Source organism: Providencia sp. wls1922, assembly GCF_009706505.1.
GTDB lineage: Bacteria > Pseudomonadota > Gammaproteobacteria > Enterobacterales > Enterobacteriaceae > Providencia > Providencia lanzhouensis.
Genome location: NZ_WLUG01000117.1, coordinates 1 through 89,749, shown reverse-complemented (window position 1 = coordinate 89,749; position 89,749 = coordinate 1). Strand labels below are relative to the sequence as shown.

Sequence of the window (89,749 nt, the reverse complement as noted above, 5' to 3'; positions counted from 1 at the left end):
AAAAGCAGTGAAAGAAAAAGCAGATAAAGCCAAGGCTAAAGAGAAGGAAACCTCTAAATCGGTGAAGGAAAAAACCGACAAAGCTAAAGCGGTAGAGAAAGACAAAACCAAAGCAGCAAAAGAGAAAGCAGACAAAGCAAAAGCGGATAAAGCAAAAGCCGACAAAGCTAAAGCTGCAGCAAAAACAACCGCAAAAGTGTCTAAAGGCAAACCAACTAAAGGTAAAGTGAGCTGATCATTTTCTCGTAGTGCCTTATCGTTATTATTTAAATGCCGTTTATTAAAACGGCATTTTTTATTGCTGTGTGTAAAGATATGTTATTTTATGACTTTTTCCTGTTAATGGGCTTGAAATGGTGTGAAAAAACCTTATTTATGAAGTAAATTTGTCGTGATGTTTGTTTTGACCAAGGAACCTATAAAAAATGATGAGAATTGCTTTATTCTTGCTCACAAACTTAGCTGTTATGTTTGTGTTCGGGATTATTTTAAGTTTAACCGGGATACGTGGAAGTAGTGCTCAAGGTCTGCTGATCATGGCGGCATTGTTTGGTTTTGGTGGTGCATTTGTGTCGCTGCTCATGTCCAAATGGATGGCGCTGAAGTCCGTTGGTGGGGAAGTTATCGAGCATCCACGTAATGAGATGGAACAGTGGTTAGTTAACACTGTTAGCCGTCAGTCCCAGCAAGTCGGTATCAAAATGCCACAAGTGGCAATTTACCATGCACCGGATATCAACGCATTTGCAACGGGCGCACGCCGTGATGCTTCTTTGGTTGCGGTAAGTACGGGTTTATTGGAAAACATGAGCCGTGATGAAGCTGAAGCAGTTATTGCCCATGAAATCAGCCATGTCGCTAACGGTGATATGGTTACCATGACCTTATTGCAAGGTGTTGTGAATACCTTCGTTATCTTTATTTCACGTATTTTGGCGCAAGTTGCGGCTGGCTTTATGTCAAACAACAATGACAATGAAAGTGAAAGCAGCAATGGTAACCCAATGGTTTATTTTGCCGTTTCGATGGTATTAGAAATCGTGTTTGGTATTTTAGCGAGTATCATTACGATGTGGTTCTCTCGTTACCGTGAGTTCCACGCGGATGCAGGCTCTGCCAAATTAGTCGGTAGAGAGAAAATGATCGCTGCACTGCAACGCCTGAAAACAAGCTATGAGCCGCAAGAAGAAGGGCGTTTGATGGCATTTTGTATCAATGGTCGTGGTAAAGCATTTAGCGAACTGTTTTTATCTCACCCACCATTAGATAAACGTATTGAAGCATTACGTTCAGGCCAGTATCTGAAATAGCCTACGATGTTAATACGATAAAATGAAAGGGAAACATCATGTTTCCCTTTTTTATTTACTCATCCTACCACTATCCCCGCCGTATTCGATTTATCATTTTATCTAACTATTTCAGCGAATAGTGCCAGTAAAGCAGTGTGCTAGTAAAAGAAAAGTGACAGGTATTTTATGCTGAAGAGAGTTAAATAAATATACTGAAAGAAAACGGCACTCAGATTGAATCGAATTAAACCTTCAGTTTAAAAATTACGACTATTTTATAGGTATTGACGCTTATTTATTGAGTAAATGTTGAGTAAATAGGCTAAATACTCCTTTGGGGTTATTTAAATCCAAATAAAGTTAGAAAGATATATACGCGTTATTGGCGTTAAATCATGTGAATAAAAAAATAAATACCACGTGTAATATTGCATATTTACGGTTAGCTAAAATTAATAGCCTGCCATTAATTTCTGAAGATTATTTACCATAATTAATATATTTATTTTATATATTTTTATAATTGCTTTCTGTAACTATTACTTTTTGAAAAAATCAAAAAATAGAGCATATTTATGCATTAATAATTATTTGTAATTTATTAATCTGTTATGTTATGGTGCGAAAGTATCCTTTTCAATCAAAGTAAGTGTCGAATTATCATAGGGTTTCTTCTCCTTGGGTTAAATCTGGCTTTACTCATCGTTGTTGTATATGCATAAAATGTGCATAGATAACGCTATGTTTTGCGCGTCAAATGGAATATGACGATAATATTATCGGCTATGAGTAATAAACATTTCATTTTGTTTGGAATAAAAATCTTATCGCGTGGGAGCCAATTTTCTCAGTGAAATATCTCGCCATAAAATAATAGGAACTCAACATGCACAATGAATTTTTAGTACACGAAGCAGAGATGCTGGATTTATTAAAGCAAGTGGTTAATACCGAATCCGGTTCATACGATAAAGAGGGTGTTGATAATCACGCTGCATTCTGGTGTGAACGTTACCAATCAATGGGCTTTGAAGTTGAGATAATCCCAAATGAAAAATTGGGTAATAACTATCGTCTTTATCACCCATCTACCACGCCTGAAATTTTGATTTTGCTGCATCTTGATACTGTATTTCCAAAAGGCACAGTAGCGGAAAGACCATTTAGCATTGAGGGTGATAGAGCCTATGGTCCTGGTGTTATCGATATGAAAGGCAGCCATGTCATGGTGCATCAGGTGATCAAACAGCTTTATGCCACCAACGATGAACGCTACAAAAAAATTGAAGTGCTGCTGAACTGCGACGAAGAGATAGGCTCTATTTCGTCACGTCCGGTCATCGAGGAATGTGCGAAAGGCAAACGTTACGCGTTAGTGATGGAGCCTGCGCGCGCGAATGGTGCCATTGTCAGCGCTCGTCGCGGTGTGGGAACCTATGTTCTGACCATTCAAGGGAAAGCGTCTCACTCTGGTATTGCTCCTGAGGCAGGGATCAGTGCTATCCAAGAACTTGCTTTCAAAATCCAAAGCTTGCATGCACTTTCTCAGCACGATCAAGGGCTGTCAGTGAACGTGGGTCTGATTACTGGTGGAACATCCGTCAATACCATCGCTCCAAATGCGCGTGCAGAAATTGATGTGCGGATCTCTTCTGAGCAGCAAGGTATTGAAATCGACAAGAAAGTACGTGAAGTGTGTAGCCAGCCTGTGTTAAACGGCATTCAACTTTCATTGACTGGTGGGATCAACCGTCCACCAATGGCAAAAACAGCACAAAGCGCTGCGCTTATCGACATCATCAAACAAGAAGCTGACAAACTAGAAATCGCTCTGGAAGATGTCTCTACAGGTGGTGGTTCTGATGCCTCATTTACCGCTGGTGTGGGTACGCCAACGGTAGACGGTTTAGGTCCAATTGGTGGCTATCAACATAGTGACAAAGAGTACCTCGAAATTCCCTCTTTAACTGAGCGCGCTCAGCTATTTTTCAATGTGTTAAAACGCATTACGCAGTAATTATGACTAACAAAACAAATAATAATCCAACAGGATAAATCTATGGCAATAACATCAACAACACCACCACCACAAAAAAAGCGTTCTGATGGGATAAACCCGTATGTATTGCTCTTTTTCATCCTTGTCGCGGCAGCGGTTGCGACTTGGATCGTTCCTGCGGGGCAGTATGCCTCTGAAACGAAAGTTATCACAACTATCAAAGATGGTGTGGAAACCCAAGTTAAGAGCTCCTATACCATTCCGGGGAGTTATGAGCGTTTACCTGAACAGCATGGCGTTTTACCTGGACAGGTTTTCACGTCGATCGCTGACGGGCTAGTTAAAGCGGCTCCGATCATTTTCTTGATTATCTTTACTGGTGGCGCGTTACATCTGCTTGAAACAACGGGCGCAATCAACAAAGTTCTGAGTAATATTTCACGCAGTAAAAAGCTTAATGACTTTTTGTTGATCACTATCTTCTTTGTGGTGTTCTCAATTTTGGGTACCACTGGGATTGTGGTGAACTCGATAATTGCCTTCGTGCCAATAGGTTTATTGGTGGCGAAGTCAGTCGGAATGGATGACAAGTTTGGCGCAGCGATTGTCTATGTTGCGGCTTACTCCGGCTTTAACGCTTCGGTAATGGCACCGATGACCGTCGGGTTATCTCAAGGTTTAGCCGATGTTCCGCTGCTATCAGCATTTGGCTTCCGCACGGTGGTTTATATTAGCTTTGTGATCGCAGGGATTATCTTTTTAACTTTGTACGCGAAGAAAAGCCGTCGCCAAGGGATGGTGCGTCCAGAAGTTCAGATTGATGACAGCCAATTTGAGACCTCAAAAATCTCTTTACGTCACGTCATTACATTATCCTATGCCGCATTCTGTTTAATTGGCTTTATTTTCGGTGCCATTGAGTGGAGCTGGGGCGAGAAAGAGATGATGGCTATGTTTATCATCTTAGGCGTGGGGGTGGGCGTACTGAACAGGATGTCACCGAATGATATTGCAACCGGCTTCCTGAAAGGCTGTGCAGGTATGGTCGGCGGGGCATTTATTGTTGGCATGGCGCGTGCCATCGCAATTGTATTAGCGGATGGCATGATCTTAGACACCATCGTGAATTCGATTATTTCTCTGATGGATGGATTACCAAAAACATTATCTGCGCTTTCTATGTTCGGTACCGCTGCTATCATGCACTTCTTTATTTCGTCAGGTTCCGGTGAAGCGGCAGTTTTAGTGCCTATTTTCACCCCGATGGGCGATCTGTTAGAAATCACCCGTCAAACTACCGTTCAAACGGTATTAATGGGCGAGGGTGTTGTGAACTGTATTAACCCAACATCAGGTATTTTGATGGCGGTATTAGCGACATCGAAAATCCCATACACCAAGTGGCTGAAGTTTATCTGGCCGTTGGTATTAACTTGGGTCATTATTTCGATTATCTCGATTGTTTACGCAGTCATGACGAATTTAGGCCCAATTTAAGTTCGCCTATCACGCTATGTAGACAGACAGGGTATTTGTCAAAGCGCTACTCGAAAGAGTGGCGCTTTTTGTTTTTGGGTAATGAGTCGGCAGGATTTTAGGCAAAAAAAAGCCCCCTTCATAAGGCATAGCCAGCCTTGTCAATACAGGTCTGGCTATATAAATCAATGAGATATCACATGGCTGTCATACTATAAAGCACCACAATAGCCCGTTTATGTGGATGGAATGTGGATGCTTTCGTATAGTGGATTACATGATATAGCCTCATTTAAGTAGTCAGGTGCAAAGTGTGCATACGTCATTGTTTGCTGAATTGTTGCATGACCCATGATTTTTTGGAGTGTTAAGATATTCCCTCCGTTCATCATAAAATGAGCCGCGAATGTATGACGTAAAGCATGTACAGCTTGACCATGTGGTAAGTCAGGTTTTACGTTTTTTAGTATCGCTCTATAAGTTTCATAGTCAGCGTTGAACAGTAAACCAGACTCTTTAATTTTTACTGCTTTCATTACTTCTTCAGATATTGGAACTGTGCGATGTCTGCCGTTCTTCGTCTTCATAAAAGTAACTCGCCCATGTAATAAATTCTCGGCTCTTAATTGGGTAGCTTCACCCCATCTGGCACCGGTACTTAAACATAAAACTGTAATGCGCCAATAATCACCTTCAACAGCATTCAGTAATTTTTCAATATCACCTTTCGTCAAATAAGACATTTCGGGCTTTTCTTCTTTTAGCTTACTAAGCCCTTTGATTGGGTTGGTTTTAGAACACTCACCAATTTCAGCCAACGATGTGAAAATGCCCATTAACAAATTCAGCTCTCTATTGACTGTTGAAGCTTTCACTCCACTTTGCAGCCTATCTGACCGATATTGACCTAAAAGCTTAGGCGTTATCTGATATACGGAAGGATTGCCCATATCATTGATTATCTTTGTTACTGTTCTTTTGCGATTAGTCGAATATTTATTGTTACGCCCTTTGTATATCCACCATATCTGAAAAATATCAGACAGAGATCGGTAGTCTCGTGACTCACTATTCCACTCATCGCTATTTGCAGTAAGCATTACACTTCTTTCGAATGCTAAGGCATCTGCTTTCTTTTTAAATACCCGCTGGACTCGTTTTCCTTCTCGCCCCTGCGGTCTGATATCCACTTTGTAACGTCCACCTTCAAGCGCCTTAATAGTCATTGTTGCGCCCTCCGGTTAAACGAGGTGATTCTAAATTGTTAGTAAAAACATACTGTTGATAAATATCTAGCCAGCTTTTGCTGTTAAAAGCAGCTAGATTATTTTCATAAGCCCATTGTGTGCGATAGCCGGTGAAATTTGACCGGCAGATGGAATAATTTTACCGGTTGTTAGCCATAGAGAATATTTGCTAAGCCGCCGATGTTTTAAAATATTCTCAAAGCATAGCCAATTGATGTTACTAGCAATCGGTATATCTAAGTGTTCAACGGATAATGCTTCTTTAAGTTTTTCATTTAATGTCATGCTTGTTTGTCCTCATCAACTTCATAGTTTTTAGGGTCGTAAAGTGCAGGGGCGATTTGACCTACATCCGGTGCTGTTTTACCAGTGATAAACCAAAGAGCGTATTTCTCAAATTTTGGATTACATATGATGGATGTGATTACGTCGGCATTTGGTACTGTCTTTCCGTTTTCGTAACGCCATAGAGCATCTCTACTTAAGCCCAGCATTTGTGCGGTTTCCGGTAAGCTGGTAAGCCGTTCACTTTCTCTCATCAATTTTAATTTCTCAGATACGCTAAGACGCATGTTGCAATTCTCCGACCAATGCATTAATGTTATCTAACAAAATGTCACTAGGGGTATTTTGTTAATGAAATACCCCAAACGGAGAGATTATCACATGAATGAGAAATTGCTGCATTTGCTGTTCAAGATTCCTGATCCGATCACTGTTTCGGAGTTTTCCCGTCGTACAGGTAAGTCAGAAAGTAGTGTTCGAAAACTCACTGATCGCCGTCGTTTACCTATCCGCACCGAACGTCAATTACATGGTGAAAGCTTTAGCGATATGCGCTTAATGATCATGTGGAATGAGTGGCTTGAAATGGTTTATGGGGCTACTGGTCAAATTCCATCAACTGAACGGATGGGATGGAAAGCGAGTTGGTTTAAGCGAGTAAATAAACTGATTAGCGATTTGGGTGCTGTTCCTGATGAGCTCAAATCTGTCGAAGAAGCTTTGAAAGGGTAGGTGACGAAATGACTGCTGGTATTGAGCAGGTTTCAACGCATAGCTTTAAGTATCGTAACTTTCAGATTATTAAGTTACCGGCTAAAGCCATGAATCCCGTAACCCGCTTTCACGTTCAACGTGATGATAATTCGTTTGGTTTATTTGATTCGATGGCTGAGGCGACAAAATATATCGATAAATTATTCGTTAGGAGTAACCCTTGTCCATATATTGATGAAGTTCCTTTTCATCGATAGTTAAATTTTAAGTAAGTTAGTTAGTGAGAGTCTTGTATAGCAATGCAGCGCCAGAAGTTAAGACTGATGATGATATGTTTACTATTGTATCTTTGACACCAGATTTGGCTGCTTCCACAAGTTGCTCGCCAAAAGATGGTTCTAATGCGTTAGGCGTCAGTTTCAATAATTCTAGACCTTTTGCTGTTAGGACTGCGTCGGAGAAAGAGTAGCCATACTGAATGTTTGCGGAAATATAACCATGCTCTACTAACCATGAAACAGTTTCTGTAACAAATATAGCATCATGGTTAATTGATGGCTCTTCAAATGGATCCTGCGCTGTCTCGGGAAATAGCCGTTCTACTGTAAAGGCTCTTCTTACAGGAAATGATTCGTATAAAGATGCTAAAACAACACCGGTTATTTCATTGAATTTCTTAATGTTAGTTGGAGTAGACACTATGGATACCCTTTCAGATAAGAAAGAAAAATATGATGAACTATATAGAACATACCATTCCATAATTGAAATGCAATTATCGCTTAGTATGGATGGAGTTCGAGCCAAAAAAGCATGGCGCTCTGCATTATCAGATATTGAGGTTTCAGTTTTATCAGATGTACTTGCTGAAGTTTTAAATCAAGCAGGTTACAAGATCTTGTCACATAAATAACATGAGGAGTGGCTATAAAATGACACAATTGCATGTACAACAGCATAAACATAAATTAACAGGTTCATCTGTTAATGAATTTAAAAGCGATAGGAAGAAAAGCAAGTTATCTAGTGTTGATAAACTATTTATGTTTGTTGGTTTTCTGTTCTTATCATTTATTTTTATTTCTGCATTTAGATAAACGAAATGAATAGTTCAACAATTGAGTTAGTTAAAGCTAAACAGTTGATTGAATCAGTCGGCAATGTGAAAAATGACGATACACCGGCAAAGAGAGCAACAACTAGGTACTACGAAAATTACGGAGAAAGCATTGAGTATCGCGTGAGTGAGTTGAATAAGGCGGCTCAATTAAGAACGACAGTTTTTCATTCAAATAAAGAATGTCCAGACAATAAGGAGCTTTCTGGATTTATTGAGTATTTAAGATTAAGTGATGTGAGAATGCTAAATATGATTTTTTATTTGGCTGGAATCAATAGTGATAAGCATCAATTGATGTTAGAGGATTTTAGTAAAGAGGATAAGCAATCTATTATATCTGCAATTAATCAAGTGAAAGTATTAGCGGCATTGTTACCGAAACATATCGCCATGCCTATTTAAATTAAATAAAGAAATAAATGACGTTAGCACGTCAGGGATTCTTACATTCTAAATTTGAGGTATTAGTTATGAGAAATAAAGAGATAAAGCCGATTTTAATTGGTGTTGATATTGCTACGGAAGAACGTGATTACTCGGCTATCACTATCAGTATTAAAGCTATTCGTGAAGATGAACGCAAAGTTCAGCTTGATAAGTTTTCATCTCGTCTTGATTACATCGTTTGTAAAGCAACTCGTGAAAAACTGGCTCGAGAGCAAATCCTTGAATTACTTGCGTGTGAGTCTGTTCATTTATCCAATTTGGCTGCGGAGTTAGATCATGTCTAAAGAAATTGACCGCGCTAGCGAGCACGAAATGTTGATGCGAGAGCAGCAAATAAAAGCAGTTACAAACCGAGCAGTCAGTACTTCGGCTTTTGAGTGTGAAGACTGCGATAAACCAATTCCAGAACAGCGTCGAATTGCCTCAATGGGCTGTACTCGTTGTATTGATTGCCAAACGATTTTTGAGCTGAAAAGCAAACATTATCGGAGCGTGTGACGGTGAAAAGAAGACATGAGCTCAAGCTTGCCCCTCGTTACTTTCAATTGGTTCAAGATGGTTTGAAAACAGCAGAATTTCGCCGTGCCGATAGAGATTTTAAAGTGGGTGACGAGTTGTTTTTACGTGAATTCAATTCAATTAATAAACCATATGCCAGTTACACAGGTAACGCTATTTCATGCTTAATCACTGACATCACAAAGATTAATGATGTTTATCTAGAACTAAAGCCATTACCTGAATTTGTGATGATTTATTTTTCAATTATTCGAATTGAGGATAATTTTCGTGGCTAAACCTAATAGAACTATCCTCAAGTGGGCAGGCTCTAAAGTTGGTATTATGGAGCAGCTACGCCTTCATTTGCCTAAAGCAAACCGTTTGGTTGAGCCATTCGCTGGATCTTGTGCTGTGATGATGAATACTGATTATGAGCAGTATTTAATCGCGGATGCTAATCCTGATTTGATTAACTTATATGAAGCTATAACGACACTGCCTGAAAGTGTTGCTATAGAGGCATTGCAGCTTTTTAGTGAAAAAAATAATAGTGAAGATTTTTATCTTGCTAGAGTAGAGTTTAACGGTGACAAGCAGGAATTGTCACGATTAAGGCAAGCAAGTTTATTTTTATACCTAAATAGGCATTGTTTTAATGGGCTGTGTCGTTATAACCAACAAGGCAAATTCAATGTTCCTTTTGGTAACTACAAAGCGCCTTACTTCCCTAAAACTGAAATTGATAGTTTCTGTAATAAAGCCTATCTCACCAAAACTAGAATTTTGAATCTTGAATGGCAAGATACATTATCACTCGTTGATTTTGGTGATGGTGTTTATTGCGATCCGCCTTATATGGGGGATAGTTTCACTCGTTATCATACTGCTGGCTTTTCTAATGCTGACCAGGAAGAACTAGCAATTGCCTTGAAAGATATTAATGATATTCAAGGTAATCCTATTACCGTATCTAATTCTCTTGCAGCAAAAGAGCTGTATCTTGATCTTGGCTTTACTGTCCATGAGATAGAAGCACCGAGAAAAATTTCAGCGAACGGAAATCGTAAATCGGCAACTGAAATTATCGCAGTTTTGGCAGGGGTTGAGTCATGATGCTTGACCCTAAAGATGGCGTTTACATTAGCGGTACTCGCTTTGCGATTCAGCGCCATGTCGATGATTCTAAAAATGTTCAGTGGCGCTTACTGCAAATCAATAATAAAACTCGTTGTTATGAGTTAGTTTGTTGTAGCTCTGATCCGTGGTTTATTGCGATTGAGCTGACCTCATATCATGTAATGAGAGTAAAGGGGAAAGGCATCAAGACACTAGATGTTTACCGCCAGACTGTTGATGTTATTTCTCGTCGTTGTGAAACTGCCATTAATTTATTAAGACCGGAAACATTAGGCGGGGCGCTTAATGTCTAAGGTATTGGATTTCACGCAACAGGGATTTACTTATTCCGCTGATATGGATTTTCCGTATTCGTGGAATAAGCCCAAAGAAAATAATTATTACAAAGCTGATATAGATGCTTTGGGGAAATCTCTATCGCATGAACAGTTAATTCATGCGCAAGCGATTTTAGGTGAAGTGGAAACTTTGCCACGTATTTTGCGTTACCGTATTCAAAAGCACTATGAGAACCTCATTAAAGAGTCAGGGCAGTATAAAGCGTATGAGTATTTACGTTCTGACTTCTACAAGAAAATCTACCCACGTATTATGGCTGTTAATTCACGCTATGAGTTAGATACAAAAGCGCTATTGACGCTATCCACTCGTTTTACTTCTGAAATTAGCCAGTTTAACAGGCTGTTTGATCTGTATGACAAGCCAATTAAAAAATTGGCGGAGTATATTTCAAGTGGTTTTTTCAGTCTCTATGAAATCTATTGCGATAAGTTGACCGAGCAAAATGACGGTGATCGTGAGGTTATCTATGAAGATACATCGCAAACGTTGATTTATGGGCGTTTAGCTGAGCTTTCCAATGGTTTACATGTGTGTCCTCTTCACTATCAAAGCTATTTGAAAGTTTTGAAAAATAGAAAGCGCAGAAAAGGGAAGCAAAACTTAACCACGCGCCAAGTAATTGCGGCTGTACAACGCTTAGTTGACGCAGACTTTTGGCATAGAAAGCTGAAAGCTCACCGTACTCAATGGATTGAGGCGATCATGATTGCGAATATGGACGTGTGTGTAAATCGCCAACCTTATGCCAGTAAGCAAGCTATTCGCGAGGTACAAGCCCAGCGTTTATCTAATATGCAATATCTGCAAGATATGGATATTCAAGACGTTGAAACGGGGGAGCGGTTTGATCTGTTTGAGAAAGTCATGGCGAGTATTTCTAATCCTGAAATACGCAGGATGGAACTCATGGCGCAAATGGCAGGTATTGAACGCGTAGCAAAAGAGCGTGGCGATATTGGCATGTTTATTACATTAACTTGCCCGTCAAAGTATCACCCGACAAAACAGCGAAAAGAAAAAAATAAGGAAACGGGTAAAGATGATTTTTACGCGGTGCTTAATCATAAGTGGAAAGATGAGGCTTTTACGCCAAAAGATGGGCAACGTTATTTAGTTAAAATTTGGTCACGTATTCGTTCTGCTTTCAATGATAAAGACATCAATATTTACGGCATTCGTGTTGTCGAGCCACATCATGACGGTACGCCGCACTGGCACATGTTGCTGTTTGTCGATAAAGCAAAACGCGCGGAAGCGATTGATATTATGCGTAAACGGGCTTTGAAAGAAGATGGAAACGAAGCCGGTGCACAGAAATTTCGTTTCGAATGTAAGCATATGAATCGTGGTGGTGCAGTCGGGTATATCGCTAAGTATATTGCTAAAAATATTGATGGATATGCGCTTGATGGTGAAATAGACCATGAAACGGGCAAAGACTTAAAAAGCATGGCTGCGGCAGTAACAGCATGGGCTTCAACGTGGCGTATTCCTCAATTTCAATTTTATAAACTCCCATCAAAAGGGGCGTATCGAGAGTGTCGTCGATTGCGCGGCGTTTCCATTGCTGAAAGCCTTGGTGATATCGCGGAGCGTGTTCGCGCGGCGGCTGATGAAGGTGACTTTTTTGAGTATGTCATGTCTCAAGGTGGTCCATGTATTCCACGCAGATTAGAAACGATCCGCGTAGCTCGTGAGACTAATGACGTGAACGCCTACGGGGAAGAGGTTCAGAAAGTAGTTGGTATCTACAACCAATTAAAATCCGGTGCACCAGTCATTAAAACCCGCGAAAGAAAGTATCAAATCGTCAAGAAAAGCGCCGTTGACCTTGACCTTAATCTTTTAAGAAGCGACAGCGGAGCGCCTCGGAGTCCTGTCAATAACTGTAGATCGCCTATTAACTCTAATCTATCAGATGTGCAATTTTACGAGCCAGAGCATGGTTCTGTCGATGTATCAAACATAAGAGAATACGGTTTTGCATTTATAGAAACAGATGCTGAGAATGCAGCAGGAAGCGAAATATCACAAGATAAGCAGCAGAGACAGATTTCAAACATTGAATTAAGTGAGGGAGATAAGGGAATTCAGTCAGAAATTATCAATTTTGCCAACGAAGTCGGCATTAATTTCGATATTCCACAGATTGAAACCATGTTCATTAACGGTTTAGGTGTAAGTGATGGACTTCATTTTATAAAAGTTGATGGGAATAGGTTGAGATTGAGTTTAAATGAGGACGGGAAAGAATTGCAAAGATGGAAATTGGAGGCGCAGAGAAAGGCAATTCGTGGAAAGTATAGAAAACGGTGTACGGATGTGTTGGTAAGGGTTATTAAATTCAAATAATATGATCACCAAAATAGATTCTTTTTATGGAGAGGAAAGCTTACAGATACGTTTTAAAAATGTAGAATGACGGGTATAACACTATATGAACTCGGAAACTGAAAAATGGACGATAGAAAGATTCCTTCAATTTATCTCTTTAATACCGATTTAGAAACTAAAGAAAAGCTTCAAGAGTCTGGCTTTAATGTGCAATATCATAAATTAAATGGTTACATGCGATTAGAACAGTCATACACCTCCATATCAATACCGTATGTAAATAATATTCCGTCTGATCTTCATGAAGCAGAAATATTAGTTATTGATACAACGCCACGTGAGTTTAGCTATGGAAAACATCAAGCACATTCAATAAAAGTTTTCTTTGATTACACTCCACCTATTGTTGATCTTTTCCCTATAGATATTGCTTCAGTTAAACACTATCTTTTCTCAACAAATAAAAAACAGACTGTTATAGTATTCTGCGAAAATTTCACAGATACATTTTATAAAATAAAAAACTCCCCATTGGCAAATCTAAAAACTATAGGGTTTTCAACTTATGATTTTAACCGAAATTTAGGGGTGACTAAAAGAAATGGAAAACGTTTTAAAAAACCAAAGGAAATCAGTGCTTCAAATATTTCTGATTGCCTTTTTAAATATATAGAAGATAGCCATTATAATGTTACGTTCAAATATGTTGGAGATAATGATATAGTTTTGGCTGAAAATGAAACTGATGATGTAATTTCATTGTTTACTACAATTGAAAATAAACTTTTCTTTTTCTTTCCTGCAATAAAAAATAAACCTGACTTCTTGAATGATTTATTTAACAATGTATTGCCAGACATTGCAATTTTTTCTGATATATTTCCAGATAATGGATCTTTTCAATGGGTAAATAATGATTTATACATTACACATGAGGAGAAATTAAAAACAGAGCAAATTAAAAAACTACAAAATGATTTTAATCATAATTTAAAAAAATTACAGCAAGAGTTACAAAGTTTAGCTAATAAAGAAGAAAATTTAAAAACTAAAGCATTACTTACAGCAACAGATGATGAGCTTGTTAATGCTGTAAAATGGTTTCTTGACTATATAGGTTTTGAAAATATAACTGCTCCTGATGATTAAGTAAATGAGGTTGAAAATGAAATCTTTGAAGAAGATTTAAATATTGAAACTAAGCAGAAAACATACCTCTTCGAAGTAAAAGGTATTGGCGGTACCTCAACAGATGCACAGTGCTCACAAATTTCCAAGATTGTATTACGACGTGAAGACTCAAGGGATGATCATGATTTTAAAGGAATTTATATTGTAAATCATCAACGATATAAAGACCCACAAGAACGAGTTAACCCTCCTTTTAATGATACGCAAATTATAGATGCAAAGATAGCTCGACGAGGAATGACTTATACATATGAATTATTTCAAGTTTATCATATGATTGAAGTTGGCATACTTACAAAAGATATTGCAAGAGCTGCTTTCGACCAACGAGGGCTCATTAACTTTCGTAAATCATTAAACCCGATAAAGTGTGTGCATATATATCCTAAGCCAGAAGTTTACTCATTTGACCTGACAGCTACCCCAGATATAACAATTAGTAAGAATGATAGGATAGCGTTGAGAGATAAAGATAATCACTGGCATTTACTATCTATAGAAAGTATTGAAGTAAACAAAAAACCGCTTGAAGAAGCAACTGTTATCAGCGGAGGTAATGTTGGAGTTAAAGTAGATAAATTTATAGAAAATGCAAAAGATTTTTATTTAAAGAAAGCATAATGATTAAATAAAGCCTCTTATGAGGCTTTGAATTAATTTTAGGTAATGCTTTACTTGTGGCTATCTGCGTGACTTCCCAAGTATATTTGGTATTATTTTTATAATACTTCTAGATAACTCGGTGTCAGCTTTTGCCTTCTCAAGTTCTATTGTCGTTTTTCCTTTATCAAGAATAAAATTACGTTCGGTTTTTGATAAGGATTCAATAGAAACTTTCAAACCATCCTGATTATTTGTTATATATGAAAATTCAACTGCAGATAATTTTGATTCAATGTTGGTTAATTCATTTTGAAAATATTTTATATCTGCTAAGCCACTTTTATATAATTGTAAGAAGAAATAAGCAAAAACCTCAATGAATATTATTAATAATACTCTTGGTACTATTGGAAGAATTAAATTTTTCAAGAATTTTGTGTTTGTATCATCACCTTCAGAAGCTAGCTGCTTCAACAATTCTGAGGAGTCTATGATTGAAACTGTTGACCATAATAAATATAGTCCGCCTGCAGTGATTGCCATCCCAATAGCAAGGTTCATATTAGCACGAAGACGAAGGTCTTCTATTTCTCTTTTTAATCTTTGAATTATATTATTTGAGGATTCAATTACTTTATCAAAAATTAAATTTTCTTTAATGTTTTGACTCAGAAGATTCGATTCATTATTAAAAATTTCCCTTATTGTTTCAGTACCATTTTTTCTGATTATTTCATTAATAATAAAATCTTTTTCTTCTGAATTTAACTCTCCTGCAACTTCCTTATTTCCAATGGTTTTTTTTAACTCAGTGACTTCGTTATGTAATTTTCTATATATATAACTTATATCCCTCGACATAGTCTTGGACATTTCATTAGCTTCAGATCCTGACTGTAAATATGCTAAAGTTAATGTAACAAATGAAACAGCTAGTGAAGTGAAAGTAACTATGTTTAATTTAACATTATAATATCCATCATATAAAAAATATGAGAAAAGAAAAGATAAAAGCCCCATGAATCCAAATGTAATACCAAAAAACAACAGTTTGATTTTATTTTTATACATTATAGGTAGTCTCATCCTTTTTACTAAAGTTTAATTACAATTTTTTAGTTTATATTTGTATTAATATTTTGCAATTTTTTGTTCCAACTCGCAAGATAAAAAAAGGAACATTACCATACGAAGTCCCTATACTGGCATGGTTTTGACGTTCGCTTGCACCTGCATGAAAACCGACCTATTTAGTGGGCAGGCGTGGCGGGGCTACGATTGCGCGGTGACATGTTTACTGTTAATTATCACATCGCAAATTCTCCGAGCCATAGCGGCGTTAAATTCAAGTTTCTATAACTAGATGGCAATTATTTTAGGTCGCCTCAGAATGGATTACAGAGCGGATAGGCATCGATTTAGTGGGGGTGAAATTAGTCTGATTCGTCTTGGTGTGGTGGTTTTGATATAATAATATGGGGTCTTATTATTATTTAAACCATCGGGATCACCTGCCTAATGGCGAAAAAATACCGCCATTGAGGCGGTACCATGTTTAATATTGAGATAATTTATTCGTTATCATCATCCAGCCGGTACGGATCAAACTGAATAACTTCTTCACCACACCAATCATTTAACTGTTTCATCTTGGCTTGCAGTGGAATGAGTTCATTGCGAACAAATACCTTAGCCGCTTTCTCAACATCACCAAAGCCACCGGTATTCTGTGGAATGATCCCCATCATTTGTGGTGGTACCCGATGTGCGGCGAGCATATCATCACGGCTGACATTCTTAATATTCAGAAATTCATCTTTCGCGGCAACTTCACTCAGAGGCATAACTTGAATGCCGTCTTTCTTTCCGTTCGGGGCATACAGGAATAAGTTACGGAAATTGCCGGGTCCGCGACTGCTTCTTACTGCGTTACGAATATTTTCAATGTCGGTCGGAGACTGAGACGAATCGCTGATATACATGATGTAACCAGCATGACTCCCGTTGAGATAATACCGGCGACGAAATAGCGTAGCGGATTCATTTAACAAAGTTGAAGGCAGGGCGGCTAGATATTCCGGTAAGCCGTATAGCTCTTGGTTTATATCTGGTTCAATTAAGTGAAATACACTACCTTGCTGGAAAGGGTAAGGCTCACTTTCATAACCATATTTAGCAAACCAATATTGATTCTCTTCAATACCGCGGCGGGTATATTTGGCAGGAATATGTTTAAATCGTAACAAGCCACCTAATAGATTTTTTCGTTCTTCCAGATAGGCATTGCCAAACATTAAGAAGTCGAGCGCAAAGCTATCAAAGGCTTGTCGATTAAGTAATGTATGTGGCTTAAAGGTGCTGGTAAGAATATTGCGCTTAACAAAAATCGCGCTGCTATGATGTGGCGCCGCACGGAACGCTTTCGATAGTCCATTGAAATTCATTGGTGGCTCATACCAATGCTCCATTCTGACACATTCCAGATAATCATAAATTTCACGACTATCGAGAACGGAAACCGGTTCACCAAACGTGAACGCTTCAACGGCACCGGTGTTTTGAGTTTTATTGCGATTGTTGCGGTTTTTACGGCTCATTAGTATAGCTCCACGATATTATGGTGTTGGGTGCTGTCACCGGTGATCGGTTCATTGAATAAGGCATGCATTGCTGCCCATGCTAAGTCAGCATGGCTGGCATCTTCACTGCGACTGGCTTCATAGGTTGGACGGTTGCCACTGGCGGTGGTTGACCGTCGAATTGCCATAAAAGACTGAATAATGTCGGTATCACCGGCATCGAACTCTAAGCGGCCGCTGTTGATCACATCCCATGCTTTAAGCACTAAGGCGTTTTTCATGGCGGGGTTATAGACAAACTCACGGGCTTGCGGGAAAAACTCTAAAACGGATTGATAAACACCGTGCCCAATACCGGTGGAGTCAATGCCGATGTATTCCACGTTATAGCGTTCAGTCAGTTGTTTAATGGCTTCGGCTTGGGCGCGGAAGTCCATGCCGCGCCATTGATGGCGCTCTAATATACGAAAGGCGCCACCCATCATGGATGGTGGGGCAATGACGACGCAGCCAGCACTATCGCCATTCTCGGTACCCTTGGCGGGGTCGTACCCAATCCAAACTGAGCGATAGCCATAAGGGCGATACATTTCGGGCTGAAAGTCTTCCCAAACTTCCCAACTATCAACCATGCATCGTTGCATCAGTTCCAGTGAGAAAATAGACGCGATATCATCGACAAACTCACACATCAGTAAGTTTTGATATTCATCGGGGCTATATTCCAGCCTCAATTGGTTGATATCAAATAAGTCACATCCCCCCTTGATAGCGTCCTCAACAGTGACGATTTGACGCCATTGCCCATCCTCACATAACCTGCCAGTGGCGAGAGCTGCATGACTAACATCTATATCGATACGATCAGCTTTAGCGCGTCCTCGGTTGAATAATTTTCCAGACCAGAATGGATAAGCGCTGTGCGTCAGGCTTGATGGAGTAGAGAAATAGGTTTGACGCCATTTTTTGTGGAGTGCCATGCCGCTGGCAACTTTCCGCAATTCTTGAAATTTGGGTATCCAAAAGAATTCATCAAGGTATAAATTGCCGTGATAACTCTGGGCCGTTTTTGCGTTGGTACCGAGAAAATAGAGGGTTGCCCCGTTTGATAAAACAATGGGGTCACCTTTCAAGTCCACATCAACTTCACGCGCCATCTCAATGATGTAGCCTTTAAAAACGTGGGCTTGTGCCTTACTTGCTGATAGAAAGATTTGATTTCGTCCGGTAGTCAGCGCATCAATGAAGGCTTCTCGTGCAAAAAAATACGTTGCTCCGATTTGTCGGGATTTTAGAATGTCACGAATTCGATATTGATTGCCGGCGCCATACCAAACCTTTTGATAGCCGAACATGTTTTCACGAAAGATTTCTTCTAATCGCTCAATTTGTTCTTCGCTAAATACATTTTTATCCGGTGCTCGACGTTCACCGGCGTTGCGGTTTGCTAGTTTCGGATTGAGGTCAACTTCATTACCGCCGTTCTGGTATTTGTGGATTTTGGCGTGCCGCTCAACTTGGCGATAAAGTAGGTCGATTTCTTTGAAGTCTTTTCCCTCTTTATTGTCTTTCTCAAGGAGAGTGCAAAGCCGCATTTCAAGCGTCATTTCGACACGTTCAATCGGCGTGATCTCATCCCACTGATCGCGCCGTTTCCAGCTATGAATCGTGGATGCCTTTTCTTTTAAAATTTCGGCAATACGCGCAATACGGTGCCCACTGAAATAAAGGTGCATCGCGCGTTTGCGGGGTTCAAAATCATGTAATGTATTCATGCAGCCAGATTACTGAGCGCAATCCTCGTGCGCTCTGGCGTTGTGTTGTACCTGCCTTTCCTACAACAGCGATCCGTTGTCTCCTCGATGTAAACACTGAAACCTATAAGCCAACTTATTTTTGAAAAATATTCTGACAATCCCGTTTTGTTACTGATGGAGTCATTTGCATGACGAAAAAAACGAAGCCAGTGCGAATTTGTGTTGAGGGTGCCACGACTGATGGGCGCACGGTGCAGCGTTCTTGGCTAACTGATATCGAAAAAAACTACGATCCCAGTGTGTATGGTGCTCGCATTAACTCTGAACACTTGAAGTATGAATGGATGCCGCGTTTTGGTGATGTGGAGTCTGTTTATACTGAAGAAATTAAAGAGGGCGCACTGAAAGGCAAGCTGGGCTTGTATGCCACGTTACTGCCAACTGACGACTTGATCGAAATGAATAAAAAGCGTCAGAAAGTGTATACCTCAGTGGAAATTAACCCGAAATTTGCGGACACCGGCGAAGCCTACCTTGTTGGTTTGGCGGTAACCGATAACCCTGCCAGCCTTGGCACTGAAATGTTGCAATTTAGCGCAAACAACAGTGTTAACCCGCTATCTGGTCGTAAGCAATCTCAAGAGAACGTGTTCACGCTTGCGGAAGAAACTCTGTTTGAATTCGATGAAGAAAAACCGGAAACCCCGTCATTATTTTCTCGCGTAACCGAAATGTTGCGAGGCAAAAGCAAGAAAGACGACGCCCGATTTTCTGATGTCGATAAAAGCGTTGAGCTGTGCGCTCAAACGATTGATGCCGTGCGTTTAGAACTGGATGAAGCTAAAACAAAACTAAGCGCCTACGAAAGCGAAAGCCATGCAATCAGTGAGCTGCGTAATGAGCTGGATGAGCTAAAAGCCACGCTCAAACAAACGGATGGAAGCAATGTCAATCGACCACAGTCGTTGGGTGATAACGGCGCGACTGCCCCTGAATTCCTGACGGATTGCTAATTAGCCCTACAAATTTGAGAGCAAACATGAAAAAACATACCCGATTTCAATTTAATGCCTTTTTAACTCAGTTAGCGTCGCTGTTTGGTGTTGAAGTAGAGGCATTATCCAGCAAAGTTGAAGTAAATCCGTCTATTGCCCAAACGCTAGAAGATAACATTCAGCAAAGCGCGGCATTTTTAACCATGGTAAACGTGGTTCCTGTTGATGAGCAATCAGGCTCTGTCATTGGTCTGGGTGTAGGTTCAACCGTAGCAGGTACAACGGACACCACGAAAAAAGACCGTCAGCCAACAGATCCAAGCGAACTGAATGAAGTGACCTATAAATGTGAGCAAACCAACTTTGATACGGCTATTAAGTATAAAAAATTGGATTTATGGGCGAAGTTTAAAGATTTCCAGTTACGTATTCGTAACGCAATTATTCGCCGTCAGGCGCTTGACCGCATCATGATCGGATTTAACGGTATCAGCAGAGAGAAAGACTCTGATCGCGAAAAAAATAAATTACTGCAAGACGTCAATATCGGCTGGCTGCAAAAAGTGCGAAATGACGCGCCAGAACATGTGGTCAGTGATGTCAAAGATGCCGACGGGAACGTGATTTCTGCGACAATTCGCGTCGGGGTGGATGGTGATTTCCATAACCTTGATGCCTTGGTGATGAGCGCTGTTGACGATCTGATTGATGAAGAATATCAAGATGATACTGATATCGTGGTGATTTGCGGTCGTAAATTACTCAGCGATAAGTATTTCCCGCTAGTCAATAAAGAGCAGGAAAACAGCGAAAAACTCGCGGCAGATATGATCATCAGCCAGAAACGCATTGGCGGCTTGCAAGCCGTTCGCGCACCGTATTTCCCTGATAACGCACTTTTGATCACCCGTCTCGATAACTTGTCAATTTACTGGCAGAACGAAACTCGCCGCCGCCATATCTTGGACAATCCAAAGCGTGACCAAATCGAAAACTACGAATCGGTCAATGAAGCCTACGTAGTTGAAGATTATCGCGGTGTTGCGCTGATTGAAAATATCGAAATGGTGAATGCGACAGCAAAAGCCCCAGAAGCTGATAAGGGCGAGGGCGACGAGTAATGAGCAGCAGCATTTTCCGTCGGCACGTTATCCGTATGGGCGCAGAAAAGGACGCGCAGCAGCGCGATCCGATTATGCAAACGGGGACGGCTTACACACAAATGACACTGATGATGAATGCTGACCGTCGCCGGTTACAGCGCATTCAATCTTTTGAGCGTAAAGCAAGTGTTAAACGGGAAGTGCTGCCTAATTATGCGCCTTGGGTTGCTGGTATTTTGGCAAGCGGTAAAGGTCAGCAAGATGATGTCACGATGCGAGTGATGTTGTGGCGTATCGATGCCGGTGATTATCACGGGGCATTAGATATTGCCGACTACGCTTTGCGTTATAACCTCAATATGCCTGACAAGCACACCCGTACAACGGGCTGCGCTGTCGCGGAAGAGATTGCCGAACAGGCTGAAAAGCAGTACGCCGCCAAAACACCGATCCCACTGGATGTCCTCACGCGAACCATGGCGCTAACCATTGATGAAGATATGCCAGACCAAGTCCGTGCAAATCTTTATAAGTGGTTGGGTTATGCCCAGCGAGACAATAATCAACCTCAACCCGCGACCTGCTCATGGTTGAGGGCCATTGAATTAAATGACCGTGTTGGTGTGAAGCAAGACTTGCGTCAGCTTGAGAAATACTTAGAAAAGCAGCAAGAGAACAACACGGAACAACTGAACGAGCCACCGCGCTAGGGCGGCACAAAGGAATAATGTGATTTAACTCCTTTTGTCCACCGCCCACCTATTTAGAGGCATTGTATGGATTTTACTTCCTCACAATCACAAAACATCACTGATGAAGTTTTTCACAGTGGCGATTTCTTTCCTGATATCCATGCACTGGATTATCAAAAATTCATGCTGACAGATGGAAAGCTGACGCCAGAACGCCTCAAACATGCCATCACTAATGCCATCATTGAAATCAATCGGGAATTATCCGCTTGGCGACAAAGCCAGATTGAAAAGGGCTATGCGTCAATGGATCAAATTCCGGCTGAATTTGTGAATGCAGAGAGTGAATTGGTATTGCTCTATCGTCGTGCGGTTTACAGCCAAACGAAAGCCAATTTGACTGAACGTTACCGCGATGTAGATACCACTAACAGTGGTGAGAAAAAAGCTGAGGGTTTAGGTACCACGATAGATGAATTATGGCGGGATGTGCAGTGGGCAATTCAGCGCATCAAGGGTGAATCACACAATATTGTTGAATTGATATGAAAGTGATGGCGTTGCAAGGCGAAACATTGGATGCCCTGTGTTTTCGGGTACTAGGTCAGACAGCCGGTGTGGTTGAAAAAACGTTAGAACTTAACCCAAACCTTGCTGATGTGGGACCAATATTAACGCACGGGATGATAGTTGAATTACCCGATATTACCGAGCAGCCCAAAAAAGCCATGATCCAACTTTGGGATTAACAACACCCTCAATAGGGGGATGGTATGAAAACGATGAAAGAACACTTTGCAGAAATTTTCGAGACAGTTAAAAACGCATTACCGCAATTGTCAGGTGTAGCATTGGCAATTTTTATTCGTTATGCCTGCCTAATTTATGACGGTGACACGCGAAAAAATAAATGGGCTGAATGCCTGTTATGCGGAGCGTTGTCATGGGCAATTATTGGTGGCGCTGAGTTTCTTGGTATTCCGAATGGCGCATCCGGCATGATTGGCGGTGCGATTGGTTTTTTAGGTGTGGAAAAAATTCGTGAGATTGCACACCGAATGATTAATAAGCGATTGGGAGATAAATAAATGTCACGCGGAATTCGAAATAATAACCCTGGTAATATAGATTACAATCCACGAAATAAATGGCAAGGAGAATTGCCGTTTGATCCTAACATTGAGCCGCGGCATTGTCGATTTATGAAACCAGAGTACGGAATCAGAGCGCTTTTAAAGCTGCTACGAACGTATTCAACGTATCAAGGAAAGCAGGGGGTTGGTTGCGGGAAAATTGATACCGTAGAAGAAATTATAGAACGTTGGGCGCCAGCAAAAGACCGTAATAATACAGAGGGATATATTAATCGTGTCTGTAAAGAAACGGGTTTTAATCGTCGTGACTGTCTTGATGTCTATGATAAGAATACGGCATTCAAAATGGCTAAGGCAATCGTGCAGGTTGAGAATGGTCAACAGCCATACGATGACGCCATGTTTGAGAAAGCGTACAGCTTATTATGAGTAAAACGCCGCTTATATTAGCTGTTGTCAGCATAGTGATTATTGGCTGTCTCACTTTGGCTTTAGATAAAAGTGATGCTTTACGTAAGCGGCTGGAAGCGGACAACGAGCAGAAAACGCATACCATTGCGCTGCAAAATAAAATGATTGTTGATAAATCATTTCAATTTCAGCGCCTTAATCAAATAGCATCAAGTGCATCTTCAAACGGATTACGTCAACGAGCTGCATCAGAGGAAAGAAAAATTGAATATAAAGCGATTATTCAAAAAGACCCCACCTGTGATCTGCCTGTGCCTCGCGGTATTGCTGACCGGCTGCTCAACAACACGTATCGATTACGTGGAATCGCAATGCGTACCGATACCCAAAACGCTGACCCAGCCGATCCCGCCATCACTACCGGAAAGGCGCTAACCTATTGTGATTTACCCGTATGGGTGGATGCGTTACTGACTGATATCGAACAGGCGAATACTCAATTAATGGCGATAGAGCAGGCGGAGGATGCGCGTCAGAATGAAAAAACTCAGCAGCATTAAAGACCGGCTTTGCCAAAAAATCCCTTACCTGAAAGATAACCCCGAAAAGTTATATTTGTTTGTCGATGATGGCAGCATTATTGCCACCTATGAACCCTCGCTATCTTACGAGTACAACTACAGCTTGAATATTATTATTGAGGCATTCCCTGATGACCAAAATATTATTTTTGCAGTAGTACTGGAATGGCTCAAAGAACATCAGCCAGATATTCTCGCGAATCCTGATAAACGGGCTACGGGCATTCGTTTTGAAGCAGATATTCTCAATAGCCAAAGTGCCAATATCAGCATTGATTTAAAACTGACAGAGCGTGTGATTGTTGCGATGAAAGAGGGCAAGTATCACGTTGAAGCTGTCAATGAGCCAGTCGATCCAATCCATGGTTGGGATTCATTGTATGGATGATGCACTGACTGAGTTAAACAGTGAAATTGCGGGGCTTTTGGCAAGAGCTTCCACAACAGAGAGAAAAAAACTCTCTCGGGTTTTGGTGCGTGATTTACGTAAGCGACAAATCAAACGTATTCGAGAGCAGAAAAACCCTGATGGTAGCCCATTCACTCAGCGAAAAGCCCAGTTTATTACCGTTCAGCGCGAGATGCGTTTTATCTGGCGAGGTCAACAGCGTAATCTTAAAAACTGGCGCCAAGGCAGGCAAACCATTACCGGATTTGACGTGGACAAAGGGGCGCAGCGTTCATTTAGAAAAGGGGATATTCAGCGATTTATCTCGATAAAAAAAGACCGAGTTAAAATCAAAGGGAAAAGTAAGCAAGCGCGGATGTTTAAAAAGTTAGCAACGGCACGCTATATGCGAACATTTGCAAGCGACAATGAAGCTGCTATTTTCTTTGCTCCCTCTGCGGCTGCGATTGCCGCTATTCATCAATACGGTTTGAAAGAAAAGCTGCGTAACCTTGATATTCAATATCCTGTGCGTCAATTGTTGGGTTTTACTGTTGATGACATTCGCCACATTGAAAACCTGATCATTAATCATTTTGCCTCATGATGTTGTAATTCACGGCATTACAACACCGATACCATGCATTCCCGTCATTTTGTCTGGCAGGCTATTACCATGAATGCAAATGCCAATAACGCGGATCTGCTCCGCATCATCCGAAACATGATCCGCACCGGTGTCATTATTGATGTCGATATTCGTCGTGGGTGTCGGGTACAAACTGGGAATTTACAAACTGATTGGTTGCCGTGGGTGACTCAACGTGCGGGGAGTGCTCGCCAAATATGGGCGCCCTCAGTGGGTGAGCAAGTGGTGATCTTGTCGATAGGTGGCGAGTTGACTACGGGCATTGTATTGGTAGGGCTTTTTTCTGATGAATACAGTGAGCCGACCGATTCATTGACTGCCAATCATGTGATTTACCCCGATGGCGCCGTCATTGAATATGAACCTGCAACCGGCGCGCTAAAAGCCTCAGGGATTAAGATGGCAACGATTGAGGCTAGCGAACAAATCAATGCGAAAACCCAAGTAGTCATTGTGAATGCGAGTAAGCAAATAAAGCTCACCACGCCAACGGTGATTTGTTCGAATAACTTAACGTGCGCCACATTAAATGTGACGGAGGGCGGTGAAATGAAAGGCAACTTTACTCACACCGGCGGCGCGATTAAATCCAATGGTATTACATTGCATAAGCACCAGCATGGCGGTGTGCGTTCAGGTGGTGAGACAACGGGAGATCCACAATGAGATTTCTCGGTTTAAGTGCTGCCACCGGTCAAAGCGTTACCGACATTGACCATGTTCGCCAATTTGTTCGCGATATTTTAGTCACTCCAATTGGGAGCCGCATTGCTCGGCGTTCCTATGGCTCATTGTTGTTTAGGTTGATAGACCAACCCGACAATAAAGCCTTAAGGCTGCGGTTGATGGCGGCATGTTACACGGCGTTGTTGATGTGGGAGCCTCGAATCGAGATTCAGCAATTAACTATTTCTACACCGATGCCAGCCAGCATTGTGATTGAGTTGAGCGGTGTTTTTTCGGGAACTGAACAAGCGTTTAGTTTCTCTGTTCCTGTGAGGTGATCATGGCGACCATTGATTTAAGCTTACTCCCGCCACCGGATGTGGTTGAAAGTTTGGCGTTTGAATTGATTTTTACGGAGCGTAAAAACGCCCTGATTGATGCGATGCCCAGTGAATTACGCCCTGCAATAGCCAGAACGTTGGCGCTTGAATCCGAGCCATTAACCAAGTTATTGCAAGAGAATTGTTATCGTGAGCTTTTATTACGCCAGCGTATTAATGAAGCCGCGCGAGCGAGCATGGTCGCTTTTGCTGTGGGAGCAGATTTAGATCAGCTTGCGGCGAATAATAATGTTAAGCGGCTGATGTTATCTGAGGGGGATGCTAATGAGATACCGCCGATTCCGCCGGTGTATGAATCTGATGCTGATTTAAGATTACGTATTCCCAGTGCGTTTGAGGGGTTGAGTGTCGCGGGTCCAGTTGGTAGTTATGAACATCATGCGCGCAGTGCGGATGGTCGCGTTGCTGATGCCTCGGTGATCAGTCCATCCCCCGCCTGCGTGACAGTAACGGTTTTATCGCGAGAGGGGAACGGCACTGCACCGGTTGATTTAATTGACAAAGTAGAGCTGGCTTTAAACGATGAAGATGTGCGCCCTGTCGCTGATCGTGTGACGGTGCAATCTGCCACAATTATTAACTATGAAATCGAAGCAGTGATTTACTGTTACCCCTCCCCTGAATACGAACCTATTACTGCGGCAGCAGAAGAACAGCTAGCGCGTTACACAACCCAACAGCACCGGTTAGGGCGCGATATTGTGCTGAGTGCGATTTATGCGGCATTGCATGTTCAGGGTGTGCAGCGTGTTGAGCTGAAAAAGCCCATCGCTGATATCAAGTTAGATAAAACCCAAGCCAGTTTTTGCACGGGTATTAATGTGTCATTGGGTGGTTCTGATGAGTGATCGATTACTCCCGACTGGCTCATCCGCATTAGAACTCGCCGCCGCCAATGCGTTGGCTCAAATAGAGCGGGTGCCTATTCCTATTCGTGAATTATGGAACCCTGATAAATGTCCAGTGTATTTACTGCCGTATCTGGCATGGGCATTCAGTGTTGACCGGTGGGATAAAAACTGGACAGAAAAAGCTAAACGCGACGCCATCAAAGCAGCAATGTTTATTCATAAACACAAGGGCACAATCGGGGCGCTGCGCCGAGTTGTTGAACCTTTGGGCTATTTAATCCGCGTGATTGAATGGTGGAAAACCAACGAAACCGCCGGCACGTTTCGCCTAGATATCGGAGTGCTGGAAACTGGCATTACTGAGGAAATGTATCGAGAACTAGAGGTGCTTATTTTCGATGCAAAGCCAGCCAGCCGGCATCTTGTCGGGCTAACTATTCAACTTGAAACTAAAGGCAATATTTTTTGTGCTGCGACGAGTTATGGCGGGGATGAGCTGACGGTTTATCCATATACACCAGACGTAATCAGCGTCGGTGGTGCTATTTCCACGGGGGCGGCAGTCCATGTTATTGATGAAATGAGGGTTACTCTACAATGAAATATTTTGCATTACTCACTACCTATGGTGAGAAAGTGCTTGCAGAGGCGACAGCTCTCGGCACAAAAATCGAATTAACACATATGTCTGTTGGGGATGGTGGCGGCTCATTGCCGGCACCGGACACCAAGCAAACGAAACTCATTAATGAACGTCGAAAGGCAGCGATTAATACCCTGTTTATTGATCCATTGAACCCGAATCAAATCATTGCAGAACAGGTCATTCCTGAGAATGAGGGTGGTTGGTGGATACGTGAAATTGGACTGTTTGATAAGTCAGGGGCATTAGTTGCTATTGCCAACTGCCCAGAAACCTATAAGCCGCTTTTAGTCGAGGGGTCGGGGCGAACTCAAACAATTCGTGTGGTTCTCATTGTCAGCCATACCGAATCTGTCACGCTTAAAATTGATCCGACAGTGGTATTAGCAACCCGTAAGTACGTTGATGATGCTATTGAAGTTTTAGACAAGCGTATTGGTTCGTTAACAGCCAGTGATGTTGGCGCGGTACCAGTAACTCGTAAAGTGAATGGTAAGCCATTAAGCACAGATATCACGTTAAATTCAGGTGATGTAGGTTCGTACACAAAAGTAGAAACGGACACCAAAGTTGCTGATGCGAAGAAAGCCGGTACAGATGCACAGGCAACAGCCAATGCTGCCAATACCGCTGCAACGAATGCCAATAATAATGCTAATGGTCGAGTGCCTAGTACGCGAAAGGTGAATAACAAGCCGTTAAGTACAGATATATCATTGACCGCTGGGGATGTCGGTGCATACACCAAGACAGAAACGGACACCAAAGTTGCTGATGCGAAAAAAGCTGGTACAGATGCACAGGCAACAGCTAATGCTGCCAATACCGCTGCAACGAATGCCAATAACAATGCGAATGGTCGAGTGCCTAGTACGCGAAAGGTGAATAACAAGCCGTTAAGTGCAGATATCTCACTGGCAGCGGGTGATGTTGGCGCTTACACCAAGGCAGAAACGGACACCAAAGTTGCTGATGCGAAAAAAGCCGGTACAGATGCACAGGCAACAGCCAATTCTGCCAATACTGCGGCAACTAATGCTAATAATAATGCAAATGGTCGAGTACCTAGTACGCGAAAAGTGAATAATAAGCCGCTAAGTGCAGATATCTCACTGACAGCGGGTGATGTGGGTACTTATACCAAATCAGAGATTGATAACAAAATATTGGCATCAGTTAATAATAAAGTATTTAGGGTCTCGGCACCTACAGAAGTAGGAATGGGAATTAGCGGTTGGTCCTCATTTTCAACAGATCAATTTATTGTTGGAATGAGAAATAAAAACGGTGGACCGGGAGACGTATGGTGTGATCGATTAAAAATCGCGAGTCTACAAATTATGGTTAATGGAGTGTGGGTAAATGTCACTAACTAAAAAGTTTGAGCGGTATATTCCTAATGAAGATCATTACCCTAACGTTGTTTATTTGCAGAATATTGATGGAGATTGGTATAAACAACAGGATAGTTTTAGTCATGAAACACTTAAAATTCTTTATGATGATGATGGGATTATCGTTTCAATGCATCATGATGTTTCAATGCTTTATCCGGAGGGAGCTTACATTCTAGAAGTTGAATCTAAAACTGAGATTGATACTAATATGCACAGAGTAAAGAATGGTGAGGTATATGTGTATCAAACATCAAATGAAACTAAGCTATTACAGAATGAAATGCAGAAAAAAACTCTCTTAGCAGAAGCCAGCAATATCATTGAACCGCTTCAAGATGCAGTTGACTTAGATATCGCAACTGATGAAGAAACTAAAAAATTAAAAGCATGGAAGGCATACCGCGTTCAACTCAATCGAATTGATACTTCCCTTTTGCCAGACGTTAAGTTTCCTAAAAGACCAGAATAACAATACACAGGGGCTATTGCCCCTTTGTTGTACAGCTCTGCGATACAACACCCATCACACGACAACACGAAATATCAATAACACCATAGAAGCTACCACAAAAAGGAGCTTCTTTTATGGCACAAGATTACCATCATGGCGTACGTACTGTTGAAGTCAACGACGGAACACGCCCTATTCGAACTATTAGCACCGCGATTGTCGGCATGGTGTGTACCGCTGATGATGCTGATGCAACCGTATTTCCACTTAATAAGCCTGTGCTTATTACTAATATTAAAAGTGCATTAGGCAAAGCCGGTAAAACCGGAACGCTTTCCCATGCGTTAGAAGCTATTGGCGACCAAACGTCTCCGATTACTGTCGTTGTGCGAGTGGAACAAGGTGAATCCGAAGCGGAGACAACCTCCAATATTATTGGTGGCACTACCGATACAGGACAAAAAACAGGTTTACAGGCATTGCTTACTGCCAAAAACCATACCGGCGTAAAGCCTCGTATTCTCGGTGTGCCGGGTCATGATACGCAGGCAGTTGCGACCAAATTAGCGGCAGTTGCCCAAGAGCTGCGCGCCTTTGCTTATGTTAGTGCCTACAGCTGTAAAACGGTGTCAGAGGTATTGGACTACCGCAAAAACTTTAATCAGCGCGAATTAATGATCATCCACCCTGATTTTTTATCATGGGACAAAGTTGCCAACGGTGAATCTATCGCCTTTGCCACGGCGCGAGCATTAGGGCTGCGTGCAAAAATCGATCAGGAAACTGGCTGGCATAAGACGCTATCTAACGTAGGTGTTAACGGTGTAACAGGTATTTCAGCCGATATTTCGTGGGATTTGCAAAACCCTGCCACTGATGCCGGCTTACTCAACGAAAATGATATTACCACGCTGATTCGTGAGGATGGTTTTCGCTTTTGGGGTTCTCGCACTTGCTCCGATGATCCGCTATTTGCATTCGAGAACTACACGCGAACTGCACAAATCATTGCTGACACGATGGCAGAAGCGCACATGTGGGCAGTTGATAAACCAATGACACCAACGCTGGTGAAATTCATCATTTCAGGCATTAACGCGAAAATGCGTTCATTAACTCGCAATGGTTATCTCCTTGGTGGTGAGTGCTGGTTTGATCCTGATGCAAATGATAAGGACGAGTTAAAGGACGGTAAGTTAGCGATTGATTATGACTACACACCGGTACCACCTGCGGAAAACATCACATTACGTCAGCGTATCACTGATAGATATTTGATGGACTTCTCATCAAAGATTAAGGGGTAATCATGGCTTTACCACGTAAATTAAAAAGTATGAATCTCTTCAATGAGGGGCAAAACTGGGTCGGCATTGTCGAAGAAATGACATTACCGAAAATCACCCGAAAGTTAGAAACCTATCGCGGCGGTGGAATGAATGGCGCCGTTAATATCCGCATGGGGTTAGATGATGGCGCCCTTGATAGCGAAATTACGTTAGGCGGGATGGAAGCGCAAATCTATAAACAGTGGGGTATCACTGAAATTGATGGCGTGACGTTACGTTTTGCCGGTGCTTATCAACGAGAAGATACCGGTGAGGTGACAGCCTGTGAGGTCGAATTACGCGGCTTCCTTTCTGAGATTGATGCAGGAACGGCAAAACAGGGTGATAACACTCAAGTTAAATTCAGCTTTAAATCAACGTATTACAAATTGATCTGGGGTGGTGAGTCGATTATCGAAATTGACATCATCAACATGGTTGAAATCGTGGACGGTGTTGATCGTCTTGCTGAACAACGTGCGGCTATTGGGCTGTAATGGAAAATAAAATGACTGATGAAATGAAGAAAAATCAAGCCACTGTAAAACTGGATGAACCCATTAAACGCGGTGAAGCAGAACTTACCGAAGTCGTCGTGCGTAAGCCGAACACCGGTGCATTACGTGGTGTGCGTTTGCAAGCGCTGATGGATATGGATGTATTGTCTATGTCAGAAGTGTTGCCGCGTATCACTTCCCCCTCGCTGACTAAGCCTGAAATCATGGCAATGAACCCCGCTGATCTGGTGCTGCTTTCGATTGAGGTGGTTAATTTTTTGCTACCGAACTCGATGCGCACGGACTACCAGAACGATTAACCGTTGATGATTTGGTCGCAGATATTGCGACCATTTTTCATTGGCAACCGTCGGCAACCGCCGAAATGAGTCTCATCGAATTATTAGAATGGCGTTATCGCGCTTACAAACGAAGCGGACACGGTGATGAGTAAAAACCTACGTTTACAAGTCGTGCTAAATGCTGTCGATAAATTGACAAAGCCATTTCGTAGCGCGCAAGAGTCTAACAAAAAACTGGCGGGAGCTATCCGCCAGTCTCGTGATGCATTAAAAACCCTCAATCAACAGGCTGGACAGATTGAGGGGTTTCGCAAAGTAAAACAACAACTCAATGAAACTCAGCAGGCTTACCAAGCTGCCACGCAACGTGCGTCAGCGTTAGCCCGTGAACTGAGCGCAACAGAAAACCCCACCAGAAAGCAAGCCGATGCGTTAAGAAAAGCGCAACGAGAAGCCTCACAATTAAAAAATAAATATGGCGAGTTACAGCAATCTGTCCAACGGCAGCGCAGCGAGCTGCAAGCGAGTGGCATATCAACAAACCAACTCGGGCAGGCGCAGCGGCGATTAAACAGCGATATAGCTCGGACAACTCAGCAATTACAACGGCAAGAACAGCAATTAAAGCGCAGTGCTGAGCAAGAGCGGCGCATGGCGAGTGCTAGAAATAGCTATCAATCTGCAATGGATACGCGAAATAAAATTGCGGGATCGGGGGCGGCAATGACCGCCACCGGTATAGGTATGGGATATGCTGCTAAAAAAGTGCTGGCACCCGGCTATGACTTTGAAATCGGCATGTCAAAAGTGCAGGCATTAACACGCTTAGATAAAGATTCGGCTGATTATAAGATGCTTAGAACCCAAGCGCGTGACTTGGGTGCGACCACGGCATTTACTGCCAATGAAGTGGCACAAGGGCAAGCATTCTATGCCATGGCAGGGTTTAAACCAGAGCAAATTAAAAATGCCATGAAAGGTACGCTGTCAATGTCGTTAGCCGGTGATATTGATTTGGCGACGACAGCAGATATCGGCTCTAACATTTTAACCGGATTTAAACTTGATTCCGGTGAAATGAACCGCGTGAGCGACACGTTAGTCGCCACGTTTACACGCTCTAACGTCAACTTAAACATGCTCGGCGATACCATGAAATACGTTGCACCGGTGGCGTCAGGGTTAGGGGTTGATTTAGAAACGGCAGCCGTTGCAGCCGGTAAGTTAGGTGATGCAGGTATTCAAGGCTCAATGGCGGGTACCAGTTTGCGATCTATTCTGGGCCGTTTAGCTGAGCCGCCAAAACAAGCCGCCGAAGCACTCACAAAGCTGGGTATCAAAACCCGCGATGTAAAAGGAAATTTACGCGAGTTTCCCGCCATTCTTGAGGAATTGGATAAAAAAACCAAGAAAATGGGTACCGCTCAACGCGCGGGGCTGTTCAAACATATTGCGGGAGAGGAGGCGTTCTCAGCACTATCTGTCCTTGCTGATCAAGCGGGTTCAGGGCAACTGCAATCCATGATTGCAGAAATCAAAGCTGCAAAAGGTGAAGCCGAAAAAGTAGCCAAAACAATGACAGATCAGCTTGATGGTGACATGAAAAACTTAACGTCCGCGTATGAAGATGTCGGTATTCAGGTGTTTGGTGGTGCTGATAGTCCACTAAGGAGCATTGCGCAGCAAGTGACGGGGTTGATTAGCCAATTTGGTGAATGGGCAAAGAAAAACCCTGAAATAGTAAAGCAAATCACTTTGATCACGTTAGGGCTAGGCGCAGTGCTCGCCGTGGGCGGTGGTATTTCGCTAATGATTGCGGCAATGATTGGGCCTCTCGCTATGGCGAAGTTTAGTTTGTCGGTATTGGGGATTAAGGGCAGCGGATTCTTATCATTGTTGATTAAGCCGATTAAGTTGGTCAGTGCAGCATTTATGATGTTGGGAAAAGCGTTATTAGCAAACCCTATCATCTTAATCATTACGGCGATTGCGCTCGCAGCATACCTTATTTACAAATATTGGGATGATATTGTTCCATTCTTTAAAAAGCTATGGGCATCTGTTTCACAACTATTTTCGGCAGCATGGGATTGGATACAGTCATTTATCATGAAATGGACTATAGATCCCATCATTAAAGTATGGAACGGGATTGTGAGCTATAGCCAGTCTTTATGGGAAAGCGTGACCAAAGTGTTTAGCGCATTTTGGGAGGGTTTAAAATCGTATATTCTCAATTGGACAATCGTTGGGCTTATTTATCAGCACTGGAATAGCATTGTTACGACAACGGTTAACATGTGGGCGCTGATTAAAAAGACCATTTCAGATAAATGGAATGAAATTATTAATGATGTCACTAATCTACCGGCATATTTCCAGCAAATCGGTGGGCAGATTATTGATAGCCTTAAAAATGGTATTTTAGAAAAGTGGGAGTCACTGAAAGCCCAATTTGCTGAAATTAAAAAAATGGCAACTGATCTCTTACCGGATTGGATGCTGTCGGATGAAACTAAAAATTTACGCGCGATGAATCAAATCACCGTCTTACAGGCGGGGATGAAAAGTGCAGGTATGTTCGACAGTGGCGGCGTTATTCCACGAGGGCAGTTTGGGGTTGTCGGTGAGCGGGGAGCGGAAATTGTCGAGGGCCCTGCTCGCGTGACCAGCCGACGAAATACGGCAGCCATGGCAATGGCAGCAGCAATGACATTAAGATCATTAGCCGAGCCGGTGAGCGCAAAGCCTATCCACCCGTATGCGGTTAATGCAGGGGCTAAATCGACGGCACCATCCAGTCAGCCAATTCCAGCACCAATTATTAATATTTATCCGCAACCGAACCAATCCGCGCAGGATATTGGGCAGGAAGTTGCACGACAAATTGAAGCGTATTATCGGAAGCAAAAAGCGGCACAGCGTAGCCAATACCGTGATAGCGAGGGTTATTAATATGGCAATGGCAGCGTTAGGGTTGTTCGTCTTTGAGTTGAGAACAACCCCATTTCAAGGAATGCAGCGAGAGCACCAATTCAGATTTGGTTATCACAATCGTATCGGTAAGCGACCAAGCTATCAGTTTTTGGGGCCATCGAATGATCCGATTACTTTGTCAGGTACGTTATACCCTGAATTAACTGGCGGGAAGTTTTCGCTGTTAGCCTTACAGATTATGGCTGAGACGGGCAAGGCATGGTCGTTTATTGGTGGTGATGGCACTATTTACGGGATGTATGTCATTGAAAGCTTAAGCGAGAACAAAAGCGATTTTTTTGAAGATAGCGCAGCCAGAAAAATTGAGTTTACGCTAACAATAAAGCGGGTTGATGAGTCACTCTCTGAGATGTTCGGTAATCTTAATGAGCAATTAAATTCTGTCATGGATGCGGTCAGTAATGGTATTGGGGGAATGTTAGGGTGAGTGATTTTTTTCTGACTGGCTTTGAGTCGGTACCACAATATATCATTACCGCCGGAACGGTGAATATCAACGAGCGACTACAAGGGCGATTAATCTCGCTGAATCTAACTGATAATCGCGGATTTGAAGCCGACCAACTTGATATCGAAATCGATGATGCCGACGGAAAAATGATGCTACCTAAGCGGGGTGAGGAATTATCAATTCATCTAGGTTGGAAAAATGAGCCGTTAATTTTTAAAGGGAAATTCACGGTTGATGAAATTGAATACAGCGGAGCACCGGATAAAATTGCTATTCGTGGCCGCAGTGCGGATTTTAGATCGACGCTCAATGTTAAGCGTGAAATGTCATATCACGATAAAACATTGGGCGACATTATCAAAACAATCGCTGCGCGTAACAATGTGGGGCCAGTTATTGAGAGTCAGTTAGCGAAAATCAAGCTTAAACACATTGACCAAACCAACGAGTCAGACGGCTCTTTTTTAGCAAGGTTAGGGCAGCAAGAGGGGGCTATCGCTGCCATTAAAAATGGTCAGTTATTATTTATGCCGCAGGGGAGTGGAAAAACGGCAAGCGGAAAGCCTATACCGCCTTTGCTGTTAACGCGAGAGATTGGGGATAGTTACCGGTTTACACTCGCTGATCGAGGGGCATATACCGGCGTAGTCGCAAGTTGGCTAAATACACGGAAGCCAAAACAAAAAGATGAAGTCAAAGTAAAGCGTAAGCGAAAAACTAAAAAGAAAGAGTCGGCAAAAAAGGATGAGCCGGCTAAAACTAAAGCGGATGAGCCACAAGGTGATTATCTTGTCGGCGAAGAGGGGAACACGTTAACGCTTTCGCATACATACGCGAACAAGAGTAACGCGGAACGGGCCGCAAAGGCAGCATGGGAAAAGATGCAGCGTGGAGTTGCTTCATTTTCAATACAGCTTGCAAAAGGGAGGGCTGATGTCTACCCCGAAATGCCAGTTAAGGTGCAGGGATTTAAGCCTGAAATTGATGGCGCAGAGTGGATATTAACGCGAGTTTCTCACTCATTAAATGACAGTGGGTACACATCATCACTTGAGCTTGAAGTCAAAGTATCAAGTCTTGAAATGAGTGAATGAAAAATAAAGAAAAAGTAATGACTACTGTATAAAGTGTCAGTACAATATATGTAATATCAACATCATGAAAAAGGTAACCGAATCATGATGAAATGTCCTCTTTGCGGCGAGCTTGCCCGTATTCGTACTTCACGTTATATCACTAACGAAACCAAAGAAAACCACAATCAGTGCCAGAATGTTAATTGCAGTGCAACATTCATCAGCCATGAATCCGTTTCACGATTTATTGTTAAGCCTACGAAAGTGGATTCAGTCTTGTTACATACTAGATAGGTCATACAAGGAATAAGTAATATGGTAGATTCAAACGAAAATAAAGAAGATATGAAACGGAAGTATAGACCGTTTATTAATTTATGGGAGTGGTGCTCTCCAGAATTCAAAGAGCTTATAAAAAAACTAATGGTGTTAATTAGGCATGGAGTTGATGATAATTCAAAAAATATAAAAATAGAGCCTATAGAAGATTTTAAACGTTTACTAAGTGGATGGAAACAAGCTCAACAGATAATTGCTGATGAGTTGATAGTTAAGCTTGCCCGTATTCAAGAGCTGGAAAAAGAAAAAAAATTAGCTCATTCAAGTAAAGACTATGAAACGAAAAATCAATGTATAAGGAATGTTAAAAATATTAAGTCAGAGATAATTATTCTACGTAAATGCATTGATTCAATAGTATGGATGTTACTAAATAATGAGCACTCGGCCATAAGACGGCTTCCAATAAATGGAAATCCAGATAATTTGTCAGCGTTTAATATAAATGATTCAATGGCGAGTGCAAATGAAATCAATGCTGACCCAATGGCGATTGCTATAATTACTGACATAACGACATTTGTACATACTGGTGATTTACTTGCATTGATTCCTAATAAAGGTATTGCTCTAATAGAGCTTAAGAGTGGGAAAAAAAACATTGAGTTTTCCAAGGCTGCTAAATTTGCAGTTATGAGTGAATGTAATCATTTTGAAGAGGAATATACTAAAGGGTTTGATAAGAAAGATCTTAAACACTACCAAAGAACCAAACGTCAGGTAGAAAGGGGGCGAAATGTCATCGAAGCTATCAGTACAGGCTCTGGATTTGACAACTTATTTCAGTCCCCAGTCAAAATATTAGATAAAAATTTTCAACCTGATTTTTACACAGATAAAATAATAGGACTCTGGAATAAGGTCTATAATGGAAAATCATGGGCTATTACCGACATTAATGAATGTCTATTTATTGGTGCATATAGTAATGCCAACATGGGATTTATAGGGTTTAATGGGTGGATGGATGGGTGTAAGATTTCCGGTAGAATTTTCAATATACTGGATAGCTTTTCTGATCCGCTATCTCGCCCGTTCTTTAGTCTCAATTTACCAGATAAATTACTCTTGGATATCATTGATGGTAATTTAATTGTAGTACTTTGTTTTGATCAAAAGCTATTTGTAGATAGAGCAAACAAAAAATATCCGAAACTTTATAAGATTTTGAATTTTCCTCCAGAAATAATTGATACAACAAATATGCTTTCCATTAATGGGAAAGGTATTGCTTCATGCGTAGAAAATGAAAGTAGTTTCATCGGTATTGGTTATGAGACTAGAATTATATTTGATCAACAATACCCTGATAATCTCATTGACTGGTCTTACAAAATGAGTGACTTAAAAAAAGAGTATGATAAAAAAAAGAGTACAGAAAAGAATAAAGCTCAAAGAAAATTAAAAAAAGCAAGGAAACGTAGCAGAACGTAATGATTAAGTTGGAATAATCAATATTTTTAATATTCTTCAAAGTATCAGATTGCCTCTTTGTGACAATAAAGTAATTTTAGCCCCTCATGAAGAGGGGCTAAAATTAAAGGTGGGTTACATCATGGATGATATGTGGATGTTGTCTTATAAATCCATTTATAAAACAGTAAATTAGAGGCAAAAAAAAGCCCCCTTCATAGGGATCTGAAGGGGGAGCTAAATGAATAAAGAATGGTTTAATTCGAGATCAAAGATAAAGGATCCTAGTGAACGAAACTTAGGTTTTTGTGCACTTTAGTTCGCTGTTTTGAGTTAGCGCTTAGAATCGCATTTATCGCTAAAGCTCTTATTGGCGATAACCTGTCTTGATTTGTTCTAAAATGTTTTTGTAAGTCTCAGCTTGCTTCTCATCTTCCATCGAAGCGACTTCGCGTTGCATTTTGATCAGAATTTTACCCGCATCAGCCTGACCGATAGCTTTAAGCATATGAGTAACAAGATTTTTTAAACAAGTTACTTCGTCTGCTAATGCGTTTACGTCTGGCTCAGTTGGAAAATGGGTTTTCATTTAGGAATTCCTGTAAGAATAAAAAGTAATTTGCAGATTGTAGCATAGAAGAAATGATTCTGTCGCTTTTCAAACTGACATGAAAATTAAAGGGATATAACTGTTTCTCTATGAAAAAATAGTGTGAACATGATAATTTTCAATCCTTTAAAGATGAATGGAGAATGTGATATTATTCACAAAAATGTACTAAAGGTTGTTCTTTACCTTAATTATCATCAACAGGATGTCGTAAACCATGTCCCAGGTTTCTCGAAGCACTGCATGGATCCGTGTATTGGCGCTTTCCGTTGCGGCTTTTGTCTTTAATACCACCGAATTTGTTCCCGTCGCATTACTGAGTGATATTGCTGAAAGTTTTGATATGACCGTTGCCCATACGGGGCTGATGATCACCATTTATGCGTGGGTTGTCGCGGTGATGTCTCTGCCATTAATGCTGATGACGGGGAAATTTGAGCGGCGAAAATTACTGGGAATTTTGTTTGTTGTCTTTATTCTCAGCCATATTCTATGTGGGATTGCGTGGAATTTTGAAGTGCTGATTATCGCACGTATTGGTATCGCATTATCTCACGCAGTTTTCTGGTCGATTACCGCATCATTGGCGATCCGCGTCGCGCCTGCGGGTAAAAAAGCGCAAGCATTGAGCTTGCTCGCAACGGGAACGGCACTGGCAACCGTGTTGGGATTACCGTTAGGGCGAGTGATTGGGCAATGGATGGGCTGGCGAGTAACATTTTTGTGTATCGGCGTACTTGCGTTATTAACCCTGATTGCGTTATTACGCTTTTTACCACGTTTACCGAGCGAACATTCCGGTTCATTAAAAAGCCTACCGGTTCTGTTTAAACGTCCCGCATTGATGGGTGTCTTTGTGTTAATCACCGTCGTCATTACGGCTCATTTTACTGCGTATAGCTATATTGAACCGTTTGTACGTGATATTGCCTTACAGAGCCAAAATTTTGCCACACTGTTATTATTAATTTTTGGTGGGGCTGGTATTTTTGGTAGCGTCTTGTTTAGCCGCTACAGTAGCCGCTTTACGCTCTCATTCTTACCTGTATCGATGACCTTACTGACGCTTTGTTTAGTGTTATTTATGCCACTAAGTGGCGATGTTTGGACGTTGATTGGTACCTGTATATTCTGGGGTATGGCGATCATGTGTATTAGCCTTGGGATCCAAGTAAAAGTATTGGATTTAGCGCCAGATGCGACCGATGTCGCGATGTCGATTTTCTCTGGGTTATTTAATATTGGAATTGGTGCTGGGGCATTATTAGGGAACCAAGTGATTACCCATATGGGAATGACCAATATTGGGTATGTGGGGGCAATTATCAGCCTTTTAGCACTTGCTTGGTGTGTGTTTATCTATACCCGCTATCGCTCAGCTTTTGCAGAAAAACAGTCAACTGCTGCTAATTATTAAGCTAGATTTATTCATTTGGCACTGTACTAATTAAAGGTTAGTGCGGTGCTTTTTTGTGTGTTAAATTTCTGCCAAATTTTAGGCTAAAAAATAGAGAAAGGTGAACGATGAAAGGATTGAGCTTCTTATTAATGTCCATTATTGCGGAAGTGATTGCGACTACAACATTAAAAGCATCAGATGGTTTTAGCCGTTTTTGGCCCTCTTTAGTGGTTATTATTGGTTATGCAGTCTCTTTCTGGGGGCTTTCCCAAGTCGTGAAGGTGATGCCACTGGGGATTGCGTATGCTATTTGGTCAGGATTGGGAATTGTGTTGGTTTCTGTGGCGGCTATCTATATTTATAACCAAAAACTCGATTTACCCGCAATTATTGGTATGCTATTAATTATCATTGGTGTATTAGTCATCAACCTGTTTTCTAAAAGTGGTACCCATTAATGAGATTCAAAACATAGTGGGACTCAAAACAGCGCTGATACTATCGGAGAAAGAGAATGAAAAGGAAAGGTCAGGCGCTGTTAAAAACAGTCGTGGCAATGGGTTCAGCTACCGTATTATCCATTTTACTTTCAGCGTGCAGTAGCCCTGATAACAGTAAAATGACAAGAGCAGAAACGTCCGGTTCTCAATATGCTCAGCAAGTGGTGAATTTAGGTCCCGGTGCTCAAGAGGCATGTACTTCTGCTGGTGGGCTGCCTTCACTGAATTTAGAACTCAATGGTGAAAAGACCCCAGTTTGCCAATTTGCAAATGGGCGTCGTTGTGCCGTTTCGGCAATCCGTAGCGGGGCGTGTATCTAAGTATTTTTGTGAGCTAATGATTTGAATCGCCCATCAAGCACAGTTGATGGGCGAAAAAGAAAGGCTATTTTTTGCTTGGGAAGAAGAGGCTGATCGCAACGATGATGCCAACTAAGATGTAAGCTGCAAAAATACCGACTAACCACTGCGGCATGTCTAACCCTAAGAATGCCCACTGTCTAACCGCACAATCACCTGTCGCTTCAAACACAGAAGGTACCCATTCTTGAAGTGGTAACCAGTCTGGGAAATTAACAAAGAAATCACACGATGCAAACGGAGATGGGTATAGTTGCAGCATGGTATGTTCCCATGAAAGGTCTAATCCACGCCAACCCGCATACAGCCAAACCACAATCGCAATCACTTTAACGACGGTGCTTTTCGGTGCAATCGCTCCGATTAAACCGGCCGCAATAATTCCCATCAATGCAACGCGTTCATAGATACACATTACACAAGGTTGCAGTTTCATAATATGTTGGAAATACAGAGCGGCACATTCAAGCATAAAAGCAGTGAATGCCATAAGTAGCCAGGCTGACCGTCCTTGAGAACAGTAATTAAAAAATCTGAACATAATAAATTCCCTTCATCAATAATCGGCTTATTTTGCCTCTATCTGGGTGATAAAAAAAGCAGCAAAATCAGATTAGAATAAGATTAGCTTAGTTTTTACGTTTTATTACAAAAAAAAGCCGCATAAATATGCGGCTCAGACCATTTCCAAGCCCATCAGGTTTGGAAGTGGCTCTTTTGGGTTGTAATATTAACGAGGAAAATCAATTTATTGATTTTCGCCTGATAACACAAAGAGGGAAAAACCACGCTTTTATCCCTCTTTGTCATCAACCTCAGCCGCATAAATATGCGGCTTTAAATCCAGAATCTGAACAATCAATATTGATCAACGTGGAATAGAAATTAACCCTAAGCTTTCCATCCAATCAGTTAATGGGATAAGCCATAGCTCAACACCTAACAGACCGACGATTGTCATTACAACCGTAAATGGTAATGCCATCCACACCATTCGACCGTAAGACAGACGAATCAGCGGAGACAGTGCTGAGGTTAACAGGAACAAGAAGGCGGCTTGTCCATTTGGCGTTGCAACCGACGGTAAGTTTGTTCCGGTGTTAATGGCGACCGCTAAGTGCTGATATTGCTCGGCTGAAATTAAGCCTGCGTTAGCGGCTTTCAATGCTTCAGTAATATACACGGTACCGACAAACACGTTATCTGATACCGCAGAGAGCAACCCGTTAAACAGATAGAATAGGGACAGTTGCGATGATTCAGAGGATTGCAGTACATACTGAATAAATGGCGTAAATAGCTGCTGATCAATGATCACGGCGACAACGCTGAAAAAGACCGTCAGTAGGGCAGTAAACGGCAAGGCTTCTTCAAAGGCTTTCCCGAGTGCGTGTTCCTCAGTGATCCCACAGAATGTCGTGGCAAGAATGATTACGGACAGACCAATCAGACCCACTTCGGCAAGGTGAAATGCCAGCGCGAGAATTAGCCAAATACCGATAAGGCCTTGAACGATAAGCTGTGCTTGCTCTTTTTTACTGCGTTTAGCACTCATTTTTTTATCGTGTTCGGTTAATACTTGGCGCACGGTATCGGGCAATTCAGCCCCGTACCCAAATACTTTGAACTTCTCAACGAGGAAGCAGACTACCAGCCCACATAAGAAAACGGGGATAGTGACAGGCGCCATCCGCAGATAGAAGGTAATAAAATCCCACTCAACATGTTTTGCGATGATCAGGTTTTGTGGTTCACCCACCATGGTCATTACGCCGCCAAGGGCAGTACCGATACCCGCATGCATCATTAGGCTACGTAAGAACGCACGGAACTGTTCCAGCGTCTGCTTTTTCTCAACCGTATCAATGAAGGAATCATTTTGTAGATCCGTATTGCTAGGTTGGCTAGATGCATATTGATGGTAAATAGAGTAGAAACCAATAGAAACGCTAATGACCACAGCAATGACGGTTAAAGCATCTAAAAAAGCGGATAAAAACGCACTTGCTAAGCAAAATGACAACGCTAAAATTCGTTTAGAACGGACGTTTATTAACAGCTTCGTAAACACAAATAACAGAAGTTGCTTCATAAAGTAGATGCCAGCTACCATAAAGATCAGTAACAGAACTACTTCAAGGTTATTACTGATTTCATGAGAAATCTGTGCAGGAGAAGTCATACCAATTAGCACAGCTTCAATGGCTAATAGACCACCAGGTTGTAATGGGTAGCATTTTAGTGCCATCGCCAAGGTGAAAATAAATTCAATGACGAGTAACCAACCGGCGATAAACGGGTTAACAAAGTAGAAAACAATTGGGTTTATTATTAAGAACAAAATGATAGCAAGTTTGTACCAATCTGGAGAATTTCCCAAAAAATTCTTCAAGAATGCTCTTCTTAAACTAAAATCCATTATGATTTTTAATCCTCTTTAACTGGTGTTGTGTGACAGCGCGTTACATACTACTCTTATCTTTTATAGAATTTAAGCTTATTTGCTAATAGATAATCCATTAATTATATGGGGTTTTTACGATTCACCTACGGTTTATTGGAAAGCTAACTATCTCAGATTGTGACAATCTGGTATGCTTTCGCGTAGTCCGTCTAAAAATGTTTGGAATAATAAAAATATGGTTATTAAAGCTCAAAGTCCGGCAGGTTTTGCGGAAGAGTATATTATTGAGAGTATTTGGAACAATCGTTTTCCTCCAGGATCTATCTTACCCGCGGAGCGTGAGCTATCTGAATTAATCGGCGTAACCCGTACGACATTACGTGAAGTTTTACAGCGTTTAGCCCGTGACGGGTGGTTAACTATTCAACATGGTAAGCCAACCAAGGTCAATAACTACTGGGAAACGTCAGGATTAAATATTCTGGAAACGCTGGCAAAGCTTGATCACGACCGCGTGCCTCAGCTAATTGATAACTTATTGGCAGTACGTACTAATATCGCTGCTATTTTTATTCGTACAGCATTTCGTAATGATCCGGAAGCCTCATTAGAAGTGTTATCGGGTAAAGATAAGGTTGAAGACAATTCGGATGCATTTAGCGATTTGGATTACAATATTTTCCGTGGTCTGGCATTTGCATCAGGCAACCCAATCTACGGCTTAATTATTAATGGATTACGAGGGTTATACACCCGTGTTGGGCGTTATTATTTCTCTAACCCTGAAGCGCGTCGTTTAGCGTTAAGCTTTTATCAACAGCTAAGCAATTTATGTCGCGAGCAAGCTTATGACCGTATTATGGATTGCGTCAGAAACTATGGTAAAGATAGCGGGGTAATCTGGCACAATATGCAAAGCAATATGCCATCTGATCTCGCAAATAATATTTAATTCATTACTTCTTTTCCGATAAGAGCCAGTGCTTAGCGCTGGCTTTTTTATTGCTATTAGTCATATTCCAAATATTAATTTAGTAAGCAAGTGCAGGAGTCATCTATCGTAACGATGTTGTAATGATCGATTTCTTTGTTTGATAATTCTTTAACCACCCTATCTATAAAATTATCATCTGACAAATTTATAGAGTCATCATTTATTAGACAGTGGAAACCTACTTTTAATCTACTTGTGGTTGCTGGTAATGCATAAATTGGACATTCAGGTATGCGGGTTGTGCTAAAACAGACATTGTCTCCATCTATCTCAATACGTATTTTTCCTACAGGGTCACAAAGCACTGCTGCAAAACTCATATGAGCGAATAAAAACAAAATAGCACCTATCCCCATTAATCGTCCTACAGAAAAGATCTTTCTCATCATGTTGCTACCCCCTTTAATTAACTTTTTGAATTTATGTTGGATAGGAATATCAATCACTACAGATATTTCAGTTGAATAACCTAGAGAATTATAACTTTTCAGTATTAAGTGAAGTGACCATGAAGTTAATTAAATTGGCACATAATATATTGCACTCAAATTAAAGCACAAAATATTGAATTTTATTTTTTTTTGGAAGTGGTCTTTAAATTAATTGTATCCAATTCAATTGGATATATTTTTTCGAGGATTTTTAACCTGAAATAATAAGCTGCATTGCAAATTTAAAAGGCGCTTAATCAGCTTTATTGTCTTTTTTGTTAAAAATGTTAATCAACTGTATTGGAAAATAAAAACTAGAATATTATGCTAACAGTAATTCCATTTTGTTCTCTTGAGGGGTTCTATGAAAGTTCTCGTTTTAGGTGCTGGCGTTATTGGTGTTACCACTGCGTGGTATCTAGCACAAGAAGGGCATGAAGTTTGCGTCATTGATAGACAGCTTGATGTGGCTGAAGAAACCAGTGCAGGAAATGCTGGACAAATTTCTCCAGGATATGCAACCCCTTGGGGGGCGCCGGGGATACCTCTTAAAGCCGTAAAATGGATGTTTGAAAAACATGCTCCTTTAGCGATCAAACCCGACGGTAGCCTGTTCCAATTGCGTTGGATGTGGCAAATGCTGAAAAACTGCGACATGCAGCACTACACCATGAACAAAAGCCGTATGGTGCGAATCGCAGAATATAGTCGTGATTGTATACGCCAACTTAGAGCAGATACTGGTATTGGCTATGAAGGTCGCCAAGGCGGTACGTTACAGTTGTTTAGAACCGCAAAACAGTTTGATAATGCTGCCAATGATATTGCGGTTTTACAGCAAGAAGGTGTGCCATACGAATTACTGACCTCAGAACAGCTCATTACGGCTGAGCCTGCATTGGCTTTTGTAAAACATAAGCTGACAGGGGGGCTACGCTTACCAAACGATGAAACGGGGGATTGCCAGCAATTTACTAAAAAACTGGCAAAAATGGCGGAGCAAGCCGGGGTAACATTCCGTTTTGGTTGTCATGTGGAGCAAATTTTAACGGATGGTAAGCGCATTAGCGGCATTAAGGTCGACGGCGAGATTTTGCTGGCGGATCAATATGTCGTTGCCATGGGGTCATATTCCACACAGATATTGCAGCAATTGGTGAAAATTCCGGTTTACCCTCTGAAAGGTTACTCATTGACGATGCCAATCATCGATGAATCACGCGCCCCTGTTTCTACAGTGTTGGATGAAACTTACAAAATTGCAGTGACACGCTTTGATCAGCGTATTCGCGTCGGGGGAATGGCGGAAGTGGTTGGTTTTAATCTTGATGTACTGAAAAAACGTTGTGAAACCCTGAAAATGGTAGTGCAAGACCTTTACCAAGGTGGTGGCGATATTAGCCAAGCGCAATTTTGGACAGGATTGCGTCCAATGACACCAGATGGCACCCCTATTGTCGGACCGACAGAATTTAGCAATTTATATTTGAATACGGGACATGGAACCTTAGGTTGGACAATGGCTTGCGGCTCTGGCAAATTGTTGGCTGACTTAATTTCAGGGAATACGCCAGACATCGCGGCGGATGATTTATCGGTATTTAGGTATACCGATGGTTTTAATACGAAATTAGTCAGTACTGGTCATTTATCGCCTGCGCGTTAATTGAGCGACGCAAAATATCAATAATAAGGAATCGCAATGCCACGCCCAATTCGTGCTGTCATTCATCAACATAATTTAGAGCATAATTTAGCAGTGATCCGCCAGAAAATTGGTCAAGCGAAGATCTGGTCAGTCATGAAAGCAGATGGTTATGGTCATGGTATTAAACGAATTTGGCGTGGACTAAAAGATTCTGATGGTTTTGCCGTTTTAGATCTCCATGAAGCCATTTTATTGCGAAATGAAGGGTGGAAGGGACCAATTTTATTATTGGAAGGTTTCTTCCAAGCCGATGATTTGGCCGTTATTGACCAGTATCAGTTAACAACCAGCGTACACAGTCGCTGGCAGTTAGCTGCCATTGAGCAAGCTCCACTAAGCAAACCTATTTCTGTGTATATTAAGCTCAATAGTGGAATGAATCGCCTAGGTTTTTCGGTAGATGAGTATGCGGATATTGTGTCTCAACTGAACCAAATGGAAAATGTCGCTGATGTGACACTAATGAGCCATTTTGCAAATTCAGATTTGGTAGAAGGAACACAAGTGCCGTTAGCGAAAATCCAGCAATTTTCACCGTTATCACTGCCGACTTGCATTGCAAATTCGGGTGCAGTTTTATGGCATAAAAATACTCATTATGATTGGGTTCGTGCTGGGATTGTGCTGTATGGTGCGTCTCCGAGTGGCAAATGGGGCGATATTGCTGAATATGGTTTAAAAGCGGTGATGACGTTACAATCTGAAATTATTGCAGTCCATGATATTGAAGCAGGTCAATCCATTGGTTACGGTAGCAGGTTTACGTCAGGAAAACCGATGCGTATCGCGACGGTCGCTTGTGGTTATGCTGATGGCTATCCTCGTCATGCGCCAACTGGAACGCCAGTTTGGTGTCACGGACAGCGTTGTGCGTTGTTAGGTGCTGTTTCTATGGATATGCTAACGATCGATATTAGTGACTGTCCTGAAGCGGCTATTGGCTCTCAAGTAGAGTTGTGGGGCGAGAACTTACCTGTTGATGATGTGGCACAGTCGGCGGGCACAATCGGTTACGAATTATTATGTGCGCTAGCACGTCGAGTACCTATTGATTTTTAATAAAAAAGCATCTCGATTCATTCACTTGGCATAGATTCTTTGTTGAGAAAGATAGACAATTAAGGGAATTTAGCTTTAAATGTGAACCATCTCATTAACGTGGGTGAAATTTCCCACGTTATTCATTGTTTATTGTTAACTTCATCTGAATAATTTGGGTTTAATTTAAAATGTCTAAAACAATCAAAATAACCTCACTTGCCATTGCGTTAAGTGCGGCTTCAAGTGCTGCGTTTGCTGGAACTTGGTCTGTTGGAGGCTCTGTATTAGCGCAAGCAACACCGTATAAAGGCATCAAAACGAGCGACTATATTTCGCCTGTTCCCGTTGTAAATTATGAAAGTGAAAATTTTTACTTCCGTACTTTGGCTGTAGGTTATTACCTATGGAATGATAAAGTTGACCAGTTGTCTTTAGATGCATACTACTACCCACATTTCTTTAAACCAAAAGATAATGATGATGCTGACATGCGTAAGCTGGATCGTCGTCGCGATACTGTGATGGGTGGCTTTACTTACCGTCATAATGCTGACTGGGGTACATTGCGTTTCAATGGCTCTCTCGACATGTTATGGGAAAGCGAAGGGATGCGTGCAGAAGCAGCTTACCTGTATGCATTTAAAGGTGATAACTGGTCTTTAACGCCAGGTGTAGGTATCAAGTGGGATAGCGCGAAACTGAACCGTTATGAGTTCGGTGTGACATCCAAAGAATCTGCCAACAGCGGATTAAAGCGTTATGAACCAAACTCAAGCTGGACACCGTATGTGGAGCTGTCAGCTAATTACAAAATGACAGACAGCTGGTCTCTGTTTGCACTGGGCCGTGTTGATAAACTGTCTAGTGAAGTAAAAGACAGCCCAATGGTCAATAAATCTTATTCGGCGATTATGTGGAGCGGTGTGACTTACACCTTCTAATTCATACACTGGAATAGAATAAAAAACCCCAAAATGGCTAGGCTGTTTTGGGGTTATATTTTTGCATTTATTCTTACACTTATTTTACGTTTGGTTTTATGTTTATTGTTCTTGCTGTGGCTGCGGTTTATTTTCGCGGCATACCATCACGAGAGAAAGGCGAGAAGGGTTTTGCGCTTCGGATTTCATTGGCATATGAATGCGAGCTGTTTCTACACAAACCATCTGTTTGTAACCATTATTAGGCATATCCTGCATGCTACACGATAATTCTGCCCAAGGGTTCCAGCACACCACATCACTGTGATGATAATGATGTAACTCAATGGTGCGATTCCAGCCATCATCACGCAATAAGCTGTATTCTTCCGGCTCGGTATATATGCGGTCAGTGTGCTTATTAAATTTCAGCGGCTCTGAAATATAGGCTTCTCTGTCAGCCACTTTATCAATGTAATGTCCACCAAGACCATAAACGGTGGCTTTCTGGATATCACTGATATTGAAATAGCTGTGTAATGCAGCGGTAGCCTCGAAGTCACCATAACTTTCTAACTCAAGCTCGCAGGTTTCCCCGAGCTTCATACGTAAAATCAGCGTGAACTCATGAGGCCATAATTTGCGGGTGTATTCGTTGTCCGTCAGGGTAAAGGTGAGGATCACACCACAATCATGCTCATTATGAGCCGTAAATTGCCAAGGTAAAATACGGGCGAATCCGTGACTAGGGCTGTTTACAGGACCAAACCATGGCCAGCAAATAGGAATACCACCACGAATGGCAACCCCTTCTTTAAATGCACTTTCGGGACTTAGCCAAAGACAGGGTTTTTGACCTGCGGGTTGCCAGTCAATTAAGTGGGCACCTTGCAAGCTCACGGCACCACGCACTTTTGGATGCGAAATGACGATCAGTGGTAAATCCCCAAGTTGACGTTGGGTAATGTAAGGGGAAATTTGTTTGATAACAGGTAAAGCAAAAATTTTATCATGCATTGTCTTGCGCCTGTGGTTGTTGGTCCATCATCACGACCTAAATCAGCGACTATAAATAGAGCAGCGCCTATAAATAGGGCAGTAACTAGAAATAACAATATAACAAACTCACGATACTGCAAGCGGCATTGAATGAAGCGGGGGACGCAGCTTGGAGTATATTGAGCTGGGCTTTAATTTTGAATGTATGAAAGATACAAAAGAGCCGCCAAAAGGCGGCTCAGTCACACTGATTACTTAACAACGCTTATTTAGAGATGTGAGCGATCAGGTCTAGAACTTTGTTAGAGTAGCCAGTTTCGTTGTCATACCAAGAAACCAGTTTCACAAAGTTATCGTTCAGAGCGATACCTGCTTTAGCATCAAATACTGAAGTCAGTTTTTCGCCGTTGAAATCGGTAGATACAACGTCGTCTTCAGTGTAACCCAGAACGCCTTTCAGTTCGCCTTCTGCAGCTTCTTTAATAGCGTCGCAGATTTGTGCGTAAGTTGCTGGTTTCGCCAGACGTGCAGTCAGGTCAACAACAGAAACGTTAGGAGTTGGAACACGGAAAGACATACCAGTCAGTTTACCGTTCAGCTCAGGAATAACTTTACCTACAGCTTTAGCAGCACCAGTTGAAGATGGGATGATGTTCTGAGAAGCACCACGACCACCACGCCAGTCTTTGTGAGATGGACCATCAACAGTTTTTTGAGTTGCTGTGGTTGCGTGAACAGTGGTCATCAGACCTTCAACGATACCAAATTTGTCGTTGATAACTTTAGCCAGTGGAGCTAAGCAGTTAGTTGTGCAAGATGCGTTAGAAACGATTTCTTGGCCTGCGTAAGCTTTGTGGTTAACGCCCATAACGAACATTGGAGTGTCATCTTTAGAAGGACCAGTTAACACAACTTTCTTCGCGCCTGCTTGGATGTGTTTACGAGCAGTCTCGTCAGTCAGGAAGATACCTGTTGCTTCAGCAACAACATCAACACCGACTTCGTTCCATTTCAGGTTCGCAGGATCTTTCTCTGCTGTAACACGGATTTTTTTACCGTTAACAACTAAGTGACCATCTTTAACTTCAACAGTACCGTTGAAACGACCGTGAGTTGAGTCGTATTTCAACATGTATGCCATGTACTCTGCATCGAGTAGGTCGTTGATAGCAACGATTTCGATGTCAGAACGCTCTTGTGCAGCACGGAAAACGATACGGCCGATACGACCAAAACCATTAATACCTACTTTGATAGTCATAGTATTTCCACCAGCTATTTTATTTCGTGAATTAAGATGTACTTAAAGTTACCAAAACCTTGCCAGCCGTCAAGCGGAATCGTGTCAATTATTGAAAAAAATCAATTCTGATACCACTATCTGCATATTTGTCAGTCACTTCAGCAGCAAATACAGCCGCACGTATTATCGGGATTGTTCAGCATAATGAAACCATCCATCAGTGATATATGTGAGGCTCATCACAAATCAAACCGTAAAGTTCTAACCTTAATAGTCTAGAATAGTTTTTAACTGAGCGTTGTTAAGTTTTTGTTGCTTGAAATGGATGCAAAATCGCTTTAATGCGCATCTTTTTGAAAAAAAGTAGGTAATCAATGTCGAATAAAGATAAGCAAGCTATTGATTTATCAAAGCTTAACCAAGTCCAGCTGCATGTTACACAACACGCTGGCACAGAGCCCCCGTTTAGCGGCCAATTATTGCATAACCGTAAAGATGGCGTGTATGAATGCCTCTGTTGTGGAACCCCTTTATTCCTTTCTGAGACCAAATTTGATGCAGGCTGCGGATGGCCGAGTTTCTTTCAACCGATTGATGAAAGTTTGATAAAATTTATCGAAGATTTTTCTCACGGTATGCATCGAATAGAAGTGCGTTGTGGTAATTGCAATGCGCATCTTGGGCATGTATTTCCTGATGGCCCACAACCAACAGGACAGCGTTACTGCATAAATTCAGCATCGCTAAGTTTTACGGATGACCAAACGGGTGAAAAGACCCTAGGATAACGTGCTGAAGCTTGCTGAAGTGTCAAAATACATTTGGCAATAACGATTCAGCTAGTTATTCAAAATACACTATAGATATAACACCGCAAGAATAATTATCGAGATTGCCACTAGATTGATGTGATGAGGCGTAACGTGAGCGTAGAAATGGATGCACAACAAATAGATCAATTACTGTCTGTCATGACCCCTGAAATTTACCAGCGTTTAGTGACTGCAGTGGAGTTAGGTAAATGGCCAGATGGTGTGGCATTAACGCCAGAGCAGAAAGAAAATACTTTGCAGATGGTGATGCTATGGCAGTCACGCCATAACCATGATGCGGAACACATGACGGTCGGTACTGACGGTCAAATTACCATGAAGAGCAAGCAAGAGTTAAAAGCGCTTTTCCAAGGGGATAGACTTGCGACATTGAAACCGCAGGATAACGACTAAGTCAGTATATCGCCCCGTCAGCTAACGGGGCGAATTTCAAACCTATATCATGGCTAGTTACTACAGCATTCTAGCGGGATGATGTGATTAGACTAGCCCCCGCACTCTGCATTTCCGCTAAAGCCTTCTGGCTATCTTCAGGGGCTAAATTAACGCCACGGCACCCATCCGTTAGCACATCAACACGATAGCCCAGCCTCAGTGCGTCCAGTACAGTAAACTTCACACAATAGTCCGTCGCAATGCCCATAATCATTAAATGGCTGATTTGTTGTTGCTGAAGCCATGTATGCAGCTCTGTTTGACTGACTCTGTCATTATCAAAAAAGGCACTGTAGCTATCGACTTGCGGATTTTCACCTTTAGTAAATACCTTTTGAATAGCTTGGTGATTAAGCTCTGGATGAAAATCAGCGCCATGGGAGCCTTGCACGCAGTGAACTGGCCACCAAACCTGTGGCAATCCATTAAGTTCACCAAGGGCACCAATAGGCTGGCCAGAGTTCACGGCAAAACTGAGATGGTTTTCTGGATGCCAATCTTGGCTGGCGATCACAGTGATACCCTGTTTTTGGCATTGCTCAATAACTTGGTTAGCGGTTTCAATAACCTGTTCGCTTTGTTTTACAGCGAGAGCACCACCAGTACAAAAATCATTTTGTAAGTCTACTAACAGTAATGCTGATTTCATCTTTCTTCTCAGTAGGTTATAGCTTATTCATCAGCGTAGCTTAATTCACCACGCAGGTTATTTTGCATTAATTCTCGAATAAGCTCAGAGGTATAATCTTGGCTTAGTAAGTAATGTAATTTACTCAATGCGGCTTCAAAAGTCATATCAAAACCACTGATCACTCCAGATTCTGCTAATGCATGTCCTGTGGCGTAACCTTCCATATTTACACGCCCAGAAATACATTGGGTGAGGTTGACGACAATAATGCCGCGAGAAGTTGCTTCACGAAGGATGCGTAAAAGCTCGGGTTGCTGAGGAGCATTACCGACACCGTAAGAGCGCAAGATTAGCGCTTTAACCGGCTGTTGAAGAATATTTCTTACGATTTCAATGGATAATCCAGGGTAGAGCGTGACAACTCCAATAGGTTGCGGGGTAATGCGATGAGTTTTTAATTCCCCAATGCCAATCGGTGCAGGGCAGGCATTGAATGTACGGATATGAATACCGGCTTCCATCAGTGGAGAGCAGTTTGGCGAAGTGAACGCTTCGAAACCATCAGCATGCGCTTTTACTGTGCGGTTACCGCGATACAGTTTGTTATTGAAGAATAATCCCACTTCGTTGATCGGGTAGTTTGCCGCTAAATAAAGCGCATTAAGCAGGTTGGTTTGCCCGTCGGAACGTAGGGCTTCCAGTGGTATTTGTGACCCTGTCACAATAATGGGCTTCTTCAAGTTTTCAAACATAAAGGAGAGCGCAGAAGCGGTAAATGCCATGGTATCAGTGCCATGTAGGATCACAAAACCATCATATTTATCGTAATTTTCACTGATGTCATCGGCGATATTTTGCCAATCTTCCGGTGTAATGTCCGAAGAGTCGATTAATGGCTGGTGTTCACGAATCGTAAATGTTGGCATTTCAGGGCGATGAAACTCAGGCATTTGGGCTAATTGTGCCTGTAGGTGACCAGAAACAGGAATATAGCCTTGAGGAGAATGGCGCATGCCGATGGTGCCACCCGTATAAACGACATAAATCGATTTCTTCTGCATTTTGTTACCTAACGATGACAGACGAAGTTCTGTATGAATAAGAAATTCTGTGTGTGAATAATTTGGATTATAAGGATTTTGGCTTATTTGCTGGAGATAATCTATGGATAAAACAAGATATTGCAGATTGTTGTGATGGAAACTTCAGTTTACGCCAGCGTCATTCACCGCGAATGGCAGCCCCTCTAAGATTAACTTGAGAGGGGAGCCATGGGTGGAAATGAATAATTAGTTAATTTCAGCGCAGTTTAAGCAAAATGCGTAACGGTTTTGCGGGTCGTTCATTTTTAAGAAAAACTGAGCTTGGCGGCGAATATCAGTAGCGACCGCTGGTGGTAGGAATGTTTGCAATGCATCAGGCATCATGACTTGAACGTTGCTTGTCAGTTCAAGGATCAACTGATCCATAAAGGAAAGTTCAGGTTGCATCCAATCCAGCTCGACAGATTTTACTTTCGCTAATTCAGCGGCTTTTGCAACGGCATCATCGAAATCACCGAGTTCATCAACTAGACCAATCTTCAGCGCATCCTTACCAATCCAAACGCGACCTTGGGCAATTTTATCGATTTCTTCTGGTGTTTTATGGCGAGATTGAGCGACTAAGCCAATAAAGGTTTGGTAGCCATTTTCGATGGTGATTTGCATCATATCGGAAAATTGAGGACTGATCCCCTTAGTGACAGAAACGCCCGCTAATGGTGAAGTCGAAACACCGTCAGTATAAACGCCAATGGATTCTAATGAGTTTTCAAAGGTATTGATCACACCGAAGATACCGATAGAACCTGTTAAGGTGCTTGGGCTTGCAATGATGTAGTCAGCTGGTGTTGAGATCCAGTAACCGCCTGATGCGGCCATACCACCCATTGATACGACGACAGGTTTCTTCGCTGCGCGGGCTGCGGCTAATTCACTGCGGATCAAGTCAGAAGCGCTGACACTTCCACCAGGGCTATTAACACGTAATACGATGGCTTTAATATTTTCATTTAAACGGGCATCACGGATTTGAGCTGCTAGGGTTTCGCCACCAGCAATACCGGGAGTTTGCGGACCATCCATGATGGCACCTTGTACTACGATGACTGCAATATTGCCGTCGCTGTTGCTGGTATCGGCAATTTTAGTGGAGTAATCATAGATGCTAATGCCATTGAATGTTTTATCTTCTTTATTCCAACCAAACTGATTAGAGAACACATTTTCGGCTTGTTCGCGGGTGTAGATCTTATCCACTAATTTTTGCTGTAAAGCATATTGCGCAGTATCACCTTTGGCTGCGCGAAGTTGTGCAATGAGTTTATCCGCTCCCGGGAAGATTTGCTCTGCTTTAGATTGGCGATTTTCTGCGATAGAGCCTAAATAGTTATCCCACAAGGTATTTAACCAAAGCAGGTTAGCTTCACGGGCTTCAGGTGACATATTATCACGCATCATCGGTTCAACCGCAGATTTGTAGGTACCAACGCGGAAAATATGGGTGCTTACCTTGAGTTTTTCTAATAAGGATTTGTAATACAGGGTATCCGTTGAGAAACCGTAAATACCCACGGCGCCATGCGGTGCAAGATAAATTTCATCTGCAAAGCTCGCTAAATAATATTGAGCTTGTGTATAGCTATCGCCCATGGCATAGACTGATTTCCCAGAGGCTTTAAACTCTTCAATCGCTTTACCGATGTATGCCATGGAGGGTTGATCTGCGCCCACCAGATTATCTAAACGTAGTATTAGACCTGTAATGCGGTCATCGTCAGCGGCGGTACGAATGGTATCGACGATATCGAATAGCGAGTTTTCCTGCATTAAGTTATTGGAGGTACCTAGTAATTCGCGACTCATACGTCCGAAAGGATCTGGGGAAGAGACTTGGTCAACAACAATCCCTTGTAGATCAACAACCAGTGCACCAAAATAGTTTTTTTCTGGCTCGCTGTCGGATTGCAAGAGAGAATAACCGCCAATCACTAAAAATAACAACACGAAGAAAATTGCGTTGAAAACAAATTGTCGAATGAAATTAATGACTCGCCAGCTAAACTTAAAAACAGTGGCGAAAATATCCCAGAGTTGTCGCATTTTTTCTCCAGTGTGAGGATATCAATCAAGATGGCGGCATAAGATGACGCGCGAATGATTTAGAATATCATCTATTTGACAGATGATTAATAGATAGATTAATCAATAGATTTAATCCTATACAGTATCAAACGATGACAGATACCAAATAATGTAATACAGGATTATTCATAACAAAACCATTGTGGGCGTTGTACAATAGCCTGATGGTATTTCTATTTTGCTGAGCACTACATCAGCTTACTCTTAATCGGAGATCAATATGGATGCATTAACCCTTTTGTTGAACCGTCGTTCAGCTTCACGCTTAACCACTCCAGCGCCACAAGGCGAACAACTCGATAACATTCTTACCGCAGGAATGAGAGCGCCAGACCACGGAGCATTAAAGCCATGGCACTTTGTTGTCATGCAAGGAGATGGTATCGCTCGCTTCAGCCAACTGCTTGAAAAAGCAGCGGTAGAAGGCAAGTTAGGCGCGGAAGTTGAAGAAAAAGCGCGTAATGCACCATTTCGTGCGCCACTCATCATTACTGTGATTGCGAAAGTGAAAGATCATCCTAAAGTGCCACAGTGGGAACAAATTGTTGCTGCAAGCTGCACCGTACAAGCTATGCAAATGGCCGCTTTAGCACAAGGTTTTGGCGGTATTTGGCGTTCAGGTTCATGGACGGAAGACGCTATTGTACGTGAAGGTTTAGGTTGTGAAGAAAATGACCATATCGTCGGTTTCCTTTATTTAGGTACACCAGAATTAAAAGCGCCTGCAAAAGCTCAACAACCTGATATGACAGGTTTTGTGTCCTATTTCTAAATAGAAAGAGCATTTCTAAAGAGACAGATAATGACAGAAAAAATTAGATTGACCCAATATAGCCATGGTGCTGGCTGCGGATGCAAAATCGCACCAAAAGTATTAGAGCAAATTTTACATACAGAACAAGCTAAATTTCATGATCCTCATTTATTAGTGGGAAATGAAACCAAAGATGATGCCGCAGTTTATGATTTAGGCAATGGTATCGGCATTATCAGTACCACTGACTTCTTTATGCCTATCGTGGATAACCCATTTGAATTCGGGCGTATTGCTGCAACGAACGCCATCAGCGATATTTTTGCGATGGGCGGTAAGCCGATTATGGCAATTGCGATCCTAGGCTGGCCGATTGCAAAATTACCACCAGAAGTGGCTCGCGAAGTGATTGAAGGTGGGCGTGCTGCTTGTGCGGATGCCGGAATTTCACTGGCAGGCGGCCACTCCATTGATTCACCAGAGCCTATCTTTGGTTTAGCGGTGACAGGGGTCGTAAACACAGATTACGTGAAGAAAAACAGTGCAGCGAGCGCAGATTGCGAACTGTTCCTAACCAAACCGCTGGGTATTGGTGTGCTGACCACGGCTGAGAAAAAAGGCGTGTTAGCAGCAGAACATGCGCACCTTGCTGCTGAAACTATGTGCCAAATGAATAAGTTCGGCGCGGTTGTCGCTCCTCTAGAAGGTGTAACGGCAATGACGGACGTAACGGGCTTTGGTCTCCTGGGACATTTAAGTGAGATCTGCGAAGGTTCTGGTGTTCGTGCTCAGATCGCCTTTAGTAAAGTACCAAAACTTGCTGGTGTGGAAAAATATATTGAAGCAGGCTGCGTACCGGGTGGAACTCAACGCAACTTTGATAGCTACGGTCACTTAATTGGACCAATGAGCGACCTACAACGCAAATTGTTGTGTGATCCACAAACGTCAGGCGGGCTTCTAATCGCGATTAAACCATCGGAAGTGGCTAAAATTAAAGAGATTGCACAGCAGCAAGGTGTTTTGTTACAGTCTGTCGGTACCTTATTACCTGCACAAAGCGGTGTGCCTTTAATTGAAGTGATCGATTAATCTATGCGTTTGTTTATTGCGGAAAAGCCTAGTCTTGCACGGGCCATTGCGGATGTACTGCCAAAACCTCACCGTAAAGGGGATGGTTTTATTCAATGTGGCGATGACCAGATGGTCACGTGGTGCATTGGGCATCTTTTAGAACAGGCTGAACCGGATGCTTATGATCCGCGTTATGCCCGTTGGAACTTGCAAGATTTACCAATCATTCCTGAGAAATGGCAATTGAAGCCCCGTTCCGCAGTAACCAAACAATTAAACACTATCGACACGCTCCTTAAACAAGCCAGCGTCGTTGTCCACGCAGGAGACCCCGATAGAGAGGGGCAACTTCTGGTGGATGAGGTGCTGGATTACTTCAAGCTTGATCCCGAAAAACGTAAAAGCGTGAAGCGCTGTTTAATTAACGACTTGAACCCTCAAGCTGTTGAGCGAGCGATTGATCGTTTACGTGAAAACCGTGAATTTATTCCGTTATGTGTTTCTGCATTAGCCCGCGCTCGTGCAGATTGGCTATATGGAATCAACATGACCCGCGCCTATACCTTATTAGGGCAGCGGGGCGGTTACCAAGGGGTTCTCTCTGTTGGGCGCGTACAAACTCCCGTATTGGGGTTGGTAGTTAGGCGCGACGAAGAGATAGAACACTTTGTACCAAAAGACTTTTTTGAAGTTAAAGCGCATATTGTCACACCAAAGGATGAGCGCTTTGTGGCAATTTGGCAGCCAAGTGAATCTTGCATTGATTTTCAAGATGAAGAAGGGCGTTTAATTCATCGTCCATTGGCGGAACATGTACTTTCTCGCATCGAAGGCAAACCGGCGATTGTCACGCAATACCAAGATAAGCAGGAAACTGAGATTGCACCACTGCCATTCTCGTTATCCGCTTTGCAGATTGAAGCCGCCAAAAAATATGGTTTAAGTGCCCAAGAGGTGCTGGATATTTGCCAGAAACTGTATGAAACCCATAAGCTTATCACTTATCCGCGTTCGGATAGCCGGTATTTGCCGGACGAGCATTTTGCCGGGCGTCATGCGGTATTAAATGCGATTGCAGTACACCAACCCGCATTAACTGAATTTGAATTACCCGAACTGGATAAGAAAAATCGGTGTTGGGATGATAAAAAAGTGGATGCTCACCATGCCATCATTCCGACCGCTAAAACAGCCTCCGTGCGTTTAACTGAAAATGAAAGCAATGTTTACCAGTTGATTGCTCGTCAGTACATTATTCAATTTATGGCGGATGCGGTTTACCGCAAATGCACTATCGATTTAGACATTGAAAACGGCAAGTTTAATGCCAAAGCGCGTTTTCTTGCGGAAGCAGGATGGCGAGTCGTGTTAGGCGGGAAAGAGCGTGACGCGGAAAACGACGGCATGCCATTGCCTATCGTGAAAAAAGGCGATGAGCTTTTATGTGAAAAAGGGGAAGTGGTCGAACGGCAAACTCAGCCACCTCGCCCATTCACCGATGCAACGCTGCTGTCTGCGATGACGGGGATCGCCCGTTTTGTGCAGGATAAAGCATTAAAAAAAGTATTGCGTGAAACGGATGGTTTAGGGACTGAAGCGACGCGAGCGGGGATTATTGATTTACTGTTTAAGCGTCAATTTCTGTTTAAAAAAGGGCGCTATATTCACGCCTCCCCCGCTGGGCGAGCGCTGATCCACGTTTTACCCGATATGGCGACCTTGCCCGATATGACGGCTCACTGGGAGTCAAGGTTAACGCAGATCAGCGAAAAACAGACGCGTTACGATGATTTTATGCAGCCGTTGAGCCAGACGTTAATCAACTTAATTCAGCAAGCTCGTCAATACACAAACTTGCGCGCATTTCGTGAATTGCCACCTGTTGCCAATAATAAAGGGGCAAAGAAGGGCACGAAAAAAGCGAGTGCGAGTAAAGGGAAAAAATCATCACCGTCAGAATAGGTGCAGTGGATTTCTAAACTTGAGCGCGCTAAGCAGTAATTTGGGTAGGAAGGATATCTAGGGGAAAGCATAGGGCATATGATTATGCCCTATAAAGAGAGACTCAGGATTACTTCGTCAGGTCGAACTCAGCCCAAACAGGTGCGTGGTCAGACGGTTTTTCCATACCACGGATGTCGTAATCAATACCCGTTGCGCTACAACGGCTGGCGAGTTTCTTAGAGGCCAGCAGAAGGTCAATGCGCAGACCGCGATTATCGTCAAAGCCTTTGGAGCGGTAATCGAACCATGAATAGCAATCGGTGGTATCTGGATGCTGCTCACGGTAAGTATCAACAAGCCCCCAGCTCAGTAGTTTATCTAGCCATTCACGTTCTTCAGGTAAGAATGAGCATTTTCCGGTTTTCAACCAACGCTTACGGTTAACTTCACCAATACCGATGTCTAAATCGGTATGGCTGATGTTCATGTCACCCATAATCAGCAATTGGGAATCCGTGGTTTGCGTTGATGTTACGTAATCTTGCAGATCACGATAGAATTTTTCTTTTGCTGGGAATTTGGTTGGGTGGTCACGGCTTTCTCCTTGAGGGAAGTAACCATTGACGACTGTCAGAATCCCTTCGCTGGTTTGAATATCAGCCATGATGATGCGGCGCTGAGCTTCATCATCATCAGTTGGAAAGCCTTTTCTAACGGCTAGTGGTTCATTTTTCAGGAGTAATGCTACGCCATAGTGGGCTTTTTGACCGTGAAAATAAACATGGTAGCCTAATTTACTGACTTCCTCATAAGGGAACATATCATCGTGGACTTTTGTTTCTTGTAGCCCAATGACTTCAGGTTGGTGCTTCTCAATAATCGCTTCCAGTTGATGAGGACGTGCTCTTAGGCCATTAATGTTGAACGAAATAAATTTCATGGTTACTTATCACCCATTGCTTTGAATATGACTGAGGGGATTCTATCAGATGCTAACAATAGTGTAACTATTAAATATTTTTTGTTTATATAATTGCGGATAATTTATTAGGGAACTTTAATTTTTAATAATAATATATCTATAGCTGTTAATTAAAAAATGTTTGTTAGTTTTATAATCAACTACTGAAAAGTTCATTTAAAGTCAGTTGGTTATTTATATTTTAATGTGATTTAATGGTGGGGCAATAAAAAATAATCAAATGAAACAATATAATATATTGCTTTGCTATGTTGGAAATTATAAAAATACTTTTATGAAATATTGTTAATCATCAAATCAAAAAATTTATTTAAATTTTTATTTGATGCGGAAGATTATGGGTTAATCAACATGCTGTTATTTAAAATAATCATGTTGGTTTACATTTCAATAAATAGAATGGGGTCATAGATATGTTCTTTTCAAGAAAATTAGAGGCGTTTATGGCAGTTGTTGAGAATGGCTCGCTAAGCAAGGCTGCAAGGGTGATGAATCGCACGACACCCCCCATCGCAAAATCCATAAAAGACTTTGAAACGAGTTTGGGTAAACGGCTTTTTAAACGAGAAAAATTTGGAATGACATTAACTAAGGATGGCCAAGAACTTTATAACGATCTTAGAGATCTCTACTTGCAGGAGAAAGAAATAACGAAAAAACATTTTTCTGGTTATATTGTCAATGAAGCTAATATTTATTATGACTGGGGGAAAGAAAATCATCTAATTAATTTATATCAAGCAGCACATAAGAATAATGTACAGGTTAATATATTAAGATTTAACTATGATGAGGTAGATGAAATTGTCGATTATGATGGAAATACTTTAATTTTAAGTTCTGAATTAGTCATCAGTGAAAGGTTTTCATTACAAAAAAAAATAGAGAATGCGCCTTTAGGTATTTATTGCAGAAAAGAGTTATACGAGAAATTTAATCATGATGTTGTCGTCTTACTACAACAAAGTACTTGGCTATGCGATCCCTCATTTTATAAAAGCTCACTGATGAGTGACTTGCTGGCTAAAGTTGAAACCGCAGAGAATAAATCCAGCATACGACAGATGGATAATATTGGGTGTTGTCAGAGTTTCATTCAAGACGGTGATTTTATCGGGATTATTGACTATTATCCTGAGGATGAGCTGATCGATAGATCGCTGATCTATGTTTCATTAAATGGACTTTTGGATAAAAGTAACTGTTACATTTATAAATCAAAATCACATTCAAGTGTATTGAATCGATTTATTGGGGTAGTTGACAAACTTGGAAAAGACGTTGCTTAGATGGTGGTGGGAGAAGGATTCGAACCTTCGAAGTCTGTGACGGCAGATTTACAGTCTGCTCCCTTTGGCCGCTTGGGTATCCCACCAGATTTTGAATTGCTGTAATCGTTCACAGCGGGCGGCATCATATCAAATGACGCGCCCCTGTAAAGTATTAATTGAAAAAAAATGTCTGAATGCTGATTTTTTAATCTCAATGCGTGATAAATCAACAAATTACTACAATTAATAACCGATACGCTCTGTTATAAAATAATGGTTCGATTGCCATAAACAAAGACGCGCTGTGCCAATACCCAATATAAAGCATGGCTCAGTACGTTCTTTTCAACGTCGCGGCCTGCACGCATCATATCATCCGCAGTAAATGTATGGTCCACATTGATAACGTTTTGCGTGATGATTGGACCTTCATCCAAATTATCATTCACAAAGTGAGCGGTTGCTCCAATGATCTTAACGCCACGCTCATAAGCTTGGTGATAAGGACGTGCGCCTATGAATGCCGGTAAGAATGAGTGGTGAATATTAATAATTTGATTAGGGTAGTGCTGAACAAAAGCAGGGGTCAACACCCGCATATATTTAGCAAGGACAACATAGTCAGGCTGATATTGATCAATCTGGGCCGTGAGTTTCTCATCGTGCTGTTCGCGCGTTAAACCTTCATGGCTAATATGATGGAATGGAATACCAAACTGCTCTACAAGGTTTTTCAAGGTGTCGTGGTTGCCGATAACGGCAGCAATATCGACATCTAATCCATCGTAAGCGCTCTTCATCAGAAGATCACCAAGGCAGTGCGCCTCTTTTGTGACCATAATAACAATGCGGCGACGTCCTGCAGAGTTTAATTCACGCTTAGAGCCTTCTGGTAATGCATCATCTAAATCTGCCAGTAAGGTTTCATCGTTAAAAATCCCTTCCAGTTCCGTTCTCATGAAGAAACGACCAGTACGGTGATCAACAAACTCATTATTTTGGATAATGTTCAGCTGGTGTTTGTAGCAAATATTGGTGATTTTAGCGATCAATCCTTTTGCATCAGGACAAATGGTTCTGAGAATTTTTTTCTGTACATTTTTGTGTTGCATGGAACTGTCTAATCCTTAACTGACTAAAGCCTAATAATTTAGGCTAATCGTAATTTATGCAATGAATATACGAATTGATAAACAGAGAATTAATAACTATCGCAGCACTTCTTAAATTTTTTTCCTGAGCCGCATGGGCAATCATCGTTGCGCCCAACTTTTGGTGTTATTCCGTCAATGTAATACCACTGTGCATCAATGCGAAGAAAACGGGAACGTTCGTGAATAAGCTGTTTATGATCAGCTTTTTCATCAATAAAGCAAGCCGAAAATTCGACATAAGCTTCGTCAGGATTTTTAGCATGAGAAGAACTAATGACTCGCAGTCCCAGCCATTCAGTTTGTTCAAAACTATCTAAGATAGCTTCTCGCCACTCTTGTGCTTGGCAATCTGGGTGCCATGTTTTGATGAGGTAATCTACATTGTGATGGACATACGCGCTATATCGTGAGCGCATTAATTGCTCTGGCGTTTCAGCAATAACCAGCCCAAGCAACAGCGGAGAGCAGCATTGGTCAAACGGCAAAGGATGACCGCAACTACAATTATTTTTTAAAGATTGGCTCATTCTTTTCTCGATAAAATAACTATACTTAAAAAATATAGTCGTTAATGATTTTATAATATGACTATTGGCGTCAGAATATATTACTTATGAAACCAGGGTTGTCGTGGTAGGTATGATATGAAAAATAGAAAAATACTCATAGTTGAAGATGAAAAAATTTTTTGTACTATTCTTCGTGAATACCTCGAAAGTTTAGAAACAGAAGTCTACATCGCTGACAACGGCGCGCTTGCACTTGAGCTGATCACGCAACAAAAGGTGATTCCCGATGTCATTCTTTGTGATCTCAACATGCCCATCATGAATGGTGAATCATTTATGGCGGAGCTGGTGGAGCGTAATATTAATGTACCTGTGATTGTTATTTCAGCAACTACGGACTTCACGCAATTAGATAGAATGTTTCGTCTTGGTGCGAAAGATGCTTTGTTAAAGCCAATAAAAAATCTTGATGAAGTGAAAGTGACGATTCATGCGGCACTGTATCCAGAGCAATATGACTCTGAAACACTCATTGAAAATGAAATCCAGAATATTTCGAACATTTTGAATAATGACAAGTTGGATATGTTAGCCATCTTGAAACAATTACAGCCTCCAGTCGCGCAGGTTATAAATGGCTATAAGATAAACTATAGACAATTAAATGAAGCGAATCGTTTTGGGTTGCTGTTGGATATCGCGGCAATATCTGAGGAGCAAATCGGATTTTATTGCATTGATATAGAACGCTCTCCACAAGAAGGGGTGATGGCGGCGTTTTTAATTCGTGTTGTGTTTAATGACCTCTTAAAAAGTGCGGTGAACAACCGAGATAAAAAATTACCTCAAATTGATAACATTATTAATCAAATAAATCACTTACTGGAAGATTCTGGCTTTTCAGGTCAGTTTCCATTGTTACTTGGTTACTTTAATACCAAATCTAAAAATGTGATTTTGGCGAGTGCAGGACTGGAAGCCAATATTACGACGGAGCAGCATCATTACCATCTCGCGCGAAATGTCCCGCTAGGTACGCTAAAAACATACCATTCAAATCGATTAGACTTTCAAGGTGAGAGTTGGAAGTGTCTTATTCATAATTCGAATCAAAAAATCAAGTTAATGTTTAATCTCTATGCTCAGAAATAATGCACTTATTTAATGGATCTAGGTTCTATTTATCCTAAACGAACCCATCTCTATTTATTCAATAATGAATCCTGATATACTGGCGCGCACTAAAAACGCGCCAGTATAGTTTATTGAAAATATAAACGGTGCTTATTAAATTTTTGGAGTTCTCGAGATGATCAAACGCAAGGTGCGTAAAGCGGTAATCCCTGTAGCAGGTTTAGGAACACGTATGCTTCCAGCGACGAAAGCAATTCCTAAAGAGATGCTACCAGTTGTTGATAAGCCTTTAATCCAATATGTGGTTAATGAGTGTATTGCTGCAGGAATTAATGAAATTGTGCTAGTGACACATTCATCTAAAAATTCTATTGAAAACCACTTTGATACCAGCTTTGAACTTGAAGCCATCTTAGAAGCGCGAGTTAAGCGCCAATTATTGGATGAAGTGAAATCCATTTGCCCAAGTCATGTGACTATCATGCAAACACGCCAAGGCATTGCTAAAGGTTTAGGTCATGCTATTTTATGTGCGAAACCATTGGTGGGTGATGAGCCTTTTGCCGTAATCCTTCCGGATGTTATTTTAGATCGCTATAGCACCGATTTAACGAAATTTAACCTCAAAGAGATGTTAGAACACTACGAAACTACTGGGGCTAGCCAAATTTTAGTCGAGCCAGTACCAGAAGACGATGTTTCTAACTACGGAATTGTGGATTGCAACGGTGTGACTTTACATCCGGGCGATAGTAAACCGATTTCCCGTATGGTTGAGAAACCGAAGCGTGATGAAGCTCCATCCAATTTATCTATTGTAGGGCGCTATGTATTATCCGAAAAGATTTGGGATGCATTAGCGAAAACAGCACCGGGTGCTGGCGATGAAATCCAATTAACGGATGCTATCGCATTAATGATGGAAAATAAGGAACCTGTTGAAGCATACCACTTATGTGGTAAAAGTCATGACTGCGGAAATAAATTAGGTTACATGAAAGCCTTTGTAGAATATGGTATGCAACACGATACACTAGGAAATGATTTTTCCGCGTGGATTAAAGAGTTAGCCGCTAATTTAGATTCATCATCGAAATCTAATTAAAATACGAATCTTTGTTGTACAGATAAAAGCTAGCCTTTATGGTTAGCTTTTTTTATGGGCATTTTATAGAAATATGTAAAAAGGAGTACTCAGATTTTAAGTGTCATTAAATGTCAGTTATATAATATAAATCGATATAACCCGTGTGGCGTGTAAATTAATTAGTGTAGTGGGCTAGGAGGAGATTAAAGAATATCACTTGATTAGATTACGTAACTTTACTTTAACGTATATTTTGTATCACTCTTTTTGATTAGAAATAGATGAGGGGGATTGAAACAGAGGAGATGATAAATGGATAATAACAAGGCTACTATAAATAAAAACACCCTTATAAAAAGGGTGTTTAGAATTTGGAAGGTTATCAATATTAGATTAAGAAATCGTCTAAAGATTTGCCTTGTTCTTCGATTGCAACTTTAATTACTGCTGGAGTACGACCTTGGCCTGTCCAAGTTTTAGTTTCGCCGTTCTCATCAACATATTTATATTTTGCTGGGCGAGCAGCACGTTTAGCGCGAGTGCTGGTGCTTTTACCAGAATCCATAGTTTGCAGAAGGTCATTTAAATCTACGCCTTGTTCTAAAATCATTTCGCGAACTTTTTCCAGTTTGCGATTACGTTCTTCAACTTCAGCGCGAGCTTGGCTTTCTTCTTCACGACGTTCGTCAACAACGACAGTTAATTTTTCCAGCATTTCTTCTAAAGATTCTAAAGTGACTTCTCGTGCTTGAGCACGAAGCGTACGGATGTTATTTAATGCTTTTAATGATTCGCTCATTTTCCTGGTCTCAATTTTATATGTTGGCATGTGTACAGTAATAATAGAGTGCTATTTTAAATTCTGCAATAGCTAAATTACTTCGGTAGTTTAAAAGTTATCTTTAACGAATGCAATTTTTTTACAAAAGAATTATAAAAATTTTCGTTGCTATAAATTGCTCTATTATCAATAACGGTACTAATGAAAAAAGGTAATTAGAAAATGTCACTAAAATTTATATTAATAGCCTAGTGATAACCATTACCTTTTGTTTGTCGATGTATCAATGGATGTCTTTAACGGAAATTTTCTTTTTTTGACAGAATAAACTTAGCAATATGTGCCAATATCTATACCAGATAAAGTTAATATCAGTTTGAGATTAATTGTCTACAACACAGATGATGTGTGATCTAAAGGAACTAATTTAACATAGTGATGGATGGAAATTCATACACTTACTTATCTACATAGGTTTAAGTTAATCTTAAAAAACCTTTATGCTAAAGTATTCGCGAATATTATTTTTTAGGGAACCGCCCAATGGCACAGCTATATTTCTATTATTCTGCGATGAATGCGGGTAAATCGACTTCATTATTACAATCTTCCTATAACTATCACGAACGTGGAATGCGTACGCTGATTTTTACCGCTGAGATCGATAACCGCTTCAGTCAAGGTAAGGTATCTTCGCGGATCGGTTTATCTGCGGATGCGTTATTATTTTCGCCTATAACGAATATGGCAAAAATTATCAAAAACGAGAATAATGCTCAAAAAGTACATTGCGTACTTATTGATGAATGCCAATTTCTGACAAAACAGCAAGTAGAGCAATTATGTGATGTCGTCGATAATTTAGACATTCCGGTACTCTGTTATGGTTTACGAACGGATTTTTCCGGAGAGTTGTTTGCAGGAAGCCAATATTTATTAGCATGGGCAGATAAACTCGTTGAGTTAAAAACCGTCTGCTACTGTGGACGTAAGGCAAATAAAGTTTTGCGGATTGGTGGTGATGGCATCCCAGTATATGAGGGGGATCAAGTGGATATCGGCGGGAATGAAAAGTATATTTCAGTTTGTCGAAAGCATTACTCAGACGCTATCAAGCAAGCTCAATTAATGAATAGCGGTGCAATTGAAAAAATACCGTTTAACTTCAAATAATCATTAATTAAGATTAATGAGTTATATAGTTTACAAATAGGAATATCAGATTATTAAGATATTTTTGTCAAATAAAGTAAATGAATTAATAAAATACTCAGCTCGCTAGTTCTTAAAAGGGATGCATAGCAGATAAAGTTTCAGCGTTCATAGAATAAAACCGGATTGAGTGAGATTTGATAAGCCTCATGTTTTTAACATGGGGCTTTCTTTTTATGGCAGTTTAATTTCACACTTTGGCACATATCATATAATCAAAAAATGCAAATTTACTCGAAACTGTAGGGCGCAATGAAATTTAGCATTTCAGCATTTAAAAACGGTCGTTGTAATGAAAACTTCAAACTATCATCAATGGCGAGTGTGATTGCAGGAAACCCCAACATCGTCAATAAAAACAAAAATAGAGAAAAGCGCACCAGTCAAATGGGGATTATTGACTTATTTACTCTTAACTGGCGGATAAATAATAATGTCAGAGAGACCACCAAAATCATTAATCATCTGCCAACTAGCTTGGGAAATATGACCTTGTAGACCAGTGATTTCAGTATCACTAAATGGCGTGAGGATCAGGCTTTTCCTACAGTTTTGCTGGTTATATTTGAGGTTTACCACCGTGAGATAATAGGGGGTAGGGTTATTAAACACCCATTGTTTTCCCTGTTTTTTTAGAGTCACTTGCTGAAATACCGCATTATTAGGCACTGCCAGTTGATGAGGGCGGTAAAAGACTTTAATCACGATATTCGTCACAAACGAGCGTTTGGCATCATTTTTCTGTTCATTAGGATGCTTTGGGGCGGGAATAGCCCGTGTATTTAAAAAGAACAGAGATTCTCTATCTACGGGTAATTCCCTTTCATTTTTTAATAATACATGAGCACTAAACTTACTATTTGCATCTAATCTGAACAGTGGTGGTGTCACAGCAAAATAAAGGGATTTGGCACCTTCAAGTTGTTCAGTTACAGAGGTCTGAATTAGATAGGGGTTCAAATCATCATTCACAATGGTAAATGTTGCATTGGATTTAGTGCTATTTAGGATTAATCGAGTTTGTTCCAAACGCAAGCCAGCACTGTAAGCGAAAAAGCTTACTATGAATAAAAGTATGTAGGTAACGCCAGCCAGTTTTTTCATATCAGCTTATTAATCCACAATAAAGGAAAAATCATTGTCGATTGGAAAGCATCAATTTGCGGATCGCATATTTTTCCAGATGGACACCTAAGATAAGTATAAAGTATTATGACGAAATAACGAGAAAGGCTCCAAAAGCGTTAGGAAAACCCTAAATCTTTTGAAGCCTTTTTTATGTATTAATGGCTAAGCCATCAACGAGTTAACTATTTTTTACTACTTTTCTTTTCAGCTTTTGGTGCTGCTGGCTCTGCACTTTTTTCAGTAAATTCACGACCGTAGTAAGAATCCAGTAACAGTTGTTTAATTTCAGATATCAGCGGATAACGTGGGTTAGCGCCAGTACATTGGTCATCAAATGCATCTTCAGACAGTTTATCTAAGTGAGCTAAGAAGTCCGCTTCGGCAACGCCGGCTTCACGGATAGACTTAGGAATGCCTAAATCCGCTTTCATCTCTTCTAACCAAGCCAGTAAGCGTTCAATCTTCGCACCAGTACGGTCGCCTGCTTTGGTTAATCCTAAGTGGTCTGCAATCTCAGCGTATTGGCGGCGTGCTTGAGGGCGGTCATATTGGCTGAATGCTGTTTGCTTAGTTGGATTATCATTTGCGTTGAAACGAATTACGTTACAAATCAATAGGGCGTTTGCTAAACCGTGTGGAATATGGAATTCCGATCCCAGTTTATGCGCCATTGAGTGACAAACCCCTAAGAAGGCGTTAGCAAAAGCAATACCGGCTAATGTTGCCGCATTATGAACGCGCTCTCTTGCTACTGGATTTTTTGCTCCTTCATGGTAGCTTGCTGGCAGATAATCTTTTAACAGGGTCAGTGCTTTGAGTGCTTGACCATCAGAGAACTCATTTGCCAGAACAGAAACATAAGATTCTAATGCGTGAGTCACTGCATCCAAACCACCAAACGCGGTTAAGGATTTAGGCATGTTCATCACGAGGTTAGCATCAACAATCGCCATATTTGGTGTTAATGCGTAGTCCGCTAATGGGTATTTTTGACCTGTTTTATCATCCGTCACAACAGCAAATGGCGTCACTTCTGAACCTGTACCTGAAGTGGTGGTGATAGCGACCAGTTTTGCTTTCACACCCATTTTTGGGAACTTGTGAATACGTTTACGGATATCCATAAAACGTAATGCTAATTCTTCAAAGTGTGTTTCTGGATGTTCGTACATCACCCACATGATTTTCGCAGCATCCATTGGGGAACCACCACCTAAAGCGATGATCACATCCGGTTGGAAGGCTTGCATTTGAGCAGCACCTTTACGCACAACGGATAATGTTGGGTCAGCTTCGACTTCAAAGAAAACATCGGTTTCAATATGGTGCTTTTTCAGAACATCGACAATTTCATCAACATAGCCATTATTAAATAAGTAGCTATCGGTCACGATAAAGACGCGTTTCGCACCATCAGTGGCTATCTCTTCTAAAGCGATTGGAAGACATCCACGGCGGAAATAGATTGAACTAGGAAGTTTATGCCACAACATATTTTCAGCTCTTTTTGCCACGGTTTTCTTATTGATTAAATGTTTTGGTCCCACGTTTTCAGAGATGGAGTTACCCCCCCAAGAACCACAACCCAAGGTTAAAGACGGCGCCAGTTTAAAGTTATACAGGTCACCGATACCGCCTTGAGACGCAGGGGTATTAATCAAAATACGCGCCGTTTTCATTTTTTCGCCAAAATAGCTGACACGGTCATGTTGGTTATCTTGGTCAGTATAGAGACAAGAGGTGTGACCGATACCGCCCATTTCCACTAACTGTTCAGCTTTCTCTACTGCATCTTCAAAGTTTTTAGCGCGATACATTGCTAAGAGTGGGGACAATTTTTCATGAGCGAATGGCTCTGACTCATCCACAAGTTTGACTTCACCAATTAAGATCTTAGTGGTTTCAGGAACGATAACGCCCGCCATTTCTGCAATTTTAAATGCAGGTTGACCCACGATAGCCGCGTTTAAGTTGCCATCTTTTAAAATGATATTTTGTACCGCTTTGAGCTCTTTACCTTGTAACAGGTAGCCGCCGTGGGTAGCGAAACGCTCACGAACTTGATCATAAACAGCATCAACCACCACTACAGATTGTTCAGATGCGCAAATTACGCCGTTATCAAATGTTTTTGACATTAAGATAGAGGCAACGGCACGTTTGATGTCTGCGGTTTCATCGATAACAACTGGCGTGTTACCCGCACCCACTCCAATCGCAGGTTTACCGGAACTGTAAGCCGCTTTCACCATGCCTGGACCACCTGTCGCTAAGATCAGGTTAATGTCAGGGTGGTGCATCAGCGCATTGGATAGCTCAACAGAAGGGGAGTCAATCCAGCCAATAATATCTTTTGGTGCGCCAGCTTCAATGGCCGCGTTCAATACAATCTCAGCAGCACGGTTAGTCGCAATTTTAGCGCGTGGGTGTGGAGAGAAAATAATAGCGTTACGGGTTTTTAAACTAATTAATGATTTAAAAATTGCGGTAGAGGTTGGGTTAGTGGTTGGAACGATACCGCAGATAATACCAATCGGCTCAGCAATGGTGATGGTACCAAAAGTTGGGTCTTCAGATAGAACACCACAGGTTTTCTCGTCTTTATATGCGTTGTAGATATACTCAGAAGCGAAGTGGTTTTTAATCACTTTATCTTCAACAATCCCCATGCCTGACTCTTCAACTGCGAGTTTTGCTAATGGAATTCGTGCATCAGCAGCAGCAAGAGCAGCGGCGCGGAAAATACGATCCACTTTCTCTTGAGAGAAGCTGGCGAATTCACGTTGAGCTTTTTTGACACGAGCAACAAGTTCATTGAGTTCAGTAACGTTTGTTACGGACATATAGATTACTCCTGATAAAGTTAAAATTTTTAAGCCAATGAGCAAAGCATCTAAAAAAAGCTGTTGTGACTAGAACATCTAAAACGACCACCCAAAACAACAGTATAGATAAACTTAATAATAATGCTTTTCGCCCATGCTAATTGGCTTATAAATCTCAGATAAATAGCTCAAAAAGTAAAAATTAACTGATTGATTACCGCGTTTATCAGTTGAGACTAGATTAACAAAAAGGGAATTTAATAAAGTGATCTAAATCACAAAGTATGCAAGCTGACTCCATTCAGCATGCTGTTTTTATGGGATTCATTGATTTGCAAAAAAATGATTAATTTATCGCTAAAAAGAGGTGAATAAATCATTCTTTTTTGGTCATTAAGATAAGTTGCAATAAATAATTCTACTAAGATGCACAAAATTGTTCTTTAACTAAGGATTTTAGCGATTTCAGTGATAAAATTAGTTCAGGTAAGCGTTTCTTGTTTAAGAATTTTATGAGGGTATTAATGGGTGAGCGCAACATTACTTGATTTATCAGGCTATATTAAATTTTTTATTGGTCTATTTGCGTTGGTAAACCCGGTTGGTATCCTGCCTGTGTTTATTAGTATGACAAACTATCAAACCGTTGCGAGCCGCAATAGAACTAATACGATAGCCAACTCATCAGTCGCAATTATTCTTTGTACATCGTTGCTGGTGGGGGACTCGATATTACAGCTGTTTGGTATTTCAATTGACTCATTCCGCATCGCGGGGGGAATTCTGATTGTCACCATCGCGCTATCGATGATCAGCGGTAAAATTGGTGAGGACAAACAGAACAAACAAGAAAAAACAGAAACCGCAGTGCGCGATAGTATTGGAGTGGTACCGTTAGCGCTTCCGTTAATGGCGGGTCCCGGTGCAATCAGTTCGTGCATTGTCTGGTCATCGCGATGGACTGGCTGGCAGAACTTTATTGGTTTAGCGTTAACCAGTATTTTGTTCGCTTTTTGCTGTTGGCTGTTGTTCCGCTCTGCGTCTTTACTGGTTCGTTACTTAGGGCAAACGGGCATCAACGTTGTCACTCGTATCATGGGGCTACTACTCATGTCATTAGGTATCGAAATCGCTGTAACGGGTGTTAAAGCCATATTTCCAGGACTTTTATAGTGAGTGTTATTTAGCCGTCTTACGAGACGGCTATTCTCATCTACCTTTCCCTTCATTCCATTATTCCTTTCGAATTCAAAATATTCACTCAAATATTTTGGCTTGTTATGTGTAATCAAACCGTCCTTTACAATCAAAATAATTCCTCTACGCGATAAATTTGAAATGTGATTATGTGTCGCACTTTTTGCAAAATCAGGCATAAAAAGTAAGGAAATGTGAGCTGCGTAAATTTATTCACTATTCTCATTAGAGATTGTTAATGATATGTTTGGATTAATGTTGATGAAAATTTTAAGAGTAACTTAAGGTTTTTTATTATCTAATTGTTTTTATTTGAGTATTTAAAGGTTGAGGAAGTGTGTTACCCCTTTTTAATAGGCTCTCCAACTTTAAATGTTAAATAAATGTAATTTTTATAACTTTTTTTTATAAGCTTTCTGAGCAAAATTGCACCGTTAAGGAAAGCTTTTGGTGATTAAATTAGAAAACAGCTTAAGAAACAGTGACTAGAGTAGTAGTAAATCAACAATGTGTAGGCGAACTAAACGTCGTTCAACATACGTTGAAACGTTAACTGTAAAACCGCAACTATGAAATGGAGAAGGCGCAACGATGAAACTTACTACCAAGCACAGTTTACTTTCCTGTCTCATTTTCTCATTAACAATTTCTGCTCAAGCTTCATCAACCCCCGATAAATCCCCATTAAATACAACATCCATAAATAAAATAGTGGTCAATAACGGTTCAGAAGTGACTTCACTCGATCCTCATAAAGTCGAAGGGGTACCTGAAGGCAATATTATTTTAAATTTATTGGAAGGGCTGGTTTACGACGATATTAATGGTGTGGCGGTTCCTGGTATGGCAACCCATTGGCAAAATGAAAATTACACCGTATGGACATTTACCTTACGCGATGATGCCAAGTGGAGTGATGGCACTCCCGTTGTTGCAGAGGATTTTGTATATAGTTGGCAGCGTTTAGCGGATCCCAAAACTGGCTCGCCTTATTCCAGTTATTTACAAAATGCTTATATCGAAAATGCAGACGCTATTTTAAAAGGTCAAAAACCTAAAGAATCGTTGGGCGTTAAAGCCCTTGATGACAAACATTTGCAAGTCACCCTAAGCCATCCCGTTCCGTATTTTATCGATATGCTTTCCCACACTTCAATGAAACCCGTTAACCGTAAAGCCATTGAAAAGTACGGCGATAAATGGACTCAACCGGGTTCCTTTGTGGGCAATGGCGCCTATGTTTTGGATGAGTGGACGGTCAACGAGCGAATTATTATCAAACGTAATCCGTTATATTGGAATGACGCAAAAACGCAGATTGATCAAGCGACATTCTTAGCGATTACCTCTGAAGTCAGTGATAACAATCGCTATCGCAGTGGGGAAATCGATATTAGTAATTCAGCTATTCCCCCAACACTATTCAAAAAGATGAAAGCGGAAAAGCCGAACGAACTGTATGTTCGTCCGTTTCTGTGTACGTTTTATTATGAAATTAATAATCAAAAAGCCCCATTCACGGATCCTCGAGTACGAGAAGCCATTAAGTTAGGTTTAGACAGAGAAACCATCACTAATAAAATTATCGATCAAGGACAGACGGTGGCTTACGGTTTTACGCCAACGTTTATCCATAATGGTAATTTTGCAGTGCCAGAATGGGCAAAGCTCACGCCAGAACAGCGTTATCAACGTGCGAAAGAGTTGCTCGCGGAGGCTGGATATAACGCCAAAAATCCGCTCAAGTTTACCTTGCTATATAACACCTCAGACCAAAATAAACAGCAGGCGATTGTAGCGGCATCCATGTGGCAGAAAAATATTGGCGCAGAGGTAACACTGCAAAACCAAGAGTGGAAAACCACACTGCAAAATCGCCATGAAGGAAATTATCAGGTTGCAAGAGCAACATGGTGTGCCGATTACAATGAACCTTCTGCATTTTTGAATTCATTACTATCAGAAAACAGCAACAATACGGCGGCCTATAAAAATAAAGCCTATGACCAACTGTTATTAGAGGCTTTAACGGCACCGGATGACCAAGCTCGTCAACAGATTTACCAACAGGCGGAAACCCTGCTGGATAAGGAATCTGCGCTAGTTCCCGTTTATTACCGTGTGAGTGCAAGGATGATCAAGCCCACAATCGGAGGATTTAAAGGTGAAGACCCTCTTGATCACATGGATATTAAGCGGTTATATATTAATTCTACTAATTAATAATTTTGTAATAAACAAAATAATTGCTTACTGACTCAGTAAGCAGATGCATCAACAACACAACCAAAACAATAGTATGGGAGTAACCAAAATAATGAGCAAATTACTGAATAAGACATTTGTTGCTTTAAGCGTTGCTGCTGGGTTAATGGCAGGGACGATGGCGACAAGTTATGGTGCAGTGGTACCAGCGGGTGTCGAACTGGCTGAAAAACAAAATATGGTTCGCAACAATGGTTCTGAACCTCAATCCCTTGATCCGCATAAAATTGAAGGTGTTCCAGAGTCGGCTTTAGCAAGAGATCTTTTTGAAGGGATTACGATTGTGGGTCCTGATGGTGAAATCTTACCTGGCTCTGCTACGAGCTGGGAAAATAAAGATTTCACCGAGTGGACGTTTAAAATTCGCGATGGCGCGAAATGGTCAAATGGTGACCCTGTCACGGCCGAAGACTTTGTTTATAGCTGGCGCAGACTCGCTGATCCTGATACCGCATCCCCATACGCGAGTTATTTGCAGTATGCACATATCAAAAATATTGATGACGTCATTGCCGGTAAGAAAAAGCCAGAAGAGCTGGGCATTAAAGCGCTGGATGATAAAACTTTAGTGATTAGTTTGAGTGAAGCCGTCCCTTATATTCCAAAATTATTGGCACACTCCTCGATGTCGCCAGTGAATAAAAAAACAATCGAAAAATATGGTGCTAAGTGGACTCAACCAGCCAATTTTGTGGGTAATGGCGCCTATAAATTAAAAGATTGGACAGTTAACGAACGTATTGTTTTAGAACGTAGCCCAACTTATTGGGATAACGCAAACACCGTGATTGACCAAGTGACTTTCCTACCTATCTCCTCTGAAGTCACGGATGTTAACCGTTACCGCAGTGGTGAAATTGATATGACCTATAGCAATTTACCGATCGAACAATTTAAGTCACTACAAGAAAATATGCCAAAAGAGCTGCGTGTAAATCCGTATCTCTGTATCTATTATTACGAAATTAATAACGAAAAACCGCCGTTTAATGACCCGCGTGTTCGTGAAGCATTAAAACTTTCAATGGACAGAGATGTCATCACTTACAAAGTGAAAGCGCAAGGTGATATTCCGGCTTATGGCTTCACACCACCGTTTACTAGCGGCATGAAGACAGAAAAACCAGATTGGTATGCCAATATGACCCAAGAGCAGCGTAATGAAAAAGCCAAACAGTTGCTGGAAGAAGCGGGTTACAACAAATCAAATCCACTGAAATTCAATTTACTGTATAACACGTCAGATTTACATAAACGTATCGCGATCGCTGCATCATCCATGTGGAAGAAAAACATTGGCGCTGACGTGAAACTGGAAAACCAAGAGTGGAAAACCTTCTTAGATAGTCGTCACCAAGGTAACTATGATGTGGCGCGTGCGGGCTGGTGTGCGGATTATAACGAACCGTCATCCTTCTTAAACATGCTGCTTTCTTATAGCAGTAACAATACCGTGCATTATAAAAACAAAGATTTCGATGCCATCATGAAGAAAACACTTCAGGTGAAAACGGACGAAGAGCGTGCTGAGTTGTACCAACAAGCCGAAAAGCTCTTAGATAAAGACTCTGGTATCGTGCCTCTCTACTACTATGTGAACACCCGCTTAGTGAAGCCATACGTGGGTGGATATACGGGTAAAGATCCATTAGATAATTTACATACTAAAGATCTGTATATCATCAAGCACTAATCACAACAGGCTGGCTCCTTGAGGGCCAGCCATTAGCCTTAATGGCAATAGAAGTAGGAAAGGGCAATGTTTAAATTTATTTTGCGTCGTTTGCTTGAAGCAATTCCGACTTTATTTATTCTTATTACCATCTCATTTTTTATGATGAGACTCGCACCGGGCAGCCCGTTTACTGGTGAACGTAAGCTTCCACCCGAAGTCATGGCTAACATTGAGGCGAAATATCACCTTAATGACCCAATGTATAAGCAGTATTTCAGCTACTTATTCCAACTTTCTCAAGGGGATTTCGGTCCTTCTTTCAAATATAAAGACTATAGCGTCAACGATTTAGTTGCGAAAGCCTTTCCCGTGTCTGCAAAATTAGGCGCAACAGCCTTTGTGGTTGCCGTGTTATTTGGTGTTACTGCGGGGGTGATTGCCGCATTAAATCAAAATACCAAATGGGACTTTACAGTCATGGGATTTGCCATGACGGGGGTTGTCATCCCAAGCTTTGTTGTGGCACCACTTTTGGTGCTGATTTTTGCCATTCACTTGAAATGGCTCCCCGGTGGAGGTTGGGATGGTGGTAACGTCACGCACATGATTTTACCGATGGTGGCACTCTCTTTGGCGTATATCGCCAGTATTTCGCGTATTACCCGTGGTTCGATGATTGAGATCATGCACTCAAACTTTATTCGTACTGCGCGCGCAAAAGGATTACCGCTGCGTACCATTATTTTCCGCCATGCGTTAAAACCTGCATTACTGCCAGTGCTTTCATATATGGGACCTGCATTCGTGGGGATCATCACGGGTTCCATGGTGATTGAGACCATTTTCGGCTTACCGGGAATTGGACAGTTGTTCGTCAATGGCGCATTAAACCGTGATTACTCGTTAGTGCTTAGCTTAACGATTTTAGTTGGGGTATTGACCATTGCCTTTAATGCTATCGTCGATGTGCTGTACGCCGTCATCGACCCGAAAATTCGTTACTAAGACCGGGGAAACACTATGTTACTAAACAACAAAAATAGTGAAGCTCTGGAAAACTTTTCTGAGCAATTAGATATTGAAGGGCGCAGCCTTTGGCAAGATGCAAGACGACGCTTTATGCATAACCGTGCGGCGATTGTCAGCCTGTGTGTGCTGTTTTGTATTACGATGTTTGTGATTTTTGCCCCGATGTTATCGCCATTTTTATATGACGATACCGACTGGGAAATGATGTCAACGCCACCTGATTGGGCGACCGGACATTATTTTGGTACCGATGCTTCTGGGCGCGATTTACTTGTGCGTGTGGCAATTGGTGGACGAATTTCCTTAATGGTTGGCGTTGCGGCAGCATTAGTCGCGGTGGTGGTCGGAACCTTATATGGCTCACTGGCAGGTTATGTGGGCGGTAAAGTTGACTCTATCATGATGCGCTTACTGGAGATTTTAAACTCCTTCCCGTTCATGTTTTTCGTTATTTTGTTAGTGACTTTATTCGGTACCAACATCCTGCTGATATTTGTCGCCATTGGGGTGGTGTCATGGCTGGATATGGCGCGTATCGTGCGTGGACAAACATTAGGATTAAAACGCAAAGAGTTTATTGAAGCGGCATTAGTTTGTGGTGTCAGCACGCGTCACATTATCTTGCGTCATATCGTCCCTAACGTACTGGGGGTGGTGGTGGTTTACGCATCATTATTAGTCCCAAGTATGATTCTGTTTGAATCATTTTTAAGCTTCCTTGGCTTAGGAACTCAAGAGCCGCTCAGTAGCTGGGGTGCTTTACTCAGTGATGGCGCTAACTCTATGGAAGTCACACCGTGGTTACTGCTGATCCCCGCAGGATTCTTAGTTATCACGCTGTTTTGTTTCAACTTTATCGGCGATGGCTTACGTGATGCCCTCGACCCGAAAGATCGCTAAGGGGCTAATTTATGGAACATTCAACACGCAAAAGCCCTTTATTATCAGTGCAGGATTTAAACGTCACATTTGCTACCCAAGATGGGAATGTGACCGCGGTGAATAAACTCAATTTTGAATTGAGTGCAGGGGAAACACTGGGAATTGTGGGGGAATCCGGTTCGGGTAAATCCCAAACTGCTTTTGCTTTGATGGGGTTACTGGCAAAAAATGGTCGTGTAGGTGGCTCTGCCATGTTTAATGGACGTGAGATTTTAAACCTCAAGGAGAAAGAGCTTAACCGCATGCGTGCGGAAGAGATCTCCATGATTTTCCAAGACCCTATGACTTCCCTCAACCCATACCTGAAAATCGGTACGCAGTTATCTGAAGTGTTGATGCTGCACAAAGGGATGAGCAAGAAAGAGGCTTTTGAAGAATCTGTGCGTATGCTGGATGCGGTAAAAATGCCGGAAGCCCGTAAACGTATGAATATGTATCCGCATGAGTTTTCTGGTGGTATGCGCCAGCGTGTGATGATTGCGATGGCGCTACTGTGCCAACCAAAATTGCTGATCGCCGATGAACCGACAACCGCATTGGACGTCACGGTACAAGCGCAGATCATGACCTTGCTGAATGAACTGAAGCAGGAATTTGATACCGCGATCATCTTAATTACCCATGACTTAGGGGTTGTCGCCGGTGTGTGTGACAAGGTACTCGTGATGTACGCGGGGCGTACGATGGAGTATGGCAGCGCACGAGATATTTTCTATCAGCCATCTCATCCGTATTCTCTGGGTTTATTAGCAGCAGTGCCACGCTTAGATGGTGATGACGATAACTTAGCCACGATTCCAGGCAATCCGCCAAACTTGTTACGCTTACCAAAAGGGTGTCCGTTCTCGCCGCGTTGCCAATATGCAAACCAGCACTGTGTAGAGCAAGAGCCTCAATTATCCAGTTTTGCACAATCTCGTTTACGTGCCTGCTTTAAGCCTGTGGAGGAATTAGTATGAGCCAAGAAAATAGGCAGGTGCTGCTGGAAGTCAATGACTTAAAAGTGCATTTTTCCATTAGAGATAAACAACAATGGTTCTGGCAGCCGGATAAAAGTTTAAAAGCCGTCGATGGAGTGACACTGCGTTTATACGAAGGGGAAACCTTGGGCGTGGTGGGGGAATCTGGCTGTGGTAAATCCACATTTGCGCGTGCATTAATTGGTTTGGTTAAATCCACTAGCGGCACGGTGACATGGTTAGGACAAAACTTGCTCACCATGAACGACAAGCAGTGGCGTAATGTGCGTAGCGATATCCAAATGATTTTCCAAGATCCACTGGCATCCTTAAACCCACGGATGACGATTGGAGATATTATCGCGGAGCCACTAAAAACTTATCATCCGAAGATGCCACAAAAAGAAGTTACTGAAAAAGTAAAGAAAATGATGATGCGAGTTGGCTTATTGCCGAACCTGATCAATCGTTATCCTCATGAATTCTCTGGTGGTCAATGTCAGCGCATTGGGATTGCACGGGCGCTGATTTTAGAGCCGAAATTGGTGATTTGTGATGAGCTTGTGTCTGCACTGGATGTCTCCATTCAAGCGCAAGTGGTGAACTTACTGCAAGAACTTCAGCGGGAAATGAAACTTTCCTTAATCTTTATTGCCCACGATCTTGCGGTGGTAAAACACATTTCTGACCGCGTATTAGTGATGTATTTAGGACATGCAGTGGAGCTGGGGACTTATGATGAAGTGTATAACAACCCGCTGCACCCTTATACGCGCGCATTGATGTCTGCGGTGCCAGTACCGGATCCAGATAAGGAAAAAAATAAGCAAATTGAGCTTCTTGAAGGGGAATTGCCATCGCCCATTAATCCGCCTTCAGGCTGTGTATTCAGAACACGCTGCCCAAGTGCTGATGCAGAATGCGCCAAAACCCGCCCATTACTCGAAGGAAGTTTCAAGCACGCAGTATCTTGTTTGAAAATTGATCCACTGTAATTGGTAAGATTTGCGTTTTATTGTTGTATTAAGGCTCCCTTTATCATTTATAAAGCGGAGCCTTTTTTATGCGAAACAATTTTCAGAGAATTCAACCCCAATTGCTACTTAAAATAATCAGTTAGCTATGATATTAAAGGCTAAAAATAAATAATTAAAACTTGATAGGACAGTAACCATTAATGAGTGACCACTTGCAGCAGATCCATCAAATACATCAGACATGGCAAGCCATCAACCAGCGTTATGCGGATGACCAAATTCAACGTATACAACAAAAACTCCCCCTTGCTAAGCAAATGGACAGCGATGAAGAGTTGTTCGGAGCGGACAGCCACCATTATCAGCTCAACCCACCTTTGGATATGGCACAGATAGCGCAGTGGCAGCGCCGAATTGGGGTGAATTTACCCCAAGAATATGTGCAGTTTATGACGCAATTGGGCGATGGTGGCGCAGGTCCTTATTACGGCGTAGAACGTTTTGAAGACAGCGAAAATCGTTATGATTCGGTGGCATTACCTTGCGTGCTTAGCCCAACCATGAGCGATAAAGAGTGGCAAACACTCAGCCACTTAGCGGAAGATTGCAGTGATGAAGAGTACGACTCACGGGAAAGCTTGCTTCACCAAGGGTTGTTTTACCTTGGGACTTGCGGCTGTACATATGACATTCTGCTGGTGGTGACGGGAAAACATGCTGGGCGACTGGTTTATACCCACGAATGGTGTGACTCACCAACACCGTATCAGTTTGCTTATGAAAGCCACTTTTTGGATTGGTATGAGCGCTGGCTGGATGAAATTATTCAGCAATACGATACAGGCTGGTTTGGGCATCGAATGGGCGGCAATGAAACTGCGTTATTCAACCTATTTCATCATGACGATAATGAAAAGACGAAGCTGGCAGCACTAGAAGGACTGAAAAAGTTACCGTCATTATCGGAAAAGGGCATTGAGCAACTCACTCGTATATTAGATAACGAAACACTCAACGTTTACCATGTGAAGGCGTTGGAAGTATTAGCAAAATACTCCGTTGATGCTTCATCGGACTATTTAGCCCAAACGCTTGAAAGCCAAAATTCAGTGCAAATCAATCGTGGATTGCAGCTGATTTATTGGTATCAAAAATCCGATTTAGCAAAGTTTCAATCGGCTATTTTAGCCAAATTAGCACAGTGCGAACACGCAGACACGGTGAGCTTTGCAGGATATATCCTCAAGGACTTGCAAGCGGTCAAAGTGGAAGATTTCCAACACTTATTTAATCATGCGGATGGTCAGATTGCCGTCAGTGCGTTATATGCGGCTTCCCATGATGTAAATTTTAGCCAAAAGGTCACTAATTACTTTGAATATATGATTGCGGATAAGAGTGAAGTTGCATTAACCGCGATCCAAGCTGTCGCGCGTTCCCCTGAGTTTGTCGACGGGGTGGAACCGTATATTGTGGCGGCGTGGGAAAAATACCCATTAGATAAGGGTGACTATATTCGCAATAATCTAAGTCACTATATTAAAAAGCATCATTTACAGTTGGATTTAGCAGAATAAAGTTTAATAAAAGATGGGGGAATATTTCCCCCATCTTTTATTTTGGATTACTGTTTCCATTCGATATGTTGGAAAGGGTGCTTAGGGTTACGGCTGATAAGAATTCGTGCAAAGATATCGTCAATTTCATCCTCTGGGCTTTTAGCAAGCCCGATCACCACTTCACTCATTTGCGCTAAAGGTAATCCTTGGGTGGCAAGAATATGCCAATCTTGACTAAATGGTACAATTTCAGCCGCGCCACACTCTTCGAACTGTAACGCGAAAATCACTTGGTCGGCAGGCTCTAAGTTATCCATCGCACCTTCAAGGAAAAGGTCATAGGCAATTTCAATGATTTCATCTTCATCGATTAAGTTAATACTTGGGTTCTGGCTCATGACGTTTTCCTAACGGTTAAGCAATGGTGATAATAGCTATTTGATCACAGCTATTATCATAATAATGGGCTAAAGAAATAGCACAGACGCTCAATCACACGATTCCAGAACGGGCGTTGTTCCCATTCTTCAATATCTAAACGTGTAGAGCGAGCCATATAATCATACTGAACCAGCGTCAGATCGCTACCAAAACTTTTATCGTCTATCACGACTGTGATTTCAAAGTTCAGCCATAAACTGCGCATATCTAAGTTCACTGAACCGACTAAGCTTAATTCCCCATCAACACAGACACTCTTGGTGTGCAGTAATCCATCTTCAAACTGATAGATTTTTACGCCAGCTTCTAGTAATTCCGTGTAAAAAGAGCGGCTGGCCCAGCGAACCAAGAAAGAATCATTATGGCGTGGCATGATGATACTGACATCAACGCCGCGCATCGCTGCGGTACAAATTGCATGCAGTAAATCATCACTTGGGACAAAGTATGGGGTAGTCATGATCAGCTGCTTACGAGCTGAGAACATCGCCGTCATTAATGATTGCTGAATAAGTTCTTCAGGGAACCCAGGACCTGATGCAATCATTTGGGTGGTATGTCCGTTATCTTGCTCGAACGGCATGATATTGCTATCTGGTGGTGGCGGTAAAATGCGTTGTCCGGTTTCCATCTCCCAGTCAAAGGCGTAAACAATCCCTAATGTGGTACTCACAGGGCCTTCCATACGGACTAAAATATCTACCCACTCACCGACCCCCGCATCTTGTTTAAAGTAGCGAGGATCCACCATGTTCATACTGCCGGTGTAAGAAATATAGTTATCAATCACAACGATTTTGCGATGCTGACGTAAATCCATACGGCGCAGGAAAAAACGCATTAGGTTTACTTTCAGAGATTCAACAAATTCAATCCCTGCGGCACGCATTTTATCGGGATAATCACTGCGGAAAAAATGCCAGCTTCCTGCGGAGTCCACCATAATGCGGCATTTAACACCACGTTTTGCCGCATTGAGAAGGGCTTCGGTGACTTCATCGACAAGCCCACCTGGCTGCCAAATATAGAACACCATCTCGATAGAGTTCTTGGCATTATTAATATCATTGGCAATGGCTTTTAGTGAGTCTTCGCTGGTGGTCAGTAATTGAATACGGTTGCCTTTGACGCCTGCAATGCCTTGGCGTTTCTCACACAGTTGGAATAATGGCTCCGCAACGGGGCTGTTATCATTAGCAAAAATATGTTTGGAGAGACGTAGATTTTCCAGCCAAGTGGCAACCGATGGCCACATTTGATGGGCTTTATCGATACGACGTCGACCTAAATGGAGTTCACCAAATGCGGCATACGCGATGATCCCCACCAGAGGCAGGATATAAATGATCAGTAACCATGTCATCGCCGAAGTGACGGGGCGACGTGTGACGAGGATACGAACAGTAACCCCAGCAACAATTAACCAATACAGGAAAAACAGTAACCAACTCATTAAGGTGTAGACGGTTGCCATAATGGATAACAAGCCTCACTGACAGAGAGAAAAAGAGTCGAAAAAAGAAAATATGTCTTATTAAATATAGACTAAGAATAAACATACCAGAATTTAGTAAAAGTTCTGAATAAAAACTGAGTTAAATAGATAAAAGTGCAATTAATGACAAATTCAATAAATCTACCTCTCTTTTACGGGGTAAATTTCATCAACACTTTGATAACTTCCACTTGGTTCTCGTGAGCAAAGGCATATAATATTTCGCTGTTACGAACATACACCTGATAAGGATTAAAAAGATGAGACGCAGTAGGCAAGAAGTGGGTCGCTGGAGAATGCTAAGACAAGTCGTTCGCCGCCGTCGCCGTTGGTTAGAAAGACACTCTCGCCGCAATATGCACATTTATTCGCTCCGCAAAATGGACATCTATAAACGCCGTCATTCCCTGTTATTTACACAGTGGATTGAGTAAGGGTATTCACGTTTATACTCACATTTTTAACTTTGTTCGCTAAACCTTATTGAATATGATTGCTATTTGCATTTAAACTATTAGCCATATTCAATAAGTAAACGGTGTAGGGTAAAAATTGCATATGCGTGGTATCAGACTGTTAGTGATCATTGCTGTTTCATTATCAATTCATGCGGGCTTGGCAATGGCGTGGATTTTTAATCAACCGAAATTTCCTCAACCTGAGGAGCCAATCTCGATAGCAATGCTTTCTTTTGCTGAACCAGCAGCCACTCCACCAGCTGAAACACAGGCAGAGCCAGAGCCTGTGGTTGAACCTGAACCTATCATTGAACCCGAGCCTATTGTTGAACCAGCGATAGTCTTACCGCAGAAAAAACCAGAAGTAAAAAAGAAACCTGAACCGAAAAAAGAACCTAAAAAAGAGCCGAAAAAAGTACAGGAGCCAGTTAAACCTGTTGAAAAACAACTGGCGATGAACAAAACGCCATCCACAAATACAGATACTACGCCAAAAGAAGTCACCAACACGCGCGGAACTGATACTAACGTCAAAAATAATGCAACAGCATCTAACCAATCCACTGGTCAGCGTGGTCCAAAAGCATTAAGTAAACAAGCGCCTGAATATCCAGACCGCGCTCGTCGCTTAGGAAAAAATGGTTATGTGAAAGTACGTTATGACATCGATGAAGATGGGCGAGTGCAAAATATTGAGTTTGTTGAAGCTTCACCTAAAGGGATGTTTGAGCGCGATGTGAAGCGTGCAATGAACCGTTGGAAATATGAAAAGCTACCAGCGAAAGGTTATACCACTGAAATTTACTTCAAAGTAGATGGCACAGTAAGCCAAGCTTAAATGCTAGGAAATATCGGGATCAAAAAAGGGCGCTTATGAAGCGCCCTTACTGTATATGAATGATTAAGCTTGAGGCTGCGAACTTTCTAATTCGAAGTGTTGCTTATCTTCAGGTAATGCACGAGGCGTATTGTCATCATTGACCGCCACATAAGTAAATACCGCGTCAGTAGCTTGATAACGCTGACCTACAGGATGGGTTGCCACTTTTTTCACCCACACTTCAATATTGATAGTGACGGAGCTTTTCCCTGTTTTTAAGCAGCGAGCATAACAACAAACAACATCACCAACAGCAACTGGTTTTTGAAATTTTATGCCATTGACTGCCACTGTTACTACGCGACCCAGAGCAATTTCTTTTGCTAAAATCGCGCCGCCAATATCCATTTGAGACATTAGCCAGCCACCAAAAATATCGCCATTCGCATTGGTATCTGAAGGCATTGCCAAAGTACGTAAAACGAGTTCACCGTTAGGTAATTGCATATCAAACTCTTTATTAAAAGGAATTAAACACTATGATTTTGTTGCTCATTTATAGCAAACAAACATAAGTATAGTAAACCGCTAGAGTACATCCAGTCACAGATAATTGTAACAAATCACTGTGATAGGCATAAAAAAGCTGCGAAAGTGCGCAGCTTATTTATCATCATAATATTTCGAAGAAATAAATTACTCTTTTGGCTTTTCCGCCTGAGGTTCTTTAGTCATGTGTTTGAAAATATATACCACGCTAAGGATCGTGAAAATTAAGGTGCCAGCCGTCAATCCAAACACTTTAAAGTTGACCCAAACACTCTCAGCCATCCAATATGCCACGTAAATATTAATAACAGCGCAAGCAATAAAGAAAATACCCCAAGCGGTATTTAATTTTAACCAATAGCTATCCGCTAATTTAATTTCTTGATTGCTACCCAGCATTCTTTGGATGAGCGGTTTTTCTGTAAACCATTGGCTCGCAAATAGAGCAATACCAAACAGAGCATAAATAATGGTGACTTTCCATTTGATAAAGTCAGCGCTGTGAAATAACACCGTTAACCCTGCAAATACCATCACAATCGCACAGGTGATTTTTGCCACTCTTTCCACTTTTTTATAAATGAAGTAAGTGACCAGTAAGGAAATTGGGGTGGTTATCAGTAATGACTGACTAGCAACATAAATGTCGTATTGCTTATAAAAGAGAAAAAAGATAACCAAAGGAATAAAATCAATAAGTTGTTTCATAACAGTGGATTCAGATCCTTAACGTGAATATAGTCAGCTTAAATATAGTCAATTCAAACGGAGTCAACTTAAACATAGTGGCGTAGTTTAACTGATTTTGCGCAGATTGTTAAAAGTTTGCTCTTTTTTACCAAGAGTTAAGCCTGCAAACCAATCAAATTTGCACTATTTTACCCTTATTTGACTTAGTCCTAGATAAACTTTAATAGTTCGGATATAAATAGTCTACACAAGAAATTAACTGATTAATTTTTAGAGATTTTTTCCCATGATAAAGGCGCGATTATTTAATCTGATGCCCGGTTTACAAACCTTTAGCCAATATCAGTTGGCGAACTTGGGACCGGATGTGAAAGCGGGGTTGTCGGTCGCCGCCGTGGCGCTGCCTGTGGCAATTGCTTATGCTGAACTCATGGGGATCAATGCCATTGTCGGGCTATATGCTTGTATTTTACCAATGCTGATGTATGCATTGTTTGGAACCTCTAAACAATTAATCATTGGACCGGATGCGGCAACTTGTGCGGTGATCGCCGCTGCCGTTGCGCCCTTGGCGATGGGGGATGAGAATACCCGTTGGCAATTAATTATTGTAATGAGTTTAATGACGGGAATATGGTGCTTGATTGCGGCACGTTTTCGTCTGGGGATGTTTGCGGATTTTTTATCAGGGCCGATTTTACAAGGGTTATTAAATGGGGTCGCACTAACTATTATTGTCAGTCAACTAGGTAAAATTTTCGGTATTGATTCCCTTCCTTCCGGGTTTATTGAGCGTTTAGTGGCATTACCGCTTGCGCTACCTGAAACCCATATTCCGACATTAGCGGTGGCGGTGTTAACACTTACTGTGACGATGGTTATCAAACGGATACGCAGTAAGTGGCCATCACTGTTAATTGCGATGGTCTTGGCAACGAGCGCCAGCATTGTTTTCAATCTTGAGCAATATGGCATTAGTACCGTCGGTAATCTTGGTAATGGGTTACCCTCGATAGCGGCTCCTGATTTTAACCCCGGCTTATTGCGGGATTTGGTGACGCCATCCTTAAACTTGGCAGTCATCAGCTTTGTGAGCTTTATGATGACGGCGCGGAGCTTTGCTAGCAAAAATGGTTATACCGTGGATGCTGATCAAGAGCTACGAGCCTTAGGCATGGCGAATATCGCTTCTGCATTATCTCAAGGGTTTGCTGTGAGTGCGGCCAGTAGCCGAACTGCTGTGAACGATATGATGGGCGGTAAAACACAGATGGTATCGGTCATTGCTGCGCTCACTATTTTGGTGGTATTGCTATTTTCAATAGATCTGCTGGGTTATATTCCGATGCCCGCATTAGGTATGGTGCTGGTGGTCTCAACATTTTCACTGATCAGCTTTCGCAGCATTTATGCCATGCGTAAACGTAACCGACAAGCTTTTTTCTTATGCGTTTTTACTTTATGTGCGGTGTTAGTGGTCGGCTTGATCAGCGGAGTGGGCTTTGCCGTGTTGTTAGGTTTGCTGCAATTTTTGCGGGTGATATTCCGCCCGACAGATCAGTTATTGGGTGTTGACGAGCAGGGTATGTTGCACTCAATGAACCCGGATAATGATATTCAGGCGGTTGAAGGCGTGCTGATTTATCGTTTTAACTCACCGCTGACCTATTTCAATGTGAACTATTTTAAAGATCGTTTAAATAAGCATATAGATAGCGAACGTAAACGTCCGGCGTGGGTCATTGTCGATGCAGCGGTCAGCTTTACCCATAACGATGTGAGTGTATTTTCGGCACTTAACGAGCTCGTGACGTCATTAAAAGCGAAAGGGGTCACGCTGGTGCTAGCAGGACGACGGACATCTCTAAACCGTTGGTTATCACAAAATAAAATTAGTCGTTCTGATGATGATTTACTGGTGGTGCCAGATATCTATTTCGCTATCCGCTTGATCCAGAGTAAGCAGCATATTCAGCAAAAAAGTGTTGAAGAACGCAAGGAGAGCGAGGAAGGAACCGTCAATAGTAAGTTGTCAGAGTAATGGTATGATAGGATGAAAAACAAAAGGGCGTCACTTTGAAGAGACGCCCTTTTTGATCATTAAATCTGTTTCTATTTATGCGTTTTTGCTGCTCAGCATATATAAACGGAAAAAGTAAATTAAGGCAAAAGCGGCAATCATGTTGTTGATCAGGAATGAAATACCATTGACCACAATGTGATTTAGTTGCAGGCTGCTTAACAGCATGCTGACTAACATTTGCGTTGCCATCCAAATTAAAATCATTGGGGCAGCGATACGCCAATTGGCAAATGCCAACTTCCAGCTTTTGCCCATGGCATTAAACGGATTCACTTTTTCATTCATTAAAATGGCAGGGGCAAGAGAAAAGCCAATCGCCAAAATCAGACCAGGAAGTACCATCAAGGTGATACCAAGCTGAATTAATAGGGAACAGATAATCAGCAGCAGGAACATCGCAGGGGCTTTAGGTAATGATGAAACTAATGCCTGAGTCCCGTTCACGGCTTCACCGCGAGATAAATTGGCGATATAAGAGAGCACGCCGCACATCAGGACCAAGCTTCCCAATGCTACGGATAAAATCAAGCCCATAGACACACGTAGAATGCTGTTTTTCTCATCTTCAGGTAAGTTCAGTACCCAATTCTGTAACCCAGCATTGCCCGCATCAAGTAGCTGGTTCTGCGCTTCAAGTAACACGCCAATCATCCGTTCATTAGGAATTAACATTGCGTAGACAATCACGCTGATTGCGGTGGCGATTAACACAATGGTGAAGAGGCCATTCAACTGGTTTTTAAAAAAGTTGATGCTGTCACGAAAGAGTGAGTTGGCCGAAATGGACATGTAACTGCTCCTATCTACAAACGGAATAAAAATTTGACGGTGATTGTAACTGAGTATCGGACGTATAGGTAGAGAAAGATAAGAAAAGTCTGGGAGTTAGCCTAAATAAGTGTGCTACACCATAAATGAGTGTATCACTATTAATAAAGAATAATCTTAAAGGTGTATTTTAAATATATATTTAAATCGTGATTTAATTAGCCATTAATATAAAATCATTTTTTATTTTAATAGTTATTTCATGAAAATTGATTCAAATCAAAATAGAAAAAACCAGTAATGGAATAATAAACTCAGCTTTATTAAGAAATATATAAATTAGCAAAAGATGTGATCTTGATTTGAATATTAAATTTAAGAATAGGCTATATTTTTGCTAAATAATAAACATAGGAATGGGATTGACAATGAAAAAACTCACTGCGCTTGTATTGGCTGCTGCAACTTTAGCTCCAGCGGCTTCATTTGCTCATGAAGCTGGCGACTTTTTATTCCGTGCAGGTACAGCTACTGTAAGACCAAATG

At 41.6% G+C, this 89,749-nt stretch carries 94 protein-coding genes, 1 tRNA gene and 2 pseudogenes; 69 read left to right on the top strand and 28 right to left on the bottom strand.

What is annotated here, in order from left to right; all coding sequences use genetic code 11:
* From GKR71_RS19970 to GKR71_RS19040, 4 genes and pseudogenes are all read left to right on the top strand, one after another.
* A pseudogene (locus tag GKR71_RS19970) lies at positions 1-235 on the top strand (cell envelope biogenesis protein TolA); the annotation flags it as partial.
* Positions 236-425: 190 nt separating this feature from the next.
* Positions 426-1,310 (top strand): protease HtpX, encoded by an 885-nt coding sequence (gene htpX, locus GKR71_RS19050; protein ID WP_036954871.1) that lies wholly within the window; start codon positions 426-428, stop codon positions 1,308-1,310.
* 868 nt (positions 1,311-2,178) lie between these two features.
* Positions 2,179-3,309, top strand: a complete 1,131-nt coding sequence (locus tag GKR71_RS19045) for a M20 family metallopeptidase (protein ID WP_154609351.1) — start codon at positions 2,179-2,181, stop codon at positions 3,307-3,309.
* Positions 3,310-3,351: 42 nt separating this feature from the next.
* A complete protein-coding gene (locus GKR71_RS19040) occupies positions 3,352-4,788 on the top strand; it encodes a YfcC family protein (RefSeq protein WP_036954877.1) in 1,437 nt (478 codons plus the stop codon).
* A gap of 215 nt (positions 4,789-5,003) precedes the next feature.
* Here the strand turns inward: GKR71_RS19040 and GKR71_RS19035 are convergent, their stop codons facing one another.
* From GKR71_RS19035 to GKR71_RS19025, 3 genes are all read right to left on the bottom strand, one after another.
* A complete protein-coding gene (locus tag GKR71_RS19035) occupies positions 5,004-5,993 on the bottom strand; it encodes a phage integrase (RefSeq protein WP_154634719.1) in 990 nt (329 codons plus the stop codon).
* Positions 5,994-6,086: 93 nt separating this feature from the next.
* Entirely contained in the window at positions 6,087-6,299 is a 213-nt protein-coding gene (locus tag GKR71_RS19030) for a hypothetical protein (RefSeq protein WP_154634718.1), read from the bottom strand.
* Positions 6,296-6,586: a helix-turn-helix domain-containing protein gene (locus GKR71_RS19025; protein WP_154609353.1), complete on the bottom strand. Its 291-nt coding sequence runs from the start codon at positions 6,584-6,586 to the stop codon at positions 6,296-6,298. Before GKR71_RS19025 ends, GKR71_RS19030 begins: the two co-directional genes overlap by 4 nt.
* A gap of 94 nt (positions 6,587-6,680) precedes the next feature.
* Between GKR71_RS19025 and GKR71_RS19020 the strand changes: the two genes are divergently transcribed.
* Together GKR71_RS19020 and GKR71_RS19015 are read left to right on the top strand one after the other, a co-directional pair.
* On the top strand, positions 6,681-7,031 hold the full coding sequence (locus tag GKR71_RS19020; RefSeq protein WP_154634717.1) for a hypothetical protein: 351 nt from the start codon (positions 6,681-6,683) through the stop codon (positions 7,029-7,031).
* 8 nt (positions 7,032-7,039) lie between these two features.
* Positions 7,040-7,270: a hypothetical protein gene (locus GKR71_RS19015; protein WP_154634716.1), complete on the top strand. Its 231-nt coding sequence runs from the start codon at positions 7,040-7,042 to the stop codon at positions 7,268-7,270.
* Positions 7,271-7,286: 16 nt separating this feature from the next.
* Here GKR71_RS19015 and GKR71_RS19010 read toward each other — a convergent pair whose 3' ends face one another.
* A complete protein-coding gene (locus GKR71_RS19010; RefSeq protein ID WP_154634715.1) occupies positions 7,287-7,712 on the bottom strand; it encodes a hypothetical protein in 426 nt (141 codons plus the stop codon).
* A 1-nt stretch (position 7,713) separates the two neighbouring features.
* Between GKR71_RS19010 and GKR71_RS19005 the strand changes: the two genes are divergently transcribed.
* From GKR71_RS19005 to GKR71_RS18960, 10 genes are all read left to right on the top strand, one after another.
* Positions 7,714-7,926 carry a hypothetical protein gene (locus GKR71_RS19005; protein WP_154634714.1) on the top strand — a complete coding sequence of 71 codons (213 nt, stop codon included), beginning with the start codon at positions 7,714-7,716 and terminating at the stop codon, positions 7,924-7,926.
* A 189-nt stretch (positions 7,927-8,115) separates the two neighbouring features.
* Positions 8,116-8,535, top strand: a complete 420-nt coding sequence (locus GKR71_RS19000; protein ID WP_154609354.1) for a DUF5347 family protein — start codon at positions 8,116-8,118, stop codon at positions 8,533-8,535.
* Positions 8,536-8,603: 68 nt separating this feature from the next.
* Complete coding sequence (locus GKR71_RS18995) at positions 8,604-8,864, top strand: DUF2732 family protein (protein WP_230085118.1); 261 nt, start codon at positions 8,604-8,606, stop codon at positions 8,862-8,864.
* Complete coding sequence (locus GKR71_RS18990; protein WP_006815270.1) at positions 8,857-9,078, top strand: TraR/DksA family transcriptional regulator; 222 nt, start codon at positions 8,857-8,859, stop codon at positions 9,076-9,078. Before GKR71_RS18995 ends, GKR71_RS18990 begins: the two co-directional genes overlap by 8 nt.
* Positions 9,075-9,377, top strand: a complete 303-nt coding sequence (locus GKR71_RS18985) for a DUF3850 domain-containing protein (RefSeq protein ID WP_230085117.1) — start codon at positions 9,075-9,077, stop codon at positions 9,375-9,377. Before GKR71_RS18990 ends, GKR71_RS18985 begins: the two co-directional genes overlap by 4 nt.
* Positions 9,370-10,194, top strand: coding sequence for a Dam family site-specific DNA-(adenine-N6)-methyltransferase (locus GKR71_RS18980; RefSeq protein ID WP_230085116.1), 825 nt, complete (start codon positions 9,370-9,372; stop codon positions 10,192-10,194). The genes GKR71_RS18985 and GKR71_RS18980 overlap by 8 nt, the downstream gene beginning before the upstream one ends.
* Positions 10,191-10,511, top strand: coding sequence for a DUF5405 family protein (locus GKR71_RS18975; protein WP_006816227.1), 321 nt, complete (start codon positions 10,191-10,193; stop codon positions 10,509-10,511). The genes GKR71_RS18980 and GKR71_RS18975 overlap by 4 nt, the downstream gene beginning before the upstream one ends.
* The gene (locus GKR71_RS18970; protein WP_154634712.1) at positions 10,504-12,912 is read left to right on the top strand and encodes a replication endonuclease; all 2,409 of its coding nucleotides are present in this window, start codon (positions 10,504-10,506) and stop codon (positions 12,910-12,912) included. The genes GKR71_RS18975 and GKR71_RS18970 overlap by 8 nt, the downstream gene beginning before the upstream one ends.
* A 105-nt stretch (positions 12,913-13,017) precedes the next feature.
* Positions 13,018-14,043: a hypothetical protein gene (locus tag GKR71_RS18965; protein WP_154634711.1), complete on the top strand. Its 1,026-nt coding sequence runs from the start codon at positions 13,018-13,020 to the stop codon at positions 14,041-14,043.
* A 315-nt stretch (positions 14,044-14,358) separates the two neighbouring features.
* Positions 14,359-14,706, top strand: a complete 348-nt coding sequence (locus GKR71_RS18960) for a hypothetical protein (RefSeq protein WP_154634710.1) — start codon at positions 14,359-14,361, stop codon at positions 14,704-14,706.
* A 60-nt stretch (positions 14,707-14,766) separates the two neighbouring features.
* On the opposite strand, the gene GKR71_RS18955 is transcribed toward GKR71_RS18960, so the two are convergent.
* The 3 genes from GKR71_RS18955 to GKR71_RS18945 form a co-directional block, all read right to left on the bottom strand.
* Entirely contained in the window at positions 14,767-15,759 is a 993-nt protein-coding gene (locus GKR71_RS18955; RefSeq protein WP_154634709.1) for a hypothetical protein, read from the bottom strand.
* A 500-nt stretch (positions 15,760-16,259) separates the two neighbouring features.
* Positions 16,260-17,285, bottom strand: coding sequence for a phage portal protein (locus GKR71_RS18950; protein ID WP_154634708.1), 1,026 nt, complete (start codon positions 17,283-17,285; stop codon positions 16,260-16,262).
* Complete coding sequence (locus tag GKR71_RS18945; RefSeq protein WP_154634707.1) at positions 17,285-19,042, bottom strand: terminase ATPase subunit family protein; 1,758 nt, start codon at positions 19,040-19,042, stop codon at positions 17,285-17,287. The genes GKR71_RS18950 and GKR71_RS18945 overlap by 1 nt, the downstream gene beginning before the upstream one ends.
* 170 nt (positions 19,043-19,212) lie before the next feature.
* Here GKR71_RS18945 and GKR71_RS18940 point away from each other — a divergent pair, with 170 nt between their 5' ends.
* From GKR71_RS18940 to GKR71_RS18820, 25 genes are all read left to right on the top strand, one after another.
* The gene (locus tag GKR71_RS18940; protein WP_154634706.1) at positions 19,213-20,037 is read left to right on the top strand and encodes a GPO family capsid scaffolding protein; all 825 of its coding nucleotides are present in this window, start codon (positions 19,213-19,215) and stop codon (positions 20,035-20,037) included.
* 26 nt (positions 20,038-20,063) lie between these two features.
* The gene (locus tag GKR71_RS18935) at positions 20,064-21,140 is read left to right on the top strand and encodes a phage major capsid protein, P2 family (protein WP_154634705.1); all 1,077 of its coding nucleotides are present in this window, start codon (positions 20,064-20,066) and stop codon (positions 21,138-21,140) included.
* Complete coding sequence (gene gpM / locus GKR71_RS18930; protein ID WP_154634704.1) at positions 21,140-21,832, top strand: phage terminase small subunit; 693 nt, start codon at positions 21,140-21,142, stop codon at positions 21,830-21,832. The genes GKR71_RS18935 and gpM overlap by 1 nt, the downstream gene beginning before the upstream one ends.
* A gap of 66 nt (positions 21,833-21,898) precedes the next feature.
* Positions 21,899-22,363 (top strand): head completion/stabilization protein, encoded by a 465-nt coding sequence (locus tag GKR71_RS18925; RefSeq protein WP_154634703.1) that lies wholly within the window; start codon positions 21,899-21,901, stop codon positions 22,361-22,363.
* Positions 22,360-22,563: a tail protein X gene (locus GKR71_RS18920; protein ID WP_154634702.1), complete on the top strand. Its 204-nt coding sequence runs from the start codon at positions 22,360-22,362 to the stop codon at positions 22,561-22,563. Before GKR71_RS18925 ends, GKR71_RS18920 begins: the two co-directional genes overlap by 4 nt.
* Before the next feature lie 24 nt (positions 22,564-22,587).
* Entirely contained in the window at positions 22,588-22,902 is a 315-nt protein-coding gene (locus tag GKR71_RS18915) for a phage holin, lambda family (protein WP_224057719.1), read from the top strand.
* Complete coding sequence (locus GKR71_RS18910) at positions 22,903-23,337, top strand: structural protein (protein WP_154634701.1); 435 nt, start codon at positions 22,903-22,905, stop codon at positions 23,335-23,337.
* Positions 23,334-23,879, top strand: a complete 546-nt coding sequence (locus GKR71_RS18905) for a DUF2570 domain-containing protein (RefSeq protein WP_154634700.1) — start codon at positions 23,334-23,336, stop codon at positions 23,877-23,879. Before GKR71_RS18910 ends, GKR71_RS18905 begins: the two co-directional genes overlap by 4 nt.
* Complete coding sequence (locus GKR71_RS18900; RefSeq protein ID WP_154634699.1) at positions 23,857-24,288, top strand: phage tail protein; 432 nt, start codon at positions 23,857-23,859, stop codon at positions 24,286-24,288. Before GKR71_RS18905 ends, GKR71_RS18900 begins: the two co-directional genes overlap by 23 nt.
* Positions 24,242-24,895, top strand: a complete 654-nt coding sequence (locus GKR71_RS18895) for a phage virion morphogenesis protein (RefSeq protein WP_230085115.1) — start codon at positions 24,242-24,244, stop codon at positions 24,893-24,895. The genes GKR71_RS18900 and GKR71_RS18895 overlap by 47 nt, the downstream gene beginning before the upstream one ends.
* Before the next feature lie 69 nt (positions 24,896-24,964).
* A complete protein-coding gene (locus GKR71_RS18890) occupies positions 24,965-25,603 on the top strand; it encodes a phage baseplate assembly protein V (RefSeq protein WP_154634697.1) in 639 nt (212 codons plus the stop codon).
* Entirely contained in the window at positions 25,600-25,941 is a 342-nt protein-coding gene (locus tag GKR71_RS18885; protein ID WP_154634696.1) for a GPW/gp25 family protein, read from the top strand. Before GKR71_RS18890 ends, GKR71_RS18885 begins: the two co-directional genes overlap by 4 nt.
* 2 nt (positions 25,942-25,943) lie before the next feature.
* Positions 25,944-26,852 (top strand): baseplate assembly protein, encoded by a 909-nt coding sequence (locus GKR71_RS18880; protein ID WP_154634695.1) that lies wholly within the window; start codon positions 25,944-25,946, stop codon positions 26,850-26,852.
* A complete protein-coding gene (locus GKR71_RS18875; protein WP_154634694.1) occupies positions 26,845-27,456 on the top strand; it encodes a phage tail protein I in 612 nt (203 codons plus the stop codon). Before GKR71_RS18880 ends, GKR71_RS18875 begins: the two co-directional genes overlap by 8 nt.
* Positions 27,453-28,874, top strand: a complete 1,422-nt coding sequence (locus GKR71_RS18870) for a phage tail protein (protein ID WP_154634693.1) — start codon at positions 27,453-27,455, stop codon at positions 28,872-28,874. The genes GKR71_RS18875 and GKR71_RS18870 overlap by 4 nt, the downstream gene beginning before the upstream one ends.
* A complete protein-coding gene (locus GKR71_RS18865) occupies positions 28,861-29,364 on the top strand; it encodes a tail fiber assembly protein (protein WP_154634692.1) in 504 nt (167 codons plus the stop codon). Before GKR71_RS18870 ends, GKR71_RS18865 begins: the two co-directional genes overlap by 14 nt.
* Before the next feature lie 116 nt (positions 29,365-29,480).
* Positions 29,481-30,653: a phage tail sheath protein gene (locus tag GKR71_RS18860; RefSeq protein ID WP_154634691.1), complete on the top strand. Its 1,173-nt coding sequence runs from the start codon at positions 29,481-29,483 to the stop codon at positions 30,651-30,653.
* A gap of 2 nt (positions 30,654-30,655) precedes the next feature.
* Positions 30,656-31,171, top strand: a complete 516-nt coding sequence (locus GKR71_RS18855; protein ID WP_154634690.1) for a phage major tail tube protein — start codon at positions 30,656-30,658, stop codon at positions 31,169-31,171.
* Between the two features lie 11 nt (positions 31,172-31,182).
* Positions 31,183-31,491, top strand: coding sequence for a phage tail assembly protein (locus GKR71_RS18850; protein ID WP_154634689.1), 309 nt, complete (start codon positions 31,183-31,185; stop codon positions 31,489-31,491).
* A gap of 65 nt (positions 31,492-31,556) precedes the next feature.
* The gene (locus GKR71_RS20540; RefSeq protein WP_336297980.1) at positions 31,557-31,625 is read left to right on the top strand and encodes a GpE family phage tail protein; all 69 of its coding nucleotides are present in this window, start codon (positions 31,557-31,559) and stop codon (positions 31,623-31,625) included.
* Positions 31,618-34,428, top strand: coding sequence for a phage tail tape measure protein (locus GKR71_RS18840; RefSeq protein ID WP_154634687.1), 2,811 nt, complete (start codon positions 31,618-31,620; stop codon positions 34,426-34,428). Before GKR71_RS20540 ends, GKR71_RS18840 begins: the two co-directional genes overlap by 8 nt.
* A 1-nt stretch (position 34,429) precedes the next feature.
* Positions 34,430-34,897, top strand: a complete 468-nt coding sequence (locus GKR71_RS18835) for a phage tail protein (RefSeq protein WP_195848988.1) — start codon at positions 34,430-34,432, stop codon at positions 34,895-34,897.
* The gene (locus tag GKR71_RS18830) at positions 34,894-36,015 is read left to right on the top strand and encodes a phage late control D family protein (RefSeq protein WP_442959419.1); all 1,122 of its coding nucleotides are present in this window, start codon (positions 34,894-34,896) and stop codon (positions 36,013-36,015) included. The genes GKR71_RS18835 and GKR71_RS18830 overlap by 4 nt, the downstream gene beginning before the upstream one ends.
* Before the next feature lie 84 nt (positions 36,016-36,099).
* Positions 36,100-36,291 (top strand): ogr/Delta-like zinc finger family protein, encoded by a 192-nt coding sequence (locus GKR71_RS18825; protein ID WP_154634686.1) that lies wholly within the window; start codon positions 36,100-36,102, stop codon positions 36,289-36,291.
* 21 nt (positions 36,292-36,312) lie between these two features.
* Positions 36,313-37,770 carry a hypothetical protein gene (locus GKR71_RS18820; protein ID WP_154634685.1) on the top strand — a complete coding sequence of 486 codons (1,458 nt, stop codon included), beginning with the start codon at positions 36,313-36,315 and terminating at the stop codon, positions 37,768-37,770.
* A 346-nt stretch (positions 37,771-38,116) separates the two neighbouring features.
* Here GKR71_RS18820 and GKR71_RS18815 read toward each other — a convergent pair whose 3' ends face one another.
* On the bottom strand, positions 38,117-38,338 hold the full coding sequence (locus tag GKR71_RS18815) for a DUF2594 family protein (RefSeq protein ID WP_036954881.1): 222 nt from the start codon (positions 38,336-38,338) through the stop codon (positions 38,117-38,119).
* 238 nt (positions 38,339-38,576) lie between these two features.
* Here GKR71_RS18815 and GKR71_RS18810 point away from each other — a divergent pair, with 238 nt between their 5' ends.
* From GKR71_RS18810 to GKR71_RS18800, 3 genes are all read left to right on the top strand, one after another.
* The gene (locus tag GKR71_RS18810) at positions 38,577-39,776 is read left to right on the top strand and encodes a sugar transporter (protein WP_154634684.1); all 1,200 of its coding nucleotides are present in this window, start codon (positions 38,577-38,579) and stop codon (positions 39,774-39,776) included.
* A gap of 107 nt (positions 39,777-39,883) precedes the next feature.
* On the top strand, positions 39,884-40,216 hold the full coding sequence (locus tag GKR71_RS18805) for a DMT family transporter (protein ID WP_108478060.1): 333 nt from the start codon (positions 39,884-39,886) through the stop codon (positions 40,214-40,216).
* Positions 40,217-40,272: 56 nt separating this feature from the next.
* A complete protein-coding gene (locus GKR71_RS18800) occupies positions 40,273-40,578 on the top strand; it encodes a DUF333 domain-containing protein (RefSeq protein ID WP_036954891.1) in 306 nt (101 codons plus the stop codon).
* 64 nt (positions 40,579-40,642) lie between these two features.
* Here the strand turns inward: GKR71_RS18800 and dsbB are convergent, their stop codons facing one another.
* The gene (gene dsbB / locus GKR71_RS18795; protein ID WP_036954894.1) at positions 40,643-41,158 is read right to left on the bottom strand and encodes a disulfide bond formation protein DsbB; all 516 of its coding nucleotides are present in this window, start codon (positions 41,156-41,158) and stop codon (positions 40,643-40,645) included.
* Between the two features lie 327 nt (positions 41,159-41,485).
* On the bottom strand, positions 41,486-43,036 hold the full coding sequence (gene nhaB / locus GKR71_RS18790) for a sodium/proton antiporter NhaB (protein ID WP_036956457.1): 1,551 nt from the start codon (positions 43,034-43,036) through the stop codon (positions 41,486-41,488).
* Positions 43,037-43,256: 220 nt separating this feature from the next.
* On the opposite strand from nhaB, the gene fadR reads away from it, so the two are divergent.
* Positions 43,257-43,973, top strand: a complete 717-nt coding sequence (gene fadR / locus GKR71_RS18785; RefSeq protein ID WP_036956460.1) for a fatty acid metabolism transcriptional regulator FadR — start codon at positions 43,257-43,259, stop codon at positions 43,971-43,973.
* A gap of 74 nt (positions 43,974-44,047) precedes the next feature.
* Here fadR and GKR71_RS18780 read toward each other — a convergent pair whose 3' ends face one another.
* Positions 44,048-44,404 (bottom strand): hypothetical protein, encoded by a 357-nt coding sequence (locus GKR71_RS18780; RefSeq protein WP_154634683.1) that lies wholly within the window; start codon positions 44,402-44,404, stop codon positions 44,048-44,050.
* A gap of 406 nt (positions 44,405-44,810) precedes the next feature.
* Here GKR71_RS18780 and GKR71_RS18775 point away from each other — a divergent pair, with 406 nt between their 5' ends.
* The 3 genes from GKR71_RS18775 (at position 44,811) to GKR71_RS18765 (ending at position 48,136) form a co-directional block, all read left to right on the top strand.
* Complete coding sequence (locus GKR71_RS18775; protein WP_154599218.1) at positions 44,811-46,112, top strand: D-amino acid dehydrogenase; 1,302 nt, start codon at positions 44,811-44,813, stop codon at positions 46,110-46,112.
* A 36-nt stretch (positions 46,113-46,148) separates the two neighbouring features.
* Positions 46,149-47,213, top strand: a complete 1,065-nt coding sequence (gene alr / locus GKR71_RS18770) for an alanine racemase (RefSeq protein WP_036956467.1) — start codon at positions 46,149-46,151, stop codon at positions 47,211-47,213.
* Positions 47,214-47,383: 170 nt separating this feature from the next.
* Entirely contained in the window at positions 47,384-48,136 is a 753-nt protein-coding gene (locus GKR71_RS18765; protein WP_036956469.1) for a MipA/OmpV family protein, read from the top strand.
* 102 nt (positions 48,137-48,238) lie between these two features.
* Here GKR71_RS18765 and GKR71_RS18760 read toward each other — a convergent pair whose 3' ends face one another.
* Positions 48,239-49,132 carry a D-hexose-6-phosphate mutarotase gene (locus tag GKR71_RS18760; protein WP_036956471.1) on the bottom strand — a complete coding sequence of 298 codons (894 nt, stop codon included), beginning with the start codon at positions 49,130-49,132 and terminating at the stop codon, positions 48,239-48,241.
* Positions 49,133-49,379: 247 nt separating this feature from the next.
* Positions 49,380-50,375, bottom strand: coding sequence for a glyceraldehyde-3-phosphate dehydrogenase (gene gapA, locus GKR71_RS18755; protein WP_006658762.1), 996 nt, complete (start codon positions 50,373-50,375; stop codon positions 49,380-49,382).
* A 356-nt stretch (positions 50,376-50,731) separates the two neighbouring features.
* On the opposite strand from gapA, the gene msrB reads away from it, so the two are divergent.
* Positions 50,732-51,145, top strand: a complete 414-nt coding sequence (gene msrB, locus GKR71_RS18750) for a peptide-methionine (R)-S-oxide reductase MsrB (RefSeq protein WP_036956472.1) — start codon at positions 50,732-50,734, stop codon at positions 51,143-51,145.
* Positions 51,146-51,292: 147 nt separating this feature from the next.
* Complete coding sequence (locus GKR71_RS18745; RefSeq protein WP_187129838.1) at positions 51,293-51,583, top strand: YeaC family protein; 291 nt, start codon at positions 51,293-51,295, stop codon at positions 51,581-51,583.
* 70 nt (positions 51,584-51,653) lie between these two features.
* On the opposite strand, the gene pncA is transcribed toward GKR71_RS18745, so the two are convergent.
* From pncA to sppA, 3 genes are all read right to left on the bottom strand, one after another.
* The gene (gene pncA / locus GKR71_RS18740) at positions 51,654-52,274 is read right to left on the bottom strand and encodes a bifunctional nicotinamidase/pyrazinamidase (protein WP_108478065.1); all 621 of its coding nucleotides are present in this window, start codon (positions 52,272-52,274) and stop codon (positions 51,654-51,656) included.
* Positions 52,275-52,297: 23 nt separating this feature from the next.
* A complete protein-coding gene (gene ansA / locus GKR71_RS18735) occupies positions 52,298-53,317 on the bottom strand; it encodes an asparaginase (RefSeq protein ID WP_036956478.1) in 1,020 nt (339 codons plus the stop codon).
* A gap of 228 nt (positions 53,318-53,545) precedes the next feature.
* Positions 53,546-55,399: a signal peptide peptidase SppA gene (gene sppA, locus GKR71_RS18730; protein WP_036956479.1), complete on the bottom strand. Its 1,854-nt coding sequence runs from the start codon at positions 55,397-55,399 to the stop codon at positions 53,546-53,548.
* Positions 55,400-55,661: 262 nt separating this feature from the next.
* Here sppA and GKR71_RS18725 point away from each other — a divergent pair, with 262 nt between their 5' ends.
* Genes GKR71_RS18725 through GKR71_RS18715 form a run of 3 tightly spaced genes read left to right on the top strand, consistent with a single transcriptional unit; the run spans position 55,662 to position 59,231 of the window.
* Positions 55,662-56,213: an NAD(P)H nitroreductase gene (locus GKR71_RS18725; protein WP_036956481.1), complete on the top strand. Its 552-nt coding sequence runs from the start codon at positions 55,662-55,664 to the stop codon at positions 56,211-56,213.
* 30 nt (positions 56,214-56,243) lie between these two features.
* Positions 56,244-57,287 carry a selenide, water dikinase SelD gene (gene selD, locus GKR71_RS18720; RefSeq protein WP_036956484.1) on the top strand — a complete coding sequence of 348 codons (1,044 nt, stop codon included), beginning with the start codon at positions 56,244-56,246 and terminating at the stop codon, positions 57,285-57,287.
* Between the two features lie 3 nt (positions 57,288-57,290).
* Positions 57,291-59,231 carry a DNA topoisomerase III gene (locus GKR71_RS18715; RefSeq protein ID WP_036956485.1) on the top strand — a complete coding sequence of 647 codons (1,941 nt, stop codon included), beginning with the start codon at positions 57,291-57,293 and terminating at the stop codon, positions 59,229-59,231.
* Between the two features lie 109 nt (positions 59,232-59,340).
* Here GKR71_RS18715 and xthA read toward each other — a convergent pair whose 3' ends face one another.
* Entirely contained in the window at positions 59,341-60,153 is an 813-nt protein-coding gene (xthA, locus tag GKR71_RS18710; RefSeq protein WP_036956487.1) for an exodeoxyribonuclease III, read from the bottom strand.
* 455 nt (positions 60,154-60,608) lie between these two features.
* On the opposite strand from xthA, the gene GKR71_RS18705 reads away from it, so the two are divergent.
* A complete protein-coding gene (locus GKR71_RS18705; RefSeq protein ID WP_036956489.1) occupies positions 60,609-61,484 on the top strand; it encodes a LysR family transcriptional regulator in 876 nt (291 codons plus the stop codon).
* Between the two features lies 1 nt (position 61,485).
* Here GKR71_RS18705 and GKR71_RS18700 read toward each other — a convergent pair.
* The 3 genes from GKR71_RS18700 to GKR71_RS18690 all read right to left on the bottom strand — a co-directional run bounded on the left by GKR71_RS18700 (position 61,486) and on the right by GKR71_RS18690 (position 63,147).
* Positions 61,486-61,570 (bottom strand) — tRNA-Tyr (locus GKR71_RS18700).
* 159 nt (positions 61,571-61,729) lie between these two features.
* On the bottom strand, positions 61,730-62,578 hold the full coding sequence (gene purU / locus GKR71_RS18695; protein ID WP_036956491.1) for a formyltetrahydrofolate deformylase: 849 nt from the start codon (positions 62,576-62,578) through the stop codon (positions 61,730-61,732).
* Between the two features lie 89 nt (positions 62,579-62,667).
* Complete coding sequence (locus tag GKR71_RS18690) at positions 62,668-63,147, bottom strand: YchJ family protein (protein ID WP_108478069.1); 480 nt, start codon at positions 63,145-63,147, stop codon at positions 62,668-62,670.
* Between the two features lie 117 nt (positions 63,148-63,264).
* Between GKR71_RS18690 and rssB the strand changes: the two genes are divergently transcribed.
* Both rssB and galU read left to right on the top strand, forming a co-directional pair.
* Positions 63,265-64,281: a two-component system response regulator RssB gene (rssB, locus tag GKR71_RS18685; RefSeq protein ID WP_154599224.1), complete on the top strand. Its 1,017-nt coding sequence runs from the start codon at positions 63,265-63,267 to the stop codon at positions 64,279-64,281.
* A gap of 157 nt (positions 64,282-64,438) precedes the next feature.
* Positions 64,439-65,368, top strand: a complete 930-nt coding sequence (gene galU / locus GKR71_RS18680; RefSeq protein ID WP_036956498.1) for a UTP--glucose-1-phosphate uridylyltransferase GalU — start codon at positions 64,439-64,441, stop codon at positions 65,366-65,368.
* 370 nt (positions 65,369-65,738) lie between these two features.
* Here the strand turns inward: galU and hns are convergent, their stop codons facing one another.
* A complete protein-coding gene (gene hns / locus GKR71_RS18675; protein ID WP_006661675.1) occupies positions 65,739-66,149 on the bottom strand; it encodes a histone-like nucleoid-structuring protein H-NS in 411 nt (136 codons plus the stop codon).
* A gap of 525 nt (positions 66,150-66,674) precedes the next feature.
* Here hns and GKR71_RS18670 point away from each other — a divergent pair.
* Positions 66,675-67,304 (top strand): thymidine kinase, encoded by a 630-nt coding sequence (locus GKR71_RS18670; RefSeq protein WP_036956500.1) that lies wholly within the window; start codon positions 66,675-66,677, stop codon positions 67,302-67,304.
* Between the two features lie 441 nt (positions 67,305-67,745).
* Here GKR71_RS18670 and GKR71_RS18665 read toward each other — a convergent pair whose 3' ends face one another.
* Together GKR71_RS18665 and adhE are read right to left on the bottom strand one after the other, a co-directional pair.
* Positions 67,746-68,447, bottom strand: coding sequence for a fimbrial biogenesis chaperone (locus GKR71_RS18665; protein ID WP_108478071.1), 702 nt, complete (start codon positions 68,445-68,447; stop codon positions 67,746-67,748).
* Between the two features lie 206 nt (positions 68,448-68,653).
* The gene (gene adhE, locus GKR71_RS18660; protein ID WP_108478072.1) at positions 68,654-71,314 is read right to left on the bottom strand and encodes a bifunctional acetaldehyde-CoA/alcohol dehydrogenase; all 2,661 of its coding nucleotides are present in this window, start codon (positions 71,312-71,314) and stop codon (positions 68,654-68,656) included.
* A 510-nt stretch (positions 71,315-71,824) separates the two neighbouring features.
* Here adhE and GKR71_RS18655 point away from each other — a divergent pair.
* The 8 genes from GKR71_RS18655 to GKR71_RS18620 all read left to right on the top strand — a co-directional run bounded on the left by GKR71_RS18655 (position 71,825) and on the right by GKR71_RS18620 (position 81,917).
* Complete coding sequence (locus GKR71_RS18655; RefSeq protein ID WP_036956506.1) at positions 71,825-72,469, top strand: YchE family NAAT transporter; 645 nt, start codon at positions 71,825-71,827, stop codon at positions 72,467-72,469.
* Positions 72,470-73,084: 615 nt separating this feature from the next.
* Positions 73,085-74,716 (top strand): ABC transporter substrate-binding protein, encoded by a 1,632-nt coding sequence (locus tag GKR71_RS18650; protein ID WP_036956508.1) that lies wholly within the window; start codon positions 73,085-73,087, stop codon positions 74,714-74,716.
* A 94-nt stretch (positions 74,717-74,810) separates the two neighbouring features.
* Positions 74,811-76,451, top strand: coding sequence for an oligopeptide ABC transporter substrate-binding protein OppA (gene oppA / locus GKR71_RS18645; protein WP_108478074.1), 1,641 nt, complete (start codon positions 74,811-74,813; stop codon positions 76,449-76,451).
* Between the two features lie 66 nt (positions 76,452-76,517).
* Positions 76,518-77,438, top strand: a complete 921-nt coding sequence (gene oppB / locus GKR71_RS18640) for an oligopeptide ABC transporter permease OppB (protein ID WP_036956512.1) — start codon at positions 76,518-76,520, stop codon at positions 77,436-77,438.
* A 15-nt stretch (positions 77,439-77,453) separates the two neighbouring features.
* Complete coding sequence (gene oppC / locus GKR71_RS18635; protein WP_154634682.1) at positions 77,454-78,362, top strand: oligopeptide ABC transporter permease OppC; 909 nt, start codon at positions 77,454-77,456, stop codon at positions 78,360-78,362.
* A gap of 11 nt (positions 78,363-78,373) precedes the next feature.
* On the top strand, positions 78,374-79,363 hold the full coding sequence (locus GKR71_RS18630) for an ABC transporter ATP-binding protein (protein WP_154634681.1): 990 nt from the start codon (positions 78,374-78,376) through the stop codon (positions 79,361-79,363).
* A complete protein-coding gene (gene oppF / locus GKR71_RS18625) occupies positions 79,360-80,358 on the top strand; it encodes a murein tripeptide/oligopeptide ABC transporter ATP binding protein OppF (protein ID WP_154634680.1) in 999 nt (332 codons plus the stop codon). The genes GKR71_RS18630 and oppF overlap by 4 nt, the downstream gene beginning before the upstream one ends.
* A gap of 182 nt (positions 80,359-80,540) precedes the next feature.
* Positions 80,541-81,917 carry an SMI1/KNR4 family protein gene (locus GKR71_RS18620; RefSeq protein WP_154634679.1) on the top strand — a complete coding sequence of 459 codons (1,377 nt, stop codon included), beginning with the start codon at positions 80,541-80,543 and terminating at the stop codon, positions 81,915-81,917.
* Between the two features lie 47 nt (positions 81,918-81,964).
* On the opposite strand, the gene GKR71_RS18615 is transcribed toward GKR71_RS18620, so the two are convergent.
* Complete coding sequence (locus tag GKR71_RS18615; RefSeq protein ID WP_036956522.1) at positions 81,965-82,297, bottom strand: HI1450 family dsDNA-mimic protein; 333 nt, start codon at positions 82,295-82,297, stop codon at positions 81,965-81,967.
* Positions 82,298-82,353: 56 nt separating this feature from the next.
* Positions 82,354-83,814, bottom strand: a complete 1,461-nt coding sequence (cls, locus tag GKR71_RS18610) for a cardiolipin synthase (protein ID WP_036956524.1) — start codon at positions 83,812-83,814, stop codon at positions 82,354-82,356.
* Between the two features lie 281 nt (positions 83,815-84,095).
* On the opposite strand from cls, the gene GKR71_RS18605 reads away from it, so the two are divergent.
* Together GKR71_RS18605 and GKR71_RS18600 are read left to right on the top strand one after the other, a co-directional pair.
* Complete coding sequence (locus tag GKR71_RS18605) at positions 84,096-84,269, top strand: YciY family protein (protein ID WP_132496008.1); 174 nt, start codon at positions 84,096-84,098, stop codon at positions 84,267-84,269.
* 124 nt (positions 84,270-84,393) lie between these two features.
* A complete protein-coding gene (locus GKR71_RS18600; protein WP_036956526.1) occupies positions 84,394-85,131 on the top strand; it encodes a TonB family protein in 738 nt (245 codons plus the stop codon).
* Between the two features lie 63 nt (positions 85,132-85,194).
* On the opposite strand, the gene yciA is transcribed toward GKR71_RS18600, so the two are convergent.
* Positions 85,195-85,620 carry an acyl-CoA thioester hydrolase YciA gene (gene yciA, locus GKR71_RS18595; RefSeq protein ID WP_006658727.1) on the bottom strand — a complete coding sequence of 142 codons (426 nt, stop codon included), beginning with the start codon at positions 85,618-85,620 and terminating at the stop codon, positions 85,195-85,197.
* A 189-nt stretch (positions 85,621-85,809) separates the two neighbouring features.
* Positions 85,810-86,370, bottom strand: a complete 561-nt coding sequence (locus tag GKR71_RS18590; protein ID WP_108478077.1) for a septation protein A — start codon at positions 86,368-86,370, stop codon at positions 85,810-85,812.
* A gap of 268 nt (positions 86,371-86,638) precedes the next feature.
* On the opposite strand from GKR71_RS18590, the gene GKR71_RS18585 reads away from it, so the two are divergent.
* Complete coding sequence (locus GKR71_RS18585; protein ID WP_154599227.1) at positions 86,639-88,393, top strand: SulP family inorganic anion transporter; 1,755 nt, start codon at positions 86,639-86,641, stop codon at positions 88,391-88,393.
* 75 nt (positions 88,394-88,468) lie between these two features.
* On the opposite strand, the gene GKR71_RS18580 is transcribed toward GKR71_RS18585, so the two are convergent.
* Positions 88,469-89,224, bottom strand: a complete 756-nt coding sequence (locus tag GKR71_RS18580) for a YciC family protein (RefSeq protein WP_036956530.1) — start codon at positions 89,222-89,224, stop codon at positions 88,469-88,471.
* Between the two features lie 407 nt (positions 89,225-89,631).
* Between GKR71_RS18580 and GKR71_RS18575 the strand changes: the two are divergent.
* Positions 89,632-89,749, top strand: a pseudogene (locus GKR71_RS18575) (outer membrane protein OmpW); the annotation flags it as partial.

Bases quoted from the DNA above. Each gene is read 5' to 3' on its own strand.
- htpX (WP_036954871.1), top strand. From the start codon at position 426: ATGATGAGAATTGCTTTATTCTTGCTCACAAACTTAGCTGTTATGTTT.
- GKR71_RS19045 (WP_154609351.1), top strand. From the start codon at position 2,179: ATGCACAATGAATTTTTAGTACACGAAGCAGAGATGCTGGATTTATTA.
- GKR71_RS19040 (WP_036954877.1), top strand. From the start codon at position 3,352: ATGGCAATAACATCAACAACACCACCACCACAAAAAAAGCGTTCTGAT.
- GKR71_RS19035 (WP_154634719.1), bottom strand. From the start codon at position 5,993: ATGACTATTAAGGCGCTTGAAGGTGGACGTTACAAAGTGGATATCAGA.
- GKR71_RS19030 (WP_154634718.1), bottom strand. From the start codon at position 6,299: ATGACATTAAATGAAAAACTTAAAGAAGCATTATCCGTTGAACACTTA.
- GKR71_RS19025 (WP_154609353.1), bottom strand. From the start codon at position 6,586: ATGCGTCTTAGCGTATCTGAGAAATTAAAATTGATGAGAGAAAGTGAA.
- GKR71_RS19020 (WP_154634717.1), top strand. From the start codon at position 6,681: ATGAATGAGAAATTGCTGCATTTGCTGTTCAAGATTCCTGATCCGATC.
- GKR71_RS19015 (WP_154634716.1), top strand. From the start codon at position 7,040: ATGACTGCTGGTATTGAGCAGGTTTCAACGCATAGCTTTAAGTATCGT.
- GKR71_RS19005 (WP_154634714.1), top strand. From the start codon at position 7,714: ATGGATACCCTTTCAGATAAGAAAGAAAAATATGATGAACTATATAGA.
- GKR71_RS19000 (WP_154609354.1), top strand. From the start codon at position 8,116: ATGAATAGTTCAACAATTGAGTTAGTTAAAGCTAAACAGTTGATTGAA.
- GKR71_RS18995 (WP_230085118.1), top strand. From the start codon at position 8,604: ATGAGAAATAAAGAGATAAAGCCGATTTTAATTGGTGTTGATATTGCT.
- GKR71_RS18990 (WP_006815270.1), top strand. From the start codon at position 8,857: ATGTCTAAAGAAATTGACCGCGCTAGCGAGCACGAAATGTTGATGCGA.
- GKR71_RS18975 (WP_006816227.1), top strand. From the start codon at position 10,191: ATGATGCTTGACCCTAAAGATGGCGTTTACATTAGCGGTACTCGCTTT.
- GKR71_RS18970 (WP_154634712.1), top strand. From the start codon at position 10,504: ATGTCTAAGGTATTGGATTTCACGCAACAGGGATTTACTTATTCCGCT.
- GKR71_RS18965 (WP_154634711.1), top strand. From the start codon at position 13,018: ATGGACGATAGAAAGATTCCTTCAATTTATCTCTTTAATACCGATTTA.
- GKR71_RS18960 (WP_154634710.1), top strand. From the start codon at position 14,359: ATGATTGAAGTTGGCATACTTACAAAAGATATTGCAAGAGCTGCTTTC.
- GKR71_RS18955 (WP_154634709.1), bottom strand. From the start codon at position 15,759: ATGTATAAAAATAAAATCAAACTGTTGTTTTTTGGTATTACATTTGGA.
- GKR71_RS18950 (WP_154634708.1), bottom strand. From the start codon at position 17,285: ATGAGCCGTAAAAACCGCAACAATCGCAATAAAACTCAAAACACCGGT.
- GKR71_RS18945 (WP_154634707.1), bottom strand. From the start codon at position 19,042: ATGAATACATTACATGATTTTGAACCCCGCAAACGCGCGATGCACCTT.
- GKR71_RS18940 (WP_154634706.1), top strand. From the start codon at position 19,213: ATGACGAAAAAAACGAAGCCAGTGCGAATTTGTGTTGAGGGTGCCACG.
- GKR71_RS18935 (WP_154634705.1), top strand. From the start codon at position 20,064: ATGAAAAAACATACCCGATTTCAATTTAATGCCTTTTTAACTCAGTTA.
- gpM (WP_154634704.1), top strand. From the start codon at position 21,140: ATGAGCAGCAGCATTTTCCGTCGGCACGTTATCCGTATGGGCGCAGAA.
- GKR71_RS18925 (WP_154634703.1), top strand. From the start codon at position 21,899: ATGGATTTTACTTCCTCACAATCACAAAACATCACTGATGAAGTTTTT.
- GKR71_RS18920 (WP_154634702.1), top strand. From the start codon at position 22,360: ATGAAAGTGATGGCGTTGCAAGGCGAAACATTGGATGCCCTGTGTTTT.
- GKR71_RS18915 (WP_224057719.1), top strand. From the start codon at position 22,588: ATGAAAACGATGAAAGAACACTTTGCAGAAATTTTCGAGACAGTTAAA.
- GKR71_RS18910 (WP_154634701.1), top strand. From the start codon at position 22,903: ATGTCACGCGGAATTCGAAATAATAACCCTGGTAATATAGATTACAAT.
- GKR71_RS18905 (WP_154634700.1), top strand. From the start codon at position 23,334: ATGAGTAAAACGCCGCTTATATTAGCTGTTGTCAGCATAGTGATTATT.
- GKR71_RS18900 (WP_154634699.1), top strand. From the start codon at position 23,857: ATGAAAAAACTCAGCAGCATTAAAGACCGGCTTTGCCAAAAAATCCCT.
- GKR71_RS18895 (WP_230085115.1), top strand. From the start codon at position 24,242: ATGAGCCAGTCGATCCAATCCATGGTTGGGATTCATTGTATGGATGAT.
- GKR71_RS18890 (WP_154634697.1), top strand. From the start codon at position 24,965: ATGAATGCAAATGCCAATAACGCGGATCTGCTCCGCATCATCCGAAAC.
- GKR71_RS18885 (WP_154634696.1), top strand. From the start codon at position 25,600: ATGAGATTTCTCGGTTTAAGTGCTGCCACCGGTCAAAGCGTTACCGAC.
- GKR71_RS18880 (WP_154634695.1), top strand. From the start codon at position 25,944: ATGGCGACCATTGATTTAAGCTTACTCCCGCCACCGGATGTGGTTGAA.
- GKR71_RS18875 (WP_154634694.1), top strand. From the start codon at position 26,845: ATGAGTGATCGATTACTCCCGACTGGCTCATCCGCATTAGAACTCGCC.
- GKR71_RS18870 (WP_154634693.1), top strand. From the start codon at position 27,453: ATGAAATATTTTGCATTACTCACTACCTATGGTGAGAAAGTGCTTGCA.
- GKR71_RS18865 (WP_154634692.1), top strand. From the start codon at position 28,861: ATGTCACTAACTAAAAAGTTTGAGCGGTATATTCCTAATGAAGATCAT.
- GKR71_RS18860 (WP_154634691.1), top strand. From the start codon at position 29,481: ATGGCACAAGATTACCATCATGGCGTACGTACTGTTGAAGTCAACGAC.
- GKR71_RS18855 (WP_154634690.1), top strand. From the start codon at position 30,656: ATGGCTTTACCACGTAAATTAAAAAGTATGAATCTCTTCAATGAGGGG.
- GKR71_RS18850 (WP_154634689.1), top strand. From the start codon at position 31,183: ATGACTGATGAAATGAAGAAAAATCAAGCCACTGTAAAACTGGATGAA.
- GKR71_RS18840 (WP_154634687.1), top strand. From the start codon at position 31,618: ATGAGTAAAAACCTACGTTTACAAGTCGTGCTAAATGCTGTCGATAAA.
- GKR71_RS18835 (WP_195848988.1), top strand. From the start codon at position 34,430: ATGGCAATGGCAGCGTTAGGGTTGTTCGTCTTTGAGTTGAGAACAACC.
- GKR71_RS18825 (WP_154634686.1), top strand. From the start codon at position 36,100: ATGATGAAATGTCCTCTTTGCGGCGAGCTTGCCCGTATTCGTACTTCA.
- GKR71_RS18820 (WP_154634685.1), top strand. From the start codon at position 36,313: ATGGTAGATTCAAACGAAAATAAAGAAGATATGAAACGGAAGTATAGA.
- GKR71_RS18815 (WP_036954881.1), bottom strand. From the start codon at position 38,338: ATGAAAACCCATTTTCCAACTGAGCCAGACGTAAACGCATTAGCAGAC.
- GKR71_RS18810 (WP_154634684.1), top strand. From the start codon at position 38,577: ATGTCCCAGGTTTCTCGAAGCACTGCATGGATCCGTGTATTGGCGCTT.
- GKR71_RS18805 (WP_108478060.1), top strand. From the start codon at position 39,884: ATGAAAGGATTGAGCTTCTTATTAATGTCCATTATTGCGGAAGTGATT.
- GKR71_RS18800 (WP_036954891.1), top strand. From the start codon at position 40,273: ATGAAAAGGAAAGGTCAGGCGCTGTTAAAAACAGTCGTGGCAATGGGT.
- dsbB (WP_036954894.1), bottom strand. From the start codon at position 41,158: ATGTTCAGATTTTTTAATTACTGTTCTCAAGGACGGTCAGCCTGGCTA.
- nhaB (WP_036956457.1), bottom strand. From the start codon at position 43,036: ATGGATTTTAGTTTAAGAAGAGCATTCTTGAAGAATTTTTTGGGAAAT.
- fadR (WP_036956460.1), top strand. From the start codon at position 43,257: ATGGTTATTAAAGCTCAAAGTCCGGCAGGTTTTGCGGAAGAGTATATT.
- GKR71_RS18780 (WP_154634683.1), bottom strand. From the start codon at position 44,404: ATGATGAGAAAGATCTTTTCTGTAGGACGATTAATGGGGATAGGTGCT.
- GKR71_RS18775 (WP_154599218.1), top strand. From the start codon at position 44,811: ATGAAAGTTCTCGTTTTAGGTGCTGGCGTTATTGGTGTTACCACTGCG.
- alr (WP_036956467.1), top strand. From the start codon at position 46,149: ATGCCACGCCCAATTCGTGCTGTCATTCATCAACATAATTTAGAGCAT.
- GKR71_RS18765 (WP_036956469.1), top strand. From the start codon at position 47,384: ATGTCTAAAACAATCAAAATAACCTCACTTGCCATTGCGTTAAGTGCG.
- GKR71_RS18760 (WP_036956471.1), bottom strand. From the start codon at position 49,132: ATGCATGATAAAATTTTTGCTTTACCTGTTATCAAACAAATTTCCCCT.
- gapA (WP_006658762.1), bottom strand. From the start codon at position 50,375: ATGACTATCAAAGTAGGTATTAATGGTTTTGGTCGTATCGGCCGTATC.
- msrB (WP_036956472.1), top strand. From the start codon at position 50,732: ATGTCGAATAAAGATAAGCAAGCTATTGATTTATCAAAGCTTAACCAA.
- GKR71_RS18745 (WP_187129838.1), top strand. From the start codon at position 51,293: ATGGATGCACAACAAATAGATCAATTACTGTCTGTCATGACCCCTGAA.
- pncA (WP_108478065.1), bottom strand. From the start codon at position 52,274: ATGAAATCAGCATTACTGTTAGTAGACTTACAAAATGATTTTTGTACT.
- ansA (WP_036956478.1), bottom strand. From the start codon at position 53,317: ATGCAGAAGAAATCGATTTATGTCGTTTATACGGGTGGCACCATCGGC.
- sppA (WP_036956479.1), bottom strand. From the start codon at position 55,399: ATGCGACAACTCTGGGATATTTTCGCCACTGTTTTTAAGTTTAGCTGG.
- GKR71_RS18725 (WP_036956481.1), top strand. From the start codon at position 55,662: ATGGATGCATTAACCCTTTTGTTGAACCGTCGTTCAGCTTCACGCTTA.
- selD (WP_036956484.1), top strand. From the start codon at position 56,244: ATGACAGAAAAAATTAGATTGACCCAATATAGCCATGGTGCTGGCTGC.
- GKR71_RS18715 (WP_036956485.1), top strand. From the start codon at position 57,291: ATGCGTTTGTTTATTGCGGAAAAGCCTAGTCTTGCACGGGCCATTGCG.
- xthA (WP_036956487.1), bottom strand. From the start codon at position 60,153: ATGAAATTTATTTCGTTCAACATTAATGGCCTAAGAGCACGTCCTCAT.
- GKR71_RS18705 (WP_036956489.1), top strand. From the start codon at position 60,609: ATGTTCTTTTCAAGAAAATTAGAGGCGTTTATGGCAGTTGTTGAGAAT.
- purU (WP_036956491.1), bottom strand. From the start codon at position 62,578: ATGCAACACAAAAATGTACAGAAAAAAATTCTCAGAACCATTTGTCCT.
- GKR71_RS18690 (WP_108478069.1), bottom strand. From the start codon at position 63,147: ATGAGCCAATCTTTAAAAAATAATTGTAGTTGCGGTCATCCTTTGCCG.
- rssB (WP_154599224.1), top strand. From the start codon at position 63,265: ATGAAAAATAGAAAAATACTCATAGTTGAAGATGAAAAAATTTTTTGT.
- galU (WP_036956498.1), top strand. From the start codon at position 64,439: ATGATCAAACGCAAGGTGCGTAAAGCGGTAATCCCTGTAGCAGGTTTA.
- hns (WP_006661675.1), bottom strand. From the start codon at position 66,149: ATGAGCGAATCATTAAAAGCATTAAATAACATCCGTACGCTTCGTGCT.
- GKR71_RS18670 (WP_036956500.1), top strand. From the start codon at position 66,675: ATGGCACAGCTATATTTCTATTATTCTGCGATGAATGCGGGTAAATCG.
- GKR71_RS18665 (WP_108478071.1), bottom strand. From the start codon at position 68,447: ATGAAAAAACTGGCTGGCGTTACCTACATACTTTTATTCATAGTAAGC.
- adhE (WP_108478072.1), bottom strand. From the start codon at position 71,314: ATGTCCGTAACAAACGTTACTGAACTCAATGAACTTGTTGCTCGTGTC.
- GKR71_RS18650 (WP_036956508.1), top strand. From the start codon at position 73,085: ATGAAACTTACTACCAAGCACAGTTTACTTTCCTGTCTCATTTTCTCA.
- oppA (WP_108478074.1), top strand. From the start codon at position 74,811: ATGAGCAAATTACTGAATAAGACATTTGTTGCTTTAAGCGTTGCTGCT.
- oppB (WP_036956512.1), top strand. From the start codon at position 76,518: ATGTTTAAATTTATTTTGCGTCGTTTGCTTGAAGCAATTCCGACTTTA.
- oppC (WP_154634682.1), top strand. From the start codon at position 77,454: ATGTTACTAAACAACAAAAATAGTGAAGCTCTGGAAAACTTTTCTGAG.
- GKR71_RS18630 (WP_154634681.1), top strand. From the start codon at position 78,374: ATGGAACATTCAACACGCAAAAGCCCTTTATTATCAGTGCAGGATTTA.
- oppF (WP_154634680.1), top strand. From the start codon at position 79,360: ATGAGCCAAGAAAATAGGCAGGTGCTGCTGGAAGTCAATGACTTAAAA.
- GKR71_RS18620 (WP_154634679.1), top strand. From the start codon at position 80,541: ATGAGTGACCACTTGCAGCAGATCCATCAAATACATCAGACATGGCAA.
- GKR71_RS18615 (WP_036956522.1), bottom strand. From the start codon at position 82,297: ATGAGCCAGAACCCAAGTATTAACTTAATCGATGAAGATGAAATCATT.
- cls (WP_036956524.1), bottom strand. From the start codon at position 83,814: ATGGCAACCGTCTACACCTTAATGAGTTGGTTACTGTTTTTCCTGTAT.
- GKR71_RS18605 (WP_132496008.1), top strand. From the start codon at position 84,096: ATGAGACGCAGTAGGCAAGAAGTGGGTCGCTGGAGAATGCTAAGACAA.
- GKR71_RS18600 (WP_036956526.1), top strand. From the start codon at position 84,394: ATGCGTGGTATCAGACTGTTAGTGATCATTGCTGTTTCATTATCAATT.
- yciA (WP_006658727.1), bottom strand. From the start codon at position 85,620: ATGCAATTACCTAACGGTGAACTCGTTTTACGTACTTTGGCAATGCCT.
- GKR71_RS18590 (WP_108478077.1), bottom strand. From the start codon at position 86,370: ATGAAACAACTTATTGATTTTATTCCTTTGGTTATCTTTTTTCTCTTT.
- GKR71_RS18585 (WP_154599227.1), top strand. From the start codon at position 86,639: ATGATAAAGGCGCGATTATTTAATCTGATGCCCGGTTTACAAACCTTT.
- GKR71_RS18580 (WP_036956530.1), bottom strand. From the start codon at position 89,224: ATGTCCATTTCGGCCAACTCACTCTTTCGTGACAGCATCAACTTTTTT.